101 protein-coding genes and 1 tRNA gene (1 of these 102 running past the window's edge) are annotated in these 115,343 nt (G+C 68.7%); 45 read left to right on the forward strand and 57 right to left on the reverse strand.

The genetic code is table 11. From position 1 onward, the window contains the following. The 10 genes from LGR54_RS22200 to cyoA form a co-directional block, all read right to left on the reverse strand. Positions 1–1,017, reverse strand: a 1,017-nt coding sequence (locus tag LGR54_RS22200; RefSeq protein WP_230364143.1) for a protein-glutamate O-methyltransferase CheR, incomplete at its 3' end; no start/stop codon positions are given. Then, positions 1,014–1,478, reverse strand: coding sequence for a chemotaxis protein CheW (locus LGR54_RS22205; protein WP_230364144.1), 465 nt, complete (start codon positions 1,476–1,478; stop codon positions 1,014–1,016). The genes LGR54_RS22200 and LGR54_RS22205, both read right to left, overlap by 4 nt. A 16-nt stretch (positions 1,479–1,494) precedes the next feature. Continuing rightward, positions 1,495–3,108 carry a methyl-accepting chemotaxis protein gene (locus LGR54_RS22210; RefSeq protein ID WP_230364145.1) on the reverse strand — a complete coding sequence of 538 codons (1,614 nt, stop codon included), beginning with the start codon at positions 3,106–3,108 and terminating at the stop codon, positions 1,495–1,497. Positions 3,109–3,225: 117 nt separating this feature from the next. Next, a complete protein-coding gene (locus LGR54_RS22215; protein ID WP_230364249.1) occupies positions 3,226–3,777 on the reverse strand; it encodes a response regulator transcription factor in 552 nt (183 codons plus the stop codon). 30 nt (positions 3,778–3,807) lie between these two features. After that, positions 3,808–5,079: an ATP-binding protein gene (locus tag LGR54_RS22220; protein WP_230364146.1), complete on the reverse strand. Its 1,272-nt coding sequence runs from the start codon at positions 5,077–5,079 to the stop codon at positions 3,808–3,810. Further along, on the reverse strand, positions 5,076–5,756 hold the full coding sequence (locus LGR54_RS22225; RefSeq protein ID WP_230364147.1) for an SURF1 family protein: 681 nt from the start codon (positions 5,754–5,756) through the stop codon (positions 5,076–5,078). The genes LGR54_RS22220 and LGR54_RS22225 overlap by 4 nt, the downstream gene beginning before the upstream one ends. An 80-nt stretch (positions 5,757–5,836) precedes the next feature. Next, entirely contained in the window at positions 5,837–6,220 is a 384-nt protein-coding gene (gene cyoD / locus LGR54_RS22230) for a cytochrome o ubiquinol oxidase subunit IV (RefSeq protein WP_230364148.1), read from the reverse strand. Next, a complete protein-coding gene (cyoC, locus tag LGR54_RS22235) occupies positions 6,217–6,843 on the reverse strand; it encodes a cytochrome o ubiquinol oxidase subunit III (protein ID WP_230364149.1) in 627 nt (208 codons plus the stop codon). Before cyoC ends, cyoD begins: the two co-directional genes overlap by 4 nt. Continuing rightward, complete coding sequence (cyoB, locus tag LGR54_RS22240; RefSeq protein WP_230364150.1) at positions 6,840–8,852, reverse strand: cytochrome o ubiquinol oxidase subunit I; 2,013 nt, start codon at positions 8,850–8,852, stop codon at positions 6,840–6,842. The genes cyoC and cyoB overlap by 4 nt, the downstream gene beginning before the upstream one ends. Before the next feature lie 9 nt (positions 8,853–8,861). Continuing rightward, positions 8,862–10,076: a ubiquinol oxidase subunit II gene (gene cyoA, locus LGR54_RS22245; RefSeq protein WP_230364151.1), complete on the reverse strand. Its 1,215-nt coding sequence runs from the start codon at positions 10,074–10,076 to the stop codon at positions 8,862–8,864. Positions 10,077–10,288: 212 nt separating this feature from the next. On the opposite strand from cyoA, the gene LGR54_RS22250 reads away from it, so the two are divergent. Beyond that, complete coding sequence (locus LGR54_RS22250) at positions 10,289–11,620, forward strand: MFS transporter (protein ID WP_230364152.1); 1,332 nt, start codon at positions 10,289–10,291, stop codon at positions 11,618–11,620. A gap of 79 nt (positions 11,621–11,699) precedes the next feature. Here the strand turns inward: LGR54_RS22250 and LGR54_RS22255 are convergent, their stop codons facing one another. The 3 genes from LGR54_RS22255 to LGR54_RS22265 form a co-directional block, all read right to left on the reverse strand. Continuing rightward, on the reverse strand, positions 11,700–12,629 hold the full coding sequence (locus tag LGR54_RS22255) for a choline/ethanolamine kinase family protein (protein ID WP_230364153.1): 930 nt from the start codon (positions 12,627–12,629) through the stop codon (positions 11,700–11,702). A gap of 69 nt (positions 12,630–12,698) precedes the next feature. Further along, a complete protein-coding gene (locus LGR54_RS22260) occupies positions 12,699–15,149 on the reverse strand; it encodes an FAD-dependent oxidoreductase (RefSeq protein WP_230364154.1) in 2,451 nt (816 codons plus the stop codon). 111 nt (positions 15,150–15,260) lie between these two features. Continuing rightward, positions 15,261–16,031, reverse strand: coding sequence for a DeoR/GlpR family DNA-binding transcription regulator (locus tag LGR54_RS22265; protein ID WP_230364155.1), 771 nt, complete (start codon positions 16,029–16,031; stop codon positions 15,261–15,263). A gap of 343 nt (positions 16,032–16,374) precedes the next feature. Here LGR54_RS22265 and LGR54_RS22270 point away from each other — a divergent pair, with 343 nt between their 5' ends. Further along, positions 16,375–17,502, forward strand: a complete 1,128-nt coding sequence (locus tag LGR54_RS22270) for an aminomethyltransferase family protein (RefSeq protein WP_230364156.1) — start codon at positions 16,375–16,377, stop codon at positions 17,500–17,502. 113 nt (positions 17,503–17,615) lie between these two features. On the opposite strand, the gene LGR54_RS22275 is transcribed toward LGR54_RS22270, so the two are convergent. Together LGR54_RS22275 and LGR54_RS22280 are read right to left on the reverse strand one after the other, a co-directional pair. Next, positions 17,616–19,874 carry a DUF1989 domain-containing protein gene (locus LGR54_RS22275; RefSeq protein ID WP_230364157.1) on the reverse strand — a complete coding sequence of 753 codons (2,259 nt, stop codon included), beginning with the start codon at positions 19,872–19,874 and terminating at the stop codon, positions 17,616–17,618. A gap of 27 nt (positions 19,875–19,901) precedes the next feature. After that, complete coding sequence (locus tag LGR54_RS22280) at positions 19,902–21,260, reverse strand: NAD(P)/FAD-dependent oxidoreductase (RefSeq protein ID WP_230364158.1); 1,359 nt, start codon at positions 21,258–21,260, stop codon at positions 19,902–19,904. 406 nt (positions 21,261–21,666) lie between these two features. Between LGR54_RS22280 and LGR54_RS22285 the strand changes: the two genes are divergently transcribed. The 7 genes from LGR54_RS22285 (at position 21,667) to LGR54_RS22315 (ending at position 29,366) form a co-directional block, all read left to right on the forward strand. After that, the gene (locus LGR54_RS22285) at positions 21,667–22,287 is read left to right on the forward strand and encodes a dimethylamine monooxygenase subunit DmmA family protein (RefSeq protein ID WP_230364159.1); all 621 of its coding nucleotides are present in this window, start codon (positions 21,667–21,669) and stop codon (positions 22,285–22,287) included. Beyond that, positions 22,284–23,234 (forward strand): PDR/VanB family oxidoreductase, encoded by a 951-nt coding sequence (locus tag LGR54_RS22290; RefSeq protein ID WP_230364160.1) that lies wholly within the window; start codon positions 22,284–22,286, stop codon positions 23,232–23,234. Before LGR54_RS22285 ends, LGR54_RS22290 begins: the two co-directional genes overlap by 4 nt. 53 nt (positions 23,235–23,287) lie before the next feature. Next, complete coding sequence (locus LGR54_RS22295; RefSeq protein WP_230364161.1) at positions 23,288–24,355, forward strand: DUF3445 domain-containing protein; 1,068 nt, start codon at positions 23,288–23,290, stop codon at positions 24,353–24,355. A 7-nt stretch (positions 24,356–24,362) separates the two neighbouring features. Next, a complete protein-coding gene (locus LGR54_RS22300) occupies positions 24,363–25,091 on the forward strand; it encodes an XRE family transcriptional regulator (protein ID WP_230364162.1) in 729 nt (242 codons plus the stop codon). A 208-nt stretch (positions 25,092–25,299) separates the two neighbouring features. Beyond that, positions 25,300–26,205, forward strand: a complete 906-nt coding sequence (locus LGR54_RS22305) for an ABC transporter substrate-binding protein (protein ID WP_230364250.1) — start codon at positions 25,300–25,302, stop codon at positions 26,203–26,205. An 81-nt stretch (positions 26,206–26,286) separates the two neighbouring features. Beyond that, the gene (locus LGR54_RS22310) at positions 26,287–27,378 is read left to right on the forward strand and encodes a glycine betaine/L-proline ABC transporter ATP-binding protein (protein WP_230364163.1); all 1,092 of its coding nucleotides are present in this window, start codon (positions 26,287–26,289) and stop codon (positions 27,376–27,378) included. Next, positions 27,375–29,366, forward strand: coding sequence for an ABC transporter permease subunit (locus LGR54_RS22315; protein WP_230364164.1), 1,992 nt, complete (start codon positions 27,375–27,377; stop codon positions 29,364–29,366). Before LGR54_RS22310 ends, LGR54_RS22315 begins: the two co-directional genes overlap by 4 nt. Positions 29,367–29,582: 216 nt before the next feature. On the opposite strand, the gene LGR54_RS22320 is transcribed toward LGR54_RS22315, so the two are convergent. Continuing rightward, entirely contained in the window at positions 29,583–30,497 is a 915-nt protein-coding gene (locus tag LGR54_RS22320) for a dihydrodipicolinate synthase family protein (RefSeq protein ID WP_230364165.1), read from the reverse strand. Between the two features lie 11 nt (positions 30,498–30,508). Further along, complete coding sequence (locus LGR54_RS22325) at positions 30,509–31,993, reverse strand: aldehyde dehydrogenase (RefSeq protein WP_230364166.1); 1,485 nt, start codon at positions 31,991–31,993, stop codon at positions 30,509–30,511. Between the two features lie 215 nt (positions 31,994–32,208). Here LGR54_RS22325 and LGR54_RS22330 point away from each other — a divergent pair, with 215 nt between their 5' ends. The 11 genes from LGR54_RS22330 to minE all read left to right on the forward strand — a co-directional run bounded on the left by LGR54_RS22330 (position 32,209) and on the right by minE (position 42,824). Further along, the gene (locus tag LGR54_RS22330; RefSeq protein WP_230364167.1) at positions 32,209–32,829 is read left to right on the forward strand and encodes a cupin domain-containing protein; all 621 of its coding nucleotides are present in this window, start codon (positions 32,209–32,211) and stop codon (positions 32,827–32,829) included. Positions 32,830–32,973: 144 nt separating this feature from the next. Beyond that, on the forward strand, positions 32,974–33,831 hold the full coding sequence (locus tag LGR54_RS22335) for an ABC transporter permease (protein WP_230364168.1): 858 nt from the start codon (positions 32,974–32,976) through the stop codon (positions 33,829–33,831). Then, entirely contained in the window at positions 33,828–34,634 is an 807-nt protein-coding gene (locus LGR54_RS22340) for an ABC transporter permease (RefSeq protein ID WP_230364169.1), read from the forward strand. The genes LGR54_RS22335 and LGR54_RS22340 overlap by 4 nt, the downstream gene beginning before the upstream one ends. Further along, a complete protein-coding gene (locus LGR54_RS22345; protein ID WP_230364170.1) occupies positions 34,631–35,728 on the forward strand; it encodes an ABC transporter ATP-binding protein in 1,098 nt (365 codons plus the stop codon). Before LGR54_RS22340 ends, LGR54_RS22345 begins: the two co-directional genes overlap by 4 nt. A 37-nt stretch (positions 35,729–35,765) precedes the next feature. Beyond that, positions 35,766–36,830 carry a polyamine ABC transporter substrate-binding protein gene (locus LGR54_RS22350; RefSeq protein WP_230364171.1) on the forward strand — a complete coding sequence of 355 codons (1,065 nt, stop codon included), beginning with the start codon at positions 35,766–35,768 and terminating at the stop codon, positions 36,828–36,830. A 91-nt stretch (positions 36,831–36,921) separates the two neighbouring features. Beyond that, the gene (locus tag LGR54_RS22355; RefSeq protein WP_230364172.1) at positions 36,922–38,397 is read left to right on the forward strand and encodes an FAD-binding oxidoreductase; all 1,476 of its coding nucleotides are present in this window, start codon (positions 36,922–36,924) and stop codon (positions 38,395–38,397) included. Between the two features lie 23 nt (positions 38,398–38,420). Continuing rightward, positions 38,421–39,605 carry an alpha-hydroxy acid oxidase gene (locus LGR54_RS22360; RefSeq protein ID WP_230364173.1) on the forward strand — a complete coding sequence of 395 codons (1,185 nt, stop codon included), beginning with the start codon at positions 38,421–38,423 and terminating at the stop codon, positions 39,603–39,605. 1 nt (position 39,606) lies between these two features. Beyond that, the gene (locus LGR54_RS22365) at positions 39,607–40,932 is read left to right on the forward strand and encodes an FAD-binding oxidoreductase (RefSeq protein WP_230364174.1); all 1,326 of its coding nucleotides are present in this window, start codon (positions 39,607–39,609) and stop codon (positions 40,930–40,932) included. A gap of 90 nt (positions 40,933–41,022) precedes the next feature. Continuing rightward, entirely contained in the window at positions 41,023–41,733 is a 711-nt protein-coding gene (minC, locus tag LGR54_RS22370; RefSeq protein WP_230364175.1) for a septum site-determining protein MinC, read from the forward strand. A 9-nt stretch (positions 41,734–41,742) separates the two neighbouring features. Further along, positions 41,743–42,555: a septum site-determining protein MinD gene (minD, locus tag LGR54_RS22375; RefSeq protein WP_214007396.1), complete on the forward strand. Its 813-nt coding sequence runs from the start codon at positions 41,743–41,745 to the stop codon at positions 42,553–42,555. Continuing rightward, positions 42,552–42,824, forward strand: coding sequence for a cell division topological specificity factor MinE (gene minE, locus LGR54_RS22380; RefSeq protein WP_230364176.1), 273 nt, complete (start codon positions 42,552–42,554; stop codon positions 42,822–42,824). Before minD ends, minE begins: the two co-directional genes overlap by 4 nt. A 149-nt stretch (positions 42,825–42,973) precedes the next feature. Here minE and LGR54_RS22385 read toward each other — a convergent pair whose 3' ends face one another. Together LGR54_RS22385 and LGR54_RS22390 are read right to left on the reverse strand one after the other, a co-directional pair. Further along, positions 42,974–44,569 (reverse strand): MFS transporter, encoded by a 1,596-nt coding sequence (locus LGR54_RS22385; protein WP_230364177.1) that lies wholly within the window; start codon positions 44,567–44,569, stop codon positions 42,974–42,976. Beyond that, a complete protein-coding gene (locus LGR54_RS22390; RefSeq protein ID WP_370638260.1) occupies positions 44,566–45,609 on the reverse strand; it encodes an HlyD family secretion protein in 1,044 nt (347 codons plus the stop codon). Before LGR54_RS22390 ends, LGR54_RS22385 begins: the two co-directional genes overlap by 4 nt. 254 nt (positions 45,610–45,863) lie before the next feature. Here LGR54_RS22390 and LGR54_RS22395 point away from each other — a divergent pair, with 254 nt between their 5' ends. Beyond that, the gene (locus tag LGR54_RS22395) at positions 45,864–46,340 is read left to right on the forward strand and encodes a MarR family winged helix-turn-helix transcriptional regulator (protein ID WP_230364178.1); all 477 of its coding nucleotides are present in this window, start codon (positions 45,864–45,866) and stop codon (positions 46,338–46,340) included. A 200-nt stretch (positions 46,341–46,540) separates the two neighbouring features. Then, on the forward strand, positions 46,541–48,346 hold the full coding sequence (locus LGR54_RS22400) for a Na+/H+ antiporter (RefSeq protein ID WP_230364179.1): 1,806 nt from the start codon (positions 46,541–46,543) through the stop codon (positions 48,344–48,346). A gap of 125 nt (positions 48,347–48,471) precedes the next feature. Here the strand turns inward: LGR54_RS22400 and LGR54_RS22405 are convergent, their stop codons facing one another. From LGR54_RS22405 to LGR54_RS22420, 4 genes are all read right to left on the reverse strand, one after another. Beyond that, positions 48,472–49,458, reverse strand: coding sequence for a L,D-transpeptidase (locus LGR54_RS22405; protein WP_230364180.1), 987 nt, complete (start codon positions 49,456–49,458; stop codon positions 48,472–48,474). A 261-nt stretch (positions 49,459–49,719) separates the two neighbouring features. Beyond that, positions 49,720–49,796 (reverse strand) — tRNA-Arg (locus LGR54_RS22410). A 176-nt stretch (positions 49,797–49,972) separates the two neighbouring features. Further along, positions 49,973–51,157: a glycosyl hydrolase gene (locus LGR54_RS22415; RefSeq protein ID WP_230364181.1), complete on the reverse strand. Its 1,185-nt coding sequence runs from the start codon at positions 51,155–51,157 to the stop codon at positions 49,973–49,975. A gap of 91 nt (positions 51,158–51,248) precedes the next feature. After that, positions 51,249–52,808 carry a HAMP domain-containing sensor histidine kinase gene (locus tag LGR54_RS22420; RefSeq protein WP_230364182.1) on the reverse strand — a complete coding sequence of 520 codons (1,560 nt, stop codon included), beginning with the start codon at positions 52,806–52,808 and terminating at the stop codon, positions 51,249–51,251. 1,169 nt (positions 52,809–53,977) lie between these two features. On the opposite strand from LGR54_RS22420, the gene rpmH reads away from it, so the two are divergent. From rpmH to LGR54_RS22455, 7 genes are all read left to right on the forward strand, one after another. Beyond that, entirely contained in the window at positions 53,978–54,112 is a 135-nt protein-coding gene (gene rpmH / locus LGR54_RS22425; RefSeq protein ID WP_213340341.1) for a 50S ribosomal protein L34, read from the forward strand. A gap of 117 nt (positions 54,113–54,229) precedes the next feature. Next, the gene (gene rnpA / locus LGR54_RS22430) at positions 54,230–54,655 is read left to right on the forward strand and encodes a ribonuclease P protein component (protein WP_230364183.1); all 426 of its coding nucleotides are present in this window, start codon (positions 54,230–54,232) and stop codon (positions 54,653–54,655) included. Further along, the gene (gene yidC / locus LGR54_RS22435) at positions 54,645–56,462 is read left to right on the forward strand and encodes a membrane protein insertase YidC (RefSeq protein WP_230364184.1); all 1,818 of its coding nucleotides are present in this window, start codon (positions 54,645–54,647) and stop codon (positions 56,460–56,462) included. The genes rnpA and yidC overlap by 11 nt, the downstream gene beginning before the upstream one ends. Before the next feature lie 190 nt (positions 56,463–56,652). Then, positions 56,653–57,216 carry a YceI family protein gene (locus LGR54_RS22440; RefSeq protein WP_230364185.1) on the forward strand — a complete coding sequence of 188 codons (564 nt, stop codon included), beginning with the start codon at positions 56,653–56,655 and terminating at the stop codon, positions 57,214–57,216. Continuing rightward, positions 57,213–57,746, forward strand: a complete 534-nt coding sequence (locus tag LGR54_RS22445) for a cytochrome b (RefSeq protein ID WP_230364186.1) — start codon at positions 57,213–57,215, stop codon at positions 57,744–57,746. Before LGR54_RS22440 ends, LGR54_RS22445 begins: the two co-directional genes overlap by 4 nt. 60 nt (positions 57,747–57,806) lie before the next feature. Next, entirely contained in the window at positions 57,807–58,502 is a 696-nt protein-coding gene (yihA, locus tag LGR54_RS22450) for a ribosome biogenesis GTP-binding protein YihA/YsxC (RefSeq protein WP_230364187.1), read from the forward strand. Positions 58,503–58,615: 113 nt separating this feature from the next. Next, a complete protein-coding gene (locus LGR54_RS22455) occupies positions 58,616–59,689 on the forward strand; it encodes an NAD(P)-dependent alcohol dehydrogenase (RefSeq protein WP_230364188.1) in 1,074 nt (357 codons plus the stop codon). A 542-nt stretch (positions 59,690–60,231) separates the two neighbouring features. On the opposite strand, the gene LGR54_RS22460 is transcribed toward LGR54_RS22455, so the two are convergent. Then, positions 60,232–61,269, reverse strand: coding sequence for an aldo/keto reductase (locus tag LGR54_RS22460; RefSeq protein ID WP_230364189.1), 1,038 nt, complete (start codon positions 61,267–61,269; stop codon positions 60,232–60,234). A gap of 100 nt (positions 61,270–61,369) precedes the next feature. Here LGR54_RS22460 and LGR54_RS22465 point away from each other — a divergent pair, with 100 nt between their 5' ends. Continuing rightward, positions 61,370–62,275: a LysR family transcriptional regulator gene (locus tag LGR54_RS22465; RefSeq protein WP_230364190.1), complete on the forward strand. Its 906-nt coding sequence runs from the start codon at positions 61,370–61,372 to the stop codon at positions 62,273–62,275. A gap of 24 nt (positions 62,276–62,299) precedes the next feature. Here LGR54_RS22465 and LGR54_RS22470 read toward each other — a convergent pair whose 3' ends face one another. From LGR54_RS22470 to LGR54_RS22515, 10 genes are all read right to left on the reverse strand, one after another. Next, positions 62,300–62,626: an XRE family transcriptional regulator gene (locus tag LGR54_RS22470; RefSeq protein ID WP_230364191.1), complete on the reverse strand. Its 327-nt coding sequence runs from the start codon at positions 62,624–62,626 to the stop codon at positions 62,300–62,302. A gap of 62 nt (positions 62,627–62,688) precedes the next feature. Further along, complete coding sequence (gene ptsN, locus LGR54_RS22475; protein ID WP_230364192.1) at positions 62,689–63,153, reverse strand: PTS IIA-like nitrogen regulatory protein PtsN; 465 nt, start codon at positions 63,151–63,153, stop codon at positions 62,689–62,691. Positions 63,154–63,238: 85 nt separating this feature from the next. Continuing rightward, complete coding sequence (hpf, locus tag LGR54_RS22480; RefSeq protein WP_230364193.1) at positions 63,239–63,832, reverse strand: ribosome hibernation-promoting factor, HPF/YfiA family; 594 nt, start codon at positions 63,830–63,832, stop codon at positions 63,239–63,241. A 213-nt stretch (positions 63,833–64,045) separates the two neighbouring features. Beyond that, a complete protein-coding gene (gene rpoN, locus LGR54_RS22485) occupies positions 64,046–65,632 on the reverse strand; it encodes an RNA polymerase factor sigma-54 (protein WP_230364194.1) in 1,587 nt (528 codons plus the stop codon). Positions 65,633–65,689: 57 nt separating this feature from the next. Continuing rightward, positions 65,690–66,574 carry an LPS export ABC transporter ATP-binding protein gene (gene lptB, locus LGR54_RS22490; RefSeq protein WP_230364195.1) on the reverse strand — a complete coding sequence of 295 codons (885 nt, stop codon included), beginning with the start codon at positions 66,572–66,574 and terminating at the stop codon, positions 65,690–65,692. Between the two features lie 352 nt (positions 66,575–66,926). Beyond that, positions 66,927–67,613, reverse strand: a complete 687-nt coding sequence (locus LGR54_RS22495) for an LptA/OstA family protein (protein WP_230364196.1) — start codon at positions 67,611–67,613, stop codon at positions 66,927–66,929. Positions 67,614–67,702: 89 nt separating this feature from the next. Continuing rightward, complete coding sequence (gene lptC, locus LGR54_RS22500) at positions 67,703–68,470, reverse strand: LPS export ABC transporter periplasmic protein LptC (RefSeq protein WP_230364197.1); 768 nt, start codon at positions 68,468–68,470, stop codon at positions 67,703–67,705. A gap of 123 nt (positions 68,471–68,593) precedes the next feature. Then, positions 68,594–69,226, reverse strand: coding sequence for a ribonuclease D (locus LGR54_RS22505; RefSeq protein WP_230364198.1), 633 nt, complete (start codon positions 69,224–69,226; stop codon positions 68,594–68,596). A 69-nt stretch (positions 69,227–69,295) separates the two neighbouring features. Further along, entirely contained in the window at positions 69,296–70,246 is a 951-nt protein-coding gene (gene ubiA / locus LGR54_RS22510) for a 4-hydroxybenzoate octaprenyltransferase (RefSeq protein WP_230364199.1), read from the reverse strand. A 20-nt stretch (positions 70,247–70,266) separates the two neighbouring features. Then, positions 70,267–71,070: a hypothetical protein gene (locus LGR54_RS22515; RefSeq protein WP_230364200.1), complete on the reverse strand. Its 804-nt coding sequence runs from the start codon at positions 71,068–71,070 to the stop codon at positions 70,267–70,269. A gap of 130 nt (positions 71,071–71,200) precedes the next feature. On the opposite strand from LGR54_RS22515, the gene LGR54_RS22520 reads away from it, so the two are divergent. Beyond that, a complete protein-coding gene (locus tag LGR54_RS22520; protein WP_230364201.1) occupies positions 71,201–71,965 on the forward strand; it encodes a 16S rRNA (uracil(1498)-N(3))-methyltransferase in 765 nt (254 codons plus the stop codon). A gap of 118 nt (positions 71,966–72,083) precedes the next feature. Further along, the gene (locus LGR54_RS22525) at positions 72,084–73,454 is read left to right on the forward strand and encodes a glutamate--cysteine ligase (RefSeq protein WP_230364202.1); all 1,371 of its coding nucleotides are present in this window, start codon (positions 72,084–72,086) and stop codon (positions 73,452–73,454) included. Positions 73,455–73,541: 87 nt separating this feature from the next. Here LGR54_RS22525 and LGR54_RS22530 read toward each other — a convergent pair whose 3' ends face one another. Then, on the reverse strand, positions 73,542–73,973 hold the full coding sequence (locus LGR54_RS22530; protein ID WP_230364203.1) for a VOC family protein: 432 nt from the start codon (positions 73,971–73,973) through the stop codon (positions 73,542–73,544). A 103-nt stretch (positions 73,974–74,076) separates the two neighbouring features. Then, on the reverse strand, positions 74,077–74,961 hold the full coding sequence (locus LGR54_RS22535) for a LysR substrate-binding domain-containing protein (RefSeq protein ID WP_230364204.1): 885 nt from the start codon (positions 74,959–74,961) through the stop codon (positions 74,077–74,079). A 195-nt stretch (positions 74,962–75,156) separates the two neighbouring features. Here LGR54_RS22535 and LGR54_RS22540 point away from each other — a divergent pair, with 195 nt between their 5' ends. Beyond that, the gene (locus LGR54_RS22540; protein ID WP_230364205.1) at positions 75,157–75,531 is read left to right on the forward strand and encodes a DUF1127 domain-containing protein; all 375 of its coding nucleotides are present in this window, start codon (positions 75,157–75,159) and stop codon (positions 75,529–75,531) included. A 252-nt stretch (positions 75,532–75,783) separates the two neighbouring features. Then, on the forward strand, positions 75,784–76,830 hold the full coding sequence (locus tag LGR54_RS22545; protein WP_230364206.1) for an LLM class flavin-dependent oxidoreductase: 1,047 nt from the start codon (positions 75,784–75,786) through the stop codon (positions 76,828–76,830). A 492-nt stretch (positions 76,831–77,322) separates the two neighbouring features. Here LGR54_RS22545 and LGR54_RS22550 read toward each other — a convergent pair whose 3' ends face one another. Next, positions 77,323–78,723, reverse strand: a complete 1,401-nt coding sequence (locus LGR54_RS22550) for a glutamine synthetase family protein (RefSeq protein ID WP_230364207.1) — start codon at positions 78,721–78,723, stop codon at positions 77,323–77,325. Between the two features lie 203 nt (positions 78,724–78,926). On the opposite strand from LGR54_RS22550, the gene LGR54_RS22555 reads away from it, so the two are divergent. The 7 genes from LGR54_RS22555 to LGR54_RS22585 all read left to right on the forward strand — a co-directional run bounded on the left by LGR54_RS22555 (position 78,927) and on the right by LGR54_RS22585 (position 86,460). Further along, positions 78,927–80,102, forward strand: a complete 1,176-nt coding sequence (locus tag LGR54_RS22555; protein WP_230364208.1) for an ABC transporter ATP-binding protein — start codon at positions 78,927–78,929, stop codon at positions 80,100–80,102. Between the two features lie 10 nt (positions 80,103–80,112). Then, positions 80,113–81,024 (forward strand): ABC transporter permease, encoded by a 912-nt coding sequence (locus LGR54_RS22560; RefSeq protein WP_230364209.1) that lies wholly within the window; start codon positions 80,113–80,115, stop codon positions 81,022–81,024. Beyond that, positions 81,025–81,843, forward strand: coding sequence for an ABC transporter permease subunit (locus LGR54_RS22565; RefSeq protein WP_230364210.1), 819 nt, complete (start codon positions 81,025–81,027; stop codon positions 81,841–81,843). It begins immediately after the preceding gene. A 127-nt stretch (positions 81,844–81,970) separates the two neighbouring features. Continuing rightward, positions 81,971–82,612, forward strand: a complete 642-nt coding sequence (locus LGR54_RS22570; protein ID WP_230364211.1) for a dual specificity protein phosphatase family protein — start codon at positions 81,971–81,973, stop codon at positions 82,610–82,612. A gap of 87 nt (positions 82,613–82,699) precedes the next feature. Next, entirely contained in the window at positions 82,700–84,598 is a 1,899-nt protein-coding gene (mutL, locus tag LGR54_RS22575) for a DNA mismatch repair endonuclease MutL (protein WP_230364212.1), read from the forward strand. A gap of 35 nt (positions 84,599–84,633) precedes the next feature. Next, positions 84,634–85,923 (forward strand): FAD-binding oxidoreductase, encoded by a 1,290-nt coding sequence (locus LGR54_RS22580; RefSeq protein WP_230364213.1) that lies wholly within the window; start codon positions 84,634–84,636, stop codon positions 85,921–85,923. An 18-nt stretch (positions 85,924–85,941) separates the two neighbouring features. Next, positions 85,942–86,460, forward strand: coding sequence for a DedA family protein (locus LGR54_RS22585; RefSeq protein ID WP_370638263.1), 519 nt, complete (start codon positions 85,942–85,944; stop codon positions 86,458–86,460). Positions 86,461–86,472: 12 nt separating this feature from the next. Here the strand turns inward: LGR54_RS22585 and LGR54_RS22590 are convergent, their stop codons facing one another. From LGR54_RS22590 to LGR54_RS22615, 6 genes are all read right to left on the reverse strand, one after another. Further along, on the reverse strand, positions 86,473–86,961 hold the full coding sequence (locus LGR54_RS22590; RefSeq protein WP_230364215.1) for a DUF2165 family protein: 489 nt from the start codon (positions 86,959–86,961) through the stop codon (positions 86,473–86,475). A 181-nt stretch (positions 86,962–87,142) separates the two neighbouring features. After that, positions 87,143–88,162 (reverse strand): ketol-acid reductoisomerase, encoded by a 1,020-nt coding sequence (ilvC, locus tag LGR54_RS22595; RefSeq protein ID WP_230364216.1) that lies wholly within the window; start codon positions 88,160–88,162, stop codon positions 87,143–87,145. 14 nt (positions 88,163–88,176) lie between these two features. After that, positions 88,177–88,851 (reverse strand): TetR/AcrR family transcriptional regulator C-terminal domain-containing protein, encoded by a 675-nt coding sequence (locus tag LGR54_RS22600; protein ID WP_230364217.1) that lies wholly within the window; start codon positions 88,849–88,851, stop codon positions 88,177–88,179. 75 nt (positions 88,852–88,926) lie between these two features. Continuing rightward, positions 88,927–89,862, reverse strand: a complete 936-nt coding sequence (locus LGR54_RS22605) for a DMT family transporter (RefSeq protein WP_230364218.1) — start codon at positions 89,860–89,862, stop codon at positions 88,927–88,929. Positions 89,863–89,937: 75 nt separating this feature from the next. After that, positions 89,938–90,456 carry an acetolactate synthase small subunit gene (ilvN, locus tag LGR54_RS22610; RefSeq protein WP_230364219.1) on the reverse strand — a complete coding sequence of 173 codons (519 nt, stop codon included), beginning with the start codon at positions 90,454–90,456 and terminating at the stop codon, positions 89,938–89,940. Between the two features lie 262 nt (positions 90,457–90,718). Continuing rightward, a complete protein-coding gene (locus LGR54_RS22615) occupies positions 90,719–92,479 on the reverse strand; it encodes an acetolactate synthase 3 large subunit (RefSeq protein ID WP_230364220.1) in 1,761 nt (586 codons plus the stop codon). Positions 92,480–92,823: 344 nt separating this feature from the next. On the opposite strand from LGR54_RS22615, the gene dapB reads away from it, so the two are divergent. Beyond that, positions 92,824–93,639, forward strand: a complete 816-nt coding sequence (dapB, locus tag LGR54_RS22620; protein WP_230364221.1) for a 4-hydroxy-tetrahydrodipicolinate reductase — start codon at positions 92,824–92,826, stop codon at positions 93,637–93,639. A 60-nt stretch (positions 93,640–93,699) separates the two neighbouring features. Beyond that, positions 93,700–94,323, forward strand: coding sequence for a 2,3-bisphosphoglycerate-dependent phosphoglycerate mutase (locus LGR54_RS22625; RefSeq protein WP_230364222.1), 624 nt, complete (start codon positions 93,700–93,702; stop codon positions 94,321–94,323). Between the two features lie 81 nt (positions 94,324–94,404). Here LGR54_RS22625 and trxA read toward each other — a convergent pair whose 3' ends face one another. The 14 genes from trxA to LGR54_RS22695 all read right to left on the reverse strand — a co-directional run bounded on the left by trxA (position 94,405) and on the right by LGR54_RS22695 (position 113,568). Then, positions 94,405–94,725, reverse strand: a complete 321-nt coding sequence (gene trxA, locus LGR54_RS22630) for a thioredoxin (protein WP_214009122.1) — start codon at positions 94,723–94,725, stop codon at positions 94,405–94,407. An 84-nt stretch (positions 94,726–94,809) separates the two neighbouring features. Then, positions 94,810–98,205, reverse strand: a complete 3,396-nt coding sequence (addA, locus tag LGR54_RS22635) for a double-strand break repair helicase AddA (RefSeq protein WP_230364223.1) — start codon at positions 98,203–98,205, stop codon at positions 94,810–94,812. Then, positions 98,202–101,264 carry a double-strand break repair protein AddB gene (addB, locus tag LGR54_RS22640; protein ID WP_230364224.1) on the reverse strand — a complete coding sequence of 1,021 codons (3,063 nt, stop codon included), beginning with the start codon at positions 101,262–101,264 and terminating at the stop codon, positions 98,202–98,204. Before addB ends, addA begins: the two co-directional genes overlap by 4 nt. 100 nt (positions 101,265–101,364) lie before the next feature. Next, positions 101,365–102,084: a nucleotidyltransferase family protein gene (locus LGR54_RS22645; protein ID WP_230364225.1), complete on the reverse strand. Its 720-nt coding sequence runs from the start codon at positions 102,082–102,084 to the stop codon at positions 101,365–101,367. After that, positions 102,081–103,700: a tRNA (adenosine(37)-N6)-threonylcarbamoyltransferase complex ATPase subunit type 1 TsaE gene (gene tsaE, locus LGR54_RS22650; RefSeq protein WP_370638261.1), complete on the reverse strand. Its 1,620-nt coding sequence runs from the start codon at positions 103,698–103,700 to the stop codon at positions 102,081–102,083. Before tsaE ends, LGR54_RS22645 begins: the two co-directional genes overlap by 4 nt. A gap of 14 nt (positions 103,701–103,714) precedes the next feature. Then, positions 103,715–106,255 (reverse strand): PAS domain-containing sensor histidine kinase, encoded by a 2,541-nt coding sequence (locus tag LGR54_RS22655; RefSeq protein WP_230364226.1) that lies wholly within the window; start codon positions 106,253–106,255, stop codon positions 103,715–103,717. A 133-nt stretch (positions 106,256–106,388) separates the two neighbouring features. Then, on the reverse strand, positions 106,389–107,393 hold the full coding sequence (cysK, locus tag LGR54_RS22660; RefSeq protein WP_230364227.1) for a cysteine synthase A: 1,005 nt from the start codon (positions 107,391–107,393) through the stop codon (positions 106,389–106,391). A gap of 106 nt (positions 107,394–107,499) precedes the next feature. Further along, positions 107,500–107,943: an Rrf2 family transcriptional regulator gene (locus LGR54_RS22665; RefSeq protein ID WP_230364228.1), complete on the reverse strand. Its 444-nt coding sequence runs from the start codon at positions 107,941–107,943 to the stop codon at positions 107,500–107,502. A gap of 10 nt (positions 107,944–107,953) precedes the next feature. Then, positions 107,954–108,427 (reverse strand): dUTP diphosphatase, encoded by a 474-nt coding sequence (dut, locus tag LGR54_RS22670; RefSeq protein ID WP_230364229.1) that lies wholly within the window; start codon positions 108,425–108,427, stop codon positions 107,954–107,956. Beyond that, the gene (gene coaBC / locus LGR54_RS22675) at positions 108,424–109,653 is read right to left on the reverse strand and encodes a bifunctional phosphopantothenoylcysteine decarboxylase/phosphopantothenate--cysteine ligase CoaBC (RefSeq protein ID WP_230364230.1); all 1,230 of its coding nucleotides are present in this window, start codon (positions 109,651–109,653) and stop codon (positions 108,424–108,426) included. Before coaBC ends, dut begins: the two co-directional genes overlap by 4 nt. 45 nt (positions 109,654–109,698) lie before the next feature. Further along, positions 109,699–111,267, reverse strand: coding sequence for a 2-polyprenylphenol 6-hydroxylase (ubiB, locus tag LGR54_RS22680; RefSeq protein ID WP_370638262.1), 1,569 nt, complete (start codon positions 111,265–111,267; stop codon positions 109,699–109,701). 7 nt (positions 111,268–111,274) lie between these two features. After that, entirely contained in the window at positions 111,275–112,105 is an 831-nt protein-coding gene (gene ubiE, locus LGR54_RS22685; protein ID WP_230364231.1) for a bifunctional demethylmenaquinone methyltransferase/2-methoxy-6-polyprenyl-1,4-benzoquinol methylase UbiE, read from the reverse strand. A gap of 139 nt (positions 112,106–112,244) precedes the next feature. Further along, positions 112,245–112,940 (reverse strand): L,D-transpeptidase, encoded by a 696-nt coding sequence (locus tag LGR54_RS22690; RefSeq protein ID WP_230364232.1) that lies wholly within the window; start codon positions 112,938–112,940, stop codon positions 112,245–112,247. Positions 112,941–113,088: 148 nt separating this feature from the next. Further along, positions 113,089–113,568 (reverse strand): hypothetical protein, encoded by a 480-nt coding sequence (locus tag LGR54_RS22695; RefSeq protein WP_230364233.1) that lies wholly within the window; start codon positions 113,566–113,568, stop codon positions 113,089–113,091. Positions 113,569–113,745: 177 nt separating this feature from the next. Here LGR54_RS22695 and LGR54_RS22700 point away from each other — a divergent pair, with 177 nt between their 5' ends. Both LGR54_RS22700 and LGR54_RS22705 read left to right on the forward strand, forming a co-directional pair. Next, positions 113,746–114,261 (forward strand): GNAT family N-acetyltransferase, encoded by a 516-nt coding sequence (locus tag LGR54_RS22700; protein ID WP_230364234.1) that lies wholly within the window; start codon positions 113,746–113,748, stop codon positions 114,259–114,261. A 175-nt stretch (positions 114,262–114,436) separates the two neighbouring features. Then, on the forward strand, positions 114,437–115,343 hold the 5' portion of the coding sequence (locus LGR54_RS22705) for a DMT family transporter (RefSeq protein ID WP_230364235.1). The gene runs 44 nt beyond the window's last position; only the first 907 of its 951 coding nucleotides appear in the window; the start codon lies at positions 114,437–114,439; its stop codon lies off the right edge, out of view.

Below are 115,343 nucleotides of genomic sequence, written 5' to 3' on the forward strand. Positions count from 1 at the left end.
GCCGAGCCCGCCGCCCTCGAAGGGCGGCGCGAGGAGGCGGCGGGGTCCGATGGAACTCCGGTGGAGTGGCTCATGGCGTTTCCGGAATTCGGCGACCGAGTGCGGCACCCCCGCCGGACGCGGCGCGCGCAGACGCGGCACCAGCGCCGGCCGGACCGGCGGCACCCGCGCCGGCGTGGCGCCGGCCGGCGGGCGGACCGGCTTCGACCCGCCCCCGGAGGCGACCGACCGGGCGAAGGCGAACGCCATCGGGATGCGGAGCGAGGAAAACCCCCGCAATGGCGGCAGGCCGCCCTCGCCCGAGCCGACCACCAGCACCCCGTGCGGGGCCAGCAGGCGGTGCAGCCGGTCGAGCGCCCGCTCCTGGGTGTCGCGGTCGAAATAGATCAGCAGGTTGCGGCAGAACACCACGTCATAGGGCTCGACATCGAGCGCCACCGGGTCCAGCAGATTGCCGTGCCGGAAGCGCACCTGGCGGCGGATCTCCGCATGCGGCCGGTAGCCGCCCTCCATCGCGTTGAAATGCCGGGCGCGAAAATCGACGTCGCTGCCCCGGAACGAGTTGCGGCCGTAGAGGGCATGGGCGGCGGCGGCGAGATTGCGGGTGGAGATGTCGACGGCGTCGACGGCGAAGTCCGAAGCGCCGAGGCCGGCGTCGAACAGCGCCATCGCCAGCGAATAGGGCTCCTCGCCGGTCGAGCAGGGCAGGCTGAGCAGGCGCAACGCCCGGCCGATCGCCGCCCCGCCCGGCGCCCGCATCTCCAGCACCCGCCCGGTCATGGCCGAGAACGCCTTGGGATCGCGGAAGAACCACGTCTCCGGCACGATGACGGCGTTGATGAGTTCCTGCAGCTCCTGCGACGTCGCGGTCAGGCGGCGCCAATAGGTGGCCGGATCGGTGACGGCGCAGGCGGCCATGCGCTGCTTCAGCGCGAAGTTCAGCCCGGAGACGCCGACCGTCCCGGCATCTAGGCCGATGCGCTCGTGCAGCAATTGCTCGACATCGTCGAGGATCATGCGTCCGCTCCGGCCGGGCGGAACAGGATGGCGCGGATCTCCTCGCTGAGTAGCGCGGGCGCGCGCACCCACTGGACGAAGCCGTCGGCATCGGCGGCAACCGGGCCGAGCCAGGCCGGCGTGCCCGCCTCGACGCCGGTGGCGGTGAACGCCCCAGGGTCGCGCTGGATGGTGTCGATCACCCGCTCGGCGCACAGAGCGAGCCGATGCTCCCCCTCGCCGGGCGCGGGGTAGCGCACCAGGATGATGCGGGTGCTCATCACCAGCGCCGAGGGCTGGCCGGTCGCCAGCGCGCTGAGGTCGATCAGCGGCACCGGCTCGCCGCGATAATTGATCACCCCGACCACGCCGGGCGGCGCGCCGGGCAGCGCCTTGGCCGCCATCAGCGGCAGCACCTGCTCGATCTGCTCGACGTCGAGGACGTAGCGATCCTTGCCGATGCGAAACATCAGGAACAGCATCGTGCCTTCCCCGCCGTCATGCCCGGAGCTTGAACCGCGAGATCGAGTTGCGCAATCCCGAGGAAACCTGGTTGAGCTCGTCGATGGCCAGCGTCGACTGGTGCAGCGATTCCACCGTCTGCTGCGCCGCCTCGCTGAGCTGGGACAATGCCTCGCTGATCTGCTCGGCGCCGGTGGCCTGCGCCTGCATGCCCTCGTTGACGTCCTCGAAGCGCGGCACCAGCCCCTGCACCTGGCCGATGATCTGCGACAGCTGGCCGCCGACCTCCTGCACCTCCGTCATGCCGCGCCGGACCTCCTCGGAGAACTTGTCCATGCCCATCACGCCGGCGGCGACCGCCGACTGGATGTCCTTGACCATCTGCTCGATGTCGGAGGTGGAGGTCGCGGTCTGGTCGGCGAGGCGGCGGATCTCGGTGGCGACCACCGCGAAGCCGCGCCCGTACTGGCCGGCCTTCTCCGCCTCGATGGCGGCGTTGAGCGACAGGAGGTTGGTCTGGTCGGCCACCTTGGTGATGGTGGTGACCATCTGGTTGATGTTGCCGGCCTTCTCCGACAGCACCGCCAGCTTGGCGTTGATGTTGCCGGCCGCCTCCATCACGTGGCGCATGGTCGCCTCCATGCGGGCGAGGCCGGCCTGGCCGCCGCCGGCCAGCGTCGCGGTCTGCTCGGCGACGCCCGATACCTCGCCCATGGTGCGCACCAGCTCGTTGGAGGTGGCGGAAATCTCCTTGGCGGTGGCGCCGATCTCGGTGGTGGTGGCGGCGATCTCGCCGGCGGTCGCCTGCTGCTCCTTGGAGGTGGCGGCGATCTCGGTGATCGAGGTGTTGACCTGGATGCCGGACTTCTGCACCTGCCCGATCAGGGTGGTGAGCTCGTCGGCCATGCCGTTGAAGCCGTCCGACACGGTGCCGAACTCGTCGCGGCGCGCGAGCTCCAGCCGCTCGGAAAAATCGCCGGTGCGCATCAGCCCGACCAGCGCCAGCAGCTTGCCGAGCGGGCCGATGACGGCGCGGTACAGGAAATAGCCGGACAGCACCGACAACAGCACCGCGACGACGAAGCCGATGGCCAGCCCGAACTCGGCGTTGCGCACGATGCTGACGATCGCCGCGGTCGATTCGTTCGCCTCCTGCTGGTTGAAGGCCACCGTGTCTTCCAGCGCCTGCTGGACCTGGGTGAGCAGCGGCACCAGATCGCGGGCGATGGTGGCACGCAACTCGCCGTCGGTCTGGCCGAGCGCGGTCTCCTGTACACGGTCGTAGCGCTGGATCGCGTCGCGGAAGGTCGCGAAGTTGCGGCGGTCCTGATCGGTGTCGAGCGTCTGCTCATAGGCCGACAGCAGCGTATTGGCGGTGTCGCGGTTCGCCTTGATGCGATCGAGCACCTGCTTGCGGCCTTCCGGGGTGTCCTCCAGCGCCAGCGCGCGCAGCAGGCTCTGCGCCCGGGTCCAGGCGGTCATCAGCCGGAGGCTGGAGGACAGCGCCGGCACGGTGCTGGTCTCGACCTTGAGCGCCTCGCTCTCCGCCTGGAGGAACCAGTAATAGCAGGAGCCCGCCATGGCCGAGAGCACCAGGAGAATCGCGAGGAAGCTCGCGAGGATCCGCTGGCGGATGGTCAGGTTCTTCATCGTCAGGCTCCCCCACAGGCCCCACCCGTGCAGCGCCACGGGTCGGCAGTCAGGTTAGCCTAACGACAATTTGTTTCCACGGAGTTGAACCGCCTCGATGCCGCGCGCGCCGAAACGTCACGGCAGCGGCTTCTTCTCCAGCTTGCGGGCCAGCGTGCGCCGGTGCAGGCCGAGCCGCCGCGCGGTCTCGGAAATGTTGAAGTCGGTATCGACCAGCGTCTCGTGAATGGTTTCCCATTCCAGCGTCTTCAGCGAGGTCGGCCGCGCCGCCACCGCAATGGAGCTGTCGCCGTCGGCCCGGGCGAAGGCGGCCTCGATGTCGTCGGTGTTGGCCGGCTTGGCGAGATAGTGGCAGGCGCCGAGCTTGATCGCCTCCACCGCCGTGGCGATCGAGGCGAAGCCGGTGAGCACCACGATCTTCATCGCCGGATCGCGGGCGTGCAGCATCTTCACGCATTCGAGGCCGGAACCGCCGGCCAGCTTCAAATCCACCACCGCATAGCCCGGCAAGCCACCGTCGAGCGCCGGCTCGACGCCGTCGAGGCTGTGGCTGACGCGCACCTCGTAGCCCCGCCGCTCGAAGGAGCGGGTGAGCGCGCGGGCGAAGGAGGCGTCGTCCTCGACGATCAGCAGGTGCTTGTCGGGATGGGGCGCATCGTCGCCCGGCATGCCCGGTTGCGAGGAAAGGTCGGTCATCTGTCAGGCCTCCGCCGAGAGGGCTTCGAGCGGCAGGGTCAGCGTGACGCAGGCGCCTTGCGCCTCGTTCACCGCCTCCACATGTCCACCCAGCTTGCGCACGACATTGACCACCAGGAACAGGCCGAGGCCGCCGCCCGGCCGCCCCTTGGTGGAATTGTAGGGTGTTCCAAGGGCCGCGAGCATCTCCTTGGTAAAGCCTGGACCGCGGTCGCGCACCTCCAGCACGATCACATCGGCGTGTCGGCGCACGGACACCCCGACCCAATCCGGCGAGGCCTCCACCGCATTGTCGAGCAAGTTGAAGACGATCTGCTTGAGCGCGACGTCGGAGATGATCTCCTCGTCCTCGTCCAGGTCGCGCCGGTAGTCGAACGCGCGCGGCGAGCGCCCCGCCTGCCACTCGCTCATCATGCCGTCGAAGAAGGCCGCCGCCGTGGTGCGCAGCGTCCCCTCGCCCCGCGCCTCGCCCGACGACATCAGGATGCCGGAGACGATCGCCTTGCAGCGATCGAGCTGGCGCTGCATCTCGGCGATGTCCTCGGCGAGGTCCGGCCGGTCGCGCAGCAGCTGCATGCGCCGCCAGTCGCTGAGGATCACCGAGACGGTGGCGAGCGGGGTGCCGAGCTCATGCGCCGCGCCGGAGGCCAGAAGGCCCATCCGCACGATGTGGTCCTCCTCCGCCTGCTGGCGGTGCAGGCTGGCGAGGCGGGCGTCGCTGTCCCGCAGATTGCGGCCGATGCGGGAGATGAACGCCACCAGCAGCAGCGCCGCCAGCACGAAGCAGATAAAGGTGCCGCCGATATGCAGGGTGAACAGGTCGCCATGCAGTTCCTCCGACAAGGGCAGCGGCCGGAACTTGCGCATCAGCAGCACGAAGCCACTCGACACCACCCCCGCCAGTACCCAGGCCGACCAGCTCGGCAGCAGCACCGCGCCGAGCGCCACCTGCAGCAGATAGAGCGAGACGAAGGGATTGGAGGCGCCGCCGGCGAGATAGAGCTGCATGGTCAGCGCCGCCGCGTCCAGCAACAGCTCCAGCAAAAGCTCGGTATCGGAGATCGTGGTCCGCCGCTCGTGATAGACCAGCGTGGCGAGATTGAGCGCCACCAGGCAGGCGAGCACCATCCCCATTTCCTGCAGCGGCAGGTCAATGCCGAGGCCGAAGTTGACGATGAGGATGGTGACGACCTGCCCGGCGACCGCCAGCCAGCGCAGCTGGGTCAGCAGGAACAGGTTCTCGCGATTGGCGGTGCCGCGCTCGGCCGTGCTCACGGCGCCGGTGTCCCGCGCGTCCTCGCCGGGCGGCGCCACAGGAACACCGCCGCCGCCACGCACATGCCGGCGAGCGCGAACCAGGTGAGCGCATAGACGAGGTGGTTGTTGGCGAAGCGCACCACGGTGAGCCCGCCGACCGGCGCGCCGCCGGGCACCGGCGTCGCATCGGCATCGACGAAATAGGGCGCCACCACCACCAGACGGTCGAGCCCGCGCGCGGCGGCGATGGCGGCGACGTCGCGCGAGTACCAGCGGTCGCCGCCGGGATCGTTGTGGCGCAGGAAGCCGCCGCCCGGCTCGGTGAGGCGGAGCAGGCCGACGACGCTCGCCGGTCCCTCGATCAGCCCGGCGGCGCGGCTGGCCGGGTCGCGCCGCTCGGGGGGAACGAAGCCGCGATTGACCAGCACGGTGAGGCCGGCATCGGTCGCCAGCGGGGTGAGCACCCAGAAGCCGCCGCCGAGCTCGGTCACGGCCTGTACCAGCGTCTCGCGGTCGTTGAGGAAATGGCCGTCGAGCCGCACCCGGCGATATTCGTCGGCGGGGGAGAAGGCCTCCGGCGCCGGCGCGGCGACCGGCGCGGCATTGAGGCGCGCCTCCACCCGCTCGATCAGGTCCAGCTTCCAGGAGAGGCGCTTCACCTGCCAGACGCCGAGGGCGGCGAACAGGCCGGCCATAACGCAACAGGCGAGAAGGAGGGCGACCCTCTTTCCCGCCTGCCGCCTACCCAGTTCGTCCGCCCGGAGGGGCGGTCGGCTCATAGCATCTGCCTCATGTCGTGGCTGGGCATCATGTTGGTGTTGAGGTGGTACATGACCCAGAACGAGCCGGCCAGCGCGATGCCCACCACGATGAGGGTGAACACCAGGGCCAGCATGTTCCAGCCGCCTTCCGACTTAAAGTTCATGTGCAGGAAGTAGATCATGTGCACCACGATCTGCACCACCGCGAAGGCCATGACGATGGCGGCGGTCCAGGTCGGGTTGCCGATCTTGCCGCTCATCACCAGCCAGAACGGCACGGCGGTGAGGATGACCGACAGGATGAAGCCGGTCATGTAGCCGCTCATCGAGCCATGGGCCACGCCGAGCTCGTGATGGACGTCGTGCCCGTGGGCGTCGTTGTGGGCGTTCGCGCTCATCGCAGCATCCCCAGGAGATAGACGAAGGTGAACACGCCGATCCACACCACGTCGAGGAAGTGCCAGAACATCGACAGGCACATCAGCCGGCGCTTGTTGGCGGTGACCAGCCCGCGCTTCTGCACCTGCACCAGCAGCGTCACCAGCCAGATGATGCCGAAGGTGACGTGCAGGCCGTGGGTACCGACCAGGGTGAAGAAGGCGGAGAGGAAGGCGCTGCGCTGCGGGCCGGCGCCCTCGGCGATCATGTGATGGAACTCGTAGAGCTCGATCGACAGGAAGGCGAGGCCGAACAGGGCGGTGATCACCAGCCAGACCTGCGTCGCCTTCACCCGCTCCTTGTCCATCGCCAGCATGGCGAAGCCATAGGTGATGGAGGAGAGCAGCAGCATCGTGGTGTTGAGCGCCACGAGGTTGAGGTCGAACAGGTCGCGCGGCCCCGGCCCGGCGGCGTAGTTGCCGCCGAGCACGCCGAACGTGGCAAACAGGATCGCGAAGATGAGACAGTCGCTCATCAGGTAGATCCAGAAGCCCAGCGCGGTGCTGTGGCCTTCGGGATGCGGGTGCTCGTCGACTTCGTAGAAGACGGGCGCCTCGCTCGTGGCGGTCACGGTCGTGCTCATGCGTTCACCTGCGCGGCGAGGAGGCGGGTACGCTCCTCCTCGGTGCGGACGACGTCCTCCGCGGGGATGTCGAAGTCGCGGTTGTAGTTGAAGGTGTGATGGATCGCGACCGCCAGCAGCGCCACGAAGCTCACCGCCGCCAGCCACCAGATGTACCAGATCAGCGCAAAGCCGAGCACGAAGCTGATCCCCGCGAGAATCGGACCGGTACCGGAGTTCTTCGGCATGTGGATCGGCTTGAAGCCCGACAGCGGACGGACATAGCCGCGTTGCTTCATGTCCCACCACGCATCGGAGTCGTGGACGACGGGGGTGAAGGCGAAGTTGTAGTCCGGCGGCGGCGAGGAGGTCGCCCATTCCAGCGTGCGGGCGTTCCACGGATCGCCGGTGGTGTCCCGCAGCTTGTCGCGCCTCAGGATGCTTACGCCGATCTGGATGATGAACGAGCCGATGCCGCAGGCGATGAGCACCGCGCCGAAGGCCGCGATGATGAACCAGATGTGCAGCGAGGGATCGTCGAAGACGCGCAGGCGGCGGGTGACGCCCATCAGGCCGAGCACGTAGAGCGGCATGAAGGCGAAGAAGAAGCCGACCACCCAGAACCAGAACGACATCTTGCCCCAGAACGGATCCAGCTTGAAGCCGAACGCCTTGGGCCACCAGAAGGCGATGCCGGCGAACACGCCGAACACCACGCCGCCGATGATCACATTGTGGAAGTGCGCGATCAGGAACAGCGAGTTGTGCAGCACGAAGTCGGCGGGCGGCACCGCGAGCATGACGCCGGTCATGCCGCCGATCACGAAGATCAGCATGAACGCCACCGTGTACATCATCGGCAGCTCGAACCGGATGCGGCCGCGATACATGGTGAACAGCCAGTTGAACATCTTCGCGCCCGTCGGGATCGAGATGATCATGGTCGTGATCCCGAAGAACGAGTTCACGCTGGCGCCGGAGCCCATGGTGAAGAAGTGGTGCAGCCAGACGAGGTACGACAGGATGGTGATGACCACCGTGGCGTAGACCATCGAGGTGTAGCCGAACAGCTTCTTGCCGGAGAAGGTCGAGGTGACTTCGGAGAAGATGCCGAAGGCCGGCAGGATGAGGATGTAGACCTCCGGGTGACCCCAGATCCAGATCAGGTTCACGTACATCATCGGGTTGCCGCCGAGATCGTTCGTGAAGAAGTTGGTGCCGATGTAGCGATCGGCGGTCAGCAGCGCCAGCGTGGCGGTCAGGATCGGGAAGGAGGCGACGATCAGCACGTTGGTGCAGAGCGATGTCCAGGTGAAGATCGGCATCTTCATCATGTCCATGCCGGGGGCACGCATCTTCACGATCGTACAGATGAGGTTGATGCCCGACAGCGTGGTTCCCACGCCGGCGATCTGCAACGCCCATATGTAATAGTCGACGCCGACATAGGGGCTGTAGGCGATGCCCGACAGCGGCGGATAGGCGAGCCAGCCGGTCTGTGCGAACTCGCCGACGAACAGCGACGTCATGACCAGCGCCGCGCCCGACACCGTCATCCAGAACGAGAAATTGTTCAGGAAGGGGAAGGACACGTCACGGGCGCCGATCTGCAGCGGCACGACATAGTTCATCAGCCCGGTCACGAACGGCATGGCCGCGAAGAAGATCATAATCACGCCGTGGGCGGAGAAGACCTGATCGTAGTGATGGGCGGGCAGGTAGCCCTCGGATCCGCCGAAGGCCAGCGCCTGCTGCAGGCGCATCATGATGGCGTCGGCGAAGCCGCGCAGGAACATGATGAGGCCGAGCACCATGTACATGATGCCGATCTTCTTGTGGTCCACCGAGGTGAACCACTCGCGCCACAGATAGCCCCACAGGCGGAAATAGGTGAGCGCGCCCAGCACCGCGGCGCCGCCGATGGCGACGCCGATGAAGGTCATCACCAGGATCGGCTCGTGATAGGGGATCGCCTCGAGATTGAAGCGCCCGAAGAAGAAGTTCGGTACGACGATGGGAGATTCTGTCATGGCAGGCCGTCAGCTGTTGGAAGGCCGGCGCGGACCGATATCGGCCTCGCTCGTCGGCAGAAGGGGCGACGTGAAGGCGGGCAGCAGCGCCGGGGAGAAGCCGGGGATCGGCAGCCCGGCGCCGGAGACCGGCGCGCTGTCGGCGCGGCGGGACGCCGCCGCGGGGGTGTCCGCCGCCGACAGGGTGAGCGCGGTGGCGAGTTCCTCCGGCGTGCAGATGCCGACGACATAGGACGGGGCGCCGCCGATCACCGTGCCACGACGCGCATGCTTGTCGTGCAGCAGCGGCAGCAGGCTGGCGGTGGCGCTCTCGAGGCCGGCGCCGCCCTTGGCGTCGATGGCCATCATGTCCTTCATGCACATCTTGCCGGGCTCGACGCACAGATTGAGGATGGCGTCGAACAGGGTGGGATCGACCTCGTTGAAGAAGGTCGCCGGCACCGCCTCGCTGGGCTTCTCAAGCTCCAGATAAGCCTGGCGGGTGAGCGATTCCGTGCTGCCCTTGGCCTCGCGGACCCAGGCGCCGAACTCCGAATCCGACATCGCCCGGAAGGCGAAGAACATCTTGGAGAAGCCGGCGCCACTGTAATTGGCCGAGAAGCCGCGCGACTCGACGCGCTGGTTGGCCACCGCGTGCAGCTGGGTCTTCATCGCCGGCATGGCGTAGATCATGCCCGCCAGCGTCGGCACGTAGAAGGCGTTCATCACCGTGGAGGAGGTGATCTGGAAATGGATCGGCCGGTCGACCGGCACCGCCAGCTCGTTGACGGTGGCGATGCCCTGCTCGGGATAGATGAACAGCCACTTCCAATCGAGCGCGACCACGTTCACCACCAGCGGCTTGTCCTCGGCGGCGACCACGGTGCGTGAGCCGATGCGGTCCAGCGGCCGGTAGGGATCGAGCAGATGCGTGCCCATCCAGGTCATCGCGCCGAGGCAGATGATGATGAGCAGCGGCGCCGCCCAGATCACCAGTTCCAGCTGGGTGGAATGGTGCCACTCCGGCTCGTAGCGCGCCTCGGTGTTCGCCTGGCGATATTTCCAGGCGAAAAAGGCGGTCAGCGCCATCACCGGAATGATGATGAGCAGCATGAGGAGGACCGAAACCACCAGGAGGTCGCGCTGTTGCGCTGCGATATCACCGGTGGGAGCCAGCACCTCGAACTTGCAGCCACCAAGGGCGGCCAGCAGCGGGAGCAGGGCGAGGAGTCGGAGGCGGCGCAATGGGAAACCTGCTATGGTTCTTGCCAGACTGGCGTTGCCAAACGCCGAACGGGTAGCTGCGGTGCAGCAAAGGAGCTATTGGACAATTTGTCCAATGCCGGCTTGCTGCATCGCACGCAATAACGACGGCGTGTGCTCCGGCAAGCCTCGCGGCTCTGCCTTGCGCCTATGATACTATAATCCTTGTCCTGTTCTGAATCTGAGTGAGAACGATGGCGCTTCCCACGTCGACCCTTGAACGCGACGCGCGGCAAATCCACGCCGACAGCCACCGGGACGGCGAGGTCGATCCCGGGGAAATCGCGGTCGGCGTGGTCATCGGCCGCGCCTCGGAATTCTTCGACTTCTTCGTCTACGCCATCGCCTCGGTGGTGGTGTTCCCGAAGCTGATCTTCCCGTTCGTCGATCCGCTGACCGGCACGCTCTACTCCTTCGCCATCTTCGCGCTCGCCTTCATCGCCCGCCCGTTCGGCACCGCGCTGTTCATGGCGGTCGACCGCCGCTACGGGCGCAGCGCCAAGCTGACCGTCGCGCTGTTCCTATTGGGCACCTCGACCGTGGCCATCGCCTTCCTGCCCAGCTACGAGACGCTCGGCACGCTGGTGATCTGGCTGCTCGCCGCCTTCCGCATCGGCCAGGGCCTGGCCTGGGGCGGCACCTGGGACGGCCTCGCCCCGCTGCTCGCCATCAACGCGCCGGAGCAGCGCCGCGGCTTCTACGCCGCGCTGCCGCAGCTCGGCGCGCCCATCGGCCTCGTGGTCGCCAGCGCGCTGTTCGCCTATTTCCTCGGCAACCTCTCGGCCGAGGACTTCTTCAGCTGGGGCTGGCGCTACCCGTTCTTCGTCGCCTTCGCCATCAACGTGGTGGCGCTGTTCGCCCGCCTGCGCATGGCGGTGACGCCCGACTATGTCGAGCTGTTCAAGCGCGGCGACCTGCAGCCGGCCCGCGTCACCGACACGCTGCGCGCCGAGGGCAAGGGCATCCTGGTCGGCGCCTTCGCGCCGCTCGCCACCTTCGCCCTGTTCCACATGGTGACGGTGTTCCCGCTCTCCTGGGTGTTCCTGTTCACCAAGGAAGGCCCGACCCACTTCCTGATCATCGAGGCCATCGCCGCCATTTGCGGCCTGGTCGCGGTGTTCGTCTCCGGCATGATCGCCGACCGCATCGGCCGGCGTAACCTGCTCGGCGGCTCGGCGGCGGCGATCGCGGTGTTCTCCGGCTTCGCGCCGCAGCTGCTAAGCGGCGGCTTCGTCGGCGAATCGATCTTCATGATCCTCGCCTTCATCCTGCTCGGCATCTCGTTCGGCCAGTCCTCCGGCGTCGTCGCCTCCAACTTCGCGCCGAAGTACCGCTACACCGCCTCGGCGCTGACCAACGACTTCGCCTGGCTGTTCGGCGCCGGCTTCGCCCCGCTCGCGGCGCTCCTGCTCGCCTCGAATTTCGGCCTGCTCGCCGCCGGCGCCTATCTCTTGTCCGGCGCGATCTGCACCCTGCTGGCGCTGCGCTTCAACAAGCGCATCGAAATGGCCACCTCGGGCGACTGACCGGGGCTTCGGCCGAAAGGCCGACGACCGGGACACGACATCATGGCCGGCCGCGATCCGTCGCGGCCGGCCTTTTCGTTCAGCCGCCCGCCATCGCGTCGAGCTCGGCGACGGCGGCGGCGAGGCGGGACAGGTTCTCGGCGGTATAGGCGCGATAGTCGAACGCGATCGCCGAGTGCTGCTCCGACACCATGCTCCACAGCGCCTCGCGCAGCAGCGAGGCCACCAGCATCGCCTGCAGCCTGAGGCGCAGCGCGTCGTCCGGCGCGCGGTCGTAATAGATCTCCAGCATCGTCTCGCGCTGGGCGGCGTCGAAGCCATTGTTGGAGGCGAGGCCGCCGAGGTCGAACAGCGGCGTGTTGAAGCCACCATAGTCCCAGTCGATCAGCCACAGCCGCCTTCCGTCGTCGATGAAATTGGCCGGCAGCAGGTCGTTATGGCCGAAGACGATCTCGCTCGGCCCGACCAGCGCCTCCACCCGCTCGGCCAGCGCGGCATAGGCCGGCAGCTCGGCGGCGAGCCGGTGGCCGCCGTCGCGCAGCACGTGCAGATAGGAGCGCAGCACGTGGAAGGTCCAGAAGGCCAGCGCCGGGCCGCGCAGCTGCCGCGTCACCTCGACATGCGCCCGCCGCACCAGCTCGACCACGCGCGGCAGGTTGTCCCGCACATCCGCCTCGCCATAGGTGCGCCCGTCGATGAAATCGATGACGAACAGGCCGGGCTCGCTGTGGCGCAGCGCCGGCGAGATGCCGGCCGCCTCCGCCGCCCGCGCCGCAGTGAGCTCGTTGAAGCGCATGATATTGTGCAAGGGGATGTCGTCGCCGAGCCGCACCACATATTTCCGCCCGGCATCCTCCACCACGAAATTGGTGTTGGTGATGCCACCGTCGAGCGGGCGCGGATCGACGGCGCCCTGCCAGAAGGCGAGCGCGCGGATCCGGTCGGCGGCGGAAGGCGGGATGGGCGCGGAAGACGGAGTCGGGGCAGACGGAGTCGGAGCAGACGACATGGCACGGCCTCTCGGTCCGGTGAACGCTCGGCAATCCCCGCGCCCGCAGGCAACGGGCATGCCGGATCGTCAGGCGAAGATCCGCTCATTGCCGGGATCGTAGAGCGGGCCGAGATGGATCGTCGCCGGCACGCGCTGCATCGCGACCTCCAGCTCATAGGAGCCGCCGAGCAGGAAGGCGTCGTCGAGCCCGCCCTCGGCGCGGCGCACATAGCCGTAGCCGATCGGCAGGCCCAGCGTGTGACCGAAGCCGGCGGAGGACAGCCAGCCCATGCGCTCACCGTCGCGGTAGATGGTCTCGCGGCCCAGCAGCACGATGTCGGGATCGGCGACGGTGAAGCCGGCGAGGCGCTTCTTCAAGGGGCGGTTCGCCTGCGCCTCCAGCACCTCGCGGCCGATGAAGGGCAGCGGCGCGCCAAGCTTCACCGCCCAGCCGAGCCCGGCCTCGAACGGCGTGTGGTCCGGCCCGACATCCGAACCCGACGCCCAATAGGCCTTCTCCAGCCGCAGCGTCTCCAGCGCGCGATAGCCGACATTGGCGATGGCGAATGCCGCCCCCGCCGCCATCAGCGCATCATAGACGGTGACGGCGAACTCGGTCGGCAAATGCAGTTCGTAGCCGAGCTCGCCGGCATAGGTGAGCCGCAGTGCCCGCACCGGCGCGCCGGCAAGCCGGATGTCGCGCAGGCGGGCATAGGGGAAGGCCGCGTTGGAGACGTCGTCGCGGGTGAGCTTGCCCAGCAGCGCCCGCGCCTGCGGCCCGATCAGCGTGAGCACCGCATAGGCCGAGGTGATGTCGATCAGATGGGCGTCGAGGCCCGCCGGGAGATGGCGGCGGATCCAGTCGAAATCATGGGTGGCCGCGCCGGTGCCGGAGACGATGTAATAGGAGGTCGGCGAAAGCCGGGCGACCGTCACGTCGCACTCGATGCCGCCGCGCAGGTTCAGCATCGGCGCGTAGGTGACGCTGCCCACCGGCCCGGCGACATCCGCTGCGCTGACCGCCGACAGCGCCGCCTCGGCATCGCGGCCGATCAGCAGGAACTTGGCGAAGGAGCTCTGGTCGATGAGGCCGAGCCCGGTGCGCGCCGTCTGGTGCTCGCGCGCCACCGCGCCGGTCCAGTTGGGCCGCCCGAACGTGTAGCGGTCGCGCGCCTCCTCGCCTTGCGCGGCGAACCAGTTCGGCCGCTCCCAGCCGAGCTTCTCGCCGAACACCGCCCCCTGCGCCTTCAGCCGGTCATAGAGCGGCGAGCGGCGCAGCGGCCGGCCGCTCGCATGCTCCTCATGCGGCCAGGCGATGGTGTAGTGCTTGCCATAGGCCTCCAGCGTGCGCGCCCGCACCCAGGCGACGTCCTGGTGATTGCGGCCGAAGCGGAGGATATCGACCGGCGCCAGATCGTAGGGCGGGTGGCCGTCGCCGGCGATCCATTCCGCCAGCGCCTTGCCCGCGCCGCCGCCCGAGGCGATGCCGAAGGCGTTGAAGCCGGCGCCGACATAGAAGCCGGTCAGCTCCGGCGCCTGGCCGAGAATGAAGTTGCCGTCCGGGGTGAAGCTCTCCGGCCCGTTGATCAACTCCTTGACGCCGGCGGTCTGGAGCGCCGGCACCCGGCCGAGCGCCAGCTCCATGATCGGCTCGAAATGGTCGAAATTCGATGGCAGCAGCTGGAAATTGAAGCCGTCGGGAATGCCCTCCTCCGCCCAGGGGATCGGGTTGGGCTCGTAGCCGCCCATGACGAGGCCGCCGACCTCTTCCTTGTAGTAGGTCAGCCGGTCGGGATCGCGCAGCGTCGGCAGGTCCGGGGTCACGCCGTCGATGCGCTCGGTGATCATGTACTGGTGCTGCACCGAGACCAGCGGCACGTTCACCCCCGCCATGGCGCCGACCTCGCGCGCCCATTGCCCGGCGCAGTTCACCACGATCTCGCAGGCGATCGGGCCGCGCGAGGTCTCCACGCTGGTGACGCGGCCGTTCTCGATCCTGAAGCCGGTGACCAGCGTGTCCTCGAAGATCGAGACGCCGTTCATCCGCGCGCCCTTGGCGAGCGAGGCGGTGATGTCGGAGGGGCTGGCCTGGCCGTCGGTCGGCAGGAAGGCGGCGCCGACCAGATCGGAGACGTCCATCAGCGGCCACAGGCGCTGCGCCTCGCTCGGGGTCAGCAATTGCATGTCGAGGCCGAAGGAGCGCGCGGTGGTGGCCTGGCGCTTCACCTCGGTCCAGCGCTCGGCGTTGCAGGCGAGGCGCAGGCCGCCATTCATCTTCCAGCCGGTGGCGAGGCCGGTCTCTTCCTCCAGCGTGCGGTAGAGCTTGACCGATTCACCGAGCAGCTGGGTGATGCCGGCATTGGAGCGCAGCTGGCCGACGAGCCCGGCGGCGTGGAAGGTCGAGCCGGAGGTGAGCTTGTGCTTCTCGATCAGCACCGTGTCGCGCAGGCCGAGCTTGCCGAGATGATAGGCGGTGGAGGTACCGATGATGCCGCCGCCGATGATGACGATCCGGGCCTGGGTCGGAAAGGCGGACATGCGCGGCTCCTGGCAAGGGGGCGTGACGAGGCGTGAGGGGCTTTTCCCGAGCGTCGGCCACGCCCGGCCGGCATGTCAACGACATTCCACGATAAGCAACATTTTTCGTGGCTATTTGTGCCTCTGCGAGGGATAGATCATCCGTACCTCGGCCGCCGCGCACTGGGCGGAGAAGGCGGCGGGCGGTGGGCCGTCGCTCACCACCGCGTCGACCGCCGCCAGCGGGCACACCTTCACCGACGCCTCGCGGCCGAATTTCGAGCGGTCGGCGATGACCCAGGTCTGCTCGGCCTGCTGCATGGCGGCGCGGGAGAACTCCGCCTCGAACAAATGGAAGTCGGCGAGCTCGCCGGCGCCGGTGATCGCTCCCACCGAGAGCAGCGCGTAGCGGACCTTGAACTGGCTGATGAAGGCGATGGCGGAAGCGCCGAACGCCGCCGCGTCCTCGCCGCCCAGTTCGCCGCCGGCCATGAACACCCGGTTGCCGTTGCGCGAGGCGAGGCGATAGGCGATCTGCGCCGAATGGGTGACGATGGTCAGCCGCGAGCGGCTGGCCAGCGCGTCGGCGACATAGGCCGAGGTGGTGCCGTTGTCGAGGAACAGGCTATCGCCGTCCTCGACGAGGTCACGCACCAGCGTCGCGATGGTCCATTTGGCGTCCTTGTTCACCTGCATGCGGCGCTGGAACGGCGGTTCCTCGGCATGATCCGGCACCATGATGCCGCCGTGGAAACGCAACAGCGCCCCCTCCTCGATCAACGGCTGGACGTTACGCCGGATCGTCTCCGTCGACACGGCGAGGCGGGCGGCGAGCTCGGTGATCGAGCAGGAGCCGCTGGCGCGCACCGCCTGAAGAATGTCGCTGCGGCGCTTGATCGACATGGGGACCCTCCTGCCAGCCGTGTCCGGCAGGGACACGCCAAGTATACGCATTTCCACACAATGCCACATAATCGCGCCGGAATGTGAAGCAGCGAGGCTTCGTGCCGACGGAAATCCACGCCCGACGACGGCGGGACCGGGGCGCCTCGCCGCGCGGGTTCTTCATGGCGAGAAAACCTGTTTCCTTGAGAGAAATTTCATTGACAGCGACCGGCACGGGTGCAAGCATCCTCATGTTGAGTGCCCGCCGCGTGGCAGAGAAGCGCCGCGTCGCCGCCTGATCATTCCAGTGCCAATTCAGTCTTTCCGACGCAGACCTCGCATGACGAAGGTTTCCTAAGACATGAACGCTGCATTTCCTCGTAATTCCATTCTGAACGAACGGCATATCGCGCTCGGAACCAAGTTCGAGTCCTCGTGGAACGGCATGCCGCTGCCGCAATTCTATGCAACCGATCCTTATGACGAGGTCGCGACGGTGCGCTCGCGCGCCGGGCTGATCGACGTCTCCTCGCTCAACCTGGTCAATGTGACCGGGCCGGACGCCGTCGCGCTGCTCGACGCGGTGCTCACCTCCGACATCGGCAAGATGAAGCCGGGCCAGTCGGCGATCAGCAACATCGTCGACGACGGCGGCTCGCTGATCGACGACGTGCTGGTCTATCGCAACGGCACCGACGATTTCCGCCTGTCGCACGGCTCCGGCAAGCTGGAGGACGTGCTGGCCGCCTTCGCGGGCGGGCGCGACGTCAGCGTCGCCAATGACGGCGACACCCATGTGCTGTCGCTGCAGGGGCCGCTGGCGCTGGACATCCTGACGCCGCACGCCTCCATCGACCTGTCGACGCTGAAATATTTCGAGCACGCGCCGGCCGAGCTGTTCGGCCGCAAGGTGACGCTGGCGCGCGGCGGCTATTCCGCCGAGCGCGGCTACGAGGTGTTTTCCACCGCCGCCGACACCGTGTTCCTGTGGGACGCCATCCTCGAGGCCGGCAAGCCGTTCGGCGCCATGCCAGTGTCGTGGCAGAGCCTCGACATCGTGCGCGTCGAGGGCGCGCTGCTGTTCTTCCCCTATGACATGCCGAAGGGCGACGAGACGCCGTGGGAAGTCGGCGCCGACTGGACGGTTGACCTCGACAAGCCGGCCTTCCGCGGCAAGGAAGCGCTGATCCGCCGCAAAAGCGAGGCGCGCGTGGTCCAGCGCGGCATGGAGATCGACCATCACGAGCAGATCGAGCCCGGCGCCCGGCTGATCAAGGACGGCGTCGACGTCGGTTCGCTCAACTCGTCGATCTACAGCCGGCACCTGATGCGCTCCATCGCGCTGGTGCATGTGCGGCCGGATCTCGGTGCCTTCGGTACCGAGTTCGAGGTGGTCGGCCCACAGGGCACGTTTACCGGCCGTCTGGTCAAGACACCGTTCTACGATCCGCTGCGGCTGCGCACCCATCCGCTGGAGGAGCGGGGCTGAGGCCCCTCCCCTGCCCGGCGCCAACGACGACAACGAAAACGGCCGGAGCTTCCCGCTCCGGCCGTTTCCTTTCAGGCGTCCCGATCCTCAGGCGCTCTTCTCAGGCGCTCTTCTCAGGCGCGGACCCGGCTCTTGGTCGGATCGTAATGCGGGAAGGCGACCTTGGTGGCCGCGATGCGCTTGACGTGGCCGTCGAGCTTGCCGATCTCCACCCCGGCTCCCGGCGCCGCCATGCTCACATCCAGCCGCGCCAGCGCGATGATGCCGCCGAGCGTCGGCGAGCGAGTAGCGCTGGTGACGACACCGATCTGCGCCCGGCCATGATAGACCGCGTCGCCATGGTGCACCGGCTCGTTGCCCTCGGTGGTGAGCCCGACCAGCTGGCGGGCCGGATGGGCACGGCGGCGGGCCAGCGCCTCCTTGCCGACGAAGTCGTCCTGCTTGCTCTCCGGCACGGTGAAGCCGATGCCGGCCTCGAACGGATCGGTCTGGTCGCAGAATTCGTAGCCGGCAAAGGCAAGGCCGGCCTCGATGCGCAGCATGTCGAGCGCCAGCAGGCCGAGCGGCTGCAGACCCTGCGGCGCGCCGGCCGCCATCACCGCGTCCCACAGCTCCGGCGCCCGGTCCGGGTGGCACCAGATCTCGAAGCCGAGCTCGCCGGTATAGCCGGTGCGCGACACCATCACCGGGATGTCACCCACCTTGCCGATGGTGAAGCGGAACCATTTCAGCTCATCGGCGCTCGGCTGGTGCGCCGGCGTCGTCAGGATCGCGCGCAATATGTCGCGCGATTTCGGCCCCTGCAGCGCGAGATTGGCGAGTTGGTCGGTGGAGGACTTCACGAAGGCATGCAGCCCGTGCTTTGCCGCCAGTTCGCGCAGCCAGACGCCGCAATAATCGTCGCCGCAGACCAGGCGGAAATTGTTCTCGCCGAGGCGGAACACCGTGCCGTCGTCGAGCATGCCGCCATGCTCGTAGCACAGCGCGGTATAGACCACCTGGCCGACCGCAAGCTTGCGGATGTCGCGGGTGACGGCGAGCTGGGTCAGCTTCTCGGCGTCGGGGCCGAGGATCTCGAACTTGCGCAGCGCCGAGAGATCCATCACCACCGCCCGCTCGCGGCAGGCCCAATATTCCTCGATCGGCCCGGCGGCGGAGAAGCAGTCCGGCAGCCAGAAGCCCTTGTACTCGACGAATTTGCGGGTCAGCGCCGCGGTGCGGGCGTGAAAGCCGGTCTCGCGCGTCAACCGCGGGGCGGAATCGGGCGTCATGCGGTGGGCGATCCCTCTGGAGAAGCTATTGGCGCTGTCATAGACGCGCACATGGATGTCGGTCGGGTGCCAGGCATTGGAGGCGTCGATATCATCAGCGCAGGAAGAAGAGGCGCAGACGAGGTCGGTCAGCGCCCGCAGCAGCACATAGTCGCCCGGCCGCGACCACGGCTCGTCCATGCCGATGCGATCGCCCGGCGCGACGAAGGTGTTGTAGAAGAAATTCACCGCCGGCCAGCCCATCTTCGGCTCGATGCCGAACGGCGCCAGCGCCCGGTTGAAATTGTCCGTGCAGTTGTCGTGGCCGGGATAGCCCATGTCGTCGTAATATTTGGCGTTGCAGGCCAGCATGAAGGTGTCGTGCCGGCCGACCGTGTCGCGGATCACCTCGACCAGCGCGGTCTGGTCCTCGTCGAAATATTTCGAGTGCAGGCCGGGGCCGGGGCTGGCCGAGCCCATCAGCGTGCGGGTGGTCGTCGGATCGAGCCCCTTTTCGCGCCCAGCCTTCAGCTTGGCCGCGTCGAAGGCGAGGAAGTCCGAGCATTGCTGGCCGTCGACATCGATGATCTGGATGTAGTCGCCGGCCTTCACCTCATAGGCGCTGGCGCTGGCCGCGCGGATACGCAGATCGAGCTTGGGCTCAGCGAGCGGCGGCGGCACCGTGCCGGCGGAGGGTGAGCCCGGCACGATCTCGACGATCAGTTCGGTCGGCGCGTCCTGGGCGCCGGGCTCCATCGGCCCGCCCGGCGCGACCAGCACGCAGCGCAGGTGAGAAGGAGCGGTGAAGCTCGCACCAGCCCCCGGCGCCTGTCCCGGAGCGAACAGCGCGACGCCGGTGACGTCCGCGCCGAGGAAGGCCCGCGCCGCTTCCGGCACCGGCCCGTCGGCCGGCGGCGCCCCGGCGAAGAGCTCGGCCGCCCCCTCCGGCAGGCCGGCGACGAACAGGATCGCCGGCTGGTCGCCTTCGGGATCGAGCACATGCGCGCGGTCGCCCGGCCTCAGCTCGAACGAGACCCAGGCGCCGCCGGGCGCCACATGGCGCAGCCGCGCGGGATTGAGGCGCCGCGCTCCCGGCGCGCCGGCACCGATCTGGATGTTCATGGCACCTCTCCCTGATCGGGCGGGCGGCTACTCGGCCGCCACCGCCGGCGGATTGATGAAGGCCTCGAAGGAATCGTCCAGCGCCTCGATCCACTTGGTGTGGTGCGGCGGCGCCTTGTTGCCGGTCATGATCGAGACATAGGAATTGTCGCGATAGCCCATGATGTCGTGTTCCTTGTCATGTTCCCAGACCTTGAACAGCGCGGCGGCGGCGTCGAGGTCGAACATCGGGTAGTCGGTGGCCGGGATCAGCTCCTTCATGTAGTCGGTCTGGAAATCGATGGCGTCGAAGGCGGTCTCGATCTTCGCCTCGGCCTCCAGCCATCTGGCGATGTCGGCGGCGACTTCTTCCGCCGCCGGCAGCGCGATACGGCCCATGATGACGTCGCGCACGTACCAGGCCTGCGCGTCGAACATGTTGAACGTGTAGTACTGATCCTGCATGCCGAGGTAGAACAGCTTCGGATTACTCTGCCACACCACGCCCTTGTAGAGGTCGGGCGGGTTCATGCGGTTATGGCTCTTCAGCCGGAGATCGTCGGGCAGGAACGGGAAGTGGTGCAGGTAGCCGGTGCACAGGATCACCGCGTCGACCTCCGCCGTGGTGCCGTCGATGAAATGCGCGGTGCGCTCCTCCAGCTTCTCCAGCAGCGGCTTCTCGGCGAAGCAGCTCGGCCAGGCGAAATTGGAGCGGCGGGTACGGTAGCTGAAGGTGATCGACTTGGCGCCGTATTTATAGCACTGGCTGGCGATATCCTCCGCCGAATAGGATGAGCCGACCACCAAGAGGTCCTTGCCGACGAATTCGTCGGCGGCGCGGAAGTCATGCGCGTGCATCACCCGGCCGGGAAACATCTCGATGCCGGGAAAATACGGCACGTTCGGCGTCGAGAAATGGCCGCAGGCGACCACGACATAGTCGAAGACCTCCGAATAAGTCTCGCCCTTGACGAGATCCTTCACCGAGACGGTGAACTGTCCGGTCTCCTCGGAATAATCGACCCACTTCACCGGCGAACTGAAGCGCACATTGGCGCGCAGCCCGGCCTTCTCCACCCGGCCCATAATGTAGTCGTGCAGCACCGCACGCGGCGGATAGGAGGGGATCGGCCGGCCGAAATGCTCCTCGAAGCTGTAGTCAGAGAATTCGAGGCATTCCTTCGGGCCGTTCGACCACAGATAGCGGTACATCGAGCCGTGCACCGGCTCGCCATACTGGTCGAGACCGGTACGCCATGTGTAGTTCCAGAGGCCGCCCCAGTCCGACTGCTTCTCGAAGCAGACGAATTCCGGGATCTCGGCTCCCTTCTGCTGCGCCGACTGGAAGGCGCGAAGCATGGCCATGCCCGAGGGGCCGGCACCGATGATGGCGACGCGGATGCTCATGTGCGTGTTCCCGTGGTCCTGATGGCGTGGTCTTGTTGGCAAGGTCTGGACGGTGAGGTCTTGACGACAAGGTCTGGTCGGCAGGGACTGATGGAAGGCGGCTTCATTGGCCCCGTGACCGGGAGGCGTGCGTTTTTGCCTTGTGTGAAAGCCTCGGCGATATTTCTTGTTTGTCAAGATAGTTTCCCTGAGAGAATTTAAGGCAGATGATTGCCGCGGTGATTGCCGATTGAGCGGGCTCGCTCAAATAATGCGCAACGCGGGTTCTTGACGGCAAAAGTTTCCTGCTAAACACTTCAGTTTATCGCAAGGAAACATCGGACCAGACATATCGGACCTCTCCCGACCCGACTTCCGATCTTTCCGCGAGCAGTCTTCCTGCCAACCGTCTCCCCGGAGACCGCCCATGCTCGTCTCGGACATCAAGAGCCGTCCCGTCTATGAGCGCCTCGGCGTGGATGCGAGCGGCCGCCGCCATCTGGTGGTCAGCGACGCGCCGCGCCCGCTCGCCGAGGTGATCGACGGCGCGGATGCTGCCGACACCCCGCTCGGCTATTGGGTGGTCGCCGCCACCAGCGCCGTCGACGCCCGGCCGCAGGCGGAGCCGGCGCCGAGTAATGCCACGCCTGGCAATGCCGCTCCGGTGGAGCGGCGTGCCTTCCGCGCCGTGCCGCATCTGCTCGACCGGCTGTCGCACCGCCTGGCGCAGGAAACCGTCGGCTTCCGGCTCTATGCGGTGGGCGAGGAAGGCTTCGTCTGGAATGTGGCGAAGCTGGCGCGAGAAGCCGGGCTGGAGGCCGCCGAGTGCCGCACCGCCCATGCCGGCTCGTTGCGCCGCCGGGTGTTCTGCGTCCATTGCAAGACCATCACCGAGGACGTCACCACCAGCCTCGCCGCCTGCGACGGCTGCGGCGCCCATCTGGTGGTGCGCGATCATTTCTCCCGCCACCTCGCCGCCTTCATGGGCGTGCAGGCCGATGCCGAGGCGCCGGGCGAACTGCCCCCGGTCGAGGAGCTGTTTCCATGACCGCCCTCACCGTCCCGCTGCGCGTCGCCGCCACTGTCCCGCTGTCGCCGACGCTGAAGGCCTTCACCTTCGTGCCGGCCGATGGCGGGCTGGCACCGCCCTCCGGGCCCGGCGCGCATCTGCGGCTGCACCTGCGCAGCGGCGGCAAGCTGCTGAGGAACGCCTATTCGCTGGTCTCCAACCCCGAGGACCGCAGCCATCTTTCCATCATCGTGCGCCGCGTCGCGGCCTCGAAGGGCGGCTCCGCCTTGCTACATGAGGAGGTGGCGGAAGGCGACGTGATCGAGGCCGGCCTGCCGGCCAATCTCTTTCCGCTGGTGCGCACCGCCCGCAAGCATCTGATGGTGTCCGGCGGCATCGGGCTGACGCCGTTCCTCGCCTACATCGCCGCCTTCGAGGCGGCGGGCACGCCGTGGGAGCTGCACCATTTCTGCCGCCCGGACGAGCGGGCTGTGTTCGAGGCGCTGCTGGCGCGGCTGCCGGCCTCACGCGTGCACATCCATTGCGACATGGCGCTCGGCGCGCTGGAAGACGCCCTGCTCCGCCAGCCGCTCGGCACGCATTTCTACACCTGCGGCCCCGCCGTGCTGATGGAGGCCGGCCTCGCTCTGGCGCAGGCGCTCGGCTGGCCGAAGGTGCGGCTGCATTCGGAATCCTTCGGCGGCCCGGCCGAAGGCGGCGCGCCCTTCATCGCCGTGCTGCGCCGCTCCGGCATCGAGGTGGCGGTCGGCGCCGAGACCAGCCTGCTCGCCGCCATGGAGGCCGCCGGCGTCGACGCCCCCTGCCTGTGTCGCGGCGGCGCCTGCGGCCAGTGCCTCATCGAGGTGGCCGAGGGCGAGCCCGAGCATCGCGACCATTTCCTCGACGAGGCGGAGCGCGCCTCCAATCGCCTGATCATGACCTGCGTGTCGCGGTCCCGCACCCCGCGCCTCGTGCTCGAACTGTGACCCGAGACCCCGCCTTCCCGCCTACGCGATTTCCTGCCGGACGGAGCGACGCCGTGACCATCCAGTTCAAGCCGGACGAGACCTTCCGCGACGAGTTCAGCTACTCGAACTCCGATGCCGCGGTGCTGCGCTTCCCGTTCCCGTTCCCGGAAGACGCCTACATGTACTCGGTGAACATCGAGCCACATGTGCGCGGTGGCGCGAGCCCGGCTTTCGACAACCCCTTCGACGTCGACGAGCACTATGTCGCCGAGTGCCGCGAGCGGGCGAAGGTGCTGGAGCAGGACCCCAGCCGCTGCAAGGTGCTGCCGCACATGATGGCGGCGGAGTGGGACACGCTGGAGCTCATCATGGAGAGCTTCGCGACGTCCTATCCCGAGCATTTTACCCTGACGCGTGACGGCACGAACTGGACCTGGGAAAACCGCCCGCTCGGCATCCGCGACAGCTTCACCTTCGGCGACGCTTCCACCCTGCCGCTGCCGCCCTTCGAATACATCACCCGGCAGGCACAGGGCGACTTCACCCTGCAGGACCAGCGCGAGGACAATCTGTTCGTCGACGGCGGCATGGTGACGACGCAGGCCGACTGGTCGCTCGATTTCGACGTCGGCATGACCTTCCACCAATGGCACGGCCCGGTGCCGCTCGCCCACCAGAAGGGCGTGTTCGACCGGGCGCTGAAATTCCTGCTGCGCCTGCAATATGGCGCCCCGGTGCGGCGGCTGAACTGGACCATGACGGTCAATCCGCGGCTCGACACCTCGCCGGAGAACTACCCGCAATGGGGGCCGGACCGCCTGACGCTGACCCCGGAGAATATCGGCCGCAAGCTGCATCTGCGCGTCGAGTTGCAGTCGCTGTTCCGCCTGCCGCGCTCCAACGCCATCCTGTTCGGCATACGCTGCTATCTGTGCAGTATCGAGGACCTCGTCCGCGTCGAGGTCTGGGGCAAGCGGCTGCACCGCGTGCTGCGCGACCTGCATCCCGAGATCGCCGACTACAAGGGCACCACCCGCTACCGCGACATGGCGGTGGCCTATCTCGCGCCGTTCGACGACGGCGCGGAACTGCCGGCCGGCACCGCGCCACGGCAGTCCGCGCTGGCGCAAAGGTCCTGAGGCCGGCATGCGAAGGCCGCTGCGCACGCTGACCCAGCCCCTGCCGGAACGCCCCATGGACGGCGCCGATCTCGCGCTCGCCGAGCCGCCGGCGCCGCCCCCCACTCCGGCCGCGCCCCCGGCGGAAGAGGCGGTGGTCACCGGCTCCAACGCGCCGCGCGCGGCCAGCCTCACCGTCGAGCAGGCGATCGGCGCGCAGATCAAGCAGCAGCGCAAGAAGCTCGACATCACCAGCGCCGAGCTCGCCGCCACCGCGAAGATCTCGCCCGGCATGATCTCGAAGATCGAGAACGGCCAGATCTCCTCTTCGCTGGCGACGCTCACCGCGCTGGCCGGCGCGCTCAACGTGCCGATCGCCTCCTTGTTTGCCGGCTATGACGACCGCCGCGACTGCTCCTTTGTCAAGGCCGGCCAGGGCGTGGTCATCGAGCGGCGCGGCACCAAGTCCGGCCACATCTACGAGTTGCTCGGCCATTCGCTCGGCACCGACGTGACGATCGAGCCGTTCCTGATCACCCTGACCGACGACGCCGCGCCCTATTCCGCCTTCCGCCATGCCGGGGTGGAGCTGATCTACATGCTCACCGGCTGCGTCGGCTACCGCCACGGCGACAAGGTCTACCGGCTGGAGCCCGGCGACACGCTGTTCTTCGACGCCGCCGCCCAGCACGGGCCGGAGGAGCTCATTTCCGTGCCCCTGACCTACCTGTCGATCATCGTCTACCCGAAGGAATGACCGCGCCACGGCGCGGCCTTGCCCGGACGTCGACGGTAAGGCAGGGCCGTTTATTGGCCTGCAACTTGCCTATGAAGAAAAAGATGTTCCTGAAAGGACATTTCGAGACGACGCGTTGCCTTCAAAAAATCCATCCCGAGGGAAAGATCAGATGCGCGTTCACCATCTCACCACCGCTTTCGCCAAAGGTGTGGCCATATGCGGCCTCATGGGCGGCCTCATGGGTCTCCTGCCCCTCGCCGCCCCGGCCCAGGCGCAGGAATCCAAGGACCCGATCATCATCGCCCTGCACGACTGGACCGGGCAGCACATCACCGCCCACATCACCGGCGAGTTGCTGAAGGCTAAGGGCTACAAGGTCGACTACGTTACCATCGACTATCTCACCGGCCTCACCGCCATGGAGAATGGCGACGTCACCTTCATGCCGGAGTTGTGGGCGACCACCGCCGGCGACGCGATGAAGGCCTCGGACGCCACCGGCAAGACCGAGAATCTCGGCCCGCTCGGCCCGGCCGCCAAGGAGGAGTGGTGGTACCCCTCCTACATGAAGGAGAAGTGCCCCGGTCTGCCGGACTGGAAGGCGCTCCTGAAATGCGGCGAGGCGTTCTCCGCGCCGGAGACCGCGCCGAAGGGCCGCTATCTCGGCATGGAAGCCACCTGGGGCGGACACGATCCCGAGCGCATCGAGGCGCTGGGCCTGCCCTTCGTCGCGGTGGACGCCGGCACCGAAGCGGCGATGTTCGCCGAGCTGAAGTCCGCCTATGAGCGCAAGGCGCCGATCATGCTGTGGGTCTACTCGCCCCACTGGGTGCCCTCGGTGTTCCAGGGCGAGTGGGTGCAGTTCCCCGAATATGACGCGGCCTGCTACACCGACCCGAAATGGGGCACCAACCCCGACAAGGCCTATGATTGCGGCAAGCCGCATGGCGAGATCTTCAAATACACCTCGGCCGAGACCAAGAAGAAGTGGCCCGGCGCCTATGAGGTGATGAAGAAGCTCAAGGTCGACGGCCCCGAGCTCAACCTGATGGTCAAGGAGGTCGACGTCGACGGCAAGCCGCTCGACGAGGTGGTCGCCGCCTATGTGGTCAAGCACAAGGGCGCCTACTGATCCCGGCCTCGTGACGGGCGCCGCGCGCTCCTCCCCGCGCGGCGCCACCGCCTCACCGTCCGTTCGATGAAGGGCCGTCCCATGGCACTGGTCTCGCCTGCGTCCGAAACCGCGTCCATCCCGGCGCCGCCCGCCAAGGTGCGCGCCGCCGCCGACGCGCCGCCCGCCCTCATCTGCCGCAACCTGTGGAAGATCTACGGCGCCAATGCCGACGCCTTCCTGCGCGCCAATCCGATCCCGACGCCGGCGGAAGTCCGCGCGGCCGGCCTGTTCGCGGCGGTACGCGACGCCACGCTGGAGATCCGCCAGGGCGAGATCTTCATCATCATGGGCCTGTCGGGTTCCGGCAAGTCGACGCTGGTGCGCTGCCTGTCCCGCCTGGTCGAGCCGACCGCCGGCTCGGTGTTCTACGAGCACCAGAACCTGCTGCGCATGACGCCGGCCGAGCTGATTCAGGTGCGCCGGCACAAGATGGGCATGGTGTTCCAGAACTTCGCCCTGCTGCCGCACCGCACCGTGCTCGGCAATGTCGCCTTCCCGCTCGAGGTGCAGGGCATGGGCAAGGCGGAGCGCGAGGCCCGCGCGCTGCAGATGATCGAGCTGGTCGGCCTCGCCGAACGGGCCGGCTATTATCCGCGCGAGCTCTCCGGCGGCCAGCAGCAGCGCGTCGGCATCGCCCGCTCGCTGGCGGTGGAGCCGGCGCTGTGGTTCCTCGACGAGCCGTTCTCGGCGCTCGATCCGCTGATCCGCCACGAGATGCAGAACGAGTTCCTGCGCCTGCAGCGCATGCTGTCCAAGACCATCGTGTTCATCACCCATGATTTCGACGAGGCCATCCGCCTCGGCGACCGCATCGCCATCATGAAGGACGGCGCCATCATCCAGGTCGGCACGGCGGAGGAGCTGGTGCTCAACCCGGCCTCCGACTACGTCTCCGCCTTCACCCGCCATGTGGCGCGCGGCAAGGTGCTGACCGCCGGCGGCGTCTGCGTGCCGGTGCGCCCGGGCGAGACGCTCGCCGCCGCCGTGCCGGCCACGGCGCTGGTCGCCGAGGTGGCCGAGGCCGTGCTCGCCTCCGAGGCGCCGGCGGCCGTGGTCGACGCCGATGGCATGATCATCGGCAAGCTGGAGCGCGCCACGGTGATCGCCAACCTCGTCGGAGGCGTCCAGTGAGCGAGGTGGCGCTGCCGCGCGACGAGACGCATCCCCGACGCTTCCCGGTCGGCTGGATCGTCGCTGGCGTGGTCGCCCTCGCCGTGCTCGTGCCCTATGCGGCGCCGGACAGCTTCGGCTGGGCGAAGACCTATCCGGCCCGCTGGATCGTGCCGATCAGCGACTGGCTGAAGGCGTTCCTGTTCTGGCTGTCGCGCGACCTGTCCTTCGGCCTGTTCACCTTCAAGGACATGACGCGGTTCGTCTCCGGCCTGTTCGGCTATGCGCTGGAGGTGCCGAAGGCGCTGTTCTCCTCCGGCATCACCTTCGGCGACGAAGAGGGGGCGTTCCATATTCCCCGCCTGTCCTGGGCCGGCCTCATCGCCGCGGTGACGATCTGGAGCTACCTGCTCGGCGGCGTGCGCCTCGCGGTGCTCGGCTTCCTCGGCTTCTTCTACATCCTCATCTTCGGCCAGTGGGACAGCGCCATGGTGACGCTGTCGCAGGTGATCCTGGCGGTGCTCACCGGGGTGGCCGGCGGCACCCTGCTCGGCATCCTCGCCTATCGGGTGCCGCGCCTCGAAGGCGCGGTGGTGGCGGCGCTCGACTTCATGCAGACCGTGCCGACCTTCGCCTATCTGGTGCCGCTGGTGTTCCTGGTCGGCGTCGGCCCGGTGTCGGGCATGCTGGCCACCATCCTCTACGCCATGCCGCCCATGGTGCGCGTCACCATGATGGCGCTGAAGCGGGTGCCGCCCGAGCTCGACGAACTCGCCCGCATGACCGGCTGCGAGCCCAAGCAGGCGCTGTGGAAGGTGCTGGTTCCCTCCGCCCGCGACGATCTCCTGGTCGGCGTCAACCAGGTGATCATGCTGACGCTGAACATGATCATCATCGCCGCGATGATCGGCGCCGGCGGCCTCGGCTTCGACGTGCTCAACGCGCTCCGGCAGGCCAACGGCCTCGGCAAGGGGCTGGAAGCCGGCCTCGCCGTGGTGGCGCTCGCCATCGTGCTCGACCGCATGAGCCGGGCGCTGGTGGAACTGCGCCCAGTGCACGGGGCGGCCGCCGCCCGGCGCCGCCAGCTGTTCTGGATCGGCCTAGCCGCGCTCCTCGGCTGCACGCTGCTGTCCTTCGCATTTCCGGCGCTGGAGAAGCTGCCGGCGGAGTACCGCGTCTCGACCGGCAATATGTGGTCCGACGTGGTCAGCTGGGTGAACGTCAACCTGTTCTCCACCGCCGACGCCATCCGCACCTTCCTGCTGATGAATCTCCTCGTGCCGGTGAAGACCTTCCTGATCGGCTTTCCCTGGGTCGGCCTACTGGCGGTGGTGGCCGGCGGCGCCTGGGCGCTCGGCGGCTGGGGCTTCGCCCTCGGCATGACCGCGCTCATCGCCTTCATCCCGGTGGCCGGGCTGTGGGAGCGGGGGATGACGACGATCTATCTCTGCTCGATCTCGGTGGTCATCGCCACGCTGGTCGGCCTGCCGCTCGGCCTTCTCGGCAGCCGCTCGGAGCGCATGCACAAATTCCTCGGCGCGATGTGCGACACGCTGCAGACGCTGCCGTCCTTCGTCTATCTCCTGCCGGTGGTGATGCTGTTCCGCATCGGCGACGTCTCGGCGCTGGTCGCCATCGTGCTCTACGCCATGGTGCCGGCGATCCGCTTCACCGATCACGGCCTGCGCCGGGTGCCGCCGAGCCTGCAGGAGGCCGGCACCATGGCCGGCTGCACCGGCACGCAGCGCCTCGCCAAGGTGGAGCTGCCCTATGCGCTGCCGGAGATCATGCTGGGGGTGAACCAGGTGATCATGATGGCACTGTCCATGCTGGTGGTGTCGTCCTTCGTCGGCACCAACGATCTCGGCAAGCAGATCCAGGTGGCGATCTCGCAGGCCGATCCCGGCAAGGGGCTGTCGGCCGGCCTCGCCATCGCCTTTCTCGGCATCCTCGCCGACCGCATGATCGGCCGCTGGGTCGCCACGCGCCGCGAGCGCATGGGGCTGTGAGGCAAGACGTCGAGGACAAGGCATCGAGGGATCGCGACGGGGCCGGCGGCTCGGCGCCCGCCCCGCCGTCCGGCGGCCGAGCGGGCCGCCGCCGGCGTCGACCTGGAGCCTTTTCCGATCAGGTGGAAATACCTGATCGATCGGAAAGTGCTCTGGATCCAATGGGCTGGAACACGTTCCCGTCGCGAAAGCCTTTCAGCTTTCGCGGAACATACTCTAGCCGGCGGCCTGCATCTTCAGCGTGCCGTCGGCGAGCAGCGCCTGCACCGCCGCCGCCAGCCGGGCCTCCCCGGCCTCGGACAGCGCGGCCACCGGCGGCAGCGAGCGGCCGATCGGCAGGCCGATCAGCGCGAAGGCCCGCCGCACCGCCTCGGGGAACTGCTCGGCGAACAGGGCGTCCATCAGCGGATGCAGCCGCGCCTGCAGCGCCAGCGCCTCCTTCACCCGGCCCTGCTCCGCCTCTTTCTGCACATGGTCCCAATAGCCCGGCAGCAGCGCCGCCGAGGTCAGCACCCCGCCCTTGGCGCCGAGCATCACCTGCTCGACGAACAGCGTGTCCTGCCCGGACAACAGGCAGAAGCGGTCGCTGACCAGCGGAGCGAGCTGGGCGAAATGGTAGAGGTCGGTGCTCGACGCCTTCATGCCGACGATCAGCCCTTCCCGCTCCAGCTGGGCGATGGTGGCCGGGGTGGTCACCATATTGGTGCGGTAGGGGTTGTCGTAGAACACGATCGGCAGCTTCAGCTCCGGCGCCAGCGCCCGGAAATAGCGCAGCGTGCCCTCCTGGTCGGGCCGGGCGTAATAGGGCGGGATCACCATCAACCCGTCGGCGCCGGCCTCGCGATAGGCGCGCCCGCTCTCCAGCGCGCCGCCGAGGCCGGGGTCGAGCACGCCGGCGACCACCGGCACGCGTCGTGCGGCAACCGATACCGTGATTTCGACGATGCGCCTGCGCACCGCGAGGCTGAAGGAGTTCGCCTCGCCGGTGCCGCCGACCGGCACCAGCCCGGAGGCGCCGTTGACGATCTGGTAGTCGACGACGCGGGCGAGATTGGCCTCGTCCAGCGTGCCGTCATCCTTCAGCGGCGTCGGAAAGGCGGGGATCAGCCCGCGAAACATCAGCTCTGTCATTGCCGCCTCCTTTAGCCGAGATGGATCCAGGTCGCCTTCAGCTCGGTATATTTCTCGAGCGCGTGCAGCGACTTGTCGCGCCCGAAGCCGGACTGCTTGAAGCCGCCGAAGGGCGAGGAAATGTCGCCGTGGTCGAAGCAGTTCACCCACACCACGCCGGCGCGCAGCGCCGAGGAGACCTTGAACGCCTTGTTGATGTCGCGGGTCCACACCGCCGCGGCGAGACCATAGGTGGTGTCGTTGCCGATCTTGATGGCGTCGTCGATGTCCTTCGCCGCGAGGGTGGCCAGCACCGGCCCGAAGATCTCCTCGCGGGCGATGGTCATGTCGCTGGTGACGTCGTCGAACAGCGTGGTCTCGATGAAACAGCCATCGGCGGCGATGCGCTTGCCGCCGAGCCGAAGCTTGGCGCCTTCCGCCACGCCCTTCTCGATATAGCCCATCACCCGCTCGGTCTGGCCGGCATCGACCATGGCGCCCATCTCGGTCGCCGGGTCGAGCGGATCGCCGACCTTGATGGCGCCGCCGACCTCGATCACCTTCTCGACGACGCGGTCCTTCACGCTCTCCTCGACGACGAGGCGCGAGCCGGCGTTACACACCTCGCCCTGATTGTAGAAGATGCCCCAGGCCGCCGAGGTGGCGGCGGCGTCGAGATCAGGTGCGTCGGCGAGGATGATGTTCGGGCTCTTGCCGCCGCATTCCAGGCCGACCCGCTTCATGTTGGAGCGCCCGGAATATTGCAGGAAGTACTTGCCGACCTCGGTCGAGCCGGTGAAGGCGACGGCGTCGATGTCCATGTGCAGGCCGAGCGCCTGGCCGGCGGTCTCGCCGAGACCCGGCAGCACGTTGAACACCCCGTCCGGGATGCCGGCCTCGCTCGCCAGCGCCCCGAGCCGGATCGCGGTGAGCGAGGACTGCTCGGCCGGCTTGAGGATCACCGAATTGCCGGCGGCGAGGATCGGCCCCAGCTTCCAGGCCGCCATCAGCAGCGGGAAGTTCCACGGCACCACCGCGGCGACCACGCCGAGCGGCTCGCGGCGGATCAGCGACACCGCGCTGGGCGCCGTCGGGGCGATCTCGTCATACACCTTGTCGATGGCCTCGGCGTACCAGTCGATGCACTGCGCCGACAGCGGCAGGTCGACGGCGAGGCTGTCGCGGATCGGCTTGCCCATGTCGAGCGTCTCGAGCAGCGCCAGCTCCTCGGTATGGCCGGCGATCAGCGCGGCGAAGGCCTTGAGCCGCTTCTTGCGCTCGCGCGGCGCCATGCGCGACCAGCTGCCGGCCTCGAACGCCACCCGCGCTACCTTCACCGCCTGGTCGACATCCTCCGCGTCGCAGGCGGCGAGCTGCGTCAGCACCTTGCCGGTGGCCGGATTGACGCAGTCGAGCCGCTTGCCGGACAGCGCCGGGACATAGCGCCCGCCGATGAAGGCCTGGCCGTTGAGGGAAAGCGACGCGGCACGCGCGTGCCAATCGATCGGAGCGGACATGAAGCGGGATCCTGCGGAAGCGGCGGCCGGCGCTGCGTGCCGGCCTCTGAATGACGCCGCCCATGATAGGGAGCGTTTTCATCGGCCTCTACATCTTTTTTGGTTTTCTGAAAAATGAATTGGCTTCTTCGCCAGATGCAGCTATCGCTATAAACTGTGAAAACCTGCCTCCTGGGCGGGACCACCGGTCGGATGAAAACGGAATTTTCCCCTCCATGTCGCCCATGAAGATCGTTGACGACGCCGCACGCCTGCCGGCCGGCATGAGCAATCCCGACGACGAAACCCAGAAGCTCGGCCAGCGGATTCGCGATCTCCGGCTCAAGGCGGGGATGACCCTGTCCGATCTCGCCAAGGGCACCGGCGTGTCGATCGGCACGCTGTCGCAGTTGGAGCGCGGCCTGGTCTCGCCCACGGTGCGCACCGTCTACACCGTCGCCAACGCGCTCGGCGTCATGCCCGCCTGGCTGATCGACCCCTCGCAGAGCCCAGTCCAGACCGCCGAAACCCGTTATATCGTAAGGGCCGGCCAGCGTTCCCGCCTGCTCGACATCGACGGCATCCGCAAGGACATCGCCTCGCCGTCCTCGAGCGAGCGGCTGCGCGGCTTCTTCATGGTCATCCAGCCCGGCTGCAATTCGGGCTCGCAGCCCTATTCGCACAAGGGCGAGGAGATCGGCTTCCTGCTGTCCGGCTCGCTCGAGCTGCAGATCGACGGCGAGACCTTCAGCCTCAATGAGGGCGACTGCTTCGCCTTCTCCAGCGACAAGCCGCACCATTTCGCGAATCTCGGCGCCCGCCCGGCCTCGGTGTTCTGGGTGAACGCCGATATCTGACGCGTGTTTAGCGCGTTTAGTTTTCAGAATTCTGAATTTTAACATTGCGGTTCTGAAAACCGACTGTCATAGTCCCGGCATGCCCTCAGGGGCGACGGCGAGCGGCCCGCAGCGGCCGCCCGGCAACCGAAGGACGTGCCACCCTTGGCCCAATCATCCTCCGCATCGGACCTCAGCCCCTGGACGGCCCTCCTGCTGCTGGCGCCGCTGACGGCCGTGATGCTGCTCATCCTGATCTACCCGTTGGGCCTGACGGTCTGGACCAGCCTCTATAATGGGCGGTTCTCCTTCGACGCCTATGTCGAGCTCGCCTCCTCCACGCTGTTCCTGCGGGTGCTGCGCAACACCTTCGAGATCGCCATCGGCGGCACGCTGGTCAGCCTGCTCTTCGGCTATCCGGTGGCGCTGCACCTCGCCGCCCAGCCGCCGCGCAAGCGCACCGCCTATCTCATCATGGTGATGCTGCCGTTCTGGACCAGCATCCTGGTGAAGAGCTTCGCGCTGGTGGCGGTATTCGGCAATCAGGGGCTGATCAACCAGTTCCTCGGCTTCGTCAGCGGCGGCACGCTCAACGTGCCGATGATGTTCAACCGCGTCGGCGTCATCCTCGGCATGATCAACTTCCTGCTACCCTTCATGATCCTGTCCATCCTCGGCAGCCTGCTGGCGCTCGACCGCCGGCTGATCCTCGCCGCCGAGACCATGGGCGCGGGCCCGCTGCGCATCTTCTGGAAGATCACCCTGCCGCTCAGCCTGCCCGGCGTGCTCGCCGGCGTGCTGATCAACGTCACGCTGTCGATCGGCATGTACATCACCCCCGCTTTGCTCGGCGGGCGGCAGGACATGATGGTCGCCAACCTCGTCGACTTCTACACCCGCCAGACGCTCGACTGGACCGCCGCCTCGGCCACCGCCGTGGCGCTGCTCATCCTGTCCGGCCTGCTGGTCGCCCTGCTCGGCAAGGTGCGCGGCTCCGCCGGCCTCGCGGGAGCCGGCGCATGAACGAGCTGTTCGGATCCAGCCGCGTCGCCCGCGGCCTCGTCTCCTCCATGGCGTGGCTTTGCTACATCTTCCTGGTGGTACCGAGCCTGATCGTCATCCCGATCTCCTTCGGCAATCCCGGGCAGATCGAGTTCCCGCCCCGGCAGTTCTCGCTGGAGCTCTACCGCCAGTTCTTCACCGATGCCGCCTGGTGGGGCTCGACGGTGCAGAGCCTGATCGTCGCCTGCCTGACCACGCTCGCCACCCTCGTGCTCGCCGTGCCCGCCGCCTATGCGCTGGCGCGCTCGCGCCTGCCGGGTCGCGGCGGCCTCCAGGGCCTGTTCATGATGCCGATGCTGGTGCCGGTCATCGTGCTTGGCCTCGGCCTCTATCTCCAGTACTCGAACTGGGGCCTGCTCGACACCACCGCCGGGCTGGTGCTCGCCCATGTCATGCTGACGACGCCCTACATCATGGTGTCGGTGATGTCGGGCCTGCAGCATTCCGATGTGGCGCTGGAGACGGTGGCCTCGATCATGGGCGCCTCGCGGCTGCGCATCTTCTTCCGCGTGGTGCTGCCGCAGCTCAAGATCTCGATCGCGGTGGGCGCGCTGTTCGCCTTCCTGATGTCGCTCGACGAGGTGGTGGTCGCCTATTTCCTCACCGGCACCGACACCATGACGCTGCCGGTCAAGATGTACTCCTCCATCCGCTGGGAGCTGACGCCGGTGCTGGCGGCGGTCTCCACGCTGCTCACCGTGCTCTCGCTCATGATCGCCCTCGGGATCATCGCGATGCAGGGCAAGACCGAGGCCTCCAAATGACCGCCAGTTCCACCCCCGCGATGGTCGAGCTCCAGGGCGTCGCCAAGCGCTATGGCGAGGTCAACGCCCTGCACCGCGTCGACCTCTCCATCGCCAAGGGCGAGTTCGTCACCCTGCTCGGCCCCTCCGGCTCCGGCAAGACGACGCTGCTCAACCTGATCGCCGGCATGATCACGCCGAGTTCCGGGCGCATCGTCATCGACGGCCGTGACGCTACCACCCTGCCGACCAACAGGCGCGGCCTCGGCATGGTGTTCCAGAACTACGCCCTCATGCCGCACATGACGGTGTTCGAGAACATCGCCTTCCCACTGGAGGTCCGCCGCCTGTCCAAGGCGGAGATCAAGCGCAAGGTCGGCGAGGCGCTGGAGCTGATCCAGCTCGGCCATGTGGCGAACCGCAAGCCGCGCGAATTGTCCGGCGGCCAGCAGCAGCGCATCTCGCTGGCGCGCTGCATCGTCTACAACCCGGCGCTGATCCTCATGGACGAGCCGCTCGGCGCGCTCGACAAGAAACTGCGCGAGCAGATGCAGCTGGAGATCAAGCGGCTGCACGCCGAGCTCGGCATCACCATGCTCTACGTCACCCATGATCAGGACGAGGCGCTGACCATGTCCGACCGCATCGTCTTGATGAATGGCGGGCGCATCGAGCAGCAGGGCACGCCGGACACGCTGTATTTCCGCCCGGAGACGGTGTTCAGCGCCGAGTTCATCGGCTCGTCCAACCTCATTCCCGGCACGGTGGAGATCGGCGCGGACGGCGCCTATGCGCTGAACACCGCGCTCGGCCGCTTCGCCGCCCCCGCGCCCGAGCGGGCGATCAAGGCCGGCGAACGCGCCGTGCTGCTGGTGCGACCGGAGAACATGGCGCTGGCCGACGCCGCGACGCCGGCCAGCGTCGCTGGTCATATCGAGGATTCCATCCTGCTCGGCGGCGTGGTGCGCCATTTCGTGCGCTGTGCCGACGGCTCCAGCCTGATCATCCAGGAGCTCAACCAGCCCGGACGTTCCGGCGCGCATCGGGGCGAGGCGGTCCGCGCCGCCTGGCAGCCGCAGCACGGCCGCCTTCTGCCGCCGGCCCCGGCCGGCTGATCGACGAACGAACACCAGAACAAGAGGGGACGTGCCTATGACCAAGATCCTGTTCACCACGTCGCGGCGCGGCGTCCTGCGCGGCGGTGCCGGCCTTCTCGGGCTGATGGCCGCCCCGGCGGTGTTCACCGGCCGGGCCGCGGCCGCCGACACCACCCTGACCGTCACCTCCTGGGGCGGCGACTACAACAAGTCGGTGCGCGAGGTGTTCGCCGACCCCTTCACCGCCGAGACCGGCATCAAGGTGACGCTGGTCGACAATGGCGACATGGCCAAGGTGAAGGCGCAGGTGCAGGGCAATAACGTCCAGTGGGACGTGATCGACGCCCCCGCCGCCTTCGCCACCTCCGGAGCCCGCGACAAGCTCTGGGAAGAGCTGGACATGTCGATCATCAAGCCGGGCGAGCTGATCGCCAAGCCGGCGGCCGACTACATGCCGATGTATCTCTATTCCGGCGGCATCCTGTGGGACGACAAGCGTACCCCGGACGGCAAGCACCCGGTCGATTTCGCCGGCTTCTATGATTTCGCGAAATATCCCGGCCGCCGCGTCATGCGCTCGCTCGCCTCCGAGACGCTGGAGGTCGCGCTGGTGGCCGACGGCGTCGCGCCGAAGGACCTCTACCCGCTTGACATCGACCGCGCCTTCGCCGCGCTCGACCGCATGAAGCCGCACGTCTCCAAATGGGCGGCGACCACGCCGGACCAGGTGAACGCCGTGGTGCAGAACGAGGGCGACTTCTCCTACAGCTACTTCAACCGCGTGAAGTCGGCGCAGAAGGCCGGAGCCCCGCTCGCCTTCTCCTTCGAGCAGACCGTCAACTCGCTCGACTATTTCGCCGTCCCCAAGGGCACGAAGAACAAGGAAGCGGCGATGCGCTTCATCGACTTCTGCCTGCGGCCCGACCGGCAGGTCGCCTGGTCGGTGCGCGGCTACTACCTGCCCAACAGCGTCGCCGCGATGGACGAGGTCAAGAAGTCGCCTGCCGGCGATTTCCTGCCCGACCTCACCAACGGCAAGAACGTCATCGTCAACTCCCAGTGGTGGGGCGAGAACTACACGGCGGTGCAGAAGCGCTACGCCGAGTGGATGCTGATCTGATCGTCCACCTGATCGGCCCCCGTCCCGGCCGTCGGGACGGGGGTCGTTCTTCCCCGTGCCTTCCTCCCGCCGCCCATCCGGTACGAATGCCATGTCCGCCGAAGCCGACGCCGACGCCTGCCCCACCGACGCCCCTTCCAATGACGCCTTCCTCGCCGAGCTGAAGACGATCCTCGGTGAGCGCTATGTGCTCACCGATGCCGCCGACACCGCGCTGTTCCTCACCGACCATCGCGGCCGCTATCACGGCAAGGCGCTGGCGGTGGTGCGCCCCTCTTCGACCGACGAGGTGGCGAAGGTGGTGAAGGCTTGCGCTGCGGCCGGCGTCGCCATCGTGCCGCAGGGCGGCAATACCGGCCTGTGCGGCGGCGCCACGCCGCTGGAGCCGCGCCCGGCGGTGGTGGTGCGGCTCGACCGGATGAACCGCATCCGCGCCGTCTCGCCGGCGGAGGAGACCATCACCGTGGACGCCGGCTGCATCCTCGCCGACATCCAGGGCGCGGCGGCAAAGGAAGGACTCCTCTTCCCGCTCAGCCTCGGCGCCGAGGGCAGCTGCCAGATCGGCGGCAACATCTCCACCAATGCCGGCGGCATCGCCGTGCTGCGCTATGGCAATATGCGCCAATTGGTGCTCGGCCTCGAAGTGGTGCTCGCCGACGGCACCGTGCTCGACGGGCTGCGCCGGCTGCGCAAGGACAATGCCGGCTACGATCTCAAGCAGCTCTTCATCGGCGCGGAAGGCACGCTCGGCGTGGTCACGGCGGCGGCGTTGAAGCTGTTCCCGGCCATCCGCTCGCGCTCCATCGCCCTGATGCAGCTCGACAGCGTCGAGGATGCGCTCACCTTGTTCGCCCGCGCCCGCGCGGTGTTCGGCGAGCGCATCTCCAGCTTCGAGATCATCGGCTCGTCCTATATGGACTTCGTGCTGCGCTATGTGCCGGGCACGGTGATGCCCTTCGCGCAGAAGTCTCCCTGGTACCTGCTGATCGAGGCCGGGGATTCGCAGCTCGACGCCCCGCTCGCCACGGCGATGGAGGGCTTCCTCGCCGAGGCCTTCGAGGCCGGGCTGATCTCCGACGCCACCATCGCCGCCAGCCTCGCGCAGGAAGAGGCGATCTGGAAGCTGCGCCATGGCGTCACCGGCGAGTTCAAGCTGGCCGGCAAGACCATGTCGCACGACACTTCGGTGCCGGTCGCCGAGCAGCCGGCCTTCGTCCGGCGCGTCGAAGAAGGTGTGCTAAAGGCCTATCCCGACGCCAATGTGATGTCGGTCGGTCATATCGGCGACGGCAACATCCACGTCGTGGTGCTGTTCCCGCATGAGCGTTTCGCGACCTCGGAGGAATTCGAGATCGCTTCCGACGCCATCGACGTCATCATCGACGACGTGGCGATGGAGCTTGGCGGCTCGATCACCGCCGAGCACGGGGTCGGCACCACCTATCGCAAGCGCCTCGCCCGCACCAAGAACCCGGCCGAGCTGGCGGTGATGCGCCAGATCAAGGCGGTGCTGGATCCGCAGAACCGCATGAACCCCGGCAAGCTCTTCCTGCCCGGCGCCGCCTGACGCGACCGGGCGAGGATTTCGGCATGCTGTCCACCGCCCTCAATATCGAGGATGTCCGCAAGCAGGCGCGGCGGCGCCTGCCGCGCGGCATCTTCGACTATATCGACCGCGGCGCCGAGGACGAGGTCGGCCTCGCCCGGCTGCGCCGCGGCTTCGACGACCTCGTCTTCCATCCCCGTGTGCTGGTCGACGTCTCCCGCCGCGATCTCTCCACCCGACTGTTCGGCCGCGAGCGGCCCCTCCCGCTGGTGATCGCCCCGACGGCGGCGGCCGGCCTCGTCTGGCACCAGGGCGAGATCGAACTCGCCCGCGCCGCGGCCAAAGCCGGCATTCCCTTCACCATCGCCACCGGCTCGATGACCGAGATGGAGCGCATCGCCACCGAAGCGCGCGGCGAATTGTGGTTCCAGCTCTATATGTGGCAGGCGCGGGAGCTCTCCCACGCACTGATCGACCGGGCCTGGGCCAACGGGATCGAGACGCTGGTGCTGACCGTCGACACCGTCGCCAACCCGATCCGCGAATACAACACCCGCAACGGCTACGAGGTGCCGATCCGCGCCAGCCTCAAGGGCGGCCTGGACATGCTCGCCCATCCGCGCTGGGTGGTCGGCGTGCTCCTGCGCTACCTGCTCGACGAGGGCATCCCGACCTATCGGCACTATCCCGAGAGCTTCCGCTCCAGCATCACCCGCAAGGCGACCTGGGAGCAGGTGCGCCTCACCGACGCCCTGGGCTGGGACGACCTGAAGGAACTGCGCCGCCGCTGGCCCGGCCGGCTGATCCTCAAGGGCGTGCTGCGCGCCGACGACGCCGCGTGCGCGGTGGAGGCCGGCGTCGACGGGATCGTCGTCTCCAGCCATGGCGCGCGCAATCTCGACGCCGCCGTGCCGCCGGTGCGCGCCCTGCCGGCCATCGTGGAAGCGGTGCGCGGACGCGCCGCCGTGCTGGCCGACAGCGGCGTGAAGCGTGGCGCCGACGTGCTGAAGCTGATGGCGCTCGGCGCCGACGCGGTCCTCATCGGCCGCGCCCCGCTCTATGGCACCGCCGTTGCTGGAGAGGCCGGCGCCAGCCACGTGCTGCACCTGCTACGGCAGGAGATGGAAGCCGTGATGGGCTTTCTCGGCTGCACCCGCCTCGACGAACTCGATACCTCCTTCATCTCGACCGAGGGCGACCGACAGGAGCGCCCCTTCGCGGGAAACTGACATGAGCACCATGGCGTCGCCGAAGCCCTCGTCTCCTAAGCCTTTGCCTCCGAAGCCCCTGCCGCCCAACGTCTACCGGCTCGACGCGCCGCCGGCACCGCAGACCCCGCCGCTCGACGGCTCGCGTCGCGCCTCGGTGGCGATCATCGGCGGCGGCCTCGTCGGGCTGACCACCGCCCTGCACCTCGCCGAGGCCGGGACCGACGTCGTGGTGCTGGAAGCCAACGAGCCGGGCTGGGGCGCCTCCGGCAATAATGGCGGCCAGCTCAATCCCGGCCTCAAATTCGATCCCGACGAGATCGAGAAGACTTGGGGCCCCGAGCTCGGCCGGCGCATGGTGAGCTTCGCCTGGGACACGCCGACCCGCGCCTTCGAGCTGATCGAGCGGCTCGGCATCGCCTGTGATGTCCATCATGGCGGCACGCTGCGCGCTGCCCGCAGCGCTAGGGCGCGCGAGGCGGTGGCGGCGACCGCCCGCCAGTGCTTGGCGCGCGGCATGCCGGTCTCGTGGCTCGACCGGACGGCGGCGGCGGCGGCGACGGGCACGCCGGCCTATCACGGCGCGATGCTCGACACGCGCGGCGGCAACCTCAATCCCCTCGCCTATTCGCGCGGCCTCGCCCGGGCGGCGCTGGCGGCCGGCGCCCGCATCCATGGCGGCACCCGGGCCACCTCGCTGCGCCGCACCGCCGCCGGCTGGTCGATCAGCACGCCCGCCGGCACCGTCGAGGCCGAGAAGATCCTGATCGCCACCAACGGCTTCACCGACGATCTGTGGCAGGGCCTGCGCCGCACCATCGTGCCGGTGTTCAGCGCCATCGCCGCCACCGAGCCGCTGAGCGCGGCGCAGCGCGCCGGCATCACGCCGGACCGGCCCTCGGTCTATGAGAGCGGGCGCATCACCGTCTATTACCGCATCGATGCGCAGGGACGCCTGCTGATGGGCGGACGCGGGCCGATGCACCCGATCGCCACGCCGGACGCCATCGCCTACCTCACCGACTACGCGCAACGGCTCTGGCCGCAGCTGAAGGGCGTGCGCTGGACCCATGGCTGGAACAGCCAGCTGGCCATGACCAAGGACCACTGGCCGCATGTGCACGAGCCCTCGCCGGATGCGCTGATCTATCTCGGCTGCAACGGCCGCGGCGTCGCGCTCGGCACCGCCCTCGCCCGCCAATTGGCGGATCGGCTGCTGCACGGCACGGCCGCGCAGCTCGACCTGCCGGTCGTGGCGCAAAAGCCGATCGCCTTCCACGGCTTCTGGCCGCTGGGCGTGCGTACCCTGGTGTTGCATGGCCGGATCATGGACCGGCTCGGCCTGTAATCCCCTGTCCTGCAAGCGGTTCCCGGCGCTCCTTAACCAGCCATTAACCAAAATTAACGGAATCTCTCCTGACTAGAGGAGATTCGCACCGTGAACGCTGTCAGCCGCTCCGGCCCGTCCATCCGCTTTCGCGGCCGCTCGTTCATGGCGATGACGCTGGTGGCCGATGTACCGCTTCAGCCGTGGCTGACCGATTTCGACATCTGGCTGGAGCGCTCGCCGGGCTTCTTCACCGGGCGGACAGTGGTGCTCGACATGGCCGGCACCGCCACCAGCAAGGCCGAGGTCGAGCGCTGGATCGGCGAGCTCGCCACGCGCGGCGTGCGCCTCGTCGGGCTCGAGGGCGTGAAGCCCAGCATGATCGACGCCTCGATGCCGCCGGTGCTGCGCGGCGGGCGCGACGCCACCCTCGTCCTCCCCGAAGAGCCGGTCGCGGTGGCCGAGACGCCGCGCAAGTCGGTCGAGCCGACCGACCCGGTGAACATGCTGGTCGAGCAGCGGGTGCGTTCGGGCCAATCCATCGTCTGCCTCGAGGGCGACGTGACCGTGGTCGGCTCGGTGGGCGCCGGCGCCGAAATCATCGCCGGCGGGTCGATCCACGTCTACGGCACCCTGGCCGGGCGGGCGATCGCCGGAGCGACCTACGGTTCGAGGGCACAGATCTTCTGCACGAAGATGGAAGCCGAGCTGATTGCCGTCGACGGAACCTACCGGACGGCGGAAGACATCGACGGTGCCCTGCGGGGGCGGGCCGTGCGTGTGTGGACAGAGAACGACACATTGCGGCTTGCCGCACTTTAGGAGCGAGGCATGGCAAAGGTCATTACAGTTACGTCTGGAAAGGGCGGCGTCGGCAAGACGACGACGACCGCCGCGATCGGTGCCGCGCTGGCGCGCACCGGCGACAAGGTCGTCGTCGTCGATTTCGACGTCGGCCTGCGCAATCTCGACCTCATCATGGGAGCCGAGCGGCGTGTGGTCTATGATTTCGTCAACGTCATCCAGGGCGATGCCCGGCTGCCGCAGGCGCTGATCAAGGACAAGCGCCTCGACTCGCTGTTCCTGCTGCCGGCCTCGCAGACCCGCGACAAGGACGCGCTGACGGAAGAAGGCGTCGACAAGGTCATCGACGACCTCCGCCGCCATTTCGACTGGGTGGTTTGCGACAGCCCGGCCGGCATCGAGCGCGGCGCCACGCTGGCCATGCGCCACGCCGACATCGCGATCGTCGTCACCAATCCCGAAGTGTCCTCGGTCCGCGATAGCGACCGTATCGTCGGCATCCTCGATTCCAAGACGCTGAAGGCGGAGCGCGGTGAAACCGTCGACAAGCGCCTGCTGCTGACGCGTTACGACGCGGTGCGCGCCGCGCGCGGCGACATGCTGAAGATCGAGGACGTGCTCGATATCCTCTCGCTGCCGCTGCTCGGCATCGTGCCCGAAAGCCCGGACGTGCTGAAGGCCTCGAACTTCGGTGTGCCGGTCTCGATCCACGACCCGGACAGCGTGCCGGCCCGCGCCTATAACGACGCGGCTCGGCGCCTCAAGGGCGAGGAACTGGCGGTGGAAGTGCCGAAGCAGCGCCTCGGCCTGTTCGGCAAGTTCCTGCGGAGGGCGGCATGACGCTGTGGAAGCGCTTCTTCACCAATGGCAGCGCGCCGCAGGCGCGCGAGCGGCTGCAGATCCTGCTCTCGCATGAGCGCCAGGTTCTCGGCGGCGACGACCTGCTGTCCAGCCTGCGCGAAGACATTCTGGCCGCCGTCGCCAAGCGCGTGCCCTGCGAACGCGACAGCGTGAAGGTACGCCTCGAGCGCGGCGCGCCGATGTCGATCCTCGAAATCGAAGTCGAGATCCGCGGCAATGTCGAGATCGGACTGACGCGAGCCGCCTGACGGCGCGGCCTTCCTTCCCGCGGTTCGTTCGCGGATGGTGTCCGCCAAGCAGGAATGACGGTTTCAAAGTGCCGGCGATCCCCGCGATCGCCGGCACTTTCGTCATCTAGAGATGCGTCCGCGAGATATGTGCCTTGCAGCGCCAGCCCTCATGCCAGCGATCGGCGGGGGACAAGCGGTCCCGGTGGCGGCGCCTTCATGAACGCCACCAGCAGCAGGGCCGCCAGCGCCAGCCAGTAGCAAAGCTGGAAGCCGTCGATATAGGCGAGCACATTGGCCTGCTGCTTCACCAGCGATGCCAGCGTGCCGAGCGCTCGCTGATGGGCCGACCCGGCATCGAAGGGCGCGAAGCGATTGGCGAGCGCCGTCACGGTTTGCTCGACGGAGGCCTCGCCATCCGACACGTGCTGGCCGAGCTGGTGGGAATGCACCTGCTCGCGGATCCTGAGCCAGGTCATCATCAAGGCGAGGCCGATCTGGGCGCCGCCCAGGCGAAGCACCTGGATGTAGGCGGAGAAGGCTGTCGCGCGCTTGGGATTGGCGTTGCTCAGCGCGATGACGATGATGGCGACGAAGGTCAGCCCGTGGCCGGCCGATTGCAGCAGGGTGAGCGGCACGAAGTCGTCCAGCCGCCACACCCCCGTCAGACGCGTCGCCAGCAGGCTCGCAAGCGCGAAGGCGCCGAGACCGAGCGTCAGCACGATGCGGGCATCGATCCGCCGCAGCAGGAACACCGCCAGCACGGTGAAGCCGACCAGCGGCAGCGCGACAGAGCCGAACAGCAAGTCGCCGGTCTGTTCCGGCCGCAGCGCGCCGATCACGTCGAGGAAGTTGGGAACCAGCAGGCCGTTCGACACGCTGGTCAGGGTGAACAGCACGGTGACGCCCAGCATGAGCAGGATGTTGCGCGACATCAGCACCTTCGCGCTGGCCCAGGGCTCGGGATGCAGCAATTCGTTGATCCAGAACGCCACGATCAGCGCCGCGCCGCCCGCCAGCGTCGCCACCACCGTTCCCGATTCCAGCCAGTCGAGCCGGTTGCCCTGGTCGAGCCCGACATAGATCAGGGTGAGCCCGGCGCCGAACAGCAGCATGCCGCCCCAATCCGCATGGACGAGCAGCCCGCGATCCACCCGCTCGCGGGGCACGCCGACATAGACCAGCACCGCCATGACCGGCGCGACGAGCGCGTCCTGCCAATACATCCACTGCCAGCCCAGCGTCTGCACGTAATAGCCCCCAAGTGCCGCGCCGGAATTCAAGGTGAAGGCGGACCGGAAGGCATAGAGCGCGATGGCCGGCAGCCACCATTGCAGGGAGAGATTGCGCAGAATGATGAGCAGCGTCGCCGGCACGAAGACGCCAAGCAGCAGTCCACGCGCGACATGCAGGGCAACCAGTAGTTCGTAGTGGCGCACGAACGGGATCAGCAGCGAGATCGCGGCATAGACCAGGCTGGGCACGCCGAGCAGGCGCCGGACCCCGAAGGTGGTGGCCAGCCACGCCACCGCCGGCGCGATCAGGATCTGCGGCGCCAGCGCGGCGGTGCTCAGCCAGCCGCCTTCGTCGTAGCCGAGTGCGAAGCCGCCCCGCAGATCGGCGAGCCCGACCGTGAACAGGCGGCTGTCGAAGGCCGCGAGGAACGTGCCGACCATCACCGCGGCCACCGCGAAGCCCGGGTGATGCGAGCGCGCCCCGCGCGTCACTGGGTTGTCGGCGGGCCGATCCGGCGATGGCGCGCTCATGGCTGCGCCGCCATCCGGGCTCCACGATCGGTGCGGATCGCCGTGACCACCGACATGCCCGGCCGCAGCCGCTCCAGCGCCGCCTGCCCTTCGTCAATGGCGATCCGTACCGGAATGCGCTGAACCACCTTGGTGAAATTGCCGGTCGCGTTGTCGGGCGGCAGCAGCGCGAATTGCGAGCCGCTCGCCGGTGCGATCTGTTCGACATGCCCGCGCAGGGCGACATCGGGCAGGCCATCCACGGTGATGTCGACCGGCTGGCCCACGGCGACGTTGGGCAGCTGGGTTTCCTTATAGTTGGCGATGACATGGACATGCGGCAGCGGCACCAGCGCGATGACGCTGGCGCCGGCAGAGACATAGCTGCCGGCCTGCACCAGTCGCTCGCCGACCACGCCGTCCGCCGGTGCGACGATCCGCGTATAGTCGAGCTGCAGCCTCGCCGCCTTCAGCGTCGCCTGCGCCGCCGCCTGTTCCGCCTCCTGCTGGCGCCGGGTGCCGGAGAGCACGTCCAACTGCCGGCTTTGCGCGGTCAGGGAGGCCTCGGCGGCCTTCAGGTCCGCCTGCGCCGTCACATGCGCCGCGATCGCCTGCTCGACGCGCTGCTTGGTGCCGGAACCGGTCGGCAGCAGCGCTTCCTGGCGCTGCCGCTCCTGCCGGCTTTCAAGTTCCTTGGCCACGGCCGAGGCACGTGCGGCATCCGCCTGCTCGATGACCGCGCGCTGGAGCGCGATCTGGTTCGCGAGGTTGGCAAGGGTCGCCTCCGTTGCGGCGACATTGGCCTCCGCCTTGGCGACGGCGGCGGCGTTGTCGGCCGGATCGATCTCGGCGATGAAGTCCCCGGCCCGGACACGCTGGAAGTCCCGGACCCGAAAGCTCTGGACGACGCCGGAGATGCGGCTGGCGACCCGGATGTTCTCCGCGCGGACCTGCGCGTCGTCGGTCGTTTGGACGGCAGCGAGGCCGACCCAGTCGTTCCAGTGCCCGGCCGAGTACCGCACCAGGGCGAGCACCACAGCGAGGACAAACAGGGGAATCAACAGACCCCGCAGCAGGCGGCGCGTGGCCTGGCCCCTGCCCGCCCCTGCATGGAGATGGGCATGAGACCCGGCGCCATCGACGGTGGGCGCAGCCGAGGAAACGCCATTAGTGGCCGGACGGGAAGAGGTGCCGGAGGTAGCCATGTTCGATACCGATCGACATGTTTCCGCGAGGGAAACATATTGCATTGCTGAAATTCAGTAATGCAACTATCATGGTCGACATATGGTGCGCAATTGGAGATCGGCCACAGATGGATACGCCTCCGGAAGACGATATCGGCCACCTGCCGGGATTCCTGATCCGGCGCTGCAATCAGGTCGCCATGGCGATCTTCCTCGACGAGACGTCCGGGTTTGACCTCAGCCCGGCACAATATGGGGCCTTGTCGGTGGTAGCCGCCGACCCCGGCATCGATCAGACACGCCTGATGGAGCGCTCCGCGCTCGATCGCTCCTCGGTCACCAAATGCGTCGAGCGCCTGGAGGCACGTGGCCTTATCCGTCGCGAGGTGGATGCTGCCGACCGGCGCGTGCGTCGGCTTTATGTGACCGAGCAGGGGCAAAACCTACGCCACGCCGTGCGGGAGCACGTGTTGCGCAGTCAGGCACGGCTCCTCGCCCCGTTGGGCGCCGAACGCGCGACGCTGCTGCTCGCCATGCTCAAGGAATTGGCCGATTCCCACAACGCGGCGAGCCGGGTCCCCTTGCGAGACATCGACGCCGCCTGAGCCCGCCCGCGCATGCGGCAGGCCGAAATCATGAATAGAGCCCTTATCGGCGCTCTCCTCGCGCACGGCGCCCCTCGGCGCGCCGGCTTCCACGGGCGCCTCCGCAACATGCCATCGAGGAGGCCGCCGCAGTAGCGCGCCGCCCGCCGGCTATTCGCGGCCACAGCCCTCAAGCGACAGCGGTCGAAACCGCAGCCGCGATGTGGATCGAAAAGAACCCTGGAGCCCGGCACGGCATCTTCCGCTTCGGCGGTCGCACTACCTCTCCCTTCCTCCCCGGCTCCGACGTCTCCTCCCACCGCCGCCGGATCACTCCCCGAGTGAGGGGCGATCAAACCCGACACGGCACGTGTCTCTCGGTGAGACTCATGAATCTGCTCTGGACCATTCTCGTTCTGCTGGTCGGCGTCGTCGCCACGCACTGGATCAACCGAGCGGTGGGAGGACGCATCGCATTGCCGCTCATCCAGATCGCGGCCGGCGCCCTTATCGGCTGCGTCACCGATTTCGGCGTGCAGCTGCAGCCGGAGCTGTTCTTCCTGCTGTTCCTGCCGCCGCTTCTGTTCCTCGACGGCTGGCGGGTACCGAAACGCGACCTGCAGGAGAATGCCACGATTGTTCTGTCCTTCGCCTTCGGGCTGGTCTTTTTCAGCGTATTTGGCGTCGGACTGCTGCTGCAGGCGATCCTGCCCGCCATGCCTTTGTCGGTCTGCTTCGCGTTGGCGGCGGTCCTCTCGCCCACCGATGTCGTGGCGGCCACCGCCATGGTGACCGACGTGCCGATTCCGCGTCGGCTGTTGCGCATTCTGGAAGGCGAGGCCCTGTTCAACGACGCCTCGGGTCTGATCTGCCTGCGCGTGGCCATTGCCGTGACGATGACCGGCACCTTTCCGTTCTGGCCGTCGCTGGGCGGGCTGGTCTGGGCGGCGATCGGCGGCATCGCGCTCGGCCTCGCCCTCAGCCGGGCAATCGCCTCCGTCAAATTATGGGTCGCGGCGCGGTTGGGGGAGCACACCTCGTCGCAGATCCTCATCAGCCTGCTGACGCCCTATGGCGCCTATCTGCTTGCCGCCGCCATCGGCTGCTCGCCGGTGCTCGCCTCGGTCGCCGCCGGTCTGATGATGAGTTGGATCGAGGTCAGCGGCCAGACGCTCGCCATCACCCGCATCCGCCGCAATGCCGTGTGGGAGACACTGCAATTCGCCCTCAACGGCTCGATCTTTCTGCTGCTCGGCGAGCAACTGCCAAGCATATTGCCACGGGTCGATGCCGGGGCCGCCGAAAGCGGCCATGCTGGGCTCGGCTGGCTGGCGGTCTATGTGCTGACCGTCATCGTGGCGCTGGCGGTGCTGCGCTTTGTCTGGATCTGGATCTCGGTCCTCATCTGGCTTCGCTTCCACCCGGCGCCCGCTCGCGGCCGGCGCCTGCCGAACACACGCTTGGTCCTCGCGATGTCGGTGGCGGGCGTCCGGGGTGCCGTCACCCTGGCCGGAGCGCTCAGCCTGCCGCTCGTGTTGCCCGACGGCCTGCCCTTCCCCTCCCGCGATCTCGCCATACTGATCGCCGCCGGGGTGATACTCGGCTCGCTCGTCCTCGCCAATATCGGCCTGCCGCGGCTGCTGAAGGGCATTTCCCTGCCGCCGGAGCCCCGCGAAGATCAGCAGGAGCGCATGGCGCGTATCGAGGCCGCTCGGGCGGCGATCACCGCGCTGGGCCGGGCCGGAGAACACGAAGGTATCCAGGAGGGGCGCCACCTGACAGCCGTCGCCCTGGTCGCCGACTACTACCAGCATCGTCTGGCGCAACTGCAGCCGGAGGCGCAGGCGGCACGCGACGAGGAGACGCTGCACGATGAGGAACGGCTGCACGTACTGGCTTTGAAGGCGGAGAGCACGACGATCATCGACATGGTGCGCAGCCATCGCATATCGAGCGACCTCGCGCGCAAATTGCTGCGCGAAACCGATCTGGCGCAAGCCGCCTTCGAAACCGCGGCCGAAGGCTGAGCCAGCGCGAATCTGGATTGGCGCCGAGATGCCGACGATCATTTCGGGCAAGGACGTCGCAAGCACGCCAGGGGGCCCGCGGCCTTCGGCCACTGGAAACACCAGACCCGCTGTCGATATCGGCGTTACTCCACGAATCGCACCGGCAGCCCCTTCCTCGCCAGAGCGGCCAGTTCTTCCACGTCCCAATTCGTCAGCCGAACGCAGCCATGAGACGACGTCTTGCTGACCTTGCTCGGCTCAGGCGTCCCGTGGATCCCGAAGGTCGGTTTCGAAAGCGCGATCCATACCGTACCGACGGGATTGTTCGGCCCCCGGGGCAGCACGAGTTTCCGCTTGTTGCGGCCCTGCTGGAAGTTCTTCTGGGGATCGTAGTGATAAGTCGGATTCTTCACGATCCGCTCGACGGTGTACTCGCCGGTCGGCGAAGGCGTGTCATCGCTGCCGATCGTCGCCGGATAGCTCGCGAGGACGAGGTCGCCCGGGCCATAGACGGACACCATGCCGGTCGTCTTGTTCGCCTCGATCCGTTCCGCCGCGACATAAGCCGGTGCGCGATCAACCGACACCACGACGATCCGCTCGCCGATCTTGCGAAATTTCGCTTTGGGATTCAGCTCGTTGAGCAGGCCTTCGCTCATATGAAAGCGCTCGGCCAGCATCTCCAACGGGTTGGTGTAGGCAAGGCGCCTCAGCCGCGCCTGTCGCGCATAATCCCGTGGTATGGAACGGACAAAGCGGGCCGAAACGTCCTTCCTCGAGAGCGTGTAACTGACGACGATTCCACCATTGGAACCCGCGGTAAGCGCCACCCATGTCCTTTGGTCGAGGTCATCGCCGTCACCGGGACCATTCCCGCGACGGAACTGCGCCAACGCCTTGCGAAAATTCTTGCCATCCAGTCCGTCGATCTCGCCCGGGGAGATGCTGCGCCGGCTGAGCAGAACCTGGGCCGCGACAATCAGCGGATCCGGCCGAGCGACGTTCTTCCCGCTCCTAGCGGGCATTTCCCGGAATTCGGCGGTGTTCACGCTTTCGGCAGTCAGCGCGAATCCGACGCTGCTGGAAAGAGCGAGGACGATCGCTGAGGCGAGGGCGATGAGGATCTTCATGTGCGATCCCTGACGACAGTCACCTCAACACGCCGGGCCGCCCTTCGTTCCACGCCGAGGGCGACGTCATGGCCTGAGGCCGGGCACAGCCAGATCACGACCACCCACCGCTACAATCGCGTCACCTTTGAAGAAGACCGCCTGCGTCGCCGAACTGCGCGTCGCGAGCCGTAAGAACGAGGCGTGAACCAATCGCTGGAACGTCTGGAATGTCTCACTTTCCCCAGAGTGGGGGAAACCCTTGCAGGTAAAGTGTTAGAGTGGCGCGCCCGAAAGGATTCGAACCTCTGACCCCCAGATTCGTAGTCTGGTGCTCTATCCAGCTGAGCTACGGGCGCCCGGCCGGGGTCGTAAGACCCGCTGGCCTTCGTCGCGGAGGCGGTACCCCTCGCGAGAGGCCCGTCAGCTACCCCGTTTCCGCAGACAATGCAACATCCCTGTCGCAATGGATCGCGGGGAAAGCCGATCCGCTTGTGGAAAGATTTTCGCGCGCCACACCGGCGGAACGTCGCGCTCACCGCACCTCGAACGGCAGATTCGCCGTCGCGGCCGCGCCGCGGCCATCACGAATCTCGACGAAAAGTCGATATTTTCCAACGGGTAACGCCCGCACCCGCGCGCCATTCTCCGTCGCGACGACGGCATCGGCCATCACCTCGGCGTCCGGTTCGAAATCGCCGGCAACGGTGCGGATGCGGGATTCCTGCCGGACGACCCAACGAATGTCCAAACGATCGCCATCGGGATCGCTTGCCGCCAGCTCCACCTGCCAAGGCTCGGAAGCTCCGACGCTGGCATAGGGCTGGGAGGGGTTCGCGACGAGGCGTAGAGCGGCGATGCGCGGGGCATGGTTGCCCTCCGGCGTCCGGCCGCCCCACGCCTCCGCCATCGATTCGGCGGCCTCGGTCCATTCGCCGGAAGGCAGGCGCAGGCTGTGCCAGCTCGGCGTCACCTCCTGCTTCCAGCCCCAGAAAAATAGAATGATACCAACGCCTTGCTTGTCCAGCGCCGCGATATAGCGCCTCAGCTCGATCGCCTTCTGGGTGGAGGTCAGCTCAAAGGGCGCGCCCCAGGGGGCGGTGGCGGCCTGCCACTGACCGCGCGCGCCGAGCTCGGTGATGACGATGGGTCCGGTCCAGCCCTGGTCGCGGGCGCGGGCGACGACGGAATAAAGCGCGTCGCCATAAGCATTTATGCCGAGCACATCGATGCTCGGCGCCGCCACGCGCAGCTTCGCCACCTTGTCGGCGCCGGTCTCGGCCAGCACGGCGATGCGCGGATGCGCGGGATCGGCGGCCTTCACCATCGCCGCCACCTCCTCGATGGCGGGCCAGACGGCACCGTCGTCGGCCAGCTCGGATTCGACCTCGTTGCCGATGCCCCACATCAGCAAGGCCGGATGATCCTTATATTTCTCAACGGTTTGGCTGAAGTCGGCGAGCTGCTTGTCCACGAAAGCGCGGTCGGCATAGTCGACGCCGCGACGGGGATGCTCGACCCACAGGCCGACGATCACCTTCAAGCCCGCCTGCTGCGCGGCATCGAGCACCGGGCCGGGATCGCCGCCATAGGTGCGCACCGTGGTGGCGCCGAGGCCGGCGAGCTCGCCGAGTTGCTGCTCCCCCGCCGCGCCGCGAATCGCGAAGGCCTTTCCGTCGACGACGACCTGCGTGCCGGAGACACTGACGGGGGCGGCCATCGCGGCTCCGGGTAGTGCAGTGAGGTGGACGATCAGACCAATAAGGCCGATCAGACCGGCGATCAGGGTACGCGCCGACCGGCGCCGGGAATCAGCCATGCGACCGCAGCGCCCGGTGAGCCTCGAGATCGACCGGGCGGTCGGGAATGCGCAGCTGGAAGGTAGCGCCGATGGTGCCGGGCACCAGGCGGATCTCGCCGCCATGCGCCTGCATCAGCTCGGCGGCGATGGCGAGGCCGAGGCCGGTGCCGCCGCGCCGCGCCGAGCCCTGGAAGGCCTCGAACAGGTGCACCCGCGCCGCCTCCGGCACGCCGGGGCCGGTATCGGCGACCTCGACCACCACGGTGGAGCCCTCGCGGCGGCCGGTGACGCGGATCTGGTCGCGCAGCGGGTCGTTGGGGGCGCGGGCGGCGAGCGCCTCCACGGCGTTGCGGCAGAGATTCAGCAGCACACGGAACAACTGGTCGGGATCGGCGTCGACCTTGAGGCCGCGCTCCACCGAATCCACCCAGCCGATGGCGGCGCCGTCCTCGGCGCTTAGCCCCAGCGTCGCCTGCACGTCGGCGATCAGCGGCGCCAGCGCCACCATGCGCCGCTCCGGCGGCGGCTCCTGCGCCTTGCCGTAGGCGAGCGTGTGCTCGCAATAGGCGATGGCACGGTCGAGCGCCGCCTCGAGCTTCGGCGCGAAGCGCTGCACGGCGGGATCGCGGATCATGGCGAGCCGGTCGGAAAGCAGCTGCACCGAGGCGAGCAGGTTGCGCAAATCGTGGTTGATCTTGGAGACGGCCAGCCCCAGCGCCGCCAGCCGGCTCTTCTGCTGCAGCGTCTCGCGGATCTGCCGCTGCATCTCGGTGAATTCGCGCTCCGCCTGGCCGATCTCGTCCATGCGGGCGGTGGGATCGAGCGCCGCCGGCAGCGCGCCGGGCGCCTCGCGGAAGGCGACCATGCGCTGGGTGAGCCGGCGCATCGGCCGCACGAACATCCAGGCGAGGCCGAGATAGATCAGCCCGCCGGTCAGCGCGGCGATGATCAGCGACACCAGCACCAGGTTGCGGGTGAAGCGCAGCATGGCCTTGCGCAGCGGCGTCTCGTCGATGACGATCTCGACGAAGCCGCCGAGCCGCGGCGGGGTGCCGACCACGCGGATGATCCGCCCGTCGGGCGCGAACAGCGTGTCCACCGCCTCGCTCACCGCCTGCCACGGCCCGACATCGCGCAGGTCGACATGCAGGTCGACCTCCGGCGGCATGTCGGTGGAGGCGAGCAGCCGGCGGGTATCGTTGCGCTTCAGCGCGACGGTGATGGCGCCGACGCTGCCCAGCAGCTCGCGGGTGAGATCGGGCGGCACCATCTCCTGCGGCGCCACGTCCAGCACCAGCGCGGCGGTGCGGGCGGCGGCGAGCCGGTCCGACAGCCAGTTGACCCGGTAGGCGGCGATCGACGGCACGATGATCAAAAGTTCCGCCAGCACCACGAAGGCGACGGTGAAGGCCAGCAGCTTGCCGGACAGGCCGAGATGGCGGGACGGCCTCCGCGCTGCCGTCCCCGGCGCGCCGGCCGGCCGCGCAGCCGTCTCCGCCGCCGCCGCGGACGGCAGCGTGCGCTCGGAGAGCGCAGCCAGAGGCGAAGCGGCATCGAGAGGCGTCGTCATCGCAGCCTTATCTGGTCATGGCCGGCCCTACGGCCAGAGACGCACGTCGGCGCGTCGCACGGAATCGTGAAAAGCATATAGGAGCGAATGCGGCCATGGCGAGGCCGCGCCGGGTACCGACCCGGCAAGGTCGTTCAAAATGGCCCTTCGTGATGAAGTCCGCAGGCCAACCGGCCGAGCCCCCCGGCGCAGGCTGGCGGCGATTCCGGCCGCCGGGCCGGGGATCGTCCGGGACATGATCCCCCGTGCCGGAAAGATCATCGAAAAGACGATTCCCCGGCCTCGATCGGGAAGCGATCCCGGAAGCCTCGGGGGAACCAAAGCCTGGAGGAAACACTGCCCGGCCGATGCAGGCGGCATGACGACCGGCGCCGGCTGGGCCTCGCTTCGGTGATTCTCTCACCCGGCGCCTCGCCATCAGGCCGAGCGGAGGAGCCGCCAGCGCTACACACGGCATGCGCCGCCGCCCCGGCATCGGCACGTTTCGCAAGCCGCCGGAGGGAACGGCGTGCGATAGGGGTCGCGTTTCCGATCGCGCCGCGCGCCCTCGCTTGCCGCCCCTTCGATCCTCACCGGCAGCATCGCGCCCCCGGCGCCGTCCACCTTCCCCTACGGGAGAAGGACGCGTCGCGAGGCGCCGGCAGCCGGCCGCCGGCCGCAACGTCTTGAACCGTGGCGAGGAACCTTCTCGCCGCCACGATAGAACAGCACCGCACCGGCATCCGGTTCGAGGCGAAACGCGCGACCGGCACCGTGCGGCCGAGGCCGGTCGCATGCCGGCCCTTGCAGGATTGGGGCTTGGGTGAGCCATGCGGCGTCGAAGAACGTCCGCCGCTCCCCGAACGTCGGGGGCTGCCCTCCGCTGCCGATTGGGATATGCATCACGCTCTCATGCGCCTGCTCTTGCGCGGCGCGGGGATCCCGCCAGGCCGCCGCCCTGCGACGCCGCATGACGCCGCCGCCCCGCCTCGCGAGAGACGCAGAGGAATGGGACAAGGCGCGTTGACTTGTCTGCCTCCTCCCCCTATAAGCCGCCTCCGAACCTCGGCTGCCCTGGCGGCCGGGCTGCCTCTCATATTGACGCAAGAGTGCCGCACCATCGTTGCGGCCGGCGGTCGAGGGGGGCATTCCGGTCCCGGGCGGCATAACCAGACTGCGGAGAGACACCCGTGAAGCGCACCTATCAACCGAGCAAGCTCGTGCGCGCCCGCCGGCACGGTTTTCGTGCGCGCATGGCGACCCGTAACGGCCGCAAGATCATTGCCGCCCGCCGCGCGCATGGTCGCAAGCGCCTGTCGGCCTGATCCGATCCCTGACATGACCGCGACGCCTGCCGCCGCGGTCATCCTGTCTCTGGTCGAGAGGGCTGAGATGGCACGGGCTGGGGTCAGCCTCGCCCTCGCCTGAGGAACGGCGCCCTTATGGACCGGCTCGTCAAGCGCAAGGACTTCCTCGCCGCCGCCGGCGGGCTCCGGGCCAATTCCGGGCCGCTGCTGCTGCAGGCCCGCGACCGCGCCGATGACGGCGCCGCGCGCATCGGCCTCACCGTTACCAAGAAGCATGGCAATGCCGTGGAGCGGAACCGGATCCGGCGCCGCCTGCGTGAAGCCGTGCGCGCCGCCCTGCCCCGTGTGGCGCGGCCCGGTTTCGACTATGTGATCGTCGCCCGGCGCGCCACGCTTTCCACGCGCTTCACCGACCTCATAAACGACATCGAGCGGGGCATAACCCGCCTCCATTCTGGGAACCGGCGCCGGCACCCGCCCGCGCGGCCCCAACCTGCCGCGGCGCCAGCCGCTGCGCAGGTGACCGCGCACGCCGACGGAGAGACTGCGCATGACGAGTGAAAACCGCAACATGATCGTCGCCATCGTCATGTCGATGGCTGTGTTGCTGGCCTGGCAGTACTTCTCGGGCATCCCGCAAATGGAGGCCCAGCGTCAGGCACAGCAGCAGACGGCGCAGCAGAGCCAGCAGGCGGCCGCCCCGGCGGCGCCGGGCGCGCCCTCCGATGCCTCCGCCCCCGCGCCGGCCGCCGTCGCCACCAAGGCGCTGACCCGCGAGGAAGCCCTCGCCCGCACGCCGCGCGTCGCCATCGACACCCCGAGCGTCACCGGCTCGGTGTCGCTGCGCGGTGGCCGCATCGACGACCTGTCGCTGAAGAACTACCGCGAGACGGTGCAGCCGAACTCGCCGATCATCGTGCTGCTGTCGCCCTCCGGCGGACCGAACCCGTTCTATGCCGAGTTCGGCTGGGTCGCCGCCTCCGGCTCCAATGTGAAGCTGCCGGCCCCGGACGCGCTGTGGACCGCCCCCGAAGGCGCCAAGCTGACCACCGAGACCCCGCTCACCCTCACCTATGACAATGGCGAGGGGCAGGTCTTCCGTCGCACCCTCTCCATCGACGCCAACTACATGTTCCATGTGGTCGACGAGGTGGAGAACAACGGGTCGGCCGCGGTGGCGCTGCATCCCTTCGCGCTGGTCTCGCGCCACGGCACCCCGCACACGCTCGGCTACTACATCCTGCATGAAGGCCTGATCGGCGTGACCTCCGAGGGCGGCCTGCACGAGATCAAGTACAAGGACATCGCCGACCGGAAGACCGAGACCTTCAACTCGACCGGCGGCTGGCTCGGCATCACCGACAAGTACTGGGCGGCGACCGTCATCCCGGATTCCGCCGAGAAGGTGCAGGCGCGCTTCTCCGCCGCGCAGAACGGCACCGACCTCACCTACCAGACCGACTTCCTCGGCGACGCCGTCACGGTCGAACCGGGCGCCAAGGCCACCCGCGACGGCCGGCTGTTCGCCGGCGCCAAGGTGGTGCGCCTCGTCGACGGCTACCAGGCGCAGTACAATATCGACCGCTTCGACCGGCTGATCGACTGGGGCTGGTTCTACTTCATCACCAAGCCGCTCTTCGTCGTCATCGACTGGATCTATCACCTCGTCGGCAATTTCGGCATCGCCATCCTCGTGGTGACCGTGCTGATCAAGGGCATCTTCTTCCCGCTCGCCAACAAGAGCTACGCCTCGATGGCGAAGATGAAGGCGGTGCAGCCGGAGATCCAGGCGCTGCGCGAGCGCTATGGCGACGACCGCACCAAGCTCCAGCAGGAGATGATGGAGATCTACAAGAAGGAGAAGATCAACCCGATCGCCGGGTGTCTTCCGATCCTGATCCAGATCCCCGTCTTCTTCGCGCTCTACAAGACGCTGTTCGTCACCATCGAAATGCGGCACGCGCCGTTCTTCGGCTGGATCAAGGACCTCTCGGCGCCGGATCCGACCACGCTGTTCAACCTGTTCGGCCTGATCCCGTGGGACCCGTCGCAGGTGCCGATGATCGGCCACTTCCTGATGCTCGGCATCTGGCCGATCATCATGGGCTGCACCATGTGGGCGCAGATGAAGCTCAACCCGGCCCCGCCGGATCCGACCCAGAAGATGATCTTCGACTGGATGCCGCTGATCTTCACCTTCATGCTGGCCTCCTTCGCCTCCGGCCTCGTCATCTACTGGGCCTGGAACAACACCCTCTCGGTGCTGCAGCAATCGGTGATCATGCGCCGCAACGGCGTGAAGGTGGAGCTCTGGGACAATCTCAAGAGCACCCTTCGCCTCGGCCGCAAGAAGGCCGGAACGGGCTAGCGACCCGGCCGACACGGCAAGCGACACGGACGGCGGGAACGGCCAGGTGGCGGTTCCCGCCGTTTTCGTTTGCGCGGGCCGCGCGCCGCCCGTCATAGGCACACATCCGCGCGATCTGCCTCGCCACCCGGACGGGGCGGGTATAGAATACCCGTCTGGTCCCGAGGCGTTCCCGTCCTGAGGTGATCCGATGCGGCAGGTCACTGTGAAAGGCTTCGCCGTCGCCGCCCTGCTTCTCGTGGCGGGGGTGCCGTTGCGCGCCGATCCCTATCGCATCGACCCGTCGCAGACCCAGATCGCCTTCGAGATCGGCGCCAAGGGTTATCCGCTCACCCATGGCGTGTTCCGCCGCTTCACCTCCCAGCTATCCATCGATCCCGACCGGCCGCAGCGCTCCACGGTGCGGTTTTCGGTCGCCGCCGCCTCGCTCGACACCCGCTCGCCGGCGCTCGACACCTATGTGCGCGGCCCGGCCTTTCTCGATTCCGACCGCCATCCCGACATCCGCTTCACCTCCACCTCGGTGGAGAAGCTCGACGACCGCTCGGTGCGCGTGACCGGCAACATGACGCTGCTCGGCACCACGAGGCCCGAGAGCTTCACCGTCGAGGTCAAGCGCGACGGCGGGCGCGGCTTCAGCTTCCACGCCGAATTCGGGGTGCGGCGCTCGCTCTACGGCATGACCGCCGGCCTGCCGCTGGTCGCCGACGATGTGCGCATCATCGTCGCCGCGCATGCGGACGGCTCGCAATGACGGCACCGCGCCACTGGAGCCTGCCGCTGCGGCTGCTGCACTGGCTGATGGCGGCGCTCATATTGGCGCTGCTGGCGGTGGGCTGGTCGATGACGCATGTGCAGCGCGACCTCGGCACCAGCTTCGCGCTCTATCAGTGGCACAAATCCTACGGGCTGCTGGTGCTGCCGCTGCTGGCGCTGCGCCTCCTCGCGCGGCTCGCCCCGGCGCCGCCGCCAGTCGAGCACTCCCGCCTCGAACGGCGGGCGGCGAAGGTGGCGCATCTCAGCTTCTACGCGCTGATGCTCGCGGTACCCATGAGCGGCTGGCTGATGGCGGCATCCTCGCCGCTGGCCCTGCCGACACGGCCGTTCGAACTGTTCACCCTGCCGGCGCCGGTCGGCCCCGACGAGGCGCTGTTCGAGCGGCTGCAGCTCCTGCACGAGGTGCTCGCCTATGCGCTGCTGGCGCTGCTGGCCGTGCATGTGCTGGCCGTGCTGAAGCACCAGCTGGTCGATCGCGACGGCATTCTGCGGCGGATCAGCTTCTGATCGGCACTCACGGGGCCGCAACGGCTTGCGCAACGGCGCCGGGCGGCGGATAAGCGGGCCATGAGCACCGACATTCCCAACGCCGACACCTCCCCCGAGGCCGCCGCCCGCGCGGCCGAGCAGGCCGCGCTGATCGAGGCCGGCCGCAAGCTGTTCGCCGGCGAGTGGAACTTCCTCACCGCCGCCCCGACCATCGAGACGCTGCCGGCGATGCGCGGCATCGAGATCGCTTTTGCCGGACGCTCCAATGTCGGCAAGTCGAGCCTCGTCAACGCGCTGACCGGCCGCAAGGCACTGGCGCGCACCTCGGTGACGCCGGGCCGCACGCAGGAGCTGATCTTCTTCGGCCTCGGGCCGGACCTGACGCTGGTCGACATGCCCGGCTACGGCTTCGCGCAGGCGCCGAAGGAGAAGGTCGACGCCTGGACGGCGACCATCCACGCCTATCTGCGCGGCCGCGCCAATCTCGCCCGCGTCTTCGTGCTGATCGATTCCCGCCACGGGCTGAAGCCGATCGATCTCGGCGTGCTCGACGGGCTCGACAAGGCGGCGGTGTCCTACGCCATCGTGCTGACCAAGGCCGACCAGCTGAAGAAGGACGAGCTCGCCACCCGCCTCGAGGAGACGCAGGCCGCGCTCACCCGCCGGCCGGCGGCGTTCCCGGTGGTGTTCCCGACCTCCTCGCGCGAGGGTGCCGGCATGCCGGAGCTGCGCGCCGCGGTGGTGACGCTGATGCGCGAGCGCGGGATTTCCTGAAGCTTGGCCGGCATGGGCCCCGCGCCCGCCTGCGAAGCCGGCAATTGACCCGTGTCATGTTCTTCCCCAGCCCGGCATGCATAGTGGTGCCCGCCTAGCTGAGGAGGAACGCCATGCCCCGCATGAAAGCCGCCATCTTCGTCGAGAAGGGACGCATCGTCCTCGACGACAAGCCGATCCCCGATGTCGGCCCGCTCGACGCGCTGCTGCGCGTCACCACCACCACCATCTGCGGCACCGACGTCCACATCCTCAAGGGCGAGTACCCGGTCGAGAAGGGCCTGACCATCGGCCACGAGCCGGTGGGCGTCATCGAGAAGCTCGGCTCGGCGGTGACCGGCTATCGCGAGGGTCAGCGAGTGATCGCCGGCGCCATCACCCCGTCCGGCCATTCCTATGCCTGTCTGTGCGGCTGCGGCTCGCAGGACGGGCCGGGCACGAAGCACGGCTTCAAGGCGATGGGCGGCTGGAAGTTCGGCAACACCATCGACGGCGCGCAGGCGGAATATGTGCTGGTGCCCGACGCGCTCGCCAACCTCGCCCCGGTGCCCGGTCATCTCAGCGACGACGAGGTGCTGATGTGCCCGGACATCATGTCGACCGGCTTCTCCGGCGCCGAATCCGGCGCGGTGCAGATCGGCGACCATGTGGCGGTGTTCGCGCTCGGCCCGATCGGCCTGTGCGCGGTGGCCGGCGCGAAGCTGAAGGGCGCGACGAAGATCATCGGCGTCGACACCGTGCCGGAGCGGCTGGCCATCGCCAAGCAGCTCGGCTGTTCCGACGTGGTCGACTTCAAGGCCGGCGACGTGGTGGAGCAGATCCTGGCGCTGACCGACGGGCGCGGCGTCGACGTCGCCATCGAGGCGCTGGGCACGCAGGGCACCTTCGAATCGGCGCTCAGGGTGTTGCGGCCGGGCGGCACGCTGTCCTCGCTCGGCGTCTATTCGACCGACCTGAAGATCCCGCTCGGCGCGTTTTCCGCCGGGCTCGGTGACACCAAGATCGTCACCACGCTGTGCCCCGGCGGCAAGGAGCGCATGCGCCGGCTGATGGACGTGATCGCCGCCGGCCGGGTCGACCTGAAACCGCTGGTGACGCACCGCTTCAAGCTCGACGACATCGAGGCCGCCTATGAGCTGTTCGCCAACCAGCGCGACGGCGTGCTGAAGGTGGCGATCACGCCATAGGGGGTGCTTGAGGCCTCTATTCTCTCTTCCTCCCCTCTCCCAGACGGGGCGAGGGGCCTTCTTCGCCTCCCAATGTCGTCGTCCCTCACCGACCCGCCGGGCGGCCCACCTCTCCGTCGAAACCGGAAGTCCCCGGTTTCGACATCCTCGGGAGCAAACCCGGCAGAGGCGGGGTTCGGTCGGGGAAAGGCAAGGAAAGATACAGAACGCGACGGATATTCGCAGGCTGCTGATTCCGCCCCCTCACGTCGCAACAGCGGGCACGGCCGCTTCTCGCCCTCCCCCATCGAACTCGGCTGATGCCGAGCTCGATCTTCTAGAAGTCAAACTCGGCATCAGCCGAGGTTGATGGAGAGGGATGGGGTGAGGGCCTTCTTCGCTTCTCAATGTCGTCGCCCCTCACCGACCCGCTTCGCGGGCCACCTCTCCCCAACGGGGGGAGGGAAAGACGATGGCACTCCACGGCGCCACATTCGGCCGACACGACCGCCGGGGGCACGCTGGCCAGTGGAGGCGGGGCGGACATGTCGGCATGCAGCCCCTCACCCCGCCATCGGCGGGTCGAGGCGGGCGAAGCCGGCCTGGCGGCGATAGGGGAAGGCGGGATAGGGCGCGGTCACCGCGCTCGCCGCGTCGAGCCGGGCGATCTGCCCGGCGTCGAGCGCCCAGCCCACCGCGCCGAGATTGTCGATGAGCTGCGCCTCGTTGCGGGCACCGAGGATCACCGAGGCGACGGTCGGCCGTTGCAGCAGCCAGTTGATGGCGATCTGCGGCACGCTGCGGCCGGTCTCCCCAGCCAGCTCGTCCAGCACGTCGACGATGCGATAGAGCCGCTCCTCCTCGACCGGCGGGCCGAACTCCGCCGTCGCGTTGAGCCGGCTGCCGGCCGGCAGCGACGCGCCGCGCCGGACCTTGCCGGTGAGCCGACCCCAGCCGAGCGGGCTCCACACCAGCGCCCCCAGCCCCTGATCGGCGCCGAGCGGCATCAGCTCCCACTCATAGTCGCGGCCGACCAGCGAATAATAGACCTGGTTGGCGACATAACGCGGCCAGCCATGCCGCTCGCTGGCCGCCAGCGCCTTCATGATCTGCCAGCCAGCGAAATTCGACACCCCGATATAGCGCAGCTTGCCAGCGCGGATCAGCGTATCGAGCGTCGACAGCACCTCCTCGACCGGCGTCGCCGCGTCGAAGGCATGTAGCTGGAACAGGTCGATATAGTCGGTGCCGAGCCGGACGAGCGCCTCGTCCACCGCGCGCAGCAGGCGCGGGCGCGAGGTGCCGGCCTCGTTCGGCCCCTCCCCGGTCGGCAGCCCGGCCTTGGTGGAGATCAGCACCTTGTCGCGCCGGCCACGGATCGCCTCGCCCAGCACCCGCTCCGAGGCGCCGTCGGAATAGACGTCGGCAGTGTCGAACAGGTTCACCCCGGCGTCGAGGCAGATGTCGACGAGGCGGCGCGCCTCGGTCGCGTCGGCGGTGCCCCAATGGCCGAACAGCGGCCCGGTGCCGCCGAAGGTGCCGGCACCGAAGGAAAGCGCCGGTACCTTCAGGCCCGAGCGTCCAAGCGGGCGATAATCCATGGCAGGTTCCTTCCATCATTCTGCTGCCGAGAAGATGGAGCCGCCCACATTTGTGAGATAGACTGCCGATCGGCACAGCATCTGTGAGTTGGAAGACCGAATGGCGCGCGGCGAGATCAACCGCTCCGGCGAGATGGAAGTGTTCGTGCGGGTGGTGGAGCAGGGCGGCTTTTCCGCCGCCGCCCGCGCCAGCCGGATGACGCCCTCGGCGGTGAGCAAGCTGGTGGCCCGGCTGGAGGCGCGGCTGGGCTCGCGCCTCGTCACCCGCTCGACCCGCCGGCTGGAGCTCACCCCGGAAGGCTGCGCCTTCTACGAGCGCGCGGCGCGCATCCTCGCCGACATCGAGGAGGCCGAGCGTAGCGCCGGTGCCGGCGAGCGGCCGGCGGGACGGATCAGGATCAGCACCAGCGCCTCCTATGGCGCGCATGTGCTGGCGCCGCTGCTGCCGGACTTCCTCGCCCGCCACCCCGGCGTCAGCCTCGACATCGTCGAGACCGACGCGGTGATCGACCTGCTCGCCGAGCGGGTGGACGTCGCCATTCGCGCCGGCGAGCTGAAGGCGTCCAGCCTGCTCGCCCGCCGGCTCGGCGATGCCGGCAAGGTGATCGTCGCCGCGCCCGCCTATCTGGCGCAGGCCGGCACGCCCCGGCGCGCCGCCGATCTCGACGCGCACATCCGCATCGGCTTCGGCTATAAGCGGGCGGTGGAGGACTGGCCGCTGCGGGAGGACGGGCGGGAAGTGACGCTGCCGCCCTCGGCCCGGGTGCAGGCGAGTGACGGCGAGGGCGTCCGCCGGCTGGCGGTGGCCGGCGTCGGGCTGGCGCGGCTCGCCACCTTCACCGTGCGGGCCGACATCGCGGCGGGGCGGCTGGTGCCGGTGCTGGAGGCGCTGAATCCCGGCGACCGCGAGAGCTTCCACGCCGTGCATCCCGGCAGCGGCGGACCGCTGCCGGCGCGGGTGCGGGCGCTGATCGACTTCCTCGCCGAGCGCGGCCGGGTGACGTGAGCCGGCCGCTCGCCCTCGCCTGCGTCAAACGTCGTTGGCGGAGGACAGGTTCTCCGGCTGGATATAGGACGGCGTCGAGCGCAGCCGCAGGCCCGGCCCGCCACCGGCGCTCGGCAGGCCGGCATCGATGAACTCGACCCCGGCATGCTCCAGCGCCCGGCGCATGCGCACGCTCTCATTGGGATCCTCGCCGTCGCCGGGCTCGCGGCCCTGCTCGAACGCCTCGACATAGGCGGCGGTCACCCCGGAATGGCCGGCGAGATCCTCCACCTTCCAGCCGAGCATGGCGCGGGCGGCGCGGCACTGTTCGGCGCCGAGCGCCGGGACGCCGGAATCGAGCGGATCGGCCATGGAACTCTCCTGATGAAACGGAAGCGAGGATGCCGGCGCCGCGCCGGCACTCGCGACGCCGCTCAGGCGGCGTTGGAGGCGGCGGTGCCGTTGAGGATGGCGTAGATCGCGGCGGCGTCGTGCGAGGTGCGCAGCTTCTTGGCGGCCTCGGGGTCGCGCAGCAGCCGTGCCACGCGGGCGAGCGCCTTCAGATGGTCGGCTCCCGCCGCCTCCGGCGCCAGGAGCAGGAAGACGAGATCCACCGGCTCGCCGTCCAGCGCCTCGAAGTCGATCGGCTTGTCCAGCCGCGCGAACAGGCCGAACAGCTTGTCCATCTTGGCCAGCTTGCCGTGCGGGATGGCGATGCCGTTGCCGACCCCGGTGGAGCCCAGCCGCTCGCGCGAATTGAGCGTGTCGAAAATCTCGCGCTCGTCGCGGTTCAGAAGGCCGGCGGCCTTGGCCGAGAGTTCCTGCAACGCCTGCTTCTTGCTGCCGACCCGCAGGGCGGGAAACACCGCAGGCAGAGAGAGAATATCGTTCAGGGCCATAGCGCGATCCGGATGGAGAGCGTGGGCGTTTGGCGGACGCGGGACGGGACGAACCCGCCCGCGCTCCGAGGGTGACGACGGGAGATCAATGCACGTCTTCCACGGCGGCGAGCGGCGGATCGATCCAGCCGACATGGCCGTCGGTCCGGCGATACACCACGTTGACGCGGCCATGGCTGGCATGGCGGAACACCAGCACCGCCGCGCCGGTGAAGTCGAGTTCCAGCACCGCGTCGCTGACCGCGAGGCGCGGCATGTCGGCGGTCGCCTCGGCCACCACGGTCGGGCTCCAGCCGTCGAGCGCCTCGCCGTCCTCGTGGTCGGGGGTCTCGAAGACCGTGAGCGGCACCGTCTCGGGCCCGCCGGCCTGCGCCTCGCCATTCGGCGCGCGGCGCTTCACCCGGCTCTTGTAGCGGCGCAGGCGCGTCTCGATGCGCTCCACCGCCGCGTCGGCACTGGAATAGGGATCCTGGGCGCCGCCATGCGCCTGCAGGATAGCGCCGCTGTCGAGATGCAGCGCGCAGTCCGAGCGATAGCCGGACCCCTCTCGCGCGACGGTGACGTGGCCGGACCAGCCGCCGTCGAAATACTTGTCCATGACATCGGCCAAGCGGTCGGAAACCCGCTGGCGCAATGCCTCTCCAACGTCGAGATTTTTGCCAGAAACCCGCAGCGGCATCGTGACTCGTCCCTCTGCTGGGGCATGAGCGGGGAGAACTACGTGCACAACGCTCCTCCCGCCTGTTGCCCGAACCCCCTACTTGCCCGGCCGGTGCCTTTAAGAGGTAGGAGCCGTGAGGGAAAGTGTCAACGTAAACCGAGGTGTACCGCCCGGCGGCGCACAGTTTCGCGGTTTTGCCGCCCGCCGGGACGCGCCGGAAAGCATGGCGCGTCAACCGCCGGCGGCGGCGGCCTGCTTCTCGCGGCGACGTTGCACCGAGGAGGGGATGCGCATCGCCTCGCGGTACTTCGCAACCGTCCGGCGAGCGATGTCGATGCCGGATTCGCGCAGGCGTTGCACCAGCGTGTCGTCGGACAGCACGTCCGCGGGGGTCTCGGCGTCGATCATCTGCTTGATGCGGAACCGCACCGATTCGGCCGAATGTGCTTCGCCGCCATCCGAAGAAGAGATCGACGAGGAGAAGAAATACTTCATCTCGAAGATTCCGCGCGGCGTCGCCATGTATTTGTTCGAGGTAACGCGAGAAACCGTCGATTCGTGCATGCCGATGGCGTCCGCCACCATGCGCAGGTTCAGCGGCCGCAGATGCTGCACGCCCAGCGTCAGGAAGGCGTCCTGCTGGCGCACGATCTCGATGGCAACCTTGAGGATGGTGCGCGCCCGCTGGTCGAGCGAGCGGGTGAGCCAGGTCGCCGTCTGCATGCAGTCGGTGAGGAAGGCCTTCTCGCGGTCGTTGCGGGTGGTCTTCGACACCTTGGAATAATAGGCCTGGTTCACCAGCACCCGCGGCAGCGTGTCGGAGTTGAGCTCGACATGCCAGGAACCATCGGTGGCCGGGCGCACGAACACGTCGGGCACCACCGGCTGGATGACGCCGGAGCCGAAGGCGAGGCCGGGCTTGGGGTTGAGCCGGCGCACCTCGCCGACCATCTCGGCGAGGTCCTCCTCGTCGACCCCGCACAGGCGGCGCAGCGCGTTGAACTCCCGCCGCGCCAGCAGGTCGAGATGCGACAGCAGCGCCGCCATCGCCGGATCGAAGCGGTTGCGCTCCTTGAGCTGCAACGCCAGGCACTCGGCAAGCGAACGGGCGCCGATGCCCGGTGGATCGAAGCCGTGAATGGTGGAGAGCACCGCCTCGACCCGTGCCGGCGGGGCGCCGAGCTTCTCCGCCACGCTGGCGAGATCGGAGGTGAGGTAGCCGGCCTCGTCGATGAGATCGATGAGGTGATGGCCGATCAGCCGGTCCACGGGATCGGTGAGCGCCATGGTGAGCTGGCCGGCGAGGTGGTCGGCGAGAGAGGTCTCGGCGGGAACGAAGGATTCGAGATTGTAGCCTTCCTCGTCGCGCCCGCCACCGCCAACCCCGGCCCATTCCGAATAGGCCGGCGCATCGGCGCCCGGGGCGCCCCCCACCGGCTCGCGGCCGACATCATCGGGGAACACGTTCTCCAGCCCGGTGTCGAGCCGGTCCTCGATGGCGCTGCGCGAGGAATCCAGCCGATCTTCCAGCCAGTCGGCGGCCTGGGCCTCACGCTCGGCGCCGTGCCCTTCCGGCGCCGCCTCGTGCGTCTCGTGGACCGCCACCTCCAGCACGCTCTCGGCGCGCTCGCCGGCTGCCCCGCCCTCGCCTTCCGGCTCGGACTGCCGCTCCAGCAGCGGGTTGCGCTCGAGCTCGGCCTCGACATAGGCGACGAGGTCGAGATTGGACAGCTGCAGCAGCTTGATGGCCTGCATCAGCTGCGGCGTCATCACCAGAGACTGGGTCTGGCGGAATTCGAGGCGCGGGCTCAGCGACATGGAAGCAGGCCTCCATGCCCGGTGCGACGAAGGCGTGAGCGCGACGCGTACGCCATGTTACAGCCGGAACTCCTCGCCGAGATAAAGCCGGCGCACCTCGGGGTTGGCGACGATCTCGTCGGGCGAACCCTCCATCAGCACCGTGCCGGAATGGATGATATAGGCCCGGTCGATAAGGCCGAGCGTCTCGCGCACATTGTGGTCGGTGATCAGCACGCCGATGCCGCGATGGGTAAGATGGCGCACCAGCGCCTGGATGTCGCCCACCGCGATCGGATCGATGCCGGCGAAGGGCTCGTCGAGCAGCATGAAGGTCGGCCGCGTCGCCAAAGCGCGGGCGATCTCGACACGCCGCCGCTCGCCACCCGACAGGGCGATGGAGGGCGACTTGCGCACATGGGTGACGCGGAACTCTTCCAGGAGCGCGTCGAGCTCCATCTCGCGGCGCTTGCGGTCCGGCTCGACCATCTCCAGCACGGCGCGCAAATTGTCCTCGACCGACAGGCCACGGAAGATCGAGGCTTCCTGCGGTAGGTAGCCGACGCCGAGACGGGCGCGGCGATACATCGGCAGATGGGTGACGTCGTGGCCGTCCAACTCGATGCGGCCGGCATCGGCCTTCACGAGGCCGGTGATCATGTAGAAGATCGTCGTCTTGCCGGCGCCGTTGGGGCCCAGCAGGCCCACCGCCTCGCCGCGCCGCACGCCGAGGCTGGCCTCGCGCACCACCCGGCGGCCGCCATATTGCTTGACGAGCCCGGTCGCCCGCAGCAGGCCGGCCGACGGCGATACCGCCGGCTGTCGCGCTCCCGCCGGGGCCTCGCCGGGACGCCGGCCACGGCCGACACCATTCTGCGGAGCCCCGCCACTCCCGGAACCGTAGTCCGCCGCTGCCGGCGGAACTATCTGGCGTTCGCGGCTGCCTACCGGAAACAATCTCACGCGCACCCTCCGTGGTGAACGCACCACTAGAAGGGTGATAAACAATCCCGGACCCGCTGGCAAATGCGCGCAAGCAAAAATCGGGCCGCCAGCGCCAAACCCGATATACCAAGCGGAAAAATGACGGAAAGCGGGTGCCGGCGCGCGCGCCCATACACACCCTCGCGGCGCCTATGGCGGCGCCCTCAAGACCGGCACGCCTCGGCCGCGCGCCGGGTTCGGTTCCGCCCCCTCGGGGCCATCCGGGGCACCGCGGGACCGCCGACGCCGGCGACGTCTCGACCTCGAATCCTCAAGGCCAAATCCCCAAGGTCAGCCTCGACCTCGGAGCCTGGACGTCACGGCGTCGACATCACGGCTTCGGTTTCGCCGGAGCGCCGGGCTGCTGCTTCATCGCCCCCGGCACGATCAGGCTTTCTACCCGGCCACCCTCGATGCGCGAGGTGCCGGTGGTGAGGTCGACCACCAGCCGCTTGCCGCGAATGACGTTCTGGCCGGAGGTCAGCACCACCGGATTGCCGGTGAGGGTGATGGTGTTGGACTTGGTCTCGAAGATGCCCTGGTCGCCGGTCGCCTGCTGTTCCTTGGTGGTGACGATCACCCCACCATTGATCTCCAGCCGGCGGATCGACGAGGAATTGATCGGGTTGCCGGCCGCCGGATCGGTCGCCGCGCCCGCGGCGCCTGCCGGGGCGGCCTTGCCGTCCGAAGCCTTGCCATCGGCGGCCTTGCCGTCCTCGGCCTTGCCGTCGACGCCGGTGATGCTCTTGCCGTCATAGAACACCACCAATTCGCGCGAGCGCATGTTGGTGTCGCCCTGCTGCACCACGACATTGCCGGAGAAGATCGCCTTCTTCTCCTGGTCGCGCACTTCCAGGCTGTTGGCGTCGATCTTGATCGGCTGATCGCGATTGGCCGCGAAGCCCTGCAGGGCATTGGGCACGTTCTGCTGTGCGAACGCCGGACGCACGAGCAGCGCGACCGCGAGAGCGGGGGCAAGGGCGAGAAGGAGGGCGGTGGAGCGGGACAAAGCGTGCATGGAATATGTCTATCCCGCTGCGGGCGGGCATTCAATGGCCCGCCATCCGGTTCGAACGATCCGCACGGCGCCGGAGCCGCCGGCCGCGCTCACGGCGTCGCCTGCGGGCGCGGGGCGGAGACCGGGTCCATCGCCACGGTGCTCGATGCCGGCCCGGCCTCGGCCTTGTGCTCCGGTGGCAGCTTGAACACCAGCGTCACATTGCCGGTGAACAGCGCGCGCGCGTCCTTCTGCGTCACTTCCATGCGGTCGGCGGTCAGCCGCGCGTCGGTATAGGTGAGCTCCACCGGATGCTCGCTGACCATCCGGCCCTCGCGCATGCTGATGGAGGCATCCTGCAGCTTGCCGGCATAGCCGGCATTGGTGGCGAAGGTGATGCCCTCGCCGAGATGGATGTCCTGCGTCTTGGTGTCGTAGCTGCCGATCTTGGCGGTCAGCTTCGCCCAGCCCTGATCGGCCAGCTCGATGCGGGCATTGATCACTTCGAGATCGACGCGGTTCGGCTGGCTGAGATCCTGCGAGGCCGCCTCGGCGGTGAGGTTATAGCCGCGATTGTCCTCGGTGAAGCCGCTGAGCTTGGGCAGCTCCATCTTGATCCGGCTGCCGGACAGCGAGACGCGGCCGAGTTCCAGCGGCAGGTTCACCGGGATGCGGAACGGATCCAGCCAGACGATGCCGCCCATGACGACGAGACCGAGCAGCACCACCACCGGCATGCCGCGCTTGAACACCCGCACCCACCGGCTGTGGCTGGCGGCGTCGCGGAAGCGCTGGGCCGTAACGGCCGCGCGGCGTGGCGGCGCCACGCTTTCCTGTCCCGACGCGCTGCGCTCGGCGGATGTGATCTGACGATTCATGAGTTGAGGCACGTCCCCGGTCGCCGGCCCCTCCAGCGGCGCCTAAAATGGCTATTCCACCTCCGCCATGCAAGCCGCGACGGCCGCCGGCGTGGATGATTTGGCGCAACTCGTTGATCGCGCTCAGCTATGCGCGAAGATATCCTGTTCCGGCCAGCCGGCGAGATCGAGCGCGGCGCGAGTCGGCAGGAAACGGAAACAGGATTCGGCCAGCGCGGTACGGCCTTCGCGCGCCAGCATCGCGGCGAGCTTCTCGCGGATGGCGTGCAGATAGAGCACGTCGGACGCCGCATATTGCAGCTGCGCGTCGGTGAGGCTCTCCGCCGCCCAGTCCGAGCTCTGCTGCTGCTTCGACAGGTCGACGCCGATCAGCTCGCGGGCGAGCTCCTTCAGCCCGTGCCGGTCGGTATAGGTACGCACCAGCTTGGAGGCGATCTTGGTGCACCAGATCGGCTCGACGGTGACGCCGAAGGTCTTGCCGAGCACCGCGACGTCGAAGCGGGCGAAGTGGAACAGCTTGGCGATGGCGGGATCGGCGAGCAGCGCCTCGAGATTGGGCGCGCTGCCGGGGCCGGCGCCGGCCGGGATCTGCACCACGTCGGCCGAGCCGTCGCCGGGCGACAGCTGGACCACGCAGAGCCGGTCACGATGCGGGTTGAGGCCGAGCGTCTCGGTGTCGATCGCCACGAAGGGCGACTTTTCCGGCGAATAGCGCGAGAGATCGACGAGATCGCCGCGGTGCAGACGGATGGTCATGAGCTCGGCCCTTTATGCGATGGCGGTGATTATCACCCGCCATGGGCGCCGACAACCCGAACCCCAACCTCAGCCGGCCAGCGCCTGCAGCACGAAGCCGGCGAACAGGATCAGCCCGGCATCGCGATTGGAGCGGAACAGCCTGAGGCACAGCGCCGGGTCGTCAATGTCGAGCCGCGCGATCTGCCAGGCGAGATGGCCGGCGAACAAGGCCGCGCCGACATAGGCGAAGACCCCGCCGCCGGCCGCCGCCACCGCGGCGGCGATCAGCAGCGCTGCGCCGGCATAAAGGCCGACCAGCCACGGCCGGGTCGCGCGCTCGAACAGGCGGGCGGAGGATTTCACCCCCACCGCCTCGTCGTCGGCGCGGTCCATATGCGCGTAGATGGTGTCGTAGCCGATCACCCACAGTATGGCGCCGGCATAGAGCAGCAGCGCGGCGGGCGGCAGCGCCTGCATCAGCGCGGCGAAGCCCATCAGCGCGCCCCAGGAGAAGCACAGCCCCAGCACCGCCTGCGGGATCCAGATCACCCGCTTCATCAAGGGATAGACCGCGACGATGCCGAGCGAGGACAGCGCGGTGATCTGCGCGAAGCGCGGCAGGCAGAGCAGCACCACCAGCCCGACCAGCGCCTGCCCCACCAGGAAGGCGAAGGCAGCGGCGAGGCTCACCTGGCCGGAGGGCAGCGGGCGCGAGCGGGTACGCTCGACCTTGCCGTCGATGTCGCGGTCGAGAATGTCGTTCCAGGTGCAGCCGGCGCCGCGCATGGCGACGGCGCCGAACGCGAACAGCACGAGATAGGCCAGCGCCGCCAGCGGATCCGGCGTCACCCCTTCCGCCAGCATGGTACGGGACGCCAGCGCCACCGACCACCAGCAGGGGATGAGCAGCAGCCACGAGCCGATCGGCCGGTCTACGCGGGCGAGGCGCAGATAGGGCTGCGCGAAGGGGGGCGCGTGGCGCTCCACCCAATTGCCCGCGGCATCGGCGGGAGCGGCAGAGGCGGCGGGGGCGATCATGATGGAGGACGCGGAAGCGGTCAGCGCAGCGCGTTGCCGCCGAGCGTGTCGAACACGCCGCCCGGCTTGTTGGCGCTGACGCCCGGCAGGCCGCTCGGCAGGCCGAGACCGGCGGACACCGCGCTCTGCGGCGGCGGGCCGGACGGACCCGCGCCGCCGCCTTCCTTCATCTCCAAGGCGACCTTGCACACCTTGTCGCGCACGCCGACGACGTTGGTGGTGCTCTCGCGCAGCTTGGTGAGCACCTCGTCCGGCACGCCGCACTTGGTCTTGTTGGTGCGCAGATAGGTGAGGAACTTCTGCTGCGAGGTGGCGAAATTGCGGAACAGCGGGCAGAGCTCGGTGGGCGGCACCTTCTTCTTGCTCGCCGCCTGGAGGGCGCCGCCGCGCGCCTCGAGATCGGTGCGCAGCTTGTTCACATTGGTCTGGCAGTCCGCCATGTCGCCGGAAGGCTGCTGCACCATGCCGCCGGGCATGGTCATGTGCGACTGGGCCGGCGAAGACATGGCGGGCGAGGACATGGCGGGCGACGACAGCGAAGGCGACGACAGCCCGGGCGCGGCGCTGCCGAGATCCGGGGTCGCGTCCATCGTCGCGGAAGGCGCCGCCGCCGGAGCGGCGGCCGGAGCGGGCGCCGGGCTGGCCTGAGGCGTGCTGGCCTGAGGCGTGCTGTCGGTCGCGCCGCCGGGCGTCCCGATCCATTGCGCGCCAGCCGGCCCCGCCAACGCCATTCCGGCGATGACCGCGAGGCCGATAAACGCGGCACGGGTACCGCTCGCCGCGCGCATGCTGGCCCGATGGCCTTCCCAAATCTGGCGTGTCATTCCGTCTTCCGCTGCAGGGACGTCGCTTACCAAGCGTGATACAGAGGCCTGAAAGATAGGGCAATATCACGGCAGAATGGTTAATTCCGACTGCTGCGGCCCACTCACACAGGCAGATACGGGCAGACTTATGGCACGCATGCGCGGCGACGGCACCGACGCCGAGAGCTATGATTTTCGCGCGCAGCGGCTGTTCGTGCCCGACGACCTCGCCGAGGGCGCCGAGATCCGCCTCGACCGCGACCGTGCCCATTATGTCGCCGATGTGATCCGGCTGGAGCCGGGCGCGGCGCTGCACCTGTTCAACGGCCGCGACGGCGAGTGGCGTGCGGTGCGCCAGAGCGCCGGAAAACGCGACGTCGCCTTACGTTGCGAGAACAGGCTGCGGGCGCAGGCGCCGCTTGCCCCGCTCGATTACGCCTTCGCGCCGCTGAAGCATGCCCGGCTCGACTACATGGTGCAGAAGGCGGTGGAGATGGGCGCCGGGCGGCTGGTGCCGGTGATCACCCGCCACACCCAGGCGACCCGGGTGAACACCGAGAGGATGCGCGCCAACGTCATCGAGGCGGCCGAGCAATGCGGCATCCTCGCCGTGCCGGAAGTGGCCGAGCCGCTCCCCTTCGAGCGCTGGCTGGCCGGCCTCGAACACGAAAAAGTGATACTATTTTGTGACGAAGCCGCCGGTCCCGGCGACCCGGTGGCGAAGATCCGCGCCGCCGGCGACGCGCCGCTCGCGGTGCTGATCGGACCCGAGGGCGGCTTCGCCGAGGTCGAGCGCCGGATGCTTGTCGCGCGCGATAGAACCATCGTTCTGTCGCTCGGCCCGCGCGTGCTGCGCGCCGACACCGCGGCGGTAGCGGCCCTTGCCCTGGTCGGCGCGGCGCGCGAGATATGACGTAGCGTCAAGTTCCGAATAACACGGGAAAATCGCGGCATTTCACCGATTTGCGTTGCCCTTCGGCCTGTGTATGTTCTCGCGCCCTACCTGCCTCTGCCGAGCCGCCGGAGATCCCATGGCGCGAGACCAGATCGACACCCAGCCCATCGAGAGCCGCGACGAGCTGGTCGCCTGGCTGGACGCCGGCTGCAAGCCGGCGCCGCGCTTCCGCATCGGCACCGAACACGAGAAATTCCCGTTCACGCTGAACGGCCACGAGCCGGTGCCCTATGAAGGCCCGAACGGCATCCGCGCCCTCCTGGAAGGCATGCAGGCGCTGAACGGCTGGGAGCCGATCATGGAGGGCGAGGCGATCATCGGCCTCGCCGACACCGTCGGCGGCGGGGCGATCTCGCTGGAGCCCGGCGGGCAGTTCGAATTGTCCGGCGCGCCGCTCATCTCCGTCCACGAGACCTGCGCGGAGGTGAACGGCCATCTCGACCAGGTGCGCGAAGTGGCGACCCCGCTCGGCTTCGGCTTCCTCGGCCTCGGCATGAGCCCGAAATGGACGCTGGGCGAGACGCCGGTGATGCCCAAGGGGCGCTACCGCATCATGGCCAACTACATGCCGAAGGTCGGCACGCACGGCCTCGACATGATGTTCCGCACCTGCACCGTGCAGGTGAATCTCGACTTCGCCTCCGAAGCCGACATGGTGAAGAAGCTGCGGGTCGGCGTCGCGCTGCAGCCGATCGCCACCGCGCTGTTCGCCAACTCGCCCTTCACCGAAGGCAAGCCGAACGGCTTCCTGTCGTTCCGCTCGGAGATCTGGCGCGACACCGACAATGAGCGCGCGGGCATGCTGCCCTTCGCCTTCGAGGACGGCATGAGCTTCGAGCGCTATGTCGACTACGCGCTCGACGTGCCGATGTATTTCATCAAGCGCGGCGACACCTATATCGACGTCGCCGGCTCGTCCTTCCGCGACCTGATGGCGCGCAAGCATCCCGCGCTGCCCGGCGAGGGGCCGACGGTGTCGGACTGGGCCAACCACCTCTCGACCATCTTCCCCGAGGTGCGGCTGAAGCGTTACCTCGAGATGCGCGGCGCCGACGCCGGCTCGTGGAAGAATCTGTGCGCGCTGCCGGCGCTGTGGACCGGGCTCTATTACGACACCACCAGCCTCGACGCCGCCTGGGACCTCGCCAAGGGCTGGACGGCCGAGCAGCGGCAGAAGCTGCGCGACGACGTGCCGAGGCTCGGCTTCAAGGCCGAGATCGCCGGCCGGTCGATGCTGGAGGTGGCGCGCGACGTGGTCGCCATCGCCCGCGCCGGCCTCGCCCGTCGCGACATGCGCGACAGCCAAGGCCGCGACGAGACGCGCTTCCTCAAGCCGCTGGACGAGAGCCTCGACCTCGGCACCACGCCGGCCGAGCGGCTGCTCGACCGCTACAACGGCGCCTGGGGCGGTTCGGTGGAGCCGGTGTTCGACGAGGACGCCTACTGAGGTTTCTGCGCAAGGTACCGGCTAAGGCACCGGCGCGAGGCGCGCGCGGAAGGCCCGGCCTTCCCGCCTGCCTCGGCCCCTGACGCTTCAACCTTCCGAGGAGCCGGCGCGATAGGTGCCGACGCTCCACAGATGGCCCTCGGGATCGCGCACCGCGAATTCGCGCGAGCCATAGGGGGTGTCGTAGATGTTGACCGCCACCCGCGCGCCGGCGGTGCGCGCCTTGACCCACAGCGCCTCGGCATCCTGCACCACCACATAGATGCCCTGGGTGACGCCGCCGGCCTCGGCCGGGCTCACCATGCCGAGCGAATCGTCCTTCAGGCCGCCCAGCATGATGGCGGAGGAGCCGAGCCGCAGCTCGGCATGGGCGACCCCGCCCGCGCCATCGTCAACCACCAGGATCGGCGCGAAGCCGAAGGCGCGCTCCAGCCAGTCGATGGCGGCACGCGGATCGGCGTAGCGCAGGAACGGCACGATATCGCCGGGAACGGCACGGGCTGGAACGGGGGCGGGCATGGCGACCTCCCTGAGGCGTCGGCCTCGGACGCGGGCTGTCGCCACAACGGGCGCGAGCCCACCAAGTTCCTCACTCTGCCAGGTTCCTCACTCCGCCGTCTCCTCACTCCGCCGCGATGGCCGCCTCGGAGATGTTGTCGAGGCCCTGCACGATGTGATCGGCGAGCGCATCGGCGAGCGCGGAATGCTCATGCCGGTTGCGCACCAGGCCGATGCGGCAGGGCGCCAGCGCCGGGAAGCCCTCGCCGGGGCCGAGCACCCGCATGCCCGGGCGCAGGCCGGATTCCGGCAGCACGGAGATGGCGAGCCCCGCCAGCACCGCCGCCGACACCGCGGTCGAGTTCGACGAGGTGTAGAGGATGCGGAACGGCCGGGCGAGCGCCTGCAATTGCGCGATCGCCTCCTGCCGCCAGTTGCAGCTCTGCCGGCCGAGCGCCAGCGGCAGCGGCTCCTCAAGATGCGTCGCGTGGCGGCTCGACCCCACCCAGAGCAGCTGCTCGCGCCGGATGATCTCGGTCTCGCGGGCGATCATCTCGCAATCGGTGATGATGGCGAGGTCAAGATCGCCAGTATCGATACGATCGATCAGATCTGTTGATGGATCGCACACCACCGTCAGCTCGACATTGGGGTGGGTGTGCGAGAAGCGCGCCATGATTTCCGGCAGATAGCGGTCGGCGTAATCATCGGGCACGCCGAGGCGCACGCGGCCGGAAAGCTCGGCATTGCTGAGGCTCGCCACCGCTTCCATGTTCAGCCGGACGATGCGGCGAGCGTAGTCCAGCAAACGCTCGCCCTCGTCGGTGAGGCGCGAGGCGCGCCCGTCGCGGGCGAAGATAGGCTTGCCGACCCGCTCCTCCAGCCGCTTCATCTGCATCGACACCGCCGACTGGGTCTTGTGGACCACTTCGGACGCCTTGGTGAAGCTGCCGGTTTCGGCGATGGCTATGAATGTTCTTAATTGATCAATATCGAGCAGGGCGGTCATGGCGGGCCTCATCGCGCTCTAACATCAATATCTATGATAACTCGGATCATAAACATTCGCTAGTGTGATGAATTGATCTCCCTCATAAAGATCCTGTCGCGAACGGGTGACGGCGAATTCGGGTGGGCGCGAGACGCGCCATCAGTGAAATAGCCCGCACCGCCGCGCGGCCGACACAGATGGAGGAATTCTCAGATGTCGTACATGGGCGAAGTCCGCAGAACCGCGTTCTCATCCTTCGGTACCGCCGCCAGCGGGTTGCTGACCGGTGCCGTGATCACCTTCGTGCGCGTCGCCAAGGCGCTGCACCGCCGCACGCTGCTCAACCAGCTCGGCGATTTCGACGACCGCATGCTGAAGGACATCGGGCTCACCCGCGCCGACCTGCGCGATGCCGCCTCGGGTCCGGTCTGGCAGGACCCGACCAGCGTGCTGGTGGTGCGCGCCGTCGAGCGCCGCGCCGGCCGCCGGCAGGCGGTGCGCGACAGCCTCGACGTCACGCGTCCGCATTCCGGTTCGAACGTTGCCGTTTCGAATGCCGCCCCCCGCGAAGCCGCCGGGTGCCATTGATCATGCCGGGCCGCAAACCCGGAACGAGTTTCGGCGGTTCCTATCCCCTTTTGCCGCCTAACTGAGCCCGCCGGTCCGCCCGGCGGGCTTTTTTATTGCCGCCACGTGGCAGCACGTTTCCGGCGGCCGAGCTTGCAGACGCGAAATCCCGCCATTGCAGCCGGCACGATGGAGATGACGGCGCGAGCGTCCATATGAGGACGGCCGGCGACACGCCGGCATGCATCCTCCAGCATCCGGGACATCCGCGTCATGGCAAAGCATCTCGATCTCGGGCTCGACACCTTCGGCGACGTCATGGCCGATGGCGAGGGCCGCCCGCTCCCGCACGCGCAGGTGCTGCGCAACGTGGTCGAGCAGGGCGTGCTCGCCGACGAGCTCGGCGTCGACTTCTTCGCCGTCGGCGAGCATCACCGCGAGGACTACGCCGTCTCCTCCCCGGAAGTGGTGCTGGCCGCCATCGCCGCCCGCACCAAGCGGGTGCGGCTCGGCTCGGCGGTGACCGTACTGTCTTCCGACGACCCGATTCGCGTCTATCAGCGCTTCGCCACCGTCGACGCGCTGTCGAACGGGCGCGCCGAGGTGATCCTCGGCCGCGGCTCCTTCACCGAATCCTTCCCGCTTTTCGGCCTCGACCTGAAGGACTACGAGACGCTGTTCTCGGAGAAGCTCGACCTGTTCACGGCGCTGCTGCGCGAGAATGCCTCGCCCGGCGGCGTAAACTGGAAGGGCGAGCTGCGTCCGCCGCTCGTCGGCCAGCACGTCTATCCGCTGCCGGAAAGCGGCACGATGAAGACCTGGATCGGGGTAGGCGGCTCGCCGGAATCGGTGGTGCGCGCGGCGAGCTACGGCCTGCCGCTGATGCTCGCCATCATCGGCGGCAGCGCCTCGCGGTTCAAACCCTATGTCGAGCTCTACCACAAGGCGGCCGCCCAGCTCGGCACCACGCCGCAGGCGGTGGGGGTGCATTCGCCCGGCTACATCGCCGACACCGACGAGCAGGCCAAGGAAGAGTTCTTCCCGGCCTTCAAGGCCAATCGCGACCGCATCGGTGCCGAGCGCGGCTGGCCGCCCATGGGCCGCGACGAGTTCGAGCGGGAGGTGAGCCACGGCTCGCTCTATCTCGGCTCGCCGGAGACGGTGGCTTTGAAGATCGCCCACACCGCCAAGACGCTGGAGCTCGATCATTTCGACCTGAAATACAGCGCCGGCCCGCTCGGCCACGACAAGTGCCTGTGCTGCATCGAGCTCTACGGGACCAAGGTGATCCCGCTGGTGCGCGAAATGCTGGAAGACTGAGGCGGGGGGCCTCGCGGCGAGGCAGCGCGGGAGGTATCTCCCGACCGGCGCCTTCCAAGGCAATATCCCGGACGGCCGCGAGGCTGATCCGGGATGTTCGTCTTCCCACTCCCCTCTTGGGGAAGGAAAGAAGCAGGCGCAATCCGCCGACAATCGCCGGATCGGCTCGCCCTCGCACGCAACGGCTCGCTGTTTTCCTCTCCCCGTCGGGGAGAGGTGGCCCACGCTGCGGGTCGATGAGGGTGCGACGCGGCTGCGGAGCTTGGGAGCGTCGAGCCCCTCACCCCAGCCCTCTCCACCAAGATCGGATGCATCCGATCTTGGCCTGGTTGGGAGCCGAACGCGGTAACAGCCGAGTTCGGCACGGGAAGAGGAAGCCAAAAGCTCCGCCCTCCCGGCGACGGGCGCCTAGAAGAAGGCGCTTGGAACGAAGAACGCTCCGGAGAGGGAGCGAGAGGCGCGACCCGGCGGTGAACGCCAGATCAGCCCCCCTCACACGTTCAGCAGCAGATATTCGCGCTCCCAGGGGGAGATCACCCGCATGAAGGTGTCGAATTCCTGCTGCTTCACCGCCGTGTAGGTCTTCACGAAGGACGGCCCGAGCACGGTGGCGATCTCGTCGGAATACTGCATCGCCGCCACCGCTTCGAGCAGGCCGCGCGGCAGCTCGAAATCGAGGCCCTTGGCGTCGGATTCCAGCGGCTCGGTCGGGCGCAGCCCCTCGACGAGGCCGAGATAGCCGCAGGCCAGCGAGGCGGCGATGACGAGATAGGGGTTGGCGTCGGAGGACGGCACCCGGTTCTCCACCCGCCGCGCCGCCGGCGAGGACGGCGGCACGCGCAGGCCGGCGGTGCGGTTGTCGTAGCCCCACTGCACGTTGATCGGCGCCATCGAATCGCGGGTCAGCCGGCGATAGGAGTTCACATAGGGCGCGAGGATCGACATCACCGCCGGCAGATAGCGCTGCTGGCCGGCGATGAAGGAGAAGAACTCCGATGTCGGGTCGCCATCCTTGTCGGAGAAGATGTTCCGCCCCGTCTCGGCGTCGACGATCGACTGGTGGATGTGCATCGCCGAGCCGGGCTCGTCGGCGATCGGCTTCGCCATGAAGGTGGCGTAGATCTTGTGCTCCAGCGCCGCCTCGCGAATGGTGCGCTTGAACAGGTACACTTGGTCGGCGAGCTGGATCGGGTCGCCGTGCAGCAGGTTGATTTCCATCTGCGCCGCGCCGTCCTCATGGATCAGCGTGTCGATCTCCAGGCCCTGCGCCTCGGAATAATCGTACATGTCCTCGAACAGCTGGTCGAACTCGTTGACCGCCTGGATCGAATAGGACTGGCGGCCGATCTCCGGCCGGCCCGAGCGCCCGACAGGCGGCTTCAGCGGATAATCGGGATCGGTGTTGGGCTCGACGAGATAGAACTCGATCTCCGGCGCCACCACCGCCTTCCAGCCCTTCTTGGCGTAGAGATCGACGACGTTCTTCAGCACCTGGCGCGGGGCGAGGTCCACCGGGCGGCCGTCGCGGTGATAGGCGTCGTGGATGATCTGCGCGGTCGGATCCTGCGCCCACGGCACCACGGCCAGGGTCGAGAAATCCGGCTCCATCACCAGATCCGAATCGACCACCACGGAATCGACGAGGTCGTCATAGGGCGGGTAGTCGCCGGAAATGGTCTGGAAGAACACGCTGAGCGGCAGGTTCATCACCGGGCCGTTGAGGAACTTGGACACCGGCATGATCTTGCCGCGTCCCACCCCGGCAAGGTCGGGCACCGCGCATTCGATCTCGGTGATGCCCCGCGCCGCCATCCACGCCTTTGCTTCCGCCAGATTGGCGACGCCGCGCGGATTACCGATCGCGTCCTGCTCGGAACGCTTCTTCTTAGCCATGTGAACCTTCCATTGCGCGTCTGCCGCGCGCTGCCGAGGCAATCACGGCGCCATTCCGGCCGTCAAGGGGGCCAACGCTGCCGCAGCGGCTGCCCGAATCGATGCATGGCAAAATTGTTTGCAATCTTTCATTGAGCCGTCGCTTGAAGGCGGATAGCGTTCGTTATGGGGCCGGTCCGCCGGCGGGCATCACGGGGTAGCAGATGAGCACGGGCGTCACCGAGAAGACGCAGACCACCATTGGCGGCATCCGCCGCAAGTTTGCTCCCTGGAACGACCCCGCCGCCGTCCCGCTGATCCGCTACGAAAACGTCTCCAAGCGCTTCGGCGAGTTCACCGCCGTCGACAACCTGTCCCTCGACATCTACGAGCGCGAGTTCTTCGCCCTGCTCGGCCCGTCGGGCTGCGGCAAGACCACGCTGATGCGCATGCTCGCCGGCTTCGAGGATCCCACCGAGGGCCGCATCACCCTCGCCGGCCAGGACCTCGTCGGCATGCCGCCCTACAAGCGGCAGACCAACATGATGTTCCAGTCCTACGCGCTGTTCCCGCATATGAACGTGATGGACAACATCGCCTTCGGGCTGAAGCAGGACGGCATGGAGAAGGGCGCCATCGCCGCCCGCGTCGAGGAGATGCTCAAGCTCGTCAAGCTGGAGAAATTCGCCAAGCGCAAGCCGCACCAGCTTTCCGGTGGCCAGCGCCAGCGCGTGGCACTGGCCCGCTCGCTCGCCAAGCGCCCGAAGGTGCTGCTGCTCGACGAGCCGCTCGGCGCGCTCGACAAGAAGCTGCGCGAGGAGACCCAGTTCGAGCTGATGGACATCCAGATGCAGCTCGGCATGACCTTCTTGATCGTCACCCACGACCAGGAGGAAGCGATGACGGTGGCCGACCGCATCGCGGTGATGGACCACGGCAAGCTCATCCAGGTGGCACCGCCGGCGGTGATCTACGAGCACCCCAACTGCCGCTATGTCGCGGATTTCGTCGGCGACGTGAACATCCTCGAGGCCAAGGTCGAGACGGTCGAGCCCGGCAATGTGGCCCTCTATACCGGCATCGGCGGCGGCGCCAAGCTGTCCATCGCCCAGAATGTCGAGGCCAAGCCCGGCGACACCGCCTTCGTCGCCATCCGCCCGGAAAAGGTGCGCATCGACATCGATCCGCCGGCCTGGCAGGAGGCCAACTGCCTGCGCGGCGAAGTGTGGGACATCGGCTATCTCGGTGACCTCTCCATCTACCATGTCGAGCTGGAAGGCGGGGTGCGCATCAAGGCGGCCAAGCCCAACCTCACCCGCATGGTGGAGCGGCCGATCACCTGGGAAGACAAGGTATGGGTCTCCTGGACGCCGGATGCCGGCGTCGTGCTGACGCGCTGAGGAGGCGGGCATGGCCGCGAAAGCAAAAGGACGTTGGCTCGTCCTCGCCGTTCCCTATCTCTGGCTGCTGGTGCTGTTCCTCGTCCCGTTCCTGATCGTCTTCAAGATCAGCCTGTCGCAGGACGCCATCGCCCAGCCGCCCTACGAGCCGGTGTTCGACCTCGCCGCCGGCTGGGAGGCCTTCACCGACGCCTTCAGCCAGCTCAATTTCGATAATTACGCCTACGTCCTGTCCTGGGACAACGAGTTCATCGAGGCCTACGGCTCCAGCCTCTGGATCGCCGGCATCTCGACGCTGCTGCTGCTCGCGGTCGGCTACCCGATCGCCTACGGCATGGCGCGGGCGCCGAAATCGATCCGCCCGACGCTGCTGATGCTGGTGATCCTGCCGTTCTGGACCTCGTTCCTGATCCGCGTCTATGCCTGGATCGGCATCCTGTCGCCGGAAGGGCTGCTCAACCAATTGCTGATCGCGCTCGGCATCATCAACCCGGACGCGCCGCTGCAGATCCTCGCCACCGATACGGCGGTCTATATCGGCATCGTCTATTCCTACCTGCCCTTCATGATCCTGCCGCTCTATTCGGCGCTGGAGAAGATGGACGAGACGCTCCTGGAAGCCGCCGCCGACCTCGGCTGCCCGCCCTTCGCCGCCTTCTGGAAGATCACCTGGCCGCTGTCGCTGCCCGGCGTGTTCGCCGGCTGCCTGCTGTGCTTCATCCCGGCAGTGGGCGAGTTCGTCATTCCCGACCTGCTCGGCGGTTCCGACACCATGATGATCGGCAAGGTGCTGTGGACCGAATTCTCGGTGAACCGCTCCTGGACGGTGTCCGCCGCGGTGGCGGTGCTGCTGCTGCTGGTGCTGGTGATCCCCATCGTCTTCTACCAGAACGTTCAGGCCAAAGAGATGGAGGGCCGCTAGATGCGCAAGGGGCTTTCCTGGTTCAACACCACTTCGATCGCGCTCGGCTTCACCTTCCTCTATCTGCCGATTGTGCTGTTGGTGATCTATTCGTTCAACGCCTCGCGGCTGGTCACCGTCTGGGCCGGCTTCTCGACGGAGTGGTACTGGAAGCTGCTGCAGAACGACCAGCTGCTCGAAGCCGCCTGGGTGACGCTGCGCGTCGCCTTCCTCTCGGCGAGCGTGGCCACCGTGCTCGGCACCCTGGCGGCGATCGCCCTGACCCGCTATGGGCGCTTCAACGGCCGCATATTGTTCTCCGGCATGGTCTACGCCCCGCTGGTGATGCCGGAGGTGATCACCGGCCTGTCGCTGCTGCTCTTGTTCGTGGCGGTGAACTTCGACCGCGGCTTCTGGACCATCACGCTGGCCCACATCACCTTCACCATGTGCTTCGTGTCGGTGGTGGTGCAGTCGCGGCTGGTCACCTTCGACCGCTCGCTGGAGGAGGCGGCGCTCGATCTCGGCTGCCCGCCCTTGAAGACCTTCTTCGTGGTGACGCTGCCGATCATCCTGCCGGCGGTGGTCTCCGGCTGGATGCTGGCCTTCACCCTGTCGCTCGACGACCTCGTCATCGCCAGCTTCACCACCGGCCCCGGCGCCACCACCCTGCCGATGCGCATCTACAGCCAGGTACGCCTCGGCGTGACGCCGGAAATCAATGCCATCTGCACGATCCTGATCGCCATCGTCACCGTGGTGGTGGTGATCGCCTCGGTCATCACCAAGCGGCAGGAAGTCGCGCGCGAAAGGGCGGAGCGACTGGCGGCGGCTGGCTGAATTCCGACATGATTCCGGGCGAGGAATGGCCGTATTGCACGATCGTTCCTTCCGCCCGGTTTCCGTCACGCGAGCCCCGCTCCCAAGAGCCCCCCGCTTCCAAGAGCCCTGCCCAAGAGCCCCTGCCATGAGCCAGACCGATGCCCTCGACGCCGCAGGCGAGGCCGCTACCTCGACGCATCCCGATGCCGCCCGGCGACCGGGACGCCTGCGTCGCGTCCTGCGCCGCAGCGTTCAGGTCGTGGGCGTGGTGGTGCTGCTGATCGGCGTCTATCTCGGCATCGAGCAGCTGATCGGCAATTTCCACACCGTGGTGCCCGGCGAGCTCTACCGCTCCGCCCAGATCGACGCCCGCGAGCTTGCCGGCCTCCAGAAGGACTACGGCATCAAGACGGTCATCAACCTGCGCGGCGCCTCGAACCATTCCTGGTACCAGGACGAAGTGGCCGAGAGCAGCAGGCTGGGGTTGACCCATATCGATTTCGGCCTCTCCGCCGGGCGCGAGCTGACGCAACCGCAGGTGGAGCAGCTGATCGCCCTGATGCGCGACGCGCCGAAGCCGATCCTGGTGCATTGCCGGGGCGGCGCCGATCGCTCGGGCATCGCCTCGGCGCTCTATGTCGCCGCCATCGCCAAGGAAGGCGAGATGGCCGCCGAATGGCAGCTGTCGCTGTTCTACGGCCATTTCCCCTTCCCGTTCGCCCCCGCCTGGGCGATGGACGAGACCTTCGAGCGCATCGAGCCCTGGCTGGGTTTTCCCAATTCGTGATGTGAACGACGGGCGGTTTCGGAGCGCATGGCCCGGCGCCAGCGTGTAGGCTGGCGGACCGTCCTCGAATCGAGCCCACGACCGATCATGCCGCTGCGCCTGCTTCCTTCCACGCTGGTCGACCGCATCGCCGCCGGCGAGGTGGTGGAACGCCCGGCCGCGGCGCTGAAGGAAATCGTCGAGAACGCCCTCGACGCCGGGGCGCGACGCGTCGAGATCGTCATCGACGGCGGCGGGCGCCGGCTGCTGCGCGTCACCGACGACGGCAGCGGCATGAGCGCGGAAGACCTCGCTCTGTGCGTCGAGCGCCACGCCACCTCCAAACTCGACGCCGAGGACCTGATGGCGATCGCCACGCTGGGCTTTCGCGGCGAGGCGCTGCCCTCGATCGGCGCGGTGGCGCGGCTCTCCATCGTGAGCCGGCCGGCGGGGGCCTCCAGCGCCAACGAGATCCGCGTCGAGGCCGGGGTGAAAGGCGAGGTGCGCCCCGCCGCGCTCGGCCCCGGCACGCGGGTCGAGGTGCGCGACCTGTTCTTCGCCACCCCGGCGCGGCTGAAATTCCTGAAATCCGAGCGCGCCGAGACGGCGGCGGCGGTCGATGCGGTGCGCCGCCTCGCCCTCGCCCGCCCCGAGGTCGCCTTCACGCTGGTGACCGACGACCGCGCGCCCGTCACCTGGCCGGCGCGCAGCGCCGACGCCGCCGGGCGACGGGCGCGCATCGCCGACGTGCTCGGCCACGAGGTGGCGCAGAACGCGCTCGACATCGAGGGACGGCGCGAGGGCGCCCGGCTCACCGGCCTCGCCGGGCTGCCGACCTATTCCAAGGCCAACTCTCTGTCGCAATATCTGTTCGTCAATGGCCGCCCGGTGCGCGACAAGGTGCTGATCGGCGCCATCCGCGCCGCCTATTCCGACCTGCTGCCCTCCGACCGTCACCCGGTGACGGTGCTGTTCCTCGACCTCGATCCGGAGGGTGTCGACGTCAACGTCCACCCGGCCAAGACCGAGGTGCGCTTCCGCGACGCCGGCAACATCCGCGCGCTGATGGTGCGCACTCTGACCGACGCGCTCACCGCCGGGGTGCCGCGCACCGCCTCCACCGCCGCCGACAAGCTGGCGGAACTGGCGCGGGCGAATATGGGGGCGAGCGTGCTGCCCGCCGCGCCGCTGCGCATCCCGCCCGCCGCCGCCGGCTGGCGGCAATCCTCGCCGCCCACCGATTGGCGCCAGTCCTGGGCCCGCCCGGAAGGCTGGGAGCCGACGGCGGGCTTCGCCGAGCCGCCGGACGAGCCGGGCGCCGGCCCCACCGCACCAGATCTCGGTCTCCGCCTCGATCTCGGCCTCGACCTCGCCCCGGCGGCGGATGCCCGCGCCCATGAGGCGCCGGCACAGGCCGATGCGATGGACCGCCCGCTTGGCGCCGCCCGCGCGCAGCTGCACGAGACCTACATCGTCGCGCAGACGCAGAACGGCGTGGTCATCGTCGACCAGCACGCCGCGCATGAGCGCATCGTCTATGAGAAGCTGAAGGCCGCCATGGAGCGCGACGGCCTCGCCCGGCAGATGCTGCTGGTGCCCCTCGTGGTCGACCTCGACCCTTCCGAGGCGGCGCGACTGGCCGAGCGCGCCGAGGCGCTGGAGCGTTTCGGCCTGGTGGTCGAGGCCTTCGGGCCGGGCGCGCTGCTGGTGCGCGAGGTGCCGGCGCTGATCGGCGAGGCCGACGTACCCGCCTTGATCCGCGAGCTTGCCGAGCACGCCGCGGAATGGGACGATGAGATGCCGCTGGAGCGGCGGCTGCTGCATGTCGCCGCCACCATGGCCTGCCACGGCTCGGTGCGCGCCGGCCGGCGGTTGCGGCCCGAGGAGATGAACGCCCTGCTGCGCGAGATGGAACGCACCCCCAATGCCGGCCAGTGCAATCACGGGCGGCCGACCTTCGTGACGCTGTCGCTCCCCGACATCGAGAAACTGTTCGCGCGCCGCTGAGACCGCACACCGCGAACCCTGCCGAGTGACGCATCTTGACTGACGCCTTGACCGAAAACGGCCATCCGAACAGCTGGTATGCCGCCACGGCGACGCCGTTTCCCGGCTTCCCGCCGCTGCGCGGCACGGTGCGCGCCGATGTCTGCGTGATCGGCGGCGGCTATACCGGCCTGTCCGCCGCGCTGCATCTCGCCGAGGCCGGGCTCGACGTGGTGGTGCTGGAAGCGGCGAAGATCGGCTCCGGCGCCTCCGGCCGCAATGGCGGCCAGATCCATTCCGGCCAGCGCCGCGACCAGGACTGGCTGGAGGACAAGGTCGGGCTCGACATGGCCAAGGCGCTGTGGCGCCTCGCCGAGGATGCCAAGGCCGACCTCTACGCGCTGATCGCCCGCCACGCCATCGACTGCGCCCCGCGCAAGGGGCTGATCATGGCCGACCACAAGCCGGGCTATGTCGCCCATTCGCACGCCTATGCCCGCAAGCTGGCCGAGGTCTACGACTATCCGCATGTCGACCCGCTGTCCCGCGATGAGCTGCGCGCGCTCGTCGGCACCGATGCCTATCATGGCGGGGCGATCGACCATGAGGGCGGCCACCTCCACCCGCTCAACCTCGCGCTCGGCATCGCCCACGCGGCAGTGGCCGCCGGCGCGAAGCTCCATGAGCATTCACGCGCCCGCCGCATCGAGGAGAACGGCCGGGTGAAGGTGGCGACCGCCGAGGGCACGGTCGAAGCCGACTGGGTGCTCGAATGCGGCGACGGGCTGCAGGACGGGCTCGACGCCCGCGTCGACCGACATGTGATGCCGATCGCCAACTACATCGCCGCCACAAAGCCGCTCGGCGACCGGGCGAAGACCATCATCGCCAATGACGCGGCGGTGGCCGACAGCCGCTTCGTCGTCAATTATTACCGGCTGAGCGAAGACGGGCGGCTGCTGTTCGGCGGCGGCGAGAGCTATACGCGCCGGCTGCGCGCCAATCCCGGCGCCTTCGTGCGGCCCTACATGCTGAAGATCTTCCCGCAGCTCGCCGATGTGCGCATCGATTATGGCTGGGGCGGCATTCTCGGCATCACCATGACCCGCATGCCCTTCGTGCGGCGGCTGGGGCCGAAGGTGCTGACCGCCGCCGGCTATTCGGGCCAGGGCGTTATGCTGGCGCCTTATTTCGGCAGGATCCTCGCCGAGGCGGTGGCCGGCCAGCTCGGGCGCTTCGACCTTCTGCAAAAGCTGCCGGTGCCCGCCTTTCCCGGCGGCCCGCTGATGCGCTGGCCGCTGCTCGCCGCCGGGCTGAGCTATTACGCCCTGCGCGACAGGCTGTGAGGATCTTCATTGCTGGATCTGCAAAGCTGGGCGCACGACGCGCTGGCCTTCGTCGAGGCGCACGCACATCTCGCCCCCTATATCGTCTTCGCCCTCGCCTTCGGTGAATCGCTGGCGGTGATCTCGCTGCTGGTGCCGGCGACCTTCATCCTGGTCGGCGTCGGCGCTCTCATCGAGGCCGGCGGCATGGCGCTGCTGCCGATCTGGGCCGGAGCGGCGGCGGGGGCGGCTCTCGGCGACGCGGTGTCCTACTGGGTCGGCTTCCATTTCAAGGAACACACGCACCGGATCTGGCCGTTCAGCCGACACCCGCAGATGCTAGAGCGCGGCGAGCGCTTCTTTCACCGCTACGGCTCGTGGAGCGTGTTCATCGGCCGCTTCTTCGGGCCGATCCGCGCGGTGATCCCGCTGGTGGCTGGCATGTTCGCCATGCCGGCACTCATGTTCCAGATGGCCAACATCGCCTCGGCGATGCTGTGGGCGCTGGTGCTGCTGGCGCCGGGCGCGGCGGTGATGAAGTTCTGGAGCGGGTGGTAAGGTCCGTGGGCCTCAGTGCGGCTCGGGCAGGCTGACGAAGATCAGCACGCCGAGCATCGTCATGTAGAAGCGGAACGCCGATTCCTGGCCGTTCCAGGTCGCGGACTGCCACATCTGGAAGTACTCGCCGCCGACGACCATGAAGCCGAAGAACCACAGCGCGAAGCCGAGGCCGACGCCGGCCACCACCCATGTCTTGGCATGGGCGAAGCGCGCCTCGTCGCGCAGGGCCCGCAGCATGCGGAACGCCGCGCTCGCCAGCACGATGCCGACGACAACCTCGGCGGCGATGATCGCGACATAGGCCGTGCGCCACAGCGCCGGATCGGTGATCGCCCGGCCGGTCAGCGGATTGCCGGGAAAGGTGGTGTCCATGCTGAGGACGTGCTGGACGAAGGCGTAGTTCGCCCCCCAATCCGCGACATTGTTGTAGGCGACCAGCAGCGCGAAGGCGGCCAGCGCCGCCACCATGAAGCTCTTGGTCAGCCGAACGATGATCATGCGCCCCTCCGACGTCGCCGGCGGACGCGATGCCCGCGGGCCTATCGAGCCACGCCCATAGCATGGCCCACCCGTCCTGCCAGCCGCAACCGAAGGCCGGCGCGGCCGGATGACCGGCCTGAAACGCAAAGTGCCGCCGCCCGAGGGCGACGGCACCGACGCATCGCAAGCGCGATAAGGCTCAGTTCTTGGCCTTGTCGACCAGCTTGTTCTTGCCGATCCACGGCATCATGCCGCGCAGCTTCTCGCCGACCTGCTCGATCTGGTGGCTGTCGTTCAGGCGGCGGATGCCCTTGAAGCGGGCGGCGCCGGCGCGATACTCCTGCATCCACTCCGAGGTGAACTTGCCGGTCTGGATGTCCTTCAGGACGCGCTTCATCTCTTCCTTGGTCTCGGCGGTGATGATGCGCGGGCCGGAGACGTACTCGCCCCACTCGGCGGTGTTGGAGATCGAGTAGTTCATGTTGGCGATGCCGCCCTCATAGATGAGGTCGACGATCAGCTTCACTTCGTGCAGGCACTCGAAATAGGCCATCTCCGGAGCGTAGCCGGCCTCGACCAGCGTCTCGAAGCCGGCGCGGATCAGCTCCACGAGGCCGCCGCAGAGCACCACCTGCTCACCGAACAGGTCGGTCTCGCACTCTTCCTTGAAGGTGGTCTCGATGATGCCGGAACGGCCGCCGCCGACGCCGGACGCATAGGACAGGCCGAGGTCGAGCGCGTTGCCCGAAGCGTCCTGGTGCACGGCCACGAGGCACGGCACGCCGCCGCCCTTCTCATACTCGCCACGCACGGTGTGGCCGGGGCCCTTGGGGGCGATCATCAGCACGTCGACGGTCTTCTTCGGCTCGATCAGGCCGAAATGCACGTTGAGGCCGTGCGCGAAGGCGATGGCGGCGCCGTCGCGGATGTTCGGGGCGATCTCGTCGCGGTAGATGTCGGCCTGGAGTTCGTCCGGGGTGGCCATCATCATCAGGTCGGCCCACTTGGCGGCCTCGGCGACGGTGAGAACCTTGAGGCCGTCGGCCTCGACCTTCTTGGCGGTCGCCGAGCCCGGCTTCAGGCCGACGGCGAGTTCCTTGGCGCCGGAATCCTTCAGGTTCAGCGCATGGGCGCGGCCCTGCGAGCCGTAGCCGATGATGGCGACCTTCTTGCCCTTGATCAGGTTGAGGTCGGCGTCACGATCGTAATAAACGCGCATGGGTGTCTCCTGTGTCACGCGTTGATGGGTGTCCGGCCGGATGTTTTGTCTTCCGTGCCGTAGAGGGTGAAGAACTGGTCGGTGGCGCGGGCGGCGTCGCGCTCGATCTCCGCCGGCGTAAGCGCCAGCGCGTCGCCGAGCAGCAGGCGGATCTGCACGTCGCGGCCGACCAGGCCGAGGAAGCTGCGGAAGGCGGTCTCGGTGTCGTCGAAGTCGATCAGGCCCGCCTCGCGGCCGGCGTCCAGCACCGGCTTCAGCCGTTCGCCGATGGCGAAGCGGCCATTGGCCAGCATGATCGCGCCGAGATTGGAGCCAGATGTTCCAGCCCTGGCCGCTCCTTGAGCGATGGCGAAGCGGTTAAGCGCGATCGAGGTCGGGCTGGAGATCACGCCGAGCCAGTTGGCGGCGAAGCGGATCAGGCTGTCCCGGAGCGCCAGCGCGTCGAGCTTCGTCCGGTCGTAATTACCGGCGCGCACCCGCGAGGCCTGCCAGCGCACCGTGGCGGTGAGCAGCCCGTCACGATCGCCGAACCATTTGTAGAGGCTCTCCTTGGAGCAGCTGGCGCGACGGGCCACGGCGGTCATGGTGACATCGCCACCCTCTTCCACCATCAGCGCGAGCACGGCATCCAGCACCGCCTGCTGGCGGGCGGTCAGCTCTTCCATGCTCGGATCGGTGGCGAGGGACATTGCCGGAAAACTCAGTACCGTACGTTACGGTTCTCCTATAGGAGCCGCCCTTCCGATGCAAGCGGCAGTGACGCTTCAGCGCGCGCGACGCGCGCGGAGCCATGGCAGCCGCGCGCCCGACGCCAGCGCCACCCCGGCCGCCGCGACCGCCATCCCGGCCCAGGCGAGCGGCGGCATCTGCTCACCGAGCAATTTCCACGCGATCACCGCCGAACAGGGCGGCACGAGGAAGAACAGCGCCGAGACCTTCGACACCTCGCCGGCGCGGATCATGGCGAGATAGAGCGACACCGCGATCAGCGAATTGCCGATCACCAGATAGCCGAGCGCGAGGGTGAAGGGCAGCGACCAATCGATATGGCCGTCGTCGAGCATCAGCGCGAGCGGCAGGGTACAGACGAACCCCACCACATATTGCACGCTGTTGGTCACCAGCGGGTGCTGGGGCTCGCCATGGCGCTTCTCGTAGATCGCGGCGGTGCACATGGCGAGCAGCGCGCCGACCGCCAGCAGCATGACGCCGGGCGGAGCCGTCTCGATGCCGGTACGCGAGGCGATCACCAGCGCCGCGCCGGCAAGGCCGAGCAGCAGGCCCGCCCAGCGCCGCGCGCCGACCTTTTCGCCGGCCAGCGCCGGCGCCGCCAGGCCGACAACGATCGGCTGCAGCGACACGATGAGCGCCAGCGTGCCGGCCGAGATCCCCCAGCGAAACGCGAAGTAGCTCAGGTCGAAATAGAGCACCTGGATCAGGAAGCCGACAAAGGCGAGGTTGAACCAGGCGCGCCCCGTGCGTGGCAGCGGCGGCCGGAACCAGGCGAGCAGCGGCAGCATGACCGCGAGCACCAGCCCGTAGCGCAGCGCCAGCAGGGTGAACGGGCCGGTATACACCAGCCCGACCTTCGCCACCGCGAAGCCGCCGGACCACAAGAGGAGGAAGAGGAAGGGCGCCGCCTGCAACCACATGGGTTTGCCGGCGGCCGTCGCCGGCAAGGTACCTGTTCCTTCGCTCACGTCGTCCCGTCCTGTCGATTATGCGGAACGGCGGCAGCGCGGGGCGCCGCGAAGCACCCCGCGAACACGCCATTCTCACATGCCGTCGGGCCCGCGGCCAATAGCGGCGACGCCGGTACGCGACACTTCGACGAGACCGAGCGGCTCCAGCAGCGAGACGAACTGGTCGATCTTCTCCGGCTTGCCGGTGATCTCGAACACGAAGCTCTCCAGCGTGGTGTCGACGGTGCGGGCGCGGAACGAGTCCGCGATCAGGAGCGCTTCCTGGCGGATCTCGCCCTTACCGCGCACCTTGATGAGGGCGAGCTCGCGCTCCACCGCCTTGCCGGTGACGGTGAGGTCGACGACGCGATGCACCGGCACCAGGCGGTCGAGTTGGCTCTTGATCTGCTCGATGATCATCGGCGCGCCGGTGGTGACCACCGTGATGCGCGAACGCCGGGAATCGTGGCTCACCTCGGAAACGGTGAGGCTGTCGATGTTGTAGCCGCGGCCGGAGAACAGGCCGACGATGCGGGCGAGCACGCCCGGCTCGTTGTCGACGAGCAGGGAGAGGGTGTGGCGCTCGGCAGGTTCGTTATTGATCAGGGGCATGGGGTGCTCGGCAAAACGAGTAAAAAGCGTGCGGGACGATGGAGCGGCAAGCCCTCTCCCGTCAAAGCCGGACATTTCCGACTTCGACCTTTTGGGGGACTGAACCCGGCGACAGCCGGGTTCAGCGGAGAGAGGGATGGGGTAAGGAGACTTCGATGCTCCGCAATCGTCCGCCCCCTCTCCCGGTGTTTACGCACCGACCTCTCCCTAGTGGGGAGAGGCAGGGAAGAGACGACGTCGACTGGCGAAGCACGCCGCCCCCTCACACCATGATCTTGCCTTCCTCGGAGATCGCCTCGTCCAGCCCCTCGGGATGGTCCGGCAGGATCATCTCGTTATGCGGCTTGCCCGAGGGGATCATCGGCAGGCAGTTTTCCTTCTGGTCGACGATGCAGTCGAACAGCACCGGCCGGTCGGACTTGAGCATCTCCTGGATCGCCGCGTCGAGATCGCCCGGCCGCGAGCAGCGAATGCCGACGCCGCCATAGGCCTCCGCCAGCTTCACGAAGTCCGGCAGCGATTCCGAGTAGGAGTGCGAGTAGCGCCCACCATGCAGCAGGTCCTGCCACTGGCGCACCATGCCCATATACTCGTTGTTCAACACGAAGATCTTGACCGGCAGGTTGAACTGCAAGGCGGTCGAGAGCTCCTGCAGGCACATCTGAATCGAGGCCTCGCCGGCGATGTCGATGACGAGGCTTTCCGGGTGCGCCACCTGCGCGCCGATGGCGGCCGGCAGGCCATAGCCCATGGTGCCGAGGCCGCCGGAGGTCATCCAGCGGTTCGGCTCCTCGAAGTGGAAGTGCTGCGCCGCCCACATCTGGTGCTGGCCGACCTCGGTGGTGATGTAGACGTCCTTGTCCTTCACCGCGTGGTAGAGCCGCTCGATGGCGTATTGCGGCTTGATGACGTCCGGCGACTTCGCATAGGACAGCGACTTGCGGGCGCGCCAGCGGTCGATCTCGCCCCACCAGGAGGCGATGGCGCGACGGTCCGGCTCGGCCTTCATCCCCCGCCACGTGGTGAGCATGTCCTCGAGCACGTGCTTCACGTCGCCGATGATGGGTATGTCGACCTTGACGTTCTTGTTGATCGAGGACGGGTCGATGTCGATGTGGATCTTCTTCGAGCCCGGCGAGAAGGCGTCGAGGCGACCGGTGATGCGGTCGTCGAAGCGCGCGCCGACGCACAGCATGACGTCGCAGTCATGCATCGCCATGTTGGCCTCGTAGGTGCCGTGCATGCCGAGCATGCCGAGCCACTGCTTGTCGGAGGCCGGATAGGCGCCGAGGCCCATCAGCGTCGAGGTCACCGGATAGCCGGACAGCCGGGCGAACTCGCGCAGCAGCCGCGAGGCCTCCGGGCCGGAATTGATGACGCCGCCGCCGGTGTAGAACACCGGCTTCTTGGCCTTGGCCAGCAGCTCGACGGCGGCGCGTATCTTCTCGTCGTCGCCCCTCAGCTTCGGCTGGTAGGTCTTGTGCTGGATGTTCTCCGGGCCGACATAGATCCCCTTGGCGAACTGCACGTCCTTCGGGATGTCGACGACCACCGGGCCGGGACGGCCGTTCTGCGCGACATAGAACGCCTCGTGCAGCACGCGGGCGAGGTCGTTGACGTCGCGGACGAGGTAGTTGTGCTTGGTGCAGGGCCGGGTGATGCCGACCGTGTCGCACTCCTGGAAGGCGTCCGAGCCGATGAGGTGCGTCGGCACCTGGCCGGTGATGCAGACGACCGGGATGGAGTCGAGCAGCGCGTCGGTGAGGCCGGTCACCGCATTGGTGGCCCCGGGACCGGAGGTGACGAGCACCACGCCGGCCTTGCCGGAGGAGCGGGCATAGCCTTCCGCCATGTGCACCGCGCCCTGCTCGTGGCGCACGAGGACGTGCTTCACCTGGTTCTGGTGGAACATCGCGTCGTAGATCGGCAGCACCGCGCCGCCGGGATAGCCGAACATATGTTCGACGCCCTGATCGATCAGGGCCTGCATCACCATTTCGGCGCCGGTCATCTCGCGCATCATGGTCGTTACCTCGTTCCTGCGTCTGGCTTCGTCCCGGCGAAGCTTGTGAACTTCACGTTGCCCGGAAAATCAAAAGGCCCCGTCAGGGGCCCATTTTACGCGCGTCACCGTTGGGCGAAGCTGCCGTCAGGCAGCCTTCGCGGCGACGCGCCTTCCTACGATAAGGATAATATTGTTGCGCATGCTCGGCGCCGCTCCTTCGTAAAGTTGCGCGACCTCTACAGCCGCCCGGCGCGCCCGTCAAGCGACAACGCCATTTTGCCGAGAATGACGCGCGAACAAGCACTTTTCGTGACGATGTCCGGCGGCTATACCGCAGGGCACAATGTGAAGGAGTGGCTCATATGTCGCAGATGCGGCTCGTCATCGTCGGCGCCGGCGGGCGCATGGGCCGCGCGCTGATCAAGGCGGTGAGCGAGGCTCCCGACCTTGCCCTCGCCGGGGCCATCGAGCCGCCGGGCAGCGACAATCTCGGCCGCGATGCCGGCGAGCTCGCCGGCCTGCCCCGGCTTGGCGTCGAGGTGACCGACGACGCGCTGCCGGTCTTCGCCAAGGCAGAGGGCGTGATCGACTTCACCGTTCCGGCGGCCAGCGTCGCCTATGCCGCTTTGGCGGCGCAGGCCCGCATCGCGCATGTCATCGGCACCACCGGCTTCTCGCCCGAGGACGAGGCGAAGATCGAGGCGGCCGCCCGGCACGCCACCATCGTCAAGTCCGGCAATATGAGCCTCGGCGTCAACTTGCTGTCGGCGCTGGTGAAGCGGGTGGCCCGCACGCTGAACGAGGATTTCGACATCGAGATCGTCGAGATGCACCACAACCGCAAGATCGACGCCCCGTCCGGCACCGCGCTGCTACTCGGCAACGCCGCCGCCGAGGGGCGCGGCATCGAGCTCGGCACGCAGGGCGTGTTCGCCCGCCACGGCCATACCGGCGCCCGCCGGGCCGGCGACATCGGCTTCGCCACGCTGCGCGGCGGCACGGTGGTCGGCGACCACAACGTGATCTTCGCCGGACCGGGCGAGCGCATTGAGCTCGGCCACAAGGCGGAGGATCGCGGCATCTTCTCGCGCGGCGCGCTCGCCGCCGCCCGCTGGGCGCGCGGTCGCAAGCCCGGCCTCTATTCCATGCGCGACGTGCTCGACCTCACCGATTTCTAAGGCCCGCCTTCCGTTCCAAGCCTTCCGTCCCAAGCCGTCCCCCACCCGGAGAAACGCCCGATGTCCGAACGCCTTCTCGTGCTCGTCCGCCACGGCCAGAGCGAGTGGAACCTGAAGAACCTGTTCACCGGCTGGCGCGACCCGGACCTCACGGCCCTCGGCGTCGAGGAGGCCAAGAAGGCCGGCCAGCGGCTGAAGGCGGAAGGCTACCAGTTCGACCTCGCCTTCACCTCGGTGCTGTCCCGCGCGGAGAAGACGCTCGACCTCGCGCTCACCGAACTCGGCCAGACCGGCCTGCCGGTTACACACGACCTCGCGCTGAACGAGCGCGACTATGGCGACCTCTCCGGCCTCAACAAGGACGATGCCCGCGCCAAATGGGGCGAGGAGCAGGTGCATGTCTGGCGCCGCTCCTACGACGTGCCCCCGCCCGGCGGCGAGAGCCTGAAGGACACGGTGGCGCGCACCCTGCCCTATTACGTGACGCAGATCCTGCCCAAGGTGCTGCAGGGCAACCGGGTGCTGGTCGCCGCCCACGGCAATTCGCTGCGGGCGCTGATCATGGTGCTGGAGAACCACACGCCGGAGAGCATCATGAAGCGCGAGCTCGCCACCGGCGCGCCGGTGATCTACCGGCTGAAGGCGGATTCCACCGTCGAGAGCAAGATCGACCTCGCCGGCTGATCGCCGCCCGGACTGCCAGCCAAAACAAAACCCCGGAGCGGCGGACCGCTCCGGGGTTTTTCATCTCCGGGACCAGCGCGATCAGATCGAGCTGTTGATCCACTGCACCAGCTTCGCCTTGGGGGCGGCGCCGACCTGGCGGGCGGCGAGCTGGCCGTCCTTGAACAGCAGCAGCGTCGGGATCGACATGATGCCGTACTTGGACGCGACGGCGGGATTCTCGTCGACGTTGAGCTTCACGATCTTCAGCTTGCCGCCCATCTCGCCGGCGACTTCGTCGAGCACCGGGGCGACCATGCGGCAGGGACCGCACCACTCAGCCCAGAAATCGACCAGAACCGGCTCGGAGGACTTGATCACGTCGGACTCGAACGACTGGTCCGACACTTTTTCGACGCCCATGGCGTACCCTTTCCGCGAATCCCCGCAAGGGGAATGAAGTTGCAGCAAAGGTAGGTATCGCCCCCCACCCCCGTCAAGGCACCGTCACTCCGACGTGAGGCCCTCGCCCTCCGTCCACAGCCGCGCCTCGGTAAGCGCCCAGACGCGCGGGCCGGCGGTGTAGACGAGCAGCGGCTCGATCCGCCGTCCGGGATAGAGCCGCGCCAGCAGCCGGGCATAGGCGACGATCTGATCGACATGGGCGCGAGGCACGGCGGCAAGCGACCCCGGCACCCGGCGGTCGGTCTTGAAATCGGCGACCAGCACCCGCTCCGGCAGCACCACCAGCCGGTCGATGCGCCCGCTCACCAACGTGCCGTCGGCGAGGGTGCCGGCAATGTCCACCTCGGCGCGCCCCTCCGGCGCGAACAGCGCAGTGAGTTCCGGCAGAGCCAGCGTCGCCAGCGCCTCGGCGAGCAGCGTCTCGCCATCGCCGGCGTCGGCAATGGCCAGCAGGCGGTGGCCCGTCGTCTCGCGCGCCGCCGCCGGCAGAGGCGCCAGCGCGGCGAACAGGCGGTGCAGCAGGGCGCCGCGCGCGACGATCTCCTTCTGCTCCGGCGTGGCGATCGGCGAGGCCTGCGAGGGCCGCAGCCGCGACCGCGCCGCCTCGCTCGCCGCCGGCAAAGCGAGGCGGCGGGCCAGCGCGGCCTCCTCCGCGGCATCGTCCGGTGGCGCCAGCGCGGCGGGCGCGGGTGCCCGCTCCGGTTCGGGCGCCGCGCGCCAGCGCAGCACCGTGCCTTCGAAGCCGACCGCCGGCACCGGCACGGCCTGCGGCTCCAAGGCGCCGCGCACCACGTCGTACCAGCAATCGGCCGGGCGCCGGCGCTTGCCGTCGGCGCCGCACAACACCAGCGCGCTCTCGGCACGGGTGAGCGCGACATAGAGCAGCCGGCGATATTCATCCATCAGCCCGGCCTCGGCCTGCTGGCGCAGCAGCTCCATGGCCGGCGTGTCCTCCGCCTTGCGCGGCGCGACCAGAAAGGCACGCCCGCCATCACCCCGCCGGCCGACCAGCAGGCCACCGCGCGGGCTCTTCTGCGGCCCGGACGTGGTGTCGGCGAGCAGCACATAGGGCGCCTCCAGCCCCTTGGCGCCATGCACGGTCATCACCCGCACCTGGTCGCGACCCGCCTCCATGTCGCGCTTGGCCTGCGCCTGTCCGCCGCGCAGGAAGGCGAGGAAGCCAGCCAGCGAGGGCGCCTCGGCCCCCTCATAGGCGCGGGCGATGGCCAGCATCTCGTCGAGCGCGTCCGCCGCCTCCGGTCCGAGCCGCGCCAGCATCAGCGCCCGGCCGCGCTCACGCCCGAGCACGCGGGCATAGAAATCGAAGGGGCGCAAGCCGGCTGCCTCCGGCCTGAGCCGGTCGAGCCGCTCCACCGCCGCGCGCCAGTGCGGCTTCTCGCCGGCGCGGCCGGCCAATTCGTCGATCAGCCGCGCCCCGCGGTCGGGCAGCAGCGCGATGAGGTCGTCGTCGTCGAAGCCGAACAGCGGGCTCTTCAGCGCGCTGGCGAGCGACAATTCGTCGTCGGGCGACAGCAGGGCCTCGCCGAGCGCCACCAGGTCCATCACCGCGATATGCTCGGCGACCACCAGCCGGTCGGCACCGGCCACCGCGACGCCGACCTGCTTCAGGGCGCGGATCACCGCCTCGAACAACGCGCCGCGCCGGCGCACCAGCACCAGGAAATCGCCGGCGCGCGCCGCGCGGGGGCCGCCGCGATCCTCGACCGGCGCCCCGTTCGAGATCAGCGCCGCGACATGGGCGGCGATCTTGTCGGCGAGCCGGCTCACCGGGTCGTCATGGCGCGGCGCGTCGAGCGGACGCTGCCAGGCATCGACCTCCACCGCCTCGCCCGGCGCCTCCGGCTCCCAGATCTCAACGCGGGCCGGCAGCTGGGCGTGGATCGGCACATGCACGGTGCGCTCGGCCACCGCCGTGAGGCCGCGATAGGCCTCCTCGCGGGAGAACACCTCGTCGACCGCCGCGAGGATGCCCGGCGCCGAGCGGAAGGAATGCTGCAGCTTCACATGCGCGAAGGCGCCTTCCTGTGCGTGGCGGGCGAATTCGGCGCGCATGGCGTCGAAACGGCTGGGATCGGCGCCCTGGAAGGAGAAGATCGACTGCTTCTCGTCGCCGACCACGAACAGTGTGCGCGGCGCGTCCGGCGCCTGTTCCCGGGCGCCCTTGCCGGCGAAGAACTCCATCACCAGCGGCTGGATCACCTCCCATTGCTCCGGGCTGGTGTCCTGTGCCTCGTCGAGCAGCACATGGTCGATGCCGCGGTCGAGCTTGTAATGCACCCAGGCCGAGGCGCCGGAGCCGAGCAGCCGCCGCGCCGCGGTGACGAGATCGGCGAAGTCCAGCATGCCGCGCGCGGCCTTCTCCGCCTCGTAGAGCTGGCGGGCGGCGCGGCCGAGTTCCAGCGCCGCCAGGCTCTTCTCCACCGCGCGGGCGGCGGCGAGGCGCGGACCGAGCCGCGCGATGCGGTCGCGCTCGGCGGTGAGCGCCGGGAAGGCTTCGCGCACCTCCGCCTTGCCGAGATAGGCGTCGGCATAGGCGCCGCCATCGTCCTTCAGGAACACCTGCGCGTAGCGCTCGGCGACCTCGTCGTCCGGAGCCTGCGCGGCATGGAGCAGCGCGGCGCCGCGTTTCGCCGCGTGGCCGCCGGCGACGAGCAGCGCCTCGCCCATACCCTGCCAGGCGCCGCGCGGAATCAGCGCGTCCTCGACGATGCGGCGGGCGATGGCCGCGCTCGGCTCGACCGGATCGAGCCCGGCGAGGCGGGCGAGATCGTCCTCGCCGGCCTCCAAGGCGTCGGGCGCATCGAGCAGCGCCGCCAGCAGCTCGTCGAGGCCGGTATCGGCGAGCTCGCCGATGATCAGCGCGAAGGCGCGGCCGAGCGCGGTATCCGGCGCGCCGGCCGCCTGCTGCACGATGCGCGCCCGCACCAGAGCGAGCAGTTCCAGCCGCTGCGCGTCTTCCAGCGAGCGGAAGCCGGCCGGCACCCCCGCCTCGAAGGGGAAGGCGCGCAGCAGATGGCCGCAAAAGGCGTGAATGGTCTGGATCTTCAGCCCGCCCGGCGTCTCCAGCGCCAGCGCGAACAGCGAGCGGGCGCGCGCCCGCAGCGGCACCGGATCACCGCCATCGGTGGCATGGATCGCCTTGTCGAGCGCGTCGTCGCTCATCACCGCCCAGTCGCGCAGGATCGACAGCACCCGGTTCGCCATGTTGGCGGCGGCGGCCTTGGTGTAGGTGAGGCAGAGGATGCGGCCCGGCGGCACGCCGCGCAGCAGCAGCCGGATCACCCGCCGCGCCAGCACATGCGTCTTGCCGGCGCCGGCATTGGCCGACACCCACACCGACAGCCCGGGATCGGAGGCCTGCGTCTGCAGCGCCGTGGCGGCGCCGAGCGCGGCGGAGGGAACCGGCGCCGCGCTCATTCGGCCTCCTCCTCGCCCACCGACCATTCGCGCACCCGCGCCAGATGGTCATAGGGGCCGGACCGGCCGCGAAACTGCGTGCGGCGCAGCGCGACATAGGGCTGGGCGGGGTTCTCGAAGGCGCGCACCAGCGTCGTCACCCGCTCGAGCGCGTCCTCAGCCAGTCCGAGGGCGGTCGCGTCCTTGTCGACGGCGGAAATCTGCTTCAGCTCGGCGGTGCCGAGCTTCACATAGACGAGTTCCACCGCCTCCTCGCCCGGCACGCCGGCAAAGCCGCCGCGCGCGGCGATGGCAGCCTCCAGCGGCAACTGCGGCGAATAGTTGGCGCGGGTCTGCTTCGCCGTCGGTACCGCCCCGGTCTTGAAGTCGAGAATGGCGAGGCCGCCGCCCTTTCGCTGCTCGATGCGGTCGGCATAGGCGTTGAGCCGGAACGGCCCGCGCGTGCCCTCGATGAGGAGATGCCCGCCGGTCTCGGCGATCACCCGGTCGAGCCCGGCGCGGCGGCCGCGCTCCCAGGCAAGATAGAGCGGGATCAGCTTCTCGAACCGCGCCCACCACAGCGCGTGCTCGGCCGGGAAGGCGGCGAGCGGCGCGAACGCCACCCGGCCGAAGCCGGCGAGCCGCGACGCCGCATCCGCCGGCAGCGCCTCGGGAAAGGCCTTGGCGAACTCGCCCAGCGCCTCGTGGATCGCCGTGCCGCGCTCGCCGGCGCCGGGCGGGGCGTCGAGCGGATCGAGCGGGCGCAGGCCGAGCACATGGCGGGCGTAGATCGCATAGGGATCGCGCAGGAAGGTCTCGATCTCGGTGACGCTGAGCCGGGTCGGGCGCAACGCGGCTGGCGGAGTCGGCGCTGGCCGCCGGATGCGCTCCTTCGCCGGCTCGACATCAACAGCGCCAGCCACCCGCCGCCAGCGCTCGCCGCGTGAGCGGGCAGCGTTCCAGGCCTCGCGCCCGCTCACCGCCGCCAGGCGCTGGAGGAAGCGCGAGGGCACGGTCGGCGCGCCGCCGAGCTTGCGCGGATAGCTCAGCACCAGCTCCGGCGCGCCGCAGGCCTGCGCGAAATCGTGCGCCGCGAGGCCGATGCGCCGCTCCGGCACATCGAGGCCCAGCGCGGCGCGCATCGGCCGGCTCAGCCACGGATCCGGCCGCATCATGGCCGGCCAGACATCCTCGACGAGGCTGGCCAGCACCACCCGGTCGACATCGACGAGGCGGGCCTCCAGCGGGCCATAGATGCGCAGCCGCGCCCCGGCGTCGAGCGGCGGACGCACCGGCGTGTCGGCGAGGAGATGCGGCAGCGCCGCCGCAAAGTCGGCAAGGCTCATCGCCGGGGCGAGCGGCGCGCCGGCGGCGAGCTCGTCGAAAGCGGTCGCCAGCGCGATCTCGTCGGGCGCGATCTCGGTGGGGGCATCGCCCTCCCCGGCCAGCACCGCCGCCACCGCCGCGCGGTGGGCGGCGACGAGATCGGCGAAGGCGTGCAGGCCCGGCCCGAGGCCGGCGAGCGGCGCCAGCGCCTCGCCGATCCGCCGGGCGAGATCGGCCGCCCGCTCACGCTGGTCCTCGGTGACGCCGCGACGCGGATCGTCGCGATGCCAGTCCGCCGGCCGAAAGCCGGCGACTGCCGCGGCGAGTCCCTCGGCGCCGGGCGCGGGGCGCGGGCCGCGCAGCACCGTCAGTTCCAGCGCGTCGATGGCCCGCCCCAGCGCGGTGCGGTCGAGCCCGAGGCGCGACGCGGCGTGCCGCAGCAGCGCGGCGAGCGGCAGCGGCGCTAGCCGTTCCGCCGCCGCATCGGCGATCAGCCGCGCCAGGCGGCCGGCCCCGCTTTCCGACAGCGGCTCGCCGGCGGAATCGTCGATGGCGATGCCGAAGCGCAGCAGTTCGGCGGCGACGCGGCGGGCGAGGTCGCGGTCCGGGGTGATCAGCGCCGCCGTGCGGCTCTCCTGTTCCAGCGCCTCGCGCAGCACCAGGGCGATGGCGAGCGCCTCCTCGCGCGCGTCGTCCGCCTCGATCAGCGTCACTTCGGCGAGCGCCGCCGCGCGCGTCGCCTCCGGCAGGCGCTCGGCGAGGCTGGCCCAGCCGGGCGTCGCCTCGGCCGGCAGCAGCGCCTCCGACAGGAGGGCGTCGCGGCGGTGCGCGGCCGCTTCTGCAAGCGCCGCGACCTCCGCGCGGCGCACATGCATACCGCCGAGCAGCCGCGCCAGACCATATTGCGGGTGGCTCGGCGCCGGGCTGGGCTCCTGCGTCAGCGAGCGCCAGTCGGCCTCCGCCATGTGCCGGTCGAGGCCGGGCAGCACCAGCGCCCCGCGCGGCAGCCGGGCGACGGCGTCGAGCAGCCGCGCGGTCGCCGGCATCGAGCCGGTGGAGCCGGCGGCGATCACCGGCGGCGCGGCATCCCCCAGCGCCGCCAGCCGGGCCGCCTCGGCATCGATCAGCCGATCGCGGCGCACCGCGGCATCGACCTCCTCACCCCGCAGGCTCGGCCACACCTCACGGGCGATCTTGAGGAAGTCGAGCGCCATGTCCCAGTAGCGGTCGTGCTCGCCGGGCACGAGATCGTCGAGCCGCGACCACGGCACCTGCTGCGCGCCCATCTCGTCGATCAGCCCGGCCAGCGCGTCGGCCAGTGCGAGGCCGGCGCCGGGTCCGGCCGCCACCACGCTGCGCCCGTCCCCGTCGCGGAGCGCCGCCCGCCATTTGCCGACCAGGCTGGCCAGCGCCAGCCGCCGGGTGGTCGGGGCGACCGCCTTGGGCGGGCCGGCGCTCTCCTCCGAGAAGATCAGCGCGTCCTCGTCGACATCGCCGACCGGGACGATCTTCGGCAGCAGCGTGGTGCCGCCCATGCGCCGGCGCAGCTCCTCGGCAAAGAGGCGGCCGGCACGGCGGGTCGGCAAGTAGATGGTGGCGGAGGCCAGCGCCAGCGGATCGCCCAGCGGCGCGAAGCCCGGCACCAGAGCGCCGCCGAGTAGCGCCTCGGCCAGCACCGGCAGGAACGGCGCCGAGGCGGGAATGGTGAAGACGCGCGGCGACGGGCGCACCGGCCCGGCGCGGCCCTCACCCACGGTCTCCGCAAATTCGAATGACGTCTGCGACGCGGGCATGCTCCGGCCTGTCGAATCGTGCCTCGGCTGAGTGTAGAGGATGCGCCGGGCAAACGCCCGGCTACTCGGTCGACAGGCTGATGGCCTGCTCGGCCTCGCCGATCGCTTCCGGCGTGCCGACATGCATCCACACGCCCTCGAGGCGCAGGCCGAACAGCCGGCCGGCCTCGGCGGCGCGGGCGAACAGCTTCACCAGCGAGAACGGGCCCTCCGGCGCGCCGGCGAACAGCGCCGGCGACAGCACCGCCGCCCCGGCATAGACGAAGGGCGCCACCAGGCCCTCGCCGCGCAAGGCGAGCCGGCCGTCGCCATCCATGGAGAAATCGCCGCGCCCGTCATAGCCGACCGAGCCGGTCGAGGCGGCGAGCAGCAGGAGCGCGTCCATCTTCTCGGGATCGAAATCGGCGATCAGGCTCGGCAGATTGGGGCGGATGCCCTCGATCCAGATGGTGTCGGAATTGATCGAGACGAACGGCCCGTCGCCGAGCAGCGGCAGCGCCTTCACGATGCCGCCGCCGGTGTCGAGCAATTGGCCGCGCTCGTCGGAGAACACCACCTGCGGCCGGGTGCGACCGGCGAGGTGCCCTTCCAGCAGGTCGGCGAAATAGTGGAGATTGACCACCGCCGTCCCGATGCCGGCATCGGCCAGCCGGTCGAGCACATGATCGACCAGCGGCTTGCCGGCGACGTCCACCATCGGCTTCGGCCGGTCGTCGGTGAGCGGGCGCATGCGGGTGCCGAGACCGGCGGCGAGCACCATGGCGTTACGGATCGGGCTCATGTCGTCTGCGGCTGCTCGGAAAGTTGGGCGACGGGTTGGCCGGCAGGCTGGCCCGGCGCGGGAACGTGCCGGTCGAACCACGCCTTCAGCGGCGCCAGCTCGGTGAAGGCGAGCCCGCGCTGGAGATAGTTCCATATCCGCGGGATGTGGCGAAGGTATTGCGGCTTGCCGTCGCGCTTGTCGAGCCGGGCGAATATGCCGAGGATCTTGGTCGCCCGCTGCGCGCCCATCACCGCATAGGAGGCGGCGAAGGCGCGGATGTCGAAATCCTCCTCCACCCGCCGGTCGCGGATGTAGCGGCCGAGCAGCTGCAGCTCCAGCTCCTCCGGCACGTCGATGCGGGCATCCTGTGCCAGCGAGACGAGATCATAGGCCGGCGGGCCCATCACCGCGTCCTGGAAGTCGATCAGCCCGACCCGTGCGAGCCCCTGGCGCTCGGGCAGCCAGATCAGGTTCGGCGAATGATAGTCGCGCAGCACCCAGGTGGGCTTCTGCGCCAGCGATGAGGCCAGCGCCGCCGTCCACAGGCCGCGGAACTCGGTGCGCAGCGCGTCGCTCACCGGGGCGCCGCCGCGATGGGGGATGTACCAGTCGAGCAGCAGCTCGACCTCGATCAGCAGCGCCGGCAGGTCGTAAGCCGGCAAGGTGTGGTCGTGGTCGGGCGACACCGTCAGCGTCGAGGGGAGCTCCATGCCGTGCAGCGCGGCGAGCACGTCGGTCGCCGCCTCGTAGCGCTCGGCCACCGGCGCCGGCGGCATCCCCGCCACCACGCCGGCATCGCCGAGATCCTCGATGACCAGAAGGCCGCTGGCGAGATCGGCGGCATAGATAGTCGGCGCCGAGAAGCCGCGCGCCGAAAGGCCGCGCGCCATGGCGACGAAGGGCTTCACGTCCTCGGCGAGATGGGCGATCTGGCTGTAGGGCTTGCCGCCCTGCACCGGCGGACCATCCGGCCGGCGCGGCGCGTTCATCAGGATGGCGCCGCGCGCCTTGCCGACCAGCCGCTCATAGGCGCGACTGGAGGCATCACCCTGCAGATGCCTGCGGCGGGCGGGGCCGAAGCCGGCAAGGTCGATCAGCGAGCGGATCGCCTTCATGCGGCGCAGCGCGTCGGCGACACGGCCATGGGCCATCAGCCGGACGCGGCGGGTGGTATCGCCCGCCTCCGGCGCCATGGCGATGTGCACGTCGAGCCGGTTCGGCACCGCCAGTACTGCGGGCGCCTGCTCCGGCCACTCGACCAGCGCGATGGCGCCGTCGGCCATTTCGTCCCAGCCGATCTCCTCGAGCTCGGACGGGTCGCCCAGCCGGTAGAAGTCGGCATGCACCACGCGGTGGCGCGGCAGGTCATAGGTTTGCACGAGATTGAAGGTCGGGCTCGGCACTTCGAGGTCGAGATCGTCGGCAAGCGCGCGGATCAGCGCCCGCGCCAGCGTCGACTTGCCGGCCCCGAGATCGCCTTCAAGGGCGACGAGATCGCCCGGCACCAGCGCGAAAGCGAGGTCCATGGCGAGCCGCCCGGTCGCGTACTCGTCCGGCAGCACCACGCTCCACTGCACGGGCGTCCCGGCTTGCGCTCCCACGGCCTGACCCACTCCGATCTGTCCCTCCTTCATTCGCCTCTTCCGTCCTATTCCGCCGCCACCTGCGCCGTGCCGCTGTCGAGCGGGAACCGGCAGGTGACCAACGTGCCGCCGCCCGGCGCCGGACCGATCTGGATCGAGCCGCCATGCAGGGCGATCAGCGAACGGACGATGGACAGGCCAAGCCCGACCCCGCGATGGCGCGAGCCGGAGGTGTGGCTCTCGAAGCGGTCGAACAGCCGCGCGCCGATCTCCGGCGGAATTCCCGGTCCCTGGTCGCGCACCTGGAAGATCACCTCGCCCCCGCGCCGATCGGCCGACAGCCGCACCGTCGAGCCGGCCGGCGCGAAACCGACGGCGTTGGACAACAGATTATACAGCACCTGCCGCACCCGCTTGGCGTCGGCGCGGAAGCTGCCGGCGCCCACCGGCGCCTCGATGGCAAGGGTGAGGCTGCCCTCGACCAGCCGGTCGCGCACCCCCTCGGCGGCAGCCTCCATCGCCGCGCGCACATCGACCTCGGCGAGGTCGAGCGTCATCGCCCCGGCATCGATGGTGGCGAGGTCGAGAATGTCGTTGATGATGGCGAGCAGTGCCGCGCTGCTCTCGGTGATGTGGTTCACATAGGCGCGCTGGCGGTCGTTGAGCGGGCCGATGCCGGTGTCGTCCAAGAGCTGCGCGAAGCCGATGATGGTGGTCAACGGCGAGCGCAGCTCATAGGAGACATGGCTGACGAAGGTGCTCTTGAGATGGTCGGCGGCGACCAGCGCCTCGTTGCGGTCGACCAGCGCCCGCTCGACATGCACGCTGTCGGTGACATCGCGCAGCGTCACCAGCGTACCGCCATCCGGCAGCGGCTGGGTCGAGCCGTCGAGAATCAGGCCGTCGACCCGCTCCATGCGGAAGGCGGCGGGAATCCTCGCCTCGATGCCGGTGACCGCCGCGCGCAGCCGCCCCCAGGCCGCCTCGTCGGCGGAGAGTCCCCGGCAGGCGTCGACCACCGCGTCGATATGCGGCCGACCGGCGAGTTGCCCGGCTTCCAGCCGCCACATATGGCGGAAGGCGCTGTTGGAAAGGCCGAGGCGCCCGTCGCTGCCGAACACCGCCACCGCCTCGGCGAGAGCGTCGAGCGTCTCGCTCTGGATGCGGGTGAGCGCGTTGAAGCGGCTTTCCAGCGCCAGCCGCTCGGTCACCTCGTCGAACAGATAGGTGACGCCGCCTTCGGGATTGGGCGCGGTCACCACGCGTAGCGTGCGCCCACCCGGCAGGTGCCACCAATGTTCCCTTGGCTCGATGCTGCGATAGGCCTCGTGCAGTTCGGCGCGCCAGGCACGGAAATCCGCCTGCTCCGGCAGCCGGCGCGCGGCGCGCAGCCGATCGAGCACCGCGACGTCGCTCGGACGCTCGTCGAGGAAGGCCGGTGCGAAGTCGAACAGCGTCGCATAGGCGGCATTGTGGAAGATCAGCCGCTGATCCTCGCCGAAAATGGCGACCGCAGTGGACAGCTGGTCGAGGGTGCGCCGATGCGCGCCCAGCGCGTGAGCCAGCTCGGCGCGCAGGCGCTCCTCCTCGGTGGCGTCCAGGGCGATGCCGGCGGTGCCGTCCGCTACCGCGGTCTCCCGGACATCGACGAGGCGGCGGCTACCGGCGACGACCACGGGCAATCGGGCGCGGAAGGCGCCGGCCTCGGCGAGGGCGACGAGCGCTTGGCGCCGGCCGGCGGCATCGAGCAGGGCCAGGTCTCGGCCGAGCGCGTCCTTGAGGTCGCGCGCCTCGACGGCGTGCACATAGGCGGCATTGGCATAAGCAAGCCGGCCGCCGGGTTCGGCCAGCCAGGTCGGCGCGGGAATGGCATCCACGAGGCTGCGTAGCGCCCGGGTCTGGTGCTCCAGCAGCGCATGCGCCTCGGCGAGCCGGGCGTGATCGCGCCGCACCCCGGTGATGTCGCGCAGCCGCAGCACCACCGCGGACCCGACCGGGCGCCCGTCAGCCTCGACATAGCGCCCGTCCTGCGTGACCAGAGAGGCGGCCAGCGGCGCGCCGCGGGCACGCAACAGGTCGACCGCCGCGTCGATCTCCCGCGCCGAGGGGGCGGAGAGCCAGCTGCCGAAGGCAAGGATGCGGCCGGGCGCGGCCACCCCGGTGAAAGCCGGCGTGTTGCCGATGATCTCGGGCTCGCCGGCGGGATCACGCCAGACCACGACGATCTGCGGCTCGGCCATCAGAAGGGCGCGCCCTTCCTCGATCTGGGCCTCCAGCCGCGAGATCTCGGCGAAGGCGCCTTCCTCGCGCGTCCGCGCCGCGCGCCGGAAGCGCACATGCACGATGGCGGTAGTGGTTGCGAACGCGAGCAGGCCGAGCGCCAGCGACAGGCCGACCAGCGTACCGGGATCGAGCGCGGCGAGGCTGCGCGCGGCGCCACCCAGGACGTCCGCGGCACGGGCCGGTGCCGCGCCGACCATGGACGCGACCAGCGCGGTGGTGCGGAGCAGGCCGAGCCGTCTACGGGAGCGAATACCGGCGGCGGCGCGCCCCGCGAAGGTCCGCGCCCGTCCGTCTGCACCGCCGTTGCCGGCCGGTTGCGCCATCCGCGCCCGTCCCCCTTGTCCCGCCGCTCAGCCCCGTATCGGTTCGGCGTGGATCAGACCACGCCGAACATGCCGAATCAGTGCGACTGTAGCGAAGCCGGACTCGCTCTGGAATGGCCGAGGAGAGGACGGTTCACAGCCCTTCGAACAGGGCGGTGGAAAGGTAGCGTTCCGCGAAGGACGGGATGATGACCACGATGGTCTTTCCCGCCATGTCCGGCCGGGCGCCGATCTCCAGCGCCGCCGCGATCGCTGCGCCGGAGGAGATGCCGACCGGGATGCCGTCCAGCCGCGCCACCGCCCGCGCGGTCTCGAAGGCGGTCTGGTTGCCGACCGTCACCACCTCGTCGATCACCGAACGATCGAGCACCTCGGGAATGAAGCCGGCGCCGATGCCCTGGATCTTGTGCGGGCCGGGCTGGCCGCCGGACAGCACCGGGGAATCCTCCGGCTCCACCGCCACCATGCGCAGGCTCGCCTTGCGGGGCTTCAGCACCTGGCCGATGCCGGTGATGGTGCCGCCGGTGCCAACGCCCGACACCACCACGTCCACCGCGCCGTCGGTATCGTTCCAGATCTCCTCGGCGGTGTAGCGCCGGTGCGCCTCCGGGTTGGCCGGGTTGCGGAACTGCTGCGGGATGATGGCGTCCGGCAGGTCCTTCACCAACTCCTCGGCCTTGGCCACCGCGCCGCGCATGCCCTGTGCCGCCGGGGTGAGCACCAGCTCGGCGCCGAGCAGGGCCAGCATCTTGCGCCGCTCCACCGACATCGATTCCGGCATCACCAGCATCAGCTTGTAGCCATGCGACGCCGCCACGAAGGCGAGCGCGATGCCGGTATTGCCGGAGGTCGGCTCCACCAGCACGGTGCCGGGCTTCAGCACGCCGGCCTCCTCCATCGCCTCGATCATCGAGAGGCCGATGCGGTCCTTGACGCTGGCGAGCGGGTTGAAGAATTCGAGCTTGGCGAGGATGCGCGCCTTCACGCCCCGCTGCGCCGGCAGGCGGCGCAGCTCGACCAGCGGCGTGTCGCCGACCGTCTCGGTGATCGAGGAATAGACCCGGCCACGACCAGGCTTGGCAGCGGGAGAACCGGCCGCAGCCGACGGGATGACGGGCGAAATGGCGGGCTCGGCCATGGATGCCTCCGATAGGACGTTGTCGCGGCAGATGCTCTGTCCGCCGGCGTTATCCGACGCCTAGCATATTCACGTAATACTGTCGAGAAAGCGAAATATCACGAAATCAGATCGTGAAATCTATGCCTTCCGGCATGGCGCGACGGTCTTCCTTCTGCGCCGAGCTGCGACACAGATCCTCGACCGTCACCGCGTCCAGTGCCGCCTCGAAGGTGCGCTCGGCCTCGCCGACCGCCGGCTGGATGACGTCGCGAACGATGGTCGGAAGATTGTCGAGCGCGTCGCCGGCCTCGGCCTCCACCACCCGCACGATCTCGGCGACGGTGATGCGCCGCCGCTCGCGGGCAAGCTCGTAGCCGCCGCGCGGTCCGCGCACGCCCTTCAGCACCCCGGCATGCACCAGCGACTGCAGCACCGGCTCCAAATGGCGCGGCGGCAATTCGTGACGCGCCGCCAGCGCCTTGGCGGCCACCGGCGTGCCCCGCGCATAGAGGGCGACGTCGACGACGGCGGCAATGGCCAGCAGGCTTTTATCGGACAAACGCGGCATGCCTCATTGGCTAGCGCGATATTTGCCCGCCGTCGAGCCCTGTCGAGCCAAATCCACCATTTCCTCGCGTTGTTTTTTCTAAATCACGAGATTCTTCGAGAGTCACACGCGTGACCGGGGCGACGATCATCTGGGCGATGCGCATGCCGCGCTCGACAGTGAACGGCTCCGCCCCGAGATTGACCAGCAGCACCTTCACCTCGCCGCGATAATCCGCATCGACGGTGCCGGGCGCGTTGAGCACCGTGATGCCGTTCTTCAGCGCCAGGCCGGAGCGCGGGCGCACCTGCGCCTCATGTCCCGCCGGCAAGGCAAGGCAGAGGCCGGTCGGCACCGCGGCGCGGGCCAGCGGGGCGAGCACCAGCGGCTCGCCGGCCGGCACGGCGGCGATGAGGTCCAGCCCGGCAGCGCCCTCGGTCGCATAGCTCGGCAACGGAAGGCCTTCGCCATGCGGCAGGCGCTGGACGGAAACGGCGACACTCACGATTGATTCTCCTGCAGGACCAGCGCCTCGGCGATGCGGGCGATCAGGCGGCGCCCGATCTCCGCCTTGGACTCGGCCGGCCAGTGCTCGACACCGGCGGCGCTGACGAGATGCACCTCGTTGCGGTCGCCGCCCATCACGCCGCCGGCAATGCCGCTGTCCTGCGACACGTCGTTGGCCACGATCCAGTCGCAGCCCTTGCGGGCGAGCTTGGCCGTGGCGTGCGCGATGACGTCCTGCGTCTCCGCCGCGAAGCCGATGACGAGGCGCGGGCGCCCAGCGGCGCGCCGGGCGATGCCGGCGAGAATGTCCGGATTCTCCGTCAGCATCAGAGGCGGGATGGCGTTGCCGTCCTTCTTGAGCTTCTGCCCGGCCTCGCTTGCCACCCGCCAGTCGGCCACCGCGGCGGCGAAGATCGCCGCATCGGCCGGCAGCGCGCCCTCGACCGCCGCCAGCATCTCGCGGGCGCTCTCGACATGAAGCACCTTAACGCCCGCCGGATTCGGCAGGTTCACCGGCCCGGAGACCAGTGTCACCCGCGCCCCGGCGGCGGCGGCGGCGGCGGCGATGGCATGGCCCTGCTTGCCGGAGGAGCGATTGGCAATGTAGCGCACCGGATCGATCGGCTCATGCGTCGGCCCGGAGGTGACGAGCACGTGCCGCCCGGCCAGCGCGCTGCTGGCTGCCAGCAGGGCCTCGGCGGCGGCAGCGATCTCGGTCGGCTCGGCCATGCGGCCAAGGCCTTCCTCGCCGCGCTCCGCCATCGCCCCCGCCATCGGTCCGACGAAGGCGATGCCGTCGGCCTTGAGCGTGACGACATTGCGGGCGGTCGCCGGGTGCGTCCACATGGCCGGGTTCATCGCCGGGGCGACGAGCACCGGCACCCGCGCGGCCAATAGCACCGCGCCGGCGAGGTCGTCGGCGATGCCGGCCGCCATCCTCGCCATGCGGTCGGCGGTGGCCGGCGCGACGATGACGAGGTCGGCCTCGCGGGCGAGGCGGATGTGGCCGATATCCTGCTCGGCGGCGCGGTCGAACAGCTCGGTGAACACCGGCTCGTGCGACAGCGCCCCGGCGGCGAGCGGGGTGACGAATTTCTGCGCCGCCTCGGTCATCACGACGCGCACCCGCGCCCCGCGCTCCTTCAGCCGGCGGATGAGATCGAGGCTCTTATAGGCGGCGATGCCGCCGCCGATGATGAGAAGGACCGTCTTGCCTGCGAGCATGCGCTTCACCGTTTCCCGGCGGCAGTCGTAACAGAGCCGGGCGCCTCAGAAAATCAGATGCGCCGCCAGCAGCGCCACGATCACCCACAAGGCCCAGGTGAGGCCGCGATTGCCGCGCCCTTCCGCCCGGCCGATCGCCTCCACCGTCTCCGGCGCCAGCGCGAGGCCGTCGCGGGTCGCGCGGTCGAGCTGGCTGGCGATGCGCTGGCCCTGGGCGATCAGGTCCGGCAGCGCCTGCAGCCCGCGCCCTACCGCCTGCAGCCCGTGCGCCGCCTCCTCCAGCTTGCCGGCCGGCCCGAGATTGCGCTCGATCCATGTACGCACCACCGGCTCGGCGGTCCGCCACATGTTGAGCTGCGGGTCGAGGCTGCGCGCCACGCCCTCCACCACCACCATGGTCTTCTGGAGCAGCAGCAGCTCGGGGCGCGTCTTCATGTCGAACAGTGCGGTGACCTCGAACAGCAGGGTCAGCAGCTTCGCCATGGAGATTTCGCTGGCGCTGCGCGAATGGATCGGCTCGCCGATGGCGCGGATCGCCTGGGCGAAATCCTCCACCGAATGATGCATCGGCACATAGCCGGCCTCGAAATGCACCTCGGCGGTGCGGATCCAGTTGCGGGTGATGAAGCCGTAGAGGATCTCGGCGAGGAAGCGCCGCTCCTTCACCCCGAGCCGGCCCATGATGCCGCAATCCACCGCCACCAGCCGGCCCTCGGCATCGATGAACAGATTGCCGGGATGCATGTCGGCATGGAAGAAGCCGTCGCGCAGCGCGTGGCGCAGGAAGGACTGCATCAGGATGCGCCCGAGCTCCGGCAAATCGTGGCCGGCGGCGCGCAGCCCCTCCATGTCGTTCAGCTTGATGCCGTCGATCCATTCGGTCGTCAGCACCTCCCGCCCGGTGCGGTCCCAGTCCACTGCCGGCACGCGGAAATCGGTCTCGGCGGCGGTGTTCTGCGCCAGCTCGGAGAGCGCGGCGGCCTCCAGCCGCAGGTCCATCTCCATCGCCACCGAGCGCGCCAGCGTGTCGACGATGGCGACGAGGCGCAGCCGCTGGCCCTCGGGCGAGGCCTTCTCGCCGATCCGCGCCGCCCGGTAGAAGGAGGAGAGGTCGGCGCGGAAGCGCGCCTGTACGTCCGGCCGCAGCACCTTCACCGCGACCCGGCGCGACGCGGCTTCGGATTCGCGCGTGTCGCCCTGGTGCACCTGCGCGATGGAGGCGGCGGCGATGGGCGGCCCCAGCGCGGTGTAGAGCGCCGCGACCGGGCGATCGAGGGTGCGGGCGATCGCCGCCTCCGCCACCGCCTGCGGGAAGGCCGGCATGCGGTCCTGCAGCACTTCGAGGTCGCGCGCCATCTCCGGGCCGACAACGTCCGGCCGCGTCGCCAGGAACTGGCCGAGCTTCACATAGGAAGGCCCGAGCCGCGACAGCGCGGCGCCGAGCGCGGCGGCGCTGGAACGGCCGTCGCGGCGCTCGATCAGCCGGGCGAGGCGGAACAGCGGCTCGGTGCCGGGCGGCAATATATCGGGATCGACGCGGGCGAGCACGCCCTCGCGGGCCATCACATAGCCGGCGCGGGCGAGCCGCAGCATGTCTCCGAGGAAGGTGGCCACGGCGCGCTCAGATCCGCGCGCCGCTGTGCAGGCAGACGATGCCGCCCGTCAGCGGGGTCCAACCGACGCGCTTCAGCCCGGCCTCGCGCATCATCTGCGCGAACAGCTCCGGCGCCGGGAAGCGGCGGATCGATTCGACGAGATACTGGTAGGACTCGGAATCGCCGGTCACCAGGCGACCCATGGGCGGGATCGCCTTGAAGGAATAGGTGTCGTAGATGGCGTCGAGCCCGGGCACGTCGACGCGGGAGAACTCCAGCACGAAGCAGTGCCCGCCCGGCTTCAGCACCCGGCGCATCTCGGACAGCGCCTTGTCCATGCGCGGCACGTTGCGGATGCCGAAGGCGATGGAGGTGGCGTCGAAGGACTTGTCCGGGAAGGGCAGCTCCTCGGCATTGGCCTCGACGAACTCGACCTTGTCCGCATGCCCGAGGCTGGCGGCGCGCTCACGGCCGACGCCGAGCATGCCGCCATTGATGTCGGCCACCACCGCGCGCGTGCCGGCCCCGCCCGCCTCGACGGTGCGGAACGACACGTCGCCGGTGCCGCCGGCGACGTCGAGCAGGCGGAACGGCCGGTCGTTCTTCGGCGGGCGGATGCGCGAGACCAAGAGGTCCTTCCAGACCCGGTGCAGGCCCATGGACATCAGGTCGTTCATCACGTCGTAGCGGCGGGCGACGGAATGGAACACCTCGTCGACCATGCGCTGCTTGTCGCCGAGCGGCACGGTGCGGAAGCCGAAATGGGTGTCGGCGCCGGAATCGGCACGGCCAGCGCCCGGCACCGGCTCGGCGGCGTCCTGCGGAATCCCGTCCTGCGCGCTGCTGCCTGCCGTCATCCTGCCCTCGCGATTCCGTCCGGTTCGAACCCTGTGCGACCCGGAACGCGGCGGGACCATAAACGAGCCGTTCCCGCCCGACCAGACGGCGAGCCATGCAAGTGTCGCATGCACAAGTGTCGGCGGGATCGTACGGGGATCAGATCACCCGCACCAGCGTGCCGATGCGCACGCGGTTGTAGAGGTCAATCACATCGTCGTTGCGCATGCGGATGCAGCCGGAGGAGACCGCTTGGCCGATGCTGTCGGCCTCGTTGGTGCCGTGGATGCGGTACAGCGTGTTGCCGAGATAGAGCGCGCGGGCGCCAAGCGGATTTTCCGGCCCGCCCTCCATCCGCTCCGGCAAGCCGGGGCGGCGGGCATGCATCTCCGCCGGCGGGATCCAGGCTGGCCACTCCGCCTTGCGGCTGATGCGCTCGGCGCCGTTCCAGGCGAAGCCCTCGCGCCCCACCCCGATGCCGTAGCGGACCGCGCGGCCGCCGCCCTGCAGGAGATAGAGGAAGCGCGCGCCGGTATCGACGATCACGGTGCCGGGCGGATCGGCCGAGACATAGGGCACGACCTGGCGGTTGTACTCGGCATTGACGCCCCGGCCGCTGCCGCCGTTCTGGTAGACCGGCGAGGAGCCGCTGCCGTCGTAGTGAACGCCACCCGCGTCGCCTTCCCCCACTCCGGGACGGGAGGAGAACACCGCGTAATTGCCGTTGTCGATGCCATAGAAGCCGGCGCCATAGGGGCCGGGGCTCTGCGCCGCCGCCGGGGTCGGCACCAGCAGGATCGTCAGCACGGCGACCAGGATGGCGAGGACCGCCCCCGAGGCCACCGCGAGCGCCACCGGGAACCCGGCGGCGCGCCGCTCTTTTCGCCGAGGCCGGCGCCCCACACACGTCTGCAATCGCATGCCAAGGCTCCGGCGTCACCGCTCCACGACCCCCAGCTTCTCCCGCACATGGTTAACGCGCGGTTATGCGGGTGCATTCAGGTCAGGGGCAGCGAACATAGACCATGGTGCCGTAGCGGCCCTGCACCTCGGGGTCGAGCCACTTGAGCACCAGGATCTGGCCGTCGAATCGCACCACCTCGCGGTCGGCCTGCGAGCCTGGCGGCTCGTCGGGCAGGCCGATATAGGTCGGGCCGGGCGCCACCTGCTTGGACACCAGCTCCGACGGCGTCGACTGGTCGGCGAGATACATCATGAAGCCGCCATTCGAGCCGGCGCTGATCACGTAAGGCTGACGGCATCCCTGCCGGGCCTGCGCTTCGGTGCGGGCGGCGTCCTCCGGCCGATGGAAGGCGGCGAGGCCCCACTTGCCGACCAGCTGCTGGGCGGTGATCGGCGAGGTGTAGCGCGGCATGGCCGGCTCGATCGGCGACGGCGCCTGCGGGCTGCTGGCACAGGCGGCGACCAGCGCGGCCACCGCGGCGATGAGGGACAGACGCACGAAACGACGGGACAGCTTCATCGAGCACTCCGGGACAGGCAGATGCCGGTCGGACGACCAGCGACCAGGCAAACCCGGCCGCAAGAGTTAAGGGGTATCTTCCCCGCATATCGGCTTTACGCAGGGAGCAGAACGACACAATAGTGCGCCCGCTTCGCCCCGTCGACGTTACCTGAGCCACACTACGAGAGAATTCCATTGAATCCCCCCTTGATTCGTCCGGCGCTCGACAGTGATGGAGACGCCATCGCCGCGCTGATCGCCGGCGCCTTCGCCGAATATGAGGGGTGCGTCTTCGACCGCGTCGCCGAATTTCCCGAGCTCGACGCCATCGCCCGCCATTTTGCCGCACGCGGCGGCACCATCTGGGTCGCCCAGGATAAGGCAGGCGACGGTGCGGCGATCATCGGCTCGCTCGCCGCTACGCCGATGCGGGCGGAGGGTGTGCCCGCCGGCACGCTGGAGATCACCAAGGTCTATGTCGCCCGCGCCGCCCGCCGCCGCGGCGTCGCCCGAGCACTGATGGGCGAGGCGCTCGCGCTCGCCGGCCGGCTGGGCGCGCCGGAACTGCGCCTGTGGACCGACACCCGCTTCCTCGACGCCCACCGCTTCTATGAGAGCCTCGGCTTTGAGCGCCTGCCCGGCGCGCGCGCGCTCGGCGACCTCTCGGATACCTCGGAATACCCCTACCGCCTGCCGCTCGCCGGCGAATGACCGACTGGCTCGCCGGCAACGAGACCGTTCACCTTTCCGCATAGATACTCTAAATCATCGCCGCGAGGCCGCGCGCGGCCCGCGCTGGCCCGATTCGTCCCGCCGGCATGCGACGATCCTTCGCCGGCCGGAGCGCGTTTCCGTGCCGGCGCGCCTTGGCGGAGCGGTCCGCCGCGTGAGCCTCGACATGACCCGCCCCGCCAGCGGCCCCGCCGCCGGACGCGCCCACAGACCCACCCTCGCCTCTCCCGGCCCCGCCGTGCTGGCGATTGCCGGCATCTTCCTGCTGTCCGTCATGGACGGGGTGATCAAGTTCGTCGCCGAGACCCATTCGACGCCGCAAGTGGCGCTGATGCGCTATCTCGCCGGTGGCGCCATGGCGTTCCTGGTGTTCGCGGCGCTGCGCACGCCGAGGCCCGACCGCGCGACGCTGCGCCCGCATGCCTGGCGCTCGGTGGTGGTGATCGCCACCGCGCTCACCTTCTTCTACGCGCTCGCCACCCTGCCGCTGGCAGTGGTGCTGGCGCTGTCCTTCACCTCGCCGATCTTCATCGCGCTGTTCGCCGGGCTGATCCTCGGCGAGCGGCCCGGCCGCTCGGTGCTCACAGCCATCGGGCTTGGCTTCATCGGCGTGCTGGTGGTGCTGTCGCACCAGATCACCTCCGCCGATGCCACCGAGACCAGCCATCTCGGCATTGCCGCCGCGCTGATCTCCGCCGTCACCTACGCGCTCTCCATGGTGGTGCTGAAGAGCCGGGCCTCGCGCGACCCGCTCGCCACCATCGTGCTGCTGCAGAACGTGTTTCCGGCGCTGCTGGTCGCCCCGTTCGGCCTGCTGGCCTGGACGGCGACCGACTGGAAGGAGCTGGTGCTGATGCTGGCCATCGGCGCGCTCGGCACCGGCGGGCATCTCTGCCTCGCCTCCGCCTATCGCAGCGAGGAGGCCAGCCGGCTCGGCGTGTACGAATACACCGCCTTCATCTGGGCCATCGCCATCGGCTTCTTCGCCTTCGGGGAAGTGCCGGGCTTCGGCACGCTGCTCGGCGCCGGGCTGATCATCGGCGGCGCGCTGCTGGCCTCGC

The sequence above is a fragment of the Ancylobacter sp. Lp-2 genome, assembly GCF_020523795.1.
Taxonomy (GTDB): Bacteria; Pseudomonadota; Alphaproteobacteria; order Rhizobiales; family Xanthobacteraceae; genus Ancylobacter.

Bases quoted from the DNA above. Each gene is read 5' to 3' on its own strand.
- cyoC (WP_230364149.1), bottom strand. From the start codon at position 6,843: ATGAGCACGACCGTGACCGCCACGAGCGAGGCGCCCGTCTTCTACGAA.
- LGR54_RS22310 (WP_230364163.1), top strand. From the start codon at position 26,287: ATGGCACTGGTCTCGCCTGCGTCCGAAACCGCGTCCATCCCGGCGCCG.
- LGR54_RS22530 (WP_230364203.1), bottom strand. From the start codon at position 73,973: ATGCCCGCCCCCGTTCCAGCCCGTGCCGTTCCCGGCGATATCGTGCCG.
- minE (WP_230364176.1), top strand. From the start codon at position 42,552: ATGACGCTGTGGAAGCGCTTCTTCACCAATGGCAGCGCGCCGCAGGCG.
- LGR54_RS22260 (WP_230364154.1), bottom strand. From the start codon at position 15,149: ATGTCCGCCTTTCCGACCCAGGCCCGGATCGTCATCATCGGCGGCGGC.
- ilvN (WP_230364219.1), bottom strand. From the start codon at position 90,456: ATGCCCCTGATCAATAACGAACCTGCCGAGCGCCACACCCTCTCCCTG.
- LGR54_RS22285 (WP_230364159.1), top strand. From the start codon at position 21,667: ATGCTCGTCTCGGACATCAAGAGCCGTCCCGTCTATGAGCGCCTCGGC.
- LGR54_RS22460 (WP_230364189.1), bottom strand. From the start codon at position 61,269: ATGGATTATCGCCCGCTTGGACGCTCGGGCCTGAAGGTACCGGCGCTT.
- ubiA (WP_230364199.1), bottom strand. From the start codon at position 70,246: ATGATCGCCCCCGCCGCCTCTGCCGCTCCCGCCGATGCCGCGGGCAAT.
- coaBC (WP_230364230.1), bottom strand. From the start codon at position 109,653: ATGCTCGCAGGCAAGACGGTCCTTCTCATCATCGGCGGCGGCATCGCC.
- LGR54_RS22625 (WP_230364222.1), top strand. From the start codon at position 93,700: ATGTCCGAACGCCTTCTCGTGCTCGTCCGCCACGGCCAGAGCGAGTGG.
- LGR54_RS22270 (WP_230364156.1), top strand. From the start codon at position 16,375: ATGAACGCTGCATTTCCTCGTAATTCCATTCTGAACGAACGGCATATC.
- LGR54_RS22555 (WP_230364208.1), top strand. From the start codon at position 78,927: ATGAGCACGGGCGTCACCGAGAAGACGCAGACCACCATTGGCGGCATC.
- LGR54_RS22210 (WP_230364145.1), bottom strand. From the start codon at position 3,108: ATGAAGAACCTGACCATCCGCCAGCGGATCCTCGCGAGCTTCCTCGCG.
- LGR54_RS22345 (WP_230364170.1), top strand. From the start codon at position 34,631: ATGACCGCCAGTTCCACCCCCGCGATGGTCGAGCTCCAGGGCGTCGCC.
- LGR54_RS22495 (WP_230364196.1), bottom strand. From the start codon at position 67,613: ATGCACGCTTTGTCCCGCTCCACCGCCCTCCTTCTCGCCCTTGCCCCC.
- LGR54_RS22415 (WP_230364181.1), bottom strand. From the start codon at position 51,157: ATGGCCGCCCCCGTCAGTGTCTCCGGCACGCAGGTCGTCGTCGACGGA.
- LGR54_RS22320 (WP_230364165.1), bottom strand. From the start codon at position 30,497: ATGACAGAGCTGATGTTTCGCGGGCTGATCCCCGCCTTTCCGACGCCG.
- LGR54_RS22350 (WP_230364171.1), top strand. From the start codon at position 35,766: ATGACCAAGATCCTGTTCACCACGTCGCGGCGCGGCGTCCTGCGCGGC.
- LGR54_RS22420 (WP_230364182.1), bottom strand. From the start codon at position 52,808: ATGACGACGCCTCTCGATGCCGCTTCGCCTCTGGCTGCGCTCTCCGAG.
- LGR54_RS22215 (WP_230364249.1), bottom strand. From the start codon at position 3,777: ATGCCGGGCGACGATGCGCCCCATCCCGACAAGCACCTGCTGATCGTC.
- LGR54_RS22400 (WP_230364179.1), top strand. From the start codon at position 46,541: ATGTGGATCGAAAAGAACCCTGGAGCCCGGCACGGCATCTTCCGCTTC.
- LGR54_RS22300 (WP_230364162.1), top strand. From the start codon at position 24,363: ATGCGAAGGCCGCTGCGCACGCTGACCCAGCCCCTGCCGGAACGCCCC.
- cysK (WP_230364227.1), bottom strand. From the start codon at position 107,393: ATGGCCGAGCCCGCCATTTCGCCCGTCATCCCGTCGGCTGCGGCCGGT.
- ptsN (WP_230364192.1), bottom strand. From the start codon at position 63,153: ATGGCCCTGAACGATATTCTCTCTCTGCCTGCGGTGTTTCCCGCCCTG.
- LGR54_RS22525 (WP_230364202.1), top strand. From the start codon at position 72,084: ATGGCGCGAGACCAGATCGACACCCAGCCCATCGAGAGCCGCGACGAG.
- trxA (WP_214009122.1), bottom strand. From the start codon at position 94,725: ATGGGCGTCGAAAAAGTGTCGGACCAGTCGTTCGAGTCCGACGTGATC.
- LGR54_RS22250 (WP_230364152.1), top strand. From the start codon at position 10,289: ATGGCGCTTCCCACGTCGACCCTTGAACGCGACGCGCGGCAAATCCAC.
- LGR54_RS22615 (WP_230364220.1), bottom strand. From the start codon at position 92,479: ATGATGCGCGAGATGACCGGCGCCGAAATGGTGATGCAGGCCCTGATC.
- LGR54_RS22655 (WP_230364226.1), bottom strand. From the start codon at position 106,255: ATGGCGCAACCGGCCGGCAACGGCGGTGCAGACGGACGGGCGCGGACC.
- LGR54_RS22600 (WP_230364217.1), bottom strand. From the start codon at position 88,851: ATGTCCCTCGCCACCGATCCGAGCATGGAAGAGCTGACCGCCCGCCAG.
- addA (WP_230364223.1), bottom strand. From the start codon at position 98,205: ATGAGCGCGGCGCCGGTTCCCTCCGCCGCGCTCGGCGCCGCCACGGCG.
- dapB (WP_230364221.1), top strand. From the start codon at position 92,824: ATGTCGCAGATGCGGCTCGTCATCGTCGGCGCCGGCGGGCGCATGGGC.
- LGR54_RS22395 (WP_230364178.1), top strand. From the start codon at position 45,864: ATGGATACGCCTCCGGAAGACGATATCGGCCACCTGCCGGGATTCCTG.
- LGR54_RS22665 (WP_230364228.1), bottom strand. From the start codon at position 107,943: ATGCCGCGTTTGTCCGATAAAAGCCTGCTGGCCATTGCCGCCGTCGTC.
- LGR54_RS22455 (WP_230364188.1), top strand. From the start codon at position 58,616: ATGCCCCGCATGAAAGCCGCCATCTTCGTCGAGAAGGGACGCATCGTC.
- LGR54_RS22540 (WP_230364205.1), top strand. From the start codon at position 75,157: ATGTCGTACATGGGCGAAGTCCGCAGAACCGCGTTCTCATCCTTCGGT.
- LGR54_RS22565 (WP_230364210.1), top strand. From the start codon at position 81,025: ATGCGCAAGGGGCTTTCCTGGTTCAACACCACTTCGATCGCGCTCGGC.
- LGR54_RS22325 (WP_230364166.1), bottom strand. From the start codon at position 31,993: ATGTCCGCTCCGATCGATTGGCACGCGCGTGCCGCGTCGCTTTCCCTC.
- LGR54_RS22275 (WP_230364157.1), bottom strand. From the start codon at position 19,874: ATGAACATCCAGATCGGTGCCGGCGCGCCGGGAGCGCGGCGCCTCAAT.
- LGR54_RS22505 (WP_230364198.1), bottom strand. From the start codon at position 69,226: ATGACCATCCGTCTGCACCGCGGCGATCTCGTCGATCTCTCGCGCTAT.
- cyoD (WP_230364148.1), bottom strand. From the start codon at position 6,220: ATGAGCGCGAACGCCCACAACGACGCCCACGGGCACGACGTCCATCAC.
- rnpA (WP_230364183.1), top strand. From the start codon at position 54,230: ATGGACCGGCTCGTCAAGCGCAAGGACTTCCTCGCCGCCGCCGGCGGG.
- LGR54_RS22515 (WP_230364200.1), bottom strand. From the start codon at position 71,070: ATGACACGCCAGATTTGGGAAGGCCATCGGGCCAGCATGCGCGCGGCG.
- yidC (WP_230364184.1), top strand. From the start codon at position 54,645: ATGACGAGTGAAAACCGCAACATGATCGTCGCCATCGTCATGTCGATG.
- LGR54_RS22265 (WP_230364155.1), bottom strand. From the start codon at position 16,031: ATGTCGATCAAGCGCCGCAGCGACATTCTTCAGGCGGTGCGCGCCAGC.
- cyoB (WP_230364150.1), bottom strand. From the start codon at position 8,852: ATGACAGAATCTCCCATCGTCGTACCGAACTTCTTCTTCGGGCGCTTC.
- LGR54_RS22355 (WP_230364172.1), top strand. From the start codon at position 36,922: ATGTCCGCCGAAGCCGACGCCGACGCCTGCCCCACCGACGCCCCTTCC.
- rpoN (WP_230364194.1), bottom strand. From the start codon at position 65,632: ATGTCGCTGAGCCCGCGCCTCGAATTCCGCCAGACCCAGTCTCTGGTG.
- LGR54_RS22645 (WP_230364225.1), bottom strand. From the start codon at position 102,084: ATGAGCCCGATCCGTAACGCCATGGTGCTCGCCGCCGGTCTCGGCACC.
- LGR54_RS22205 (WP_230364144.1), bottom strand. From the start codon at position 1,478: ATGCTGTTCCTGATGTTTCGCATCGGCAAGGATCGCTACGTCCTCGAC.
- LGR54_RS22440 (WP_230364185.1), top strand. From the start codon at position 56,653: ATGCGGCAGGTCACTGTGAAAGGCTTCGCCGTCGCCGCCCTGCTTCTC.
- LGR54_RS22305 (WP_230364250.1), top strand. From the start codon at position 25,300: ATGGGCGGCCTCATGGGTCTCCTGCCCCTCGCCGCCCCGGCCCAGGCG.
- LGR54_RS22520 (WP_230364201.1), top strand. From the start codon at position 71,201: ATGGCACGCATGCGCGGCGACGGCACCGACGCCGAGAGCTATGATTTT.
- LGR54_RS22280 (WP_230364158.1), bottom strand. From the start codon at position 21,260: ATGAGCATCCGCGTCGCCATCATCGGTGCCGGCCCCTCGGGCATGGCC.
- LGR54_RS22465 (WP_230364190.1), top strand. From the start codon at position 61,370: ATGGCGCGCGGCGAGATCAACCGCTCCGGCGAGATGGAAGTGTTCGTG.
- ubiE (WP_230364231.1), bottom strand. From the start codon at position 112,105: ATGACGGCAGGCAGCAGCGCGCAGGACGGGATTCCGCAGGACGCCGCC.
- LGR54_RS22365 (WP_230364174.1), top strand. From the start codon at position 39,607: ATGAGCACCATGGCGTCGCCGAAGCCCTCGTCTCCTAAGCCTTTGCCT.
- LGR54_RS22560 (WP_230364209.1), top strand. From the start codon at position 80,113: ATGGCCGCGAAAGCAAAAGGACGTTGGCTCGTCCTCGCCGTTCCCTAT.
- minD (WP_214007396.1), top strand. From the start codon at position 41,743: ATGGCAAAGGTCATTACAGTTACGTCTGGAAAGGGCGGCGTCGGCAAG.
- LGR54_RS22340 (WP_230364169.1), top strand. From the start codon at position 33,828: ATGAACGAGCTGTTCGGATCCAGCCGCGTCGCCCGCGGCCTCGTCTCC.
- LGR54_RS22330 (WP_230364167.1), top strand. From the start codon at position 32,209: ATGTCGCCCATGAAGATCGTTGACGACGCCGCACGCCTGCCGGCCGGC.
- LGR54_RS22590 (WP_230364215.1), bottom strand. From the start codon at position 86,961: ATGATCATCGTTCGGCTGACCAAGAGCTTCATGGTGGCGGCGCTGGCC.
- yihA (WP_230364187.1), top strand. From the start codon at position 57,807: ATGAGCACCGACATTCCCAACGCCGACACCTCCCCCGAGGCCGCCGCC.
- mutL (WP_230364212.1), top strand. From the start codon at position 82,700: ATGCCGCTGCGCCTGCTTCCTTCCACGCTGGTCGACCGCATCGCCGCC.
- LGR54_RS22360 (WP_230364173.1), top strand. From the start codon at position 38,421: ATGCTGTCCACCGCCCTCAATATCGAGGATGTCCGCAAGCAGGCGCGG.
- LGR54_RS22570 (WP_230364211.1), top strand. From the start codon at position 81,971: ATGAGCCAGACCGATGCCCTCGACGCCGCAGGCGAGGCCGCTACCTCG.
- LGR54_RS22545 (WP_230364206.1), top strand. From the start codon at position 75,784: ATGGCAAAGCATCTCGATCTCGGGCTCGACACCTTCGGCGACGTCATG.
- tsaE (WP_370638261.1), bottom strand. From the start codon at position 103,700: ATGAAGGAGGGACAGATCGGAGTGGGTCAGGCCGTGGGAGCGCAAGCC.
- lptC (WP_230364197.1), bottom strand. From the start codon at position 68,470: ATGAATCGTCAGATCACATCCGCCGAGCGCAGCGCGTCGGGACAGGAA.
- LGR54_RS22535 (WP_230364204.1), bottom strand. From the start codon at position 74,961: ATGACCGCCCTGCTCGATATTGATCAATTAAGAACATTCATAGCCATC.
- LGR54_RS22225 (WP_230364147.1), bottom strand. From the start codon at position 5,756: ATGGCCGGCCTGTTCGCCGCCCTCGGCGTCTGGCAGGTGAAGCGCCTC.
- ilvC (WP_230364216.1), bottom strand. From the start codon at position 88,162: ATGCGCGTTTATTACGATCGTGACGCCGACCTCAACCTGATCAAGGGC.
- LGR54_RS22695 (WP_230364233.1), bottom strand. From the start codon at position 113,568: ATGAAGCTGTCCCGTCGTTTCGTGCGTCTGTCCCTCATCGCCGCGGTG.
- LGR54_RS22550 (WP_230364207.1), bottom strand. From the start codon at position 78,723: ATGGCTAAGAAGAAGCGTTCCGAGCAGGACGCGATCGGTAATCCGCGC.
- LGR54_RS22385 (WP_230364177.1), bottom strand. From the start codon at position 44,569: ATGAGCGCGCCATCGCCGGATCGGCCCGCCGACAACCCAGTGACGCGC.
- LGR54_RS22405 (WP_230364180.1), bottom strand. From the start codon at position 49,458: ATGAAGATCCTCATCGCCCTCGCCTCAGCGATCGTCCTCGCTCTTTCC.
- hpf (WP_230364193.1), bottom strand. From the start codon at position 63,832: ATGCCGCTGCGGGTTTCTGGCAAAAATCTCGACGTTGGAGAGGCATTG.
- LGR54_RS22290 (WP_230364160.1), top strand. From the start codon at position 22,284: ATGACCGCCCTCACCGTCCCGCTGCGCGTCGCCGCCACTGTCCCGCTG.
- LGR54_RS22445 (WP_230364186.1), top strand. From the start codon at position 57,213: ATGACGGCACCGCGCCACTGGAGCCTGCCGCTGCGGCTGCTGCACTGG.
- LGR54_RS22255 (WP_230364153.1), bottom strand. From the start codon at position 12,629: ATGTCGTCTGCTCCGACTCCGTCTGCCCCGACTCCGTCTTCCGCGCCC.
- LGR54_RS22470 (WP_230364191.1), bottom strand. From the start codon at position 62,626: ATGGCCGATCCGCTCGATTCCGGCGTCCCGGCGCTCGGCGCCGAACAG.